Annotated in this window: 79 protein-coding genes, 2 tRNA genes, 2 rRNA genes and 22 pseudogenes (2 of these 105 running past the window's edge); 46 read left to right on the forward strand and 59 right to left on the reverse strand. The window is 59.7% G+C overall.

Annotation, left to right across the window (positions count from 1 at the left end; translation table 11 throughout):
• The 4 genes from P0D84_RS35010 to P0D84_RS35025 all read right to left on the reverse strand — a co-directional run.
• Positions 1-740: the 5' portion of a polysaccharide biosynthesis/export family protein gene (locus P0D84_RS35010; protein WP_459252224.1), read on the reverse strand. It extends 436 nt beyond the left edge of the window; the window shows 740 of its 1,176 coding nt (coding positions 1-740); the start codon lies at positions 738-740; the stop codon falls past the left edge of the window.
• A gap of 109 nt (positions 741-849) precedes the next feature.
• Positions 850-2,229, reverse strand: coding sequence for an undecaprenyl-phosphate glucose phosphotransferase (locus P0D84_RS35015; protein WP_408344589.1), 1,380 nt, complete (start codon positions 2,227-2,229; stop codon positions 850-852).
• A 43-nt stretch (positions 2,230-2,272) separates the two neighbouring features.
• On the reverse strand, positions 2,273-3,703 hold the full coding sequence (locus tag P0D84_RS35020) for a mannose-1-phosphate guanylyltransferase/mannose-6-phosphate isomerase (RefSeq protein ID WP_408344592.1): 1,431 nt from the start codon (positions 3,701-3,703) through the stop codon (positions 2,273-2,275).
• 187 nt (positions 3,704-3,890) lie between these two features.
• Positions 3,891-4,838, reverse strand: a complete 948-nt coding sequence (locus P0D84_RS35025; protein WP_408344595.1) for a GlxA family transcriptional regulator — start codon at positions 4,836-4,838, stop codon at positions 3,891-3,893.
• A gap of 702 nt (positions 4,839-5,540) precedes the next feature.
• Here P0D84_RS35025 and P0D84_RS35030 point away from each other — a divergent pair.
• Both P0D84_RS35030 and P0D84_RS35035 read left to right on the forward strand, forming a co-directional pair.
• The gene (locus tag P0D84_RS35030; RefSeq protein ID WP_408346383.1) at positions 5,541-5,795 is read left to right on the forward strand and encodes a dTDP-4-dehydrorhamnose 3,5-epimerase family protein; all 255 of its coding nucleotides are present in this window, start codon (positions 5,541-5,543) and stop codon (positions 5,793-5,795) included.
• Positions 5,755-6,599, forward strand: a pseudogene (locus P0D84_RS35035) (IS5 family transposase). The gene P0D84_RS35030 and the pseudogene P0D84_RS35035 overlap by 41 nt, the downstream one beginning before the upstream one ends.
• A 279-nt stretch (positions 6,600-6,878) precedes the next feature.
• Here P0D84_RS35035 and P0D84_RS35040 read toward each other — a convergent pair.
• On the reverse strand, positions 6,879-7,904 hold the full coding sequence (locus P0D84_RS35040) for an IS110 family RNA-guided transposase (protein ID WP_408337964.1): 1,026 nt from the start codon (positions 7,902-7,904) through the stop codon (positions 6,879-6,881).
• Between the two features lie 56 nt (positions 7,905-7,960).
• Here P0D84_RS35040 and P0D84_RS35045 point away from each other — a divergent pair, with 56 nt between their 5' ends.
• Both P0D84_RS35045 and P0D84_RS35050 read left to right on the forward strand, forming a co-directional pair.
• Positions 7,961-8,239 (forward strand): dTDP-4-dehydrorhamnose 3,5-epimerase family protein, encoded by a 279-nt coding sequence (locus tag P0D84_RS35045; RefSeq protein WP_408344598.1) that lies wholly within the window; start codon positions 7,961-7,963, stop codon positions 8,237-8,239.
• Between the two features lie 146 nt (positions 8,240-8,385).
• Positions 8,386-9,612, forward strand: a pseudogene (locus P0D84_RS35050) (ISL3 family transposase).
• 21 nt (positions 9,613-9,633) lie between these two features.
• Here P0D84_RS35050 and P0D84_RS35055 read toward each other — a convergent pair.
• Together P0D84_RS35055 and P0D84_RS35060 are read right to left on the reverse strand one after the other, a co-directional pair.
• Positions 9,634-9,912, reverse strand: a complete 279-nt coding sequence (locus P0D84_RS35055) for a hypothetical protein (protein ID WP_408344601.1) — start codon at positions 9,910-9,912, stop codon at positions 9,634-9,636.
• Positions 9,913-10,581: 669 nt separating this feature from the next.
• Positions 10,582-11,070: a GDP-mannose mannosyl hydrolase gene (locus tag P0D84_RS35060; protein WP_408344604.1), complete on the reverse strand. Its 489-nt coding sequence runs from the start codon at positions 11,068-11,070 to the stop codon at positions 10,582-10,584.
• 267 nt (positions 11,071-11,337) lie between these two features.
• On the opposite strand from P0D84_RS35060, the pseudogene P0D84_RS35065 reads away from it, so the two are divergent.
• Positions 11,338-12,348 (forward strand): annotated as a pseudogene (locus P0D84_RS35065) (ISL3 family transposase); the annotation flags it as partial.
• Positions 12,349-12,441: 93 nt separating this feature from the next.
• Here the strand turns inward: P0D84_RS35065 and P0D84_RS35070 are convergent.
• Positions 12,442-12,657 (reverse strand): annotated as a pseudogene (locus tag P0D84_RS35070) (DDE-type integrase/transposase/recombinase); the annotation flags it as partial.
• 707 nt (positions 12,658-13,364) lie between these two features.
• Between P0D84_RS35070 and P0D84_RS35075 the strand changes: the two are divergent.
• Together P0D84_RS35075 and P0D84_RS35080 are read left to right on the forward strand one after the other, a co-directional pair.
• Positions 13,365-13,673: a hypothetical protein gene (locus P0D84_RS35075; protein WP_408344607.1), complete on the forward strand. Its 309-nt coding sequence runs from the start codon at positions 13,365-13,367 to the stop codon at positions 13,671-13,673.
• Positions 13,674-13,799: 126 nt separating this feature from the next.
• Positions 13,800-14,366 (forward strand): phosphatase PAP2 family protein, encoded by a 567-nt coding sequence (locus tag P0D84_RS35080; RefSeq protein WP_408346281.1) that lies wholly within the window; start codon positions 13,800-13,802, stop codon positions 14,364-14,366.
• A gap of 273 nt (positions 14,367-14,639) precedes the next feature.
• Here the strand turns inward: P0D84_RS35080 and P0D84_RS35085 are convergent, their stop codons facing one another.
• The gene (locus tag P0D84_RS35085; protein ID WP_408344610.1) at positions 14,640-14,834 is read right to left on the reverse strand and encodes a hypothetical protein; all 195 of its coding nucleotides are present in this window, start codon (positions 14,832-14,834) and stop codon (positions 14,640-14,642) included.
• A gap of 562 nt (positions 14,835-15,396) precedes the next feature.
• Between P0D84_RS35085 and P0D84_RS35090 the strand changes: the two are divergent.
• Positions 15,397-16,393: pseudogene (locus P0D84_RS35090) on the forward strand (GlxA family transcriptional regulator).
• A gap of 332 nt (positions 16,394-16,725) precedes the next feature.
• On the opposite strand, the pseudogene P0D84_RS35095 reads toward P0D84_RS35090, so the two are convergent.
• The 3 genes and pseudogenes from P0D84_RS35095 to P0D84_RS35105 form a co-directional block, all read right to left on the reverse strand.
• A pseudogene (locus tag P0D84_RS35095) lies at positions 16,726-17,149 on the reverse strand (transposase); the annotation flags it as partial.
• A 111-nt stretch (positions 17,150-17,260) separates the two neighbouring features.
• On the reverse strand, positions 17,261-17,680 hold the full coding sequence (locus P0D84_RS35100; RefSeq protein WP_408346284.1) for a group II intron maturase-specific domain-containing protein: 420 nt from the start codon (positions 17,678-17,680) through the stop codon (positions 17,261-17,263).
• A gap of 60 nt (positions 17,681-17,740) precedes the next feature.
• Positions 17,741-18,013 (reverse strand): annotated as a pseudogene (locus P0D84_RS35105) (reverse transcriptase domain-containing protein); the annotation flags it as partial.
• Between the two features lie 334 nt (positions 18,014-18,347).
• Between P0D84_RS35105 and P0D84_RS35110 the strand changes: the two are divergent.
• Complete coding sequence (locus tag P0D84_RS35110; RefSeq protein WP_408344613.1) at positions 18,348-20,180, forward strand: recombinase family protein; 1,833 nt, start codon at positions 18,348-18,350, stop codon at positions 20,178-20,180.
• On the opposite strand, the pseudogene P0D84_RS35115 reads toward P0D84_RS35110, so the two are convergent.
• Both P0D84_RS35115 and P0D84_RS35120 read right to left on the reverse strand, forming a co-directional pair.
• Positions 20,061-20,750 (reverse strand): annotated as a pseudogene (locus tag P0D84_RS35115) (reverse transcriptase N-terminal domain-containing protein); the annotation flags it as partial. The gene P0D84_RS35110 and the pseudogene P0D84_RS35115 overlap by 120 nt on opposite strands.
• 635 nt (positions 20,751-21,385) lie before the next feature.
• Positions 21,386-21,768 (reverse strand): annotated as a pseudogene (locus P0D84_RS35120) (transposase); the annotation flags it as partial.
• A gap of 645 nt (positions 21,769-22,413) precedes the next feature.
• Here P0D84_RS35120 and P0D84_RS35125 point away from each other — a divergent pair.
• The 3 genes from P0D84_RS35125 to P0D84_RS35135 all read left to right on the forward strand — a co-directional run bounded on the left by P0D84_RS35125 (position 22,414) and on the right by P0D84_RS35135 (position 26,640).
• The gene (locus P0D84_RS35125) at positions 22,414-22,638 is read left to right on the forward strand and encodes a hypothetical protein (protein ID WP_408344616.1); all 225 of its coding nucleotides are present in this window, start codon (positions 22,414-22,416) and stop codon (positions 22,636-22,638) included.
• A gap of 933 nt (positions 22,639-23,571) precedes the next feature.
• On the forward strand, positions 23,572-25,827 hold the full coding sequence (locus P0D84_RS35130; RefSeq protein WP_408344619.1) for a YjbH domain-containing protein: 2,256 nt from the start codon (positions 23,572-23,574) through the stop codon (positions 25,825-25,827).
• 51 nt (positions 25,828-25,878) lie between these two features.
• The gene (locus P0D84_RS35135) at positions 25,879-26,640 is read left to right on the forward strand and encodes a carboxypeptidase regulatory-like domain-containing protein (protein ID WP_408344622.1); all 762 of its coding nucleotides are present in this window, start codon (positions 25,879-25,881) and stop codon (positions 26,638-26,640) included.
• 226 nt (positions 26,641-26,866) lie between these two features.
• Here P0D84_RS35135 and P0D84_RS35140 read toward each other — a convergent pair whose 3' ends face one another.
• Positions 26,867-27,880 carry a GlxA family transcriptional regulator gene (locus tag P0D84_RS35140; protein WP_408344625.1) on the reverse strand — a complete coding sequence of 338 codons (1,014 nt, stop codon included), beginning with the start codon at positions 27,878-27,880 and terminating at the stop codon, positions 26,867-26,869.
• A 490-nt stretch (positions 27,881-28,370) separates the two neighbouring features.
• Between P0D84_RS35140 and P0D84_RS35145 the strand changes: the two genes are divergently transcribed.
• On the forward strand, positions 28,371-28,817 hold the full coding sequence (locus P0D84_RS35145; RefSeq protein ID WP_408344628.1) for a hypothetical protein: 447 nt from the start codon (positions 28,371-28,373) through the stop codon (positions 28,815-28,817).
• Positions 28,818-28,935: 118 nt separating this feature from the next.
• Here the strand turns inward: P0D84_RS35145 and galU are convergent, their stop codons facing one another.
• The 3 genes and pseudogenes from galU to P0D84_RS35160 all read right to left on the reverse strand — a co-directional run.
• Positions 28,936-29,817 (reverse strand): UTP--glucose-1-phosphate uridylyltransferase GalU, encoded by an 882-nt coding sequence (gene galU / locus P0D84_RS35150; protein WP_408344631.1) that lies wholly within the window; start codon positions 29,815-29,817, stop codon positions 28,936-28,938.
• A 704-nt stretch (positions 29,818-30,521) separates the two neighbouring features.
• Positions 30,522-31,184, reverse strand: a complete 663-nt coding sequence (locus P0D84_RS35155) for a helix-turn-helix domain-containing protein (protein WP_408344634.1) — start codon at positions 31,182-31,184, stop codon at positions 30,522-30,524.
• Positions 31,185-32,224: 1,040 nt separating this feature from the next.
• Positions 32,225-32,323 (reverse strand): annotated as a pseudogene (locus tag P0D84_RS35160) (IS6 family transposase); the annotation flags it as partial.
• Between the two features lie 327 nt (positions 32,324-32,650).
• On the opposite strand from P0D84_RS35160, the gene pgaA reads away from it, so the two are divergent.
• The 6 genes from pgaA to P0D84_RS35190 are packed head-to-tail and all read left to right on the forward strand — an operon-like array spanning position 32,651 to position 41,660.
• A complete protein-coding gene (gene pgaA, locus P0D84_RS35165) occupies positions 32,651-34,681 on the forward strand; it encodes a poly-beta-1,6 N-acetyl-D-glucosamine export porin PgaA (protein ID WP_408344637.1) in 2,031 nt (676 codons plus the stop codon).
• Positions 34,682-34,687: 6 nt separating this feature from the next.
• A complete protein-coding gene (gene pgaB / locus P0D84_RS35170) occupies positions 34,688-36,730 on the forward strand; it encodes a poly-beta-1,6-N-acetyl-D-glucosamine N-deacetylase PgaB (protein WP_408344640.1) in 2,043 nt (680 codons plus the stop codon).
• A 43-nt stretch (positions 36,731-36,773) separates the two neighbouring features.
• A complete protein-coding gene (gene pgaC, locus P0D84_RS35175; RefSeq protein WP_408344643.1) occupies positions 36,774-38,117 on the forward strand; it encodes a poly-beta-1,6-N-acetyl-D-glucosamine synthase in 1,344 nt (447 codons plus the stop codon).
• A 14-nt stretch (positions 38,118-38,131) separates the two neighbouring features.
• Positions 38,132-38,581: a hypothetical protein gene (locus P0D84_RS35180; protein ID WP_408344646.1), complete on the forward strand. Its 450-nt coding sequence runs from the start codon at positions 38,132-38,134 to the stop codon at positions 38,579-38,581.
• A 39-nt stretch (positions 38,582-38,620) separates the two neighbouring features.
• Complete coding sequence (gene glmS, locus P0D84_RS35185; protein WP_408344649.1) at positions 38,621-40,450, forward strand: glutamine--fructose-6-phosphate transaminase (isomerizing); 1,830 nt, start codon at positions 38,621-38,623, stop codon at positions 40,448-40,450.
• A 4-nt stretch (positions 40,451-40,454) separates the two neighbouring features.
• On the forward strand, positions 40,455-41,660 hold the full coding sequence (locus P0D84_RS35190) for a hypothetical protein (protein WP_408344652.1): 1,206 nt from the start codon (positions 40,455-40,457) through the stop codon (positions 41,658-41,660).
• A 14-nt stretch (positions 41,661-41,674) separates the two neighbouring features.
• Here the strand turns inward: P0D84_RS35190 and P0D84_RS35195 are convergent, their stop codons facing one another.
• Entirely contained in the window at positions 41,675-41,896 is a 222-nt protein-coding gene (locus P0D84_RS35195; protein WP_408344655.1) for a hypothetical protein, read from the reverse strand.
• Positions 41,897-42,177: 281 nt separating this feature from the next.
• Here P0D84_RS35195 and P0D84_RS35200 point away from each other — a divergent pair, with 281 nt between their 5' ends.
• The 4 genes from P0D84_RS35200 (at position 42,178) to P0D84_RS35215 (ending at position 45,705) form a co-directional block, all read left to right on the forward strand.
• Positions 42,178-42,381 carry a hypothetical protein gene (locus P0D84_RS35200; protein ID WP_408344658.1) on the forward strand — a complete coding sequence of 68 codons (204 nt, stop codon included), beginning with the start codon at positions 42,178-42,180 and terminating at the stop codon, positions 42,379-42,381.
• 710 nt (positions 42,382-43,091) lie between these two features.
• Positions 43,092-43,640: a dTDP-4-dehydrorhamnose 3,5-epimerase gene (rfbC, locus tag P0D84_RS35205; RefSeq protein ID WP_408344661.1), complete on the forward strand. Its 549-nt coding sequence runs from the start codon at positions 43,092-43,094 to the stop codon at positions 43,638-43,640.
• A gap of 541 nt (positions 43,641-44,181) precedes the next feature.
• Positions 44,182-45,186, forward strand: a complete 1,005-nt coding sequence (locus P0D84_RS35210) for a GlxA family transcriptional regulator (RefSeq protein ID WP_408344664.1) — start codon at positions 44,182-44,184, stop codon at positions 45,184-45,186.
• 396 nt (positions 45,187-45,582) lie between these two features.
• Complete coding sequence (locus P0D84_RS35215; RefSeq protein ID WP_408344667.1) at positions 45,583-45,705, forward strand: hypothetical protein; 123 nt, start codon at positions 45,583-45,585, stop codon at positions 45,703-45,705.
• Between the two features lie 173 nt (positions 45,706-45,878).
• On the opposite strand, the gene P0D84_RS35220 is transcribed toward P0D84_RS35215, so the two are convergent.
• The 8 genes and pseudogenes from P0D84_RS35220 to P0D84_RS35255 all read right to left on the reverse strand — a co-directional run bounded on the left by P0D84_RS35220 (position 45,879) and on the right by P0D84_RS35255 (position 55,124).
• Complete coding sequence (locus tag P0D84_RS35220; RefSeq protein ID WP_408344670.1) at positions 45,879-46,868, reverse strand: antibiotic biosynthesis monooxygenase; 990 nt, start codon at positions 46,866-46,868, stop codon at positions 45,879-45,881.
• Positions 46,865-49,591: a molybdopterin-dependent oxidoreductase gene (locus tag P0D84_RS35225; RefSeq protein WP_408344673.1), complete on the reverse strand. Its 2,727-nt coding sequence runs from the start codon at positions 49,589-49,591 to the stop codon at positions 46,865-46,867. The genes P0D84_RS35220 and P0D84_RS35225 overlap by 4 nt, the downstream gene beginning before the upstream one ends.
• Complete coding sequence (locus P0D84_RS35230) at positions 49,588-50,481, reverse strand: FAD binding domain-containing protein (RefSeq protein WP_408344676.1); 894 nt, start codon at positions 50,479-50,481, stop codon at positions 49,588-49,590. The genes P0D84_RS35225 and P0D84_RS35230 overlap by 4 nt, the downstream gene beginning before the upstream one ends.
• Positions 50,430-50,897 carry a hypothetical protein gene (locus P0D84_RS35235; protein ID WP_408344679.1) on the reverse strand — a complete coding sequence of 156 codons (468 nt, stop codon included), beginning with the start codon at positions 50,895-50,897 and terminating at the stop codon, positions 50,430-50,432. Before P0D84_RS35235 ends, P0D84_RS35230 begins: the two co-directional genes overlap by 52 nt.
• A 546-nt stretch (positions 50,898-51,443) precedes the next feature.
• Entirely contained in the window at positions 51,444-51,989 is a 546-nt protein-coding gene (locus P0D84_RS35240) for an SRPBCC family protein (protein ID WP_408344682.1), read from the reverse strand.
• Positions 51,990-52,085: 96 nt separating this feature from the next.
• Positions 52,086-52,279, reverse strand: a pseudogene (locus tag P0D84_RS35245) (IS6 family transposase); the annotation flags it as partial.
• A gap of 382 nt (positions 52,280-52,661) precedes the next feature.
• Complete coding sequence (locus tag P0D84_RS35250) at positions 52,662-53,765, reverse strand: IS5 family transposase (protein ID WP_408346287.1); 1,104 nt, start codon at positions 53,763-53,765, stop codon at positions 52,662-52,664.
• Positions 53,766-54,404: 639 nt separating this feature from the next.
• On the reverse strand, positions 54,405-55,124 hold the full coding sequence (locus P0D84_RS35255) for an IS6 family transposase (protein WP_408344685.1): 720 nt from the start codon (positions 55,122-55,124) through the stop codon (positions 54,405-54,407).
• Positions 55,125-55,303: 179 nt separating this feature from the next.
• On the opposite strand from P0D84_RS35255, the gene P0D84_RS35260 reads away from it, so the two are divergent.
• From P0D84_RS35260 to P0D84_RS35285, 6 genes and pseudogenes are all read left to right on the forward strand, one after another.
• Positions 55,304-56,053: a 3-oxoacyl-ACP reductase family protein gene (locus P0D84_RS35260; protein ID WP_408344688.1), complete on the forward strand. Its 750-nt coding sequence runs from the start codon at positions 55,304-55,306 to the stop codon at positions 56,051-56,053.
• A gap of 374 nt (positions 56,054-56,427) precedes the next feature.
• Positions 56,428-56,869, forward strand: a pseudogene (tnpA, locus tag P0D84_RS35265) (IS200/IS605 family transposase).
• A gap of 177 nt (positions 56,870-57,046) precedes the next feature.
• The gene (locus tag P0D84_RS35270) at positions 57,047-57,925 is read left to right on the forward strand and encodes a polysaccharide deacetylase family protein (protein WP_408344691.1); all 879 of its coding nucleotides are present in this window, start codon (positions 57,047-57,049) and stop codon (positions 57,923-57,925) included.
• Between the two features lie 67 nt (positions 57,926-57,992).
• Positions 57,993-59,282: an oxalate/formate MFS antiporter gene (oxlT, locus tag P0D84_RS35275; RefSeq protein ID WP_408344694.1), complete on the forward strand. Its 1,290-nt coding sequence runs from the start codon at positions 57,993-57,995 to the stop codon at positions 59,280-59,282.
• Between the two features lie 31 nt (positions 59,283-59,313).
• The gene (locus tag P0D84_RS35280; protein ID WP_408344697.1) at positions 59,314-59,688 is read left to right on the forward strand and encodes a hypothetical protein; all 375 of its coding nucleotides are present in this window, start codon (positions 59,314-59,316) and stop codon (positions 59,686-59,688) included.
• Positions 59,685-60,839 (forward strand): CobW family GTP-binding protein, encoded by a 1,155-nt coding sequence (locus P0D84_RS35285; RefSeq protein ID WP_408344701.1) that lies wholly within the window; start codon positions 59,685-59,687, stop codon positions 60,837-60,839. The genes P0D84_RS35280 and P0D84_RS35285 overlap by 4 nt, the downstream gene beginning before the upstream one ends.
• 151 nt (positions 60,840-60,990) lie before the next feature.
• Here the strand turns inward: P0D84_RS35285 and P0D84_RS35290 are convergent.
• From P0D84_RS35290 to P0D84_RS35315, 6 genes and pseudogenes are all read right to left on the reverse strand, one after another.
• Positions 60,991-61,116 (reverse strand): annotated as a pseudogene (locus P0D84_RS35290) (IS6 family transposase); the annotation flags it as partial.
• Between the two features lie 88 nt (positions 61,117-61,204).
• Positions 61,205-62,251, reverse strand: coding sequence for a GntR family transcriptional regulator (locus P0D84_RS35295; RefSeq protein WP_408344704.1), 1,047 nt, complete (start codon positions 62,249-62,251; stop codon positions 61,205-61,207).
• Between the two features lie 18 nt (positions 62,252-62,269).
• Entirely contained in the window at positions 62,270-63,415 is a 1,146-nt protein-coding gene (locus tag P0D84_RS35300) for an ABC transporter substrate-binding protein (protein ID WP_408346290.1), read from the reverse strand.
• 137 nt (positions 63,416-63,552) lie between these two features.
• Positions 63,553-64,116 carry a CobW C-terminal domain-containing protein gene (locus P0D84_RS35305; RefSeq protein WP_408344707.1) on the reverse strand — a complete coding sequence of 188 codons (564 nt, stop codon included), beginning with the start codon at positions 64,114-64,116 and terminating at the stop codon, positions 63,553-63,555.
• A complete protein-coding gene (locus P0D84_RS35310) occupies positions 64,079-64,870 on the reverse strand; it encodes an NERD domain-containing protein (RefSeq protein WP_408344710.1) in 792 nt (263 codons plus the stop codon). Before P0D84_RS35310 ends, P0D84_RS35305 begins: the two co-directional genes overlap by 38 nt.
• Positions 64,871-64,907: 37 nt before the next feature.
• Positions 64,908-65,927, reverse strand: a complete 1,020-nt coding sequence (locus tag P0D84_RS35315; protein WP_408344713.1) for a helix-turn-helix transcriptional regulator — start codon at positions 65,925-65,927, stop codon at positions 64,908-64,910.
• A 233-nt stretch (positions 65,928-66,160) separates the two neighbouring features.
• On the opposite strand from P0D84_RS35315, the gene P0D84_RS35320 reads away from it, so the two are divergent.
• From P0D84_RS35320 to P0D84_RS35335, 4 genes are all read left to right on the forward strand, one after another.
• Positions 66,161-66,715, forward strand: a complete 555-nt coding sequence (locus P0D84_RS35320) for a hypothetical protein (RefSeq protein WP_408344716.1) — start codon at positions 66,161-66,163, stop codon at positions 66,713-66,715.
• A 392-nt stretch (positions 66,716-67,107) separates the two neighbouring features.
• Positions 67,108-67,398, forward strand: a complete 291-nt coding sequence (locus tag P0D84_RS35325) for a hypothetical protein (RefSeq protein ID WP_408344719.1) — start codon at positions 67,108-67,110, stop codon at positions 67,396-67,398.
• 32 nt (positions 67,399-67,430) lie between these two features.
• Entirely contained in the window at positions 67,431-67,724 is a 294-nt protein-coding gene (locus tag P0D84_RS35330; RefSeq protein ID WP_408344722.1) for a hypothetical protein, read from the forward strand.
• Positions 67,725-67,865: 141 nt separating this feature from the next.
• Complete coding sequence (locus tag P0D84_RS35335; protein WP_408344725.1) at positions 67,866-68,573, forward strand: hypothetical protein; 708 nt, start codon at positions 67,866-67,868, stop codon at positions 68,571-68,573.
• A 241-nt stretch (positions 68,574-68,814) separates the two neighbouring features.
• Here P0D84_RS35335 and P0D84_RS35340 read toward each other — a convergent pair whose 3' ends face one another.
• On the reverse strand, positions 68,815-69,633 hold the full coding sequence (locus P0D84_RS35340; protein WP_408344728.1) for an SIR2 family NAD-dependent protein deacylase: 819 nt from the start codon (positions 69,631-69,633) through the stop codon (positions 68,815-68,817).
• Positions 69,634-70,140: 507 nt separating this feature from the next.
• Between P0D84_RS35340 and P0D84_RS35345 the strand changes: the two genes are divergently transcribed.
• Positions 70,141-71,148, forward strand: a complete 1,008-nt coding sequence (locus P0D84_RS35345) for a GlxA family transcriptional regulator (RefSeq protein ID WP_408344731.1) — start codon at positions 70,141-70,143, stop codon at positions 71,146-71,148.
• A 719-nt stretch (positions 71,149-71,867) separates the two neighbouring features.
• Here the strand turns inward: P0D84_RS35345 and P0D84_RS35350 are convergent.
• The 12 genes from P0D84_RS35350 to fdnG all read right to left on the reverse strand — a co-directional run bounded on the left by P0D84_RS35350 (position 71,868) and on the right by fdnG (position 91,614).
• On the reverse strand, positions 71,868-72,281 hold the full coding sequence (locus P0D84_RS35350) for a hypothetical protein (protein WP_408344734.1): 414 nt from the start codon (positions 72,279-72,281) through the stop codon (positions 71,868-71,870).
• Between the two features lie 116 nt (positions 72,282-72,397).
• Positions 72,398-74,515, reverse strand: coding sequence for an exodeoxyribonuclease V subunit alpha (gene recD, locus P0D84_RS35355; RefSeq protein WP_408344737.1), 2,118 nt, complete (start codon positions 74,513-74,515; stop codon positions 72,398-72,400).
• Positions 74,512-78,297: an exodeoxyribonuclease V subunit beta gene (gene recB, locus P0D84_RS35360; RefSeq protein WP_408344740.1), complete on the reverse strand. Its 3,786-nt coding sequence runs from the start codon at positions 78,295-78,297 to the stop codon at positions 74,512-74,514. The genes recD and recB overlap by 4 nt, the downstream gene beginning before the upstream one ends.
• Positions 78,294-81,872 carry an exodeoxyribonuclease V subunit gamma gene (recC, locus tag P0D84_RS35365; RefSeq protein ID WP_408344743.1) on the reverse strand — a complete coding sequence of 1,193 codons (3,579 nt, stop codon included), beginning with the start codon at positions 81,870-81,872 and terminating at the stop codon, positions 78,294-78,296. The genes recB and recC overlap by 4 nt, the downstream gene beginning before the upstream one ends.
• Positions 81,873-82,000: 128 nt before the next feature.
• Positions 82,001-82,177, reverse strand: a complete 177-nt coding sequence (locus tag P0D84_RS35370; RefSeq protein ID WP_408344746.1) for a hypothetical protein — start codon at positions 82,175-82,177, stop codon at positions 82,001-82,003.
• Between the two features lie 125 nt (positions 82,178-82,302).
• Positions 82,303-82,395 (reverse strand) — tRNA-Sec (locus P0D84_RS35375).
• Positions 82,396-82,459: 64 nt separating this feature from the next.
• A complete protein-coding gene (gene selB, locus P0D84_RS35380; protein ID WP_408344749.1) occupies positions 82,460-84,373 on the reverse strand; it encodes a selenocysteine-specific translation elongation factor in 1,914 nt (637 codons plus the stop codon).
• Positions 84,370-85,800, reverse strand: a complete 1,431-nt coding sequence (gene selA / locus P0D84_RS35385) for an L-seryl-tRNA(Sec) selenium transferase (protein WP_408344752.1) — start codon at positions 85,798-85,800, stop codon at positions 84,370-84,372. Before selA ends, selB begins: the two co-directional genes overlap by 4 nt.
• A gap of 17 nt (positions 85,801-85,817) precedes the next feature.
• A complete protein-coding gene (gene fdhE, locus P0D84_RS35390; protein ID WP_408344755.1) occupies positions 85,818-86,813 on the reverse strand; it encodes a formate dehydrogenase accessory protein FdhE in 996 nt (331 codons plus the stop codon).
• Between the two features lie 138 nt (positions 86,814-86,951).
• Positions 86,952-87,617 (reverse strand): formate dehydrogenase subunit gamma, encoded by a 666-nt coding sequence (locus P0D84_RS35395; protein WP_323044463.1) that lies wholly within the window; start codon positions 87,615-87,617, stop codon positions 86,952-86,954.
• A complete protein-coding gene (gene fdxH / locus P0D84_RS35400) occupies positions 87,604-88,536 on the reverse strand; it encodes a formate dehydrogenase subunit beta (RefSeq protein WP_408344759.1) in 933 nt (310 codons plus the stop codon). The genes P0D84_RS35395 and fdxH overlap by 14 nt, the downstream gene beginning before the upstream one ends.
• A gap of 9 nt (positions 88,537-88,545) precedes the next feature.
• Positions 88,546-91,614, reverse strand: coding sequence for a formate dehydrogenase-N subunit alpha (gene fdnG / locus P0D84_RS35405; RefSeq protein WP_408344762.1), 3,069 nt, complete (start codon positions 91,612-91,614; stop codon positions 88,546-88,548).
• Between the two features lie 248 nt (positions 91,615-91,862).
• Here fdnG and P0D84_RS35410 point away from each other — a divergent pair, with 248 nt between their 5' ends.
• The 5 genes from P0D84_RS35410 to P0D84_RS35430 all read left to right on the forward strand — a co-directional run bounded on the left by P0D84_RS35410 (position 91,863) and on the right by P0D84_RS35430 (position 95,917).
• Positions 91,863-92,165: a beta-xylosidase gene (locus P0D84_RS35410; RefSeq protein WP_408344765.1), complete on the forward strand. Its 303-nt coding sequence runs from the start codon at positions 91,863-91,865 to the stop codon at positions 92,163-92,165.
• A 173-nt stretch (positions 92,166-92,338) separates the two neighbouring features.
• Complete coding sequence (selD, locus tag P0D84_RS35415; protein WP_408344768.1) at positions 92,339-93,403, forward strand: selenide, water dikinase SelD; 1,065 nt, start codon at positions 92,339-92,341, stop codon at positions 93,401-93,403.
• Between the two features lie 222 nt (positions 93,404-93,625).
• Complete coding sequence (gene mnmH / locus P0D84_RS35420; protein WP_408344771.1) at positions 93,626-94,693, forward strand: tRNA 2-selenouridine(34) synthase MnmH; 1,068 nt, start codon at positions 93,626-93,628, stop codon at positions 94,691-94,693.
• A 30-nt stretch (positions 94,694-94,723) separates the two neighbouring features.
• Positions 94,724-95,779, forward strand: a complete 1,056-nt coding sequence (locus P0D84_RS35425; protein WP_408344774.1) for a permease — start codon at positions 94,724-94,726, stop codon at positions 95,777-95,779.
• 3 nt (positions 95,780-95,782) lie between these two features.
• Positions 95,783-95,917, forward strand: a complete 135-nt coding sequence (locus tag P0D84_RS35430; RefSeq protein ID WP_408344777.1) for a hypothetical protein — start codon at positions 95,783-95,785, stop codon at positions 95,915-95,917.
• 263 nt (positions 95,918-96,180) lie between these two features.
• Here P0D84_RS35430 and P0D84_RS35435 read toward each other — a convergent pair.
• From P0D84_RS35435 to P0D84_RS35460, 6 genes and pseudogenes are all read right to left on the reverse strand, one after another.
• A tRNA-Val gene (locus P0D84_RS35435) sits at positions 96,181-96,257 on the reverse strand.
• 124 nt (positions 96,258-96,381) lie between these two features.
• A pseudogene (locus tag P0D84_RS35440) lies at positions 96,382-97,872 on the reverse strand (M81 family metallopeptidase).
• Positions 97,869-99,152 carry a Zn-dependent hydrolase gene (locus P0D84_RS35445; RefSeq protein ID WP_408344780.1) on the reverse strand — a complete coding sequence of 428 codons (1,284 nt, stop codon included), beginning with the start codon at positions 99,150-99,152 and terminating at the stop codon, positions 97,869-97,871. The pseudogene P0D84_RS35440 and the gene P0D84_RS35445 overlap by 4 nt, the downstream one beginning before the upstream one ends.
• Before the next feature lie 33 nt (positions 99,153-99,185).
• Positions 99,186-99,887 carry an ABC transporter ATP-binding protein gene (locus P0D84_RS35450; protein ID WP_408346293.1) on the reverse strand — a complete coding sequence of 234 codons (702 nt, stop codon included), beginning with the start codon at positions 99,885-99,887 and terminating at the stop codon, positions 99,186-99,188.
• Between the two features lie 63 nt (positions 99,888-99,950).
• A pseudogene (locus tag P0D84_RS35455) lies at positions 99,951-100,965 on the reverse strand (branched-chain amino acid ABC transporter permease); the annotation flags it as partial.
• Positions 100,962-101,807: a branched-chain amino acid ABC transporter permease gene (locus P0D84_RS35460; RefSeq protein WP_408344783.1), complete on the reverse strand. Its 846-nt coding sequence runs from the start codon at positions 101,805-101,807 to the stop codon at positions 100,962-100,964. The gene P0D84_RS35460 and the pseudogene P0D84_RS35455, both read right to left, overlap by 4 nt.
• A gap of 102 nt (positions 101,808-101,909) precedes the next feature.
• Here P0D84_RS35460 and P0D84_RS35465 point away from each other — a divergent pair, with 102 nt between their 5' ends.
• Positions 101,910-103,010 carry an IS5 family transposase gene (locus P0D84_RS35465; RefSeq protein WP_408346296.1) on the forward strand — a complete coding sequence of 367 codons (1,101 nt, stop codon included), beginning with the start codon at positions 101,910-101,912 and terminating at the stop codon, positions 103,008-103,010.
• Positions 103,011-103,226: 216 nt separating this feature from the next.
• On the opposite strand, the pseudogene P0D84_RS35470 reads toward P0D84_RS35465, so the two are convergent.
• A pseudogene (locus P0D84_RS35470) lies at positions 103,227-103,411 on the reverse strand (ABC transporter substrate-binding protein); the annotation flags it as partial.
• A 117-nt stretch (positions 103,412-103,528) separates the two neighbouring features.
• Between P0D84_RS35470 and P0D84_RS35475 the strand changes: the two are divergent.
• Positions 103,529-104,975 (forward strand): annotated as a pseudogene (locus tag P0D84_RS35475) (IS5 family transposase).
• A 116-nt stretch (positions 104,976-105,091) separates the two neighbouring features.
• Here the strand turns inward: P0D84_RS35475 and P0D84_RS35480 are convergent.
• Positions 105,092-106,118, reverse strand: a pseudogene (locus P0D84_RS35480) (ABC transporter substrate-binding protein); the annotation flags it as partial.
• 156 nt (positions 106,119-106,274) lie between these two features.
• Between P0D84_RS35480 and P0D84_RS35485 the strand changes: the two are divergent.
• The 4 genes and pseudogenes from P0D84_RS35485 to P0D84_RS49095 form a co-directional block, all read left to right on the forward strand.
• Complete coding sequence (locus tag P0D84_RS35485; protein WP_408344786.1) at positions 106,275-107,699, forward strand: zinc ribbon domain-containing protein; 1,425 nt, start codon at positions 106,275-106,277, stop codon at positions 107,697-107,699.
• Between the two features lie 23 nt (positions 107,700-107,722).
• Positions 107,723-107,935: pseudogene (locus P0D84_RS35490) on the forward strand (GntR family transcriptional regulator); the annotation flags it as partial.
• 596 nt (positions 107,936-108,531) lie between these two features.
• The gene (locus tag P0D84_RS35495) at positions 108,532-109,833 is read left to right on the forward strand and encodes a Mu transposase domain-containing protein (protein WP_408344789.1); all 1,302 of its coding nucleotides are present in this window, start codon (positions 108,532-108,534) and stop codon (positions 109,831-109,833) included.
• Positions 109,830-110,172, forward strand: a pseudogene (locus P0D84_RS49095) (ATP-binding protein); the annotation flags it as partial. The gene P0D84_RS35495 and the pseudogene P0D84_RS49095, both read left to right, overlap by 4 nt.
• A gap of 28 nt (positions 110,173-110,200) precedes the next feature.
• Here P0D84_RS49095 and P0D84_RS35505 read toward each other — a convergent pair.
• The 3 genes and pseudogenes from P0D84_RS35505 to P0D84_RS49195 all read right to left on the reverse strand — a co-directional run.
• Entirely contained in the window at positions 110,201-112,261 is a 2,061-nt protein-coding gene (locus P0D84_RS35505; RefSeq protein ID WP_408344795.1) for a recombinase family protein, read from the reverse strand.
• Positions 112,242-112,409 (reverse strand): hypothetical protein, encoded by a 168-nt coding sequence (locus P0D84_RS35510; RefSeq protein WP_161783704.1) that lies wholly within the window; start codon positions 112,407-112,409, stop codon positions 112,242-112,244. Before P0D84_RS35510 ends, P0D84_RS35505 begins: the two co-directional genes overlap by 20 nt.
• 103 nt (positions 112,410-112,512) lie before the next feature.
• Positions 112,513-112,620: pseudogene (locus tag P0D84_RS49195) on the reverse strand (hypothetical protein); the annotation flags it as partial.
• 89 nt (positions 112,621-112,709) lie between these two features.
• Between P0D84_RS49195 and P0D84_RS35520 the strand changes: the two are divergent.
• A pseudogene (locus P0D84_RS35520) lies at positions 112,710-113,195 on the forward strand (ATP-binding protein); the annotation flags it as partial.
• Between the two features lie 292 nt (positions 113,196-113,487).
• Here the strand turns inward: P0D84_RS35520 and rrf are convergent.
• Both rrf and P0D84_RS35530 read right to left on the reverse strand, forming a co-directional pair.
• Positions 113,488-113,600, reverse strand: a 5S ribosomal RNA gene (rrf, locus tag P0D84_RS35525).
• A 218-nt stretch (positions 113,601-113,818) separates the two neighbouring features.
• Positions 113,819-115,343 (reverse strand): 23S ribosomal RNA (locus P0D84_RS35530) (it continues 1,354 nt past the right edge of the window).

Below are 115,343 nucleotides of genomic sequence, written 5' to 3' on the forward strand. Positions count from 1 at the left end.
TCGATTCGGTAAGAGTTTGCACCACGTACGAGCACCATGTGGCTCTGATCTGCCGTCGCGCTAAAGCCGCCGGCACGACTGACAGCCTCGTACAGCGTCATGGGAACGTCATTCACCGGAACTGATCCAGGCACGCGTACTTCGCCGTCTACGTACACCTGCTTGGAACGGAACGACGCAACACTGACCGTAACTTGCGGATCCCGAAACACTTGCGCAAGCGCGGCAGTTAACTTCCTCTGGACATCGTTCGGCTGAAGAGAGGCAACGTTTATCTTTCCGACATAAGGAAACTGAAGATCACCGTTTTGATCCACCAGGTGCCCCGGTGCGGGGTCGTACGCCCGCGAGCTGGGCGTCGAAACCTGCGGCCCCTGAGCCCCCACCAGTTCAGGGTGATCCCAGACCGTTATCTGCAGCACATCCCCAGGCCCAATCAGGTACGGCGTTGACTTCGCGAAGAGTTCGGCATCTTCCGGCACGGAGATCATTGTCGCCTGATTTCTGAGTTGCTTGATCAGATCAATCGTAATTTCGGTGACGGGCACGTCAGCCCGCTCCGGCGGACTCTTGCCGCTCCCTGCATTAACCGGGATCGACGCTGGCGTTTGCATCCGCATGCCTGGAGCAACCGTACAGGCCATCAGCGCAGCGCACGACGCCAGCATTGCCAGTACTCGCAGGCGATTGATCTGATTGGCGCGCTTGATCTTTTTGCGGCATTTTCCCGGTACCGTCATTAGAACAACTTCCGCGTAATTCATCCATTAGCCCTAAACTCATATCGCTTTGCGATGCATTATGAAAACGTCTGCTTGTACCGACCACGCTGATGCCGTTAAGGCGCATTCAGTAAACATTACTGCCGACCAGCCCTTTCGCTACTGTCGCGAGCACGATTCTCATATCGAGCACGAAGGACCAGTTCCGCAGGTAATACAAATCGTGCTCAACGCGCTTCTGCATCTTCTCAAGTCGATCAGTCTCGCCACGGAAGCCGTTGATCTGAGCCCAGCCGGTGATGCCTGGTTTGATGCGATAGCGATGGATGTAGCCATTCACCACTTCCTGGTAAATCTCGTCGTGCTCGATCGCGTGCGGGCGCGGCCCCACTACTGACATTTCACCGCGCAACACATTGATGAACTGTGGCAGTTCATCGAGGCTCGTACGTCGAAGGAACCGGCCGACGTTAGTCACACGCGGATCGCGCATGGTCGCCTGTGTGACTACCCCTGTCTTCTCCATATGGGGATGCATCGAACGGAATTTATATATCTGGAAGACCCGGCCGTCCGCGCCCTTGCGGTACTGCTTGAAAAACACCGGCCCGCGCGACGAGAGCTTCACGGCCACCGCGATGACGGTCATCAAGGGGGCCATTGCAAGCAAGGCCGCCGAAGCGAACACGCGATCGAAGATGTCCTTCTTCACCAAGGCGTGCGGCGGTAGCGGCGACGCCATCAGGTTAATGGCAGGTGCACCGATCAGATCGATCATGCCGCTATCGAACAGCGCCACGCTCTGCACATCCGGAATGAAGCGCACGTTCACAAGTTCGTTACGGAAGCCGTTCACGACGCGCAAGATTATTGATTCCTCCGTCAGTGGCATGGCTAGCCACACTTCCTGTACATCGTTCCCGCGCACGTATTGCAGCAATGAGTTCAGGTCGTCCTGTTGGGCATCGCTTCCCTCAACGCTCCCGCAAATCCCGCGCGAGTCGAAAACCTCCGAAATGATGAAGCCATCGGAAGGCGAAGCGTTGATCTTGCGCAACACTTCTTCGCAGTGCTTCCCGTGTCCCACCACGACCACATGACGCAAATTCATTCCGGCCTGGCGCACTTCGCGCAACACGCTGTATGTCGTCACCCGCAAGACAATCAGCGCGCTGCCCGTGATGCCCGTCCAGAATGCGAACCACAGGCGCGAGATGAAGTCTGTGCGGTGTATGGAAAACATCAGCGCAAGGCCGCAAAGCTGCACGACAATCCAGGCGAGCGCCAACTTGCCCACGAGGCTCACCATCGAACGCCCACGCCACGAGTCGTACAGCCCGAAGACCGGGAACGTCGCGAGCGCTGAGGCCGCTGAAAACGTTATAAAGGCGGCGTCCAACCGGTTCTGCGCGAGATCTTCGTACCGTACGTGCGCCGCCAGCATGGCGCCGGCGACAATGAGGGCGACATCCACCAGCCGAGCAATCAAACCTTGTAAGCCAGGCATTTCGAGCCTCCTACGATGTATACGAACCTCGGTCAGACGCCGTTCAGGCACGCCCGTATGTGTCGTCGAAGCGCATGATGTCGTCTTCGCCGAGGTAGGACCCTGACTGGACTTCGATCAGCTCGAGCGGCAACTTGCCGGGGTTTTCAAGGCGATGACGTACGCCTAGTGGAATGAAGGTCGACTGGTTCTCGCACAGCAAAAACTGCTCGTCACCACAGGTGACGCGTGCCGTGCCGCTCACCACGATCCAATGTTCTGCGCGATGGTGATGCAACTGCAGCGAAAGGCGGCCGCCAGGTTGCACCACGATGCGCTTGACCTGAAAGCGCTCGCCGTGATCGATCAAGTCATAAGAGCCCCAAGGGCGGCGCACCTTACGGTGCGTTTCAGCTTCTGGCGCCTGCTGGGCTCGGATTCGCGACACCAGACCTTTCACGTCCTGCACGCTCGAGCGGTCGGCCACAAGCACCGCATCAGCCGTCTCCACCACCACCAGATTGGTTACGCCCACACACGCAACCAGCCTTCCTTCAGAATGCGCGAAGCTCGACGTTGCCCCCTCGAATACGACCCGGCCCCGCGCGACGTTGCCGTCAACGTCCTTGTCCAGCGCGTCCCACACCGCATCCCATGAGCCAAGATCCGACCATCCCGCTTCAAGCGGCACGACCACACCCGACGGCAGTTCCTCGTCTGATCCGAGTCGCTCCATGACCGCATAGTCGATGGAATCGGACGGCGACTGTTTGAATGCGTCGGCGCTCGGTCGGAAAAATTGACCTTCGATGGCCCCCTGCGCGAGCGCCAACGCGCACGCATCGCGCATCGCGGGCTGCAACCGTCCAATGGTCTCGAGCCATACGCTTGCTTGCACCACAAAGATGCCGCTGTTCCACCAGTACTGCCCCGACGCGAGATACTGTGCGGCCAGTTCAGTTGCCGGCTTTTCCACAAAACGCTCAATCCGCTGAGCACCAGCGCCAATCTCGGCCCCGAGCTTGATATAACCAAAGCCTGTATCAGGCCGCGTCGGCGGCACGCCAAGGGTGACGATCGCGCCCGCCTGTGCGTACTCCATAGCAAGCTCAATCGCTCGCTGGAACGCATCCACGTCGGCAATCGCGTGATCTGCCGGCATCGCAACCACAATCGCGTCCTGTCCGTCGGCGCATGCGACTGCGGCGGCAAGCGTAAGCGCAGGGGCGGTGTCGCGCCGCACCGGCTCGACGACGATCCGCGCATCGATACCGCTCGAACGAAGTTGCTCTGCAGTCGCGAACCGATGCTCGTCCCCGCACACGATGATCGGCGCGCATGCGGTTCCCACCTCGGAAACGAAGCCCTTCATCCGCCCAACGGTCTCCTGCAGCAACGAGTCGGGGCCGAGCACGCCAATCAGCTGCTTAGGGTATTGCTCGCGCGACATCGGCCACAACCGCGAACCCGCCCCGCCGGCCAACACCACGGGCACGAACCGCGCGGAGGCCCTAAGTCGGCCACCGCTCTCTTGTTCTCCATGGACTAAATCACTAGCGCCGCTGCGTTGCCTTATTTCATCTGTCAATGACGACACTTTACGCACTCCTATTGTTATGCGCTGGAGGTTCAGAAAACGCGCACCTAACAGATTGAAAATGTGTGGCTAAAGCCCCGCACGACTACGCGGGATCGCCTGGCACCGAACCACGGATACGCGCGCGATATTCTGAAGGCGTGTGGCCCATTCGCTTACGAAAAATCTTGGCGAGGCGATCACCGTTGATCCAACCGCATCGCTTTGCAATCCTATCAATCTGAAAATCCGTCTCTGCAAGTAATCGGGACGTCATCTCCAGGCGAGTCTGCAGCAAGAACTCAGACGGCGTCACACCAATCTCCTGCTTGAAGTAACGCAGAAAATTCCGTTGGCTCATCGCTGCAACCCGTACCACTTCGCTCACAGAAATGGGGCGCCCGCAATTCTCTTTTAACCACTGCGCTGATGCCCGCACCTTCTCGGCTCGGGTCGGCGTACTCGATTCCGACAGTACCGATGCGACGATCGGAGAACCATTTAGCGAAAGGCGTGCAACTGCTTCCCGCGCGACATCACCGCCAAGATCGCGCTTGACTAACATCAGGGCCGTCTTGACCACCGGCCCATAACGATCGCCTTCGTCGGACAAATCGTTTTCCAATGCCCCAACCAACTTCGACTGCCAGCCAGCCGTGCTACGCGACTGCCCCGAGCTATCGACGCCCGCCGCCTCGAGCAAAATCCGCCCTTCCCCGATCGGCTTGACTACCTCGCTGAGCGGCAAAACCTCCCGGAGCCAACCCACTACACGCTCGTCATGTGCCGCGTTTTGCGCGCCTTCTCCGCCGACAATAAACAACGCGTCAAAGCCGATGGCGCTTCGAACATCACAGGCGTATGTCCAGACGTTGATCGATGAAGAGCACGCCACATTTCCCCCTTCGGCCGAGTAAAAACGCACGTCATACAGCACGTCACCTCTCGATCGCGCAATGCAGATCTCGTTTGCCGCCTGAAATACCTCTGGAATCACGCCAGCCGTGAGCAATGAGAATCCATCGAACAGCACAACGCCAATATCTCGAACCATGCGCCTTCGCCGCTTCCCAGAGGAAGACGCTGCTCCGTTATCCGGATTGTCGAGACCTGCATACACCATAGAACTCCCTAAGCGTAAGGCGGTTTAGCGATGTCTCATTCGCAACAAGAATTCCTGTCAGTTGCAGCGCATCATACATAGACCGCCAAATGGCGCAGCGCGGCTGACGGAAGACGCCAACATGTTGGCGGATTAGCCCATGGGTCTGCGAACGGTCGATCACGCCCCTCACTTCACGCGACGCGTAACCTCGCCTTAGAGCAAACGCGAAAGAACCGGGTCCACGCCTGTGAGGACTAAAGCAGGTTCTTTGTGCTCCTAAAATGCCGCAACTATCCGTCCGTCATTGTGTTTGCCCGTTTAGACTCAAACCAGATAACGCATGAATTTCTCTTGCATAGCGTTGCTATGAATATGCATTCGAAGCCACGCTTATGCGTTGCGCAGACAATTTTTTCTACACGGAAATTGATACCTGGGACCGCACATGGCATGCACGACATCGGAAGAAAACTGCTAGCGTCAGTCCGCCAACGTCATCGGAGCGCGAAAAAAATGCGGCATCGCAATAACAAAGCGCACATCGCGTCCTACTCCACTGATTTGGCGGAAACGGATCCCGCCGACCTTGTAAGATCATGAATCGTACGCAACACTCTTCGCGACCTTCCCGTTTTCAGCCCGACGCCGCCCATGACCATGAAGGTTCAACACATACCGATTCGCGCCGTCAAGCTGATCGAGCCATACATCTCCAGCGATGCCCGTGGCGTATTCTTCGAAAGCTTCGACCAGAACGAGTTCGACGAACAGGTGGCCCGCGGCTATCCCGTCTCCCATGAACACCACACGGTTTCGCCTAGAGAGGGTGTTAGGCACTTTTTGCCGGACCTGGTATCCTGGCAGGATGAAAAAACGCAGGCCATACCCGACGGATGTATCGGATGAAGAGTGGTACTTCGCCGCTCCGTACCTGACCTTGATGAACAAGGACGCACCGCAGCGCGCTACGATCTGCGCGAGATGTTCAACGCGCTGCGCTGGATCGTACGCGCGGGTGCGCCGTGGCGTCTGTTGCCAAATGATTTTCCGCCGTGGGAGCTTGTTTACCAGCAGACGCACCGCTGGATTCGGGCGGGTTGCTTCGAGGCCATGGTGAACGACCTGCGTTCGATCATCCGGGTCGCGCAGGGCCGACAGGGCCAGCCCAGCGCGGTCATTCTCGATGGGCGCACGCTGCAGTCGACCTGCGAAAGTGGACCTCGCGCCGGTTACGACGGCTACAAACGCAAACGCGGCAGCAAGGTCCACATGGCGGTAGATACTTTGGGGCAATTGCTTGCTGTGCATGCTACGCCGGCCAACGAACAGGAACGCGCGCAGGTCGGAGAACTGGCACGTCAGGTTCAGCAGGCCACGGGCCAGACGGTCAAGGTGGCGTTCGCCGGTCAGGGATAGCCTGCGCAGGCGGCACTCGACGAAGGAATCGAGCTTCAGGTAATCAAGCTGTCGGAGGCGGAAAAGGGCTTCGTGCTGTTGCCGCGCCGCTGGGTGGTCGAGCGCAGCTTCGGCTGGCGCAACCGCTTCCGCCGACTGGCCAGAGACTACGAGCGATTGCCCGAACCCCTGGCTGGGTTGCACTTCGTCGTATTCTCAGTGCCTATGCTTGTCCACGTCGCATCCCTAACAAAAGTGCCTAACACCCTACAAGGGCTCCCCGTTGAGCGCAAGCTCAATCGAAGTTCGCTGTGATACATGCTGCAATGCCGCGCCGGTCTTGTGAGAAGGTGAAGGACTGCGGTTCTACAACCGGTCATGTTGGGCTAATAGCCCGGACCCTGATGAAAGACGCGCACGGAGGCCTCATTCTCTAGCCGGGAATGGATATCCCCGCTGTGTTAGTCAGGTATGCCCCGCGCGGGTCCAACCCGCTTCACATCACCGCAGGCAGTGCAAAGTGATCGTTTCTATGTGCTCATGATGTCCGCACTCATATCTCGTTGGCGTTTGATCGACAGGCTCGAACCGAAATCAGTCGGCTATTGGGTCGAGCTTGAAGTCATCGCCATATTTCAGCGAGGCCCATGCCAATCTCGCGTTCTTTGCGGCGATCGCGATCGCTGCCCGCCAGTAGCCCCGGCGTTCGACCAGGGTTCGGACCCACCGGCTGAAGCGGTCCTGTTTCTCGCCGAGACTGGCAATGACGGCGCGAGCTCCGTTGACCAGCAGGCCGCGCAGGTAGGCGTCGCCTGCCTTCGTAATGCTGCCCAGCCGCGCCTTGCCGCCGCTGCTGTACTGCCCGGGCGTAAGTCCGATCCAGGCTGCCACCTGGCGGCCGTTTCTGAAGTCGTGCCCGGCACCGATACTGGCGAGCAACGCGCTTGCTGTGGTTGGGCCAATGCCGTGCAACTGCATGAGCCTCCTGCTACGCGCGTCTTCACGCGCGATCTCGGCGATCGCGCGATCGTATTCGAGCAGGCGGTCCTCGATATTGCCGGCATGCTCAAGCAGATCGCTGATACTACGCTTCGCCCAGCCAGGCAATGTGTCCAGATGTTCCGTGATGTGCCTGCGCAACTTATCCGGGCTCAGTGGCAGCACCACGCCGAATTCCGAGAGCAGGCCTCGCAACCGGTTGTAGGTCGCGGTCCTCTCTTCCACGAAACCTTGTCGTGTCCTATGCAGGCAAAGCGTTGCCTGCTGATGTTCGTCCTTCAGCGGTACGAAACGCATGCTCGGGCGCGTCACCGCTTCGCAGATCGCAGCGGCATCCGCCGCGTCGTTCTTGCCACGCTTGCCGGACATGCGATAAGGCGCCACAAGGTTGGGCGCCATGAGTTTGACCGTATGGCCGTGCTGCTGGAACATGCGAGCCCAGTGATGTGCGCCAGAGCACGCTTCCATCCCGATGAGGCACGCTGGCAACTGCGCGATCAACGTCACCAGCTGATCGCGCGGAACACGCGGCCGGACCAGCATCGCTTTACCTGCTTCATCTACACCATGAACGGCGAATACATTCTTGGCAAGATCGATTCCGACAGTGACAATAGGCATGGACTTCCCCTCTCGCTGGTGTTGATGAACGTTCGAAACTTCATCATGGCACGTCGATGCCGACTCGCGGCTTCCGCCGCAGCCTCGGGACGGGGAAGTCCCTTTCATTCTCTAACAACGTACTTTATGGCCTGCACTACCAGATGCAGCGTCCGCGGGGCAAACTGGTGCGGCTCGTAGCGGGTGAGGTGCTCGACGTGGCGGTTAATCTGCGGCGTAGGTCCACTACTTTCGGCCGGTGGGTCAGTGCGCGGCTATCGGCGGTCAATTGTCATCAGCTATGGATACTCCGGTCTACTCACCTCGGCAAGCCGCTCCACTTCGTCACTGTATAGCGTTGTCGCTCGGTACGGATAGCTATCTCATCGATACATTGAATTAACACTCTGTTATCTGAATCAATATGACGTCGGAAACTTGTCTTTGGCGCGTGGCTGGTTGCGGCAGAATGCGGCGGCCAGCCACGCAAGACAAGGCAACCATGACGAATCGACTGTTCGAGTCCGCTCTCGGTATAACCGCGCCTTGGTACGTCCATGGCGTGAACTTCGATGCCGCTCAGCGTCAACTCACCATTGCCGTGGACTTCGTCGCGAGCAGCCGGTTTGCCTATGCCGTAATTGCAGGTGAGCATCCGGTGCATGATACGCAAATCAAGCGTCTGCGTCATTTGAATTTCTTCCAGCATCAGTGTTTTCTGGAAGTGCGGGTACCGCGTGTGCGTTTGCCCGATGGCTCGGTACGGTTGGTCGAACCTGATTGGGTCGGGCAACTCAACGGCTTCACGCTGCTGTCCGAGGCACTTGTGCTGATGCTCGCCCAGCAGATGCCGTTTGCCGATGTCGCGCGTGCTGTCAACCTGTCGTGGCATCGGGTACACGCCATCTGTTCGCGCTACGTGGAGCTGGCGCTCGCGGCGGCTGACCTGTCGAACGTAACGGCGGTGGCGATTGACGAAACCTCGTACCGTCGCGGTCATGAGTATCCGACGCTGGTCGCCGACATGAAGGCACGGCGGGTCGTGTTCGTCACGACCGGCAAGGATGCCAGCACCATTGAACGCTTCGCGGCCTATCTAGGCGAACATGGTGGCACGTCCGGGCAAATCGACTCGGTCAGCATTGACATGTCGCCGGCTTTCATCAAAGGTGTCAATGAACATCTGCCTGAAGCGCGAGTGACCTTCGACAAGTTTCACGTCGTCGCTCACGCGTCCAAGGCGCTCGACACGGTACGTCGGCAACAACAGAAGGTCGACCCGCAACTCAAGGGCATGCGCTGAACGCTGCTCAAAGACGCGAACAAACTGAATCTGGCCCAACTGACCGACCTCGAGGCGCTCGTCAGTCAGTACAGCACCAAACGTACTGCCTGGGCATGGCTGTACCGCGAGCAACTGCGCAACATTCTCGAGCGCAAACAAATCAATGTCGTATCGCAGATGTTGCAGCAGTGGTGCACCAACGTCATGCGCTCGAAGGTCGAACCGATGAAAGACGTGGTGCGATTGATTCGCCGACATTTCGACGGAATCGTTGCCAGGACTCAGACTCGTCAGACCAACGGTTTCATCGAGGCTATTAACGGCCTGTTCCAGGCCGCCGAGCGCAAAGCTCGCGGATACGCTCGCTTCGAAACCATGCGTACTGTTCTGTTCCTCATCGCCGGAAAACTCGACTTCTCACGCTTCAATGAAAACACCTGCTGAGCCTCGTCACCCACTCCGTTTTCAAAAGAACCTCTTTGGCCACATTAATGCGCCGTTGGTCAACGCAACAGTTTGGATGCTCGGCCGCCCCGGTTCTTCGGCCGCGATCGCTGTTGCATACTCGTGCGCCGTTTTGACATCCCCGGCTTCTACTGCGGCCCGGAATACCTCGAGTTGGGCATTGAGTCGGACGTCCCCCTCGATGTTCGGAAGGTTCACCTCGATGAGGTCGATCGCTTCCCGATATTTGCCTTGACCACGCAGCGCGGACGCCTCCTGGATGAGTTCATTCGCCGTCATCGATCATTCCCCCGCTTACCAACCCCGTTTCCAATTAATCCCGCGCCTGTGAGCCCTGTGCGCTACCGGTACGCCAACCCTTTGCGGTGTTCGTGTCATTCCTTGACGACCGGCACCAGGGGTTCGCCATCCCTTCCGTTAAAGTGGGGCTCGCCTCCAATTCACGGCCACTAACGCTAGTTGCGGGTTCCCGTGCGCGCCGAGTACATACCTCGCCTTGATCTCTCGACCTATTCTCTTTTTTCCTCCATCTGAACCGACTATAGGCCGGTGTGCGGACACTTGCGTGGCTCTTGGTTTTCCGACCACAAATCGGTCTTGTTGTCCGCAGATTCAAACACCTGACTACGCGCGTATTTCCTGATGCGCGTTGTCCGCCCCCCGCCCGACATTTCGGCGAAGGATCAGCAAAGAGCTCACGTATTGGGCTGGCGGGAAAGACAAGATTTCCAAGGCACACAAGCACTCACCGAGGTCAACTAAGAATGGAAGTATGAGCGACCACCGGCGTGCCTGGAGACAGGCTGGCAGATATCAACCAGCCTCTGACGTTCGCGGACACGATAAATCTTGGATCGGCCGCCGTATGCATGCGTCGGCTAACTCTTCTCCAACGAATTCGCCCGCTTGGCGAAACAGTCGGCCCCGGGTTCGAGGAGGGCATCCATGTCATACTGAAAAGCGACCTCCGCGCCGTAGCACGGGACCACCGAAATAAGCTTGCGTGTTCAGATGAACCTCCGCATCGGTCGTGATCTCTTCTTTTGTAACCCAACGGTACTCCGAGTGTTGCAGGTCGGGCAGGCTCGCAAGTTCAATAGTACCCCGCAGCTTGTACCCGAGTACAACGTAATGAGTTGAGATGCCGGATTGACCACTAAAATTGTCCTCGTACAGATGTTCGTACACGCCAAGAAGGTCGGCGTCGGCCCGTCTGAGGTCGGCTCGACCAAGTTCCTCGCTTGCGATCCGGTGAAAGGCGCCGTCAAGACGCTCGTTCTTGCGAATGCGACCGCCCGGGACAAACCAGAAGCCTTGAGCGGGTTTGTTAACGCGGCGCCCGAGAAGATAACCGCCCATCTCGTTCTCGATGATAAGGTCGATGGCTACCAGCGGTGTTGCATCGACGACATTCAAGAACATAGGGATTGGAAGCATGGTCATTCAGCAGAAAATGATCGAGAAGAATGTTGTTACTTGTGAGGAACTCATGACAAATGGCGTGCGAAAGCGTCGATCAACGCGCGTGCCCTGTGCCAATACGTCTTCGAGATGGTTATCGCACGCATACTTCCCGCTCGTCGATAGCCGTGCACATCTTAGGAAGGATACGTTGCAGGACTGGGCCCTCTCCGACAATCTTGGGACGTTATCCGCCGTCTTCTTAGAGGTACCACCGCCACGAACGGCGCTTCATCCACCAGACTGGAAGTACGTGTGCCGCGTGTGCGCTTGCCGGACGACTCGGTACGGTTGTTGGAACCTGATTGGGTCGGCCAACTCAGTGGCTTCACGTTGCTGTTCGAGGCGCTTGTGCTGATGCTCGCTCAGCAGATGCCGTTTTCTGCCGTGGCGCGCATCGTCAACCTGTCGTGGCACCGGGTCCATGCCATCTGCTCGCGCTGTGTGGAACTGGCGCTCGCGTCGGCGGACCTGTCGGAGGTGACGACGGTGGCGATTGACGAAACCTCGTACCGGCGCGGTCATGAGTATCTGACACTGGTGGCCGACATGCACGCGCGGCGCGTCGTGTTCGTGACGAACGGCAAGGATGCTAGCACAATTGAACGCTTCGCGGCCTATCTTGGCCAGCGTGGTGGCAAGCCTGAGCAAGTCGACTCGGTCAGCATTGACATGTCGCCGGCCCTCATCGAGGGCGTAAATGAACATCTCCCCGATGCGCGGCTGACCTTCGGCAAGTTTCACGTCGTCGCTCACGCGTCCAAGGAGCTCGATACCGTGCGTCGACAACAACAGAAAGTCGAGCCGGAACTCAAAGGCATGCGCTGGACGCTGCTCAAAGACTCGAACAAACTCAACCTGGCGCAATTGACCGACCTCGAGGCGCTCGTCAGTCAGTACACCACGAAGCGCACCGCCTGCACATGGCTATATCGCGAGCAACTGCGCGAGATTCTCGAGCGCAAGCAAATCAATGTCGTCTCCGACATGCTGCAGCAGTGGTGCACCAACGTTATGCGTTCGAAGGTCGAACCGATGAAGGACGTGGTGCGATTGATTCGCCGACACTTCGACGGCATCGTCGCCTGGACCCAGACCCGTCAGGCCAACGGCTTCATCGAAGCCATCAACGGACTGTTTCAGGCCGCCAAGCGCAAGGCACGCGGATACGCTCGCTTCGAAACCATGCGAACGGTCCTGTTTCTCATCGCAGGCAAACTCGACTTCTCCGCATTCAACTCACATGCCCGCTGAAGGCCATTACCCACTCCGTTTTCAAAAGAGCCATTTTATAGTTGTGGTGCAAATAGCGCAGGCGAGCGAGAAGCCGCCCGTCTGCTCGTCAACTCAGCGAACTGAAAGCACCGACGTCCAGACGGCGGGCGCAGTGGCGTCTTTGAGGCGCAGCTTCATCAGGTTGAACTGGTCTTTGCGAATGCGATGCATCAGCTCGATGCCGGCAATGGTTGTTGCCGCGGTCCGGAAGCGTTTAAAGCTGAGCGTCACGTTCACCCGCGCTTTAAGGTTGTGATGATCCTGTTCGATCAGGTTATTCAAGTACTTCGACGATCGCAACGTTGTGCCTTCGGGCAGCAATCCATCTATCTTCATTCGCGCACTGCGCGGTGAGAATCTGCGTAGCCGTCCAGCGTGATTGTCTTGGGAACTAGCCCTTAACTCTTGATCGCTTTCGCGAAGAAGGCCTTGGTCGATTGAGGTCGTGCCGCGCCCACACTTCGCAGTCGGCAATGAAGGACATCAGTACACGCGCATACAGCGATTCCTTATCCTGAATCGCCTCGTACTCATTTATGAGGTCAACGATTTCGTTCACGATTTCCTACGTCCAGCACATACTCCGAGTTCCGCGGCGCGGAATCGTCGTTCCAGTCCGCGCTAGCGACCTATCCCAAAGCGACCCGATGGGCCTTCGTATTGCAGGCGGCCGGACGTCGCGCCGCCCGTCAACCGTGTTGCGGATGGTCATGAAAAAATGCGCCGAGGGCCACCGCCAAGTCGCGCTCGACTACTTCCGCCAATGTTTTGACGGAAGCAGTCAAATTGGATGCTAGATACTCTGTTCTGGGACCTCCGTTCTCGCGTGGTGTTAACTCGATGCAGCCGCCTTTGCGACAGGAGCGGTCGCTCTTTTTGCGCTCCCTGTCAGATAACAGCGCGCCTACTACACATTGCGTGTCGAAATCCGTCTGCGAAGCCAATTCCCGATGACTCAGCCACTCGATTTTGGCCTACTGGGGTCCGCGGAACTGTTGACCTATCTCGTCGTGTCACAATTGAAAGAGCATCGCGCTGCCGGTGGATGGCTCAGGGTTGAACACCTGCTCGCAGCTGCGCGCGGCTGGATGCGATTGAACAGCGGCGACGTTAGCTGGCCACAGCGCTTGACGTTAGCCAGCCGCGCGCAGCAACTGGCGGAACATGTAATGCGCGTATCGGAGATGACATGTGACGCGAAGACCATAGCAAGCATGTTTGTCGACGGCCTGCACCTGGACTTCCGGTCTCCAGCCGTAACCGAAATTTATTTCATCTCCGCGGCCCAGCTTCAGACCCACTAGCTGCCCACGTCGGAGCGTTCTACCGCGATGCCATCCAACGACCAGGTGCCTGACTGCGGCACCTATCGCGAAGATGGCACCCTCCGCCTAACTAATCACCTCTGGCCAACCCGACATTTGAACACGATGTGGAATGCAATCAGCAACTTTGGCGACGCTGCAGTAACTCTCCCGCTGGCAGTGGGCTGCGCGATATGGATTGCCGCGTCTGATCGGCGGGTGGCTGCTTACTGGCTGGTTTGTCTGTCAGTGGGCATGGCGATCGTCGGAGCAACGAAGATCCTCTACGCCGGATGCGGCATAGAGATCAGGGAAATCGGGTTCCGCGTTGTCAGCGGACACACGATGCTCTCGTCGGCTGTGTGGACGACTTGCATCGCGTTGTTTCTGCGCCGTTCCGGACGCTCGTCGGTCGGCATAACTCTGGGCCTCGCAAGCGGCGCCATCATTGGCGCAGCTCGTGTGTTCGAGGAAGCCCACACGGTGTCAGAGGTCATCGCAGGTTGGGCGGTCGGCTCGACCGTCGCTTTGTTCTTCCTGCGTTCGCTGGACAAGTCGCACGTTCAACTACGAGGTACTGTTGTCGCTGCGGTGTCACTTCTGCTGGTATCGGGGATAGCTTATGGACACAACGCCCCTTTCCAGTCCCTGATCGACCGGTATTCACCTACCATCTGCAGGCGCATCCTGTAAGCCACCCTTGCAGCGCGTTTTCATGACACACGTCGGGCTACCGTCACTTCTACTGCTCAAGCAAAAACCGGGTGCAAATCTGATTGGTTACGCTCGGGTTTTGACGAGCGTGAGGCGGCAATGTTAACCAAGGCTAGCGCAACCAGGAGCGCACACTATCGGTTTATCGAATACGCGCTTCTCGTCTGCCGATCCCATACCGTAGCCGGCGACCGCATCCAGGATGCGGTCGCCGGTATGGGTCGCCCGAGACTGCCCGACCGACCTCTGGCCTTATGCGCTGCGCCCCAGGATCGACAGCACGTCGGCGGCGCTGATGTCGGGCAATTGCTTGCCAAGCATGTCCCAGAAGATCAAGTCGTGCATCGCGCTGGCATCTTCGGCCACATCCCACTCGCGCGCACCGACGATGGAATCGGCGGTTTCGCAGGCGGCATTAACGATTGTCTGAATGTTTTGTCTGTGCATGAGCGCGTTAACGACGGCACGGCGGCCTTCTTGAGCCCTTTGCGCAATCGTTTGCCAAAAACATGGCCGCCATCGACATATTCCGGCCTGAGGCAGGCCAGCCGCCCGCCACGTGCGGCGATCGAGCCGACGTTGCGCCTCTTATGATAAGGGCGACTCCCGTCAAAACGGGACTCAGGAAAGTCCTACGTCGACAGCCCCAAAAGGCCTGTAGCGGAAAACACTAGCAGCAGTGTACTGGCATCAATGTCTCAATGATTTTCCTTTATATCATTCAACATATAAACCAGTTCAAAAGACGTTCTATACACTCCGCCTCAATTATTGGGAAAAATGCCGCCCAATTTTTCCAAATATTTCCGCATTATGCCGCGACTCATCCGGCATGAATGTGCACCGCGACCGTGGGCCTTCCAATCACCGAATGCCTCCAACTGACAATGTGTTGGCTAAATCAGCCATGCAATAATGGCGCCGAAAGCATATGGATAGCATGCCTTTAACAAGAATAAAGACAGAGTCGAGAGAAGGGCTTTTGCAGACCAAACATTCCGGGGGAAAAATGGAACTGGTGCATACTCTGCCGAGCTGTCCGCGGCAAAGTACAGTGGTGACGCGAGCGAGCGACATCACTCGCGTCGACATAGCGTTGTTCAATGGCTTCGCGCTGCCAAAGATCGCAGCGATTATCGAGATCTTCCAGAAGGCAAACGCACTCGTCGCAGCGCAGCGATCGGCCCGCACACGCTACGACGTTTTATTGCTTTCGGCTTCCGGTGGTCGCATTGCGAGTTCGCCGTCGGTGTTCGTCTGGACGGACAGCGTCGACTCGCACCGCGGCACAAATGACACGCACCTGCTCTTCATTGCAGGCGGTGCGGGCGTGCAGCACGCGTGCCGCGACGAACGCCTTGGCAACTGGCTGCGCCGCAGGCACCCGTTCAGCGATATCGTTCATCCGATCGCGGAAGGACGGCTACTTCTGGAAGCGGCCGGGCTTCCCAGCCGCTATTGCCCGCTTCTGTATGGCGGCAATGAAGCGCACGGTCTTTATCAGGCAAGCCCACTGACTGAAGCCGCCAACCGCCGTGCACACAGCGCTGCGCGTCATCGAAGAGGATTTGGGACCGGAGCTGGCGCGGCTGGTTGCCGAATCCGTCGCGCCCGAGCACAGGACGCCCTTCAACTCGTCAATGACCGACAATGCGACGTCGCAAGTCAGCGACAAGATCATGGCCTCGGCGCGTTGGCTGGAAGCCAATGTCGATCGCCCTATCTCTATCGACGACGCAGCCCAGGTCGCAGCAATGAGCGAGCGCAACTTCCTGCGGCGCTTCAAGAGCGAGACCGGCATGACGCCTTCCGACTATCTGCTGCGAGCGCGCCTGAACATGAGTTGCCGGATGCTTCTCGAATCGCCTTTGCCCGTCGACAAGATCGCCCGGCGCTGTGGTGTCGGCAGCGGTGGCCAATTGGCCAAACTGTTCAGAAAGTATCTGGCGACGACACCGACCGACTACCGGATGCGCAAAATGGCACCTCCGGGTGGCTCGTCCTGAGTGTTTGCAGTGAGCAACCTGGCTCGGCATGCGAGCGCATCGCGCGGAATCTTCACTGTTCAATCCCGGGCGGCGCACTCGCAATTGCCCATCGCGGCGCTCACTGGCGCCGCACTCGAGAGGCGCACGTCACGCATGGCGAACGACGCTACCGCTGTAAAGTCGTAAGCGCGCAATCTAGGGACGGTCTGCACAACCCATTTCCTGTGAGTCGGCGGTTTGCCGCGCGCGCCGCATCCACACTGCAAACATGCCGCAACCTTGACCGCAGGTTTTGATTGGCCAAGGTGACTCGCGTTTGCCAGCGCACACGGCGTCCATGCCTTCGTGTTTCACGCTTTGCGCAATTGCTTACGCACCATCCACAGGTTGCCCAGCGCGAACAGCGTCGTGATCTGGGCACTGTTCTTCATCAAGCCCCGGTACCGGGTCTTCGTATAGCCAAACTGCTGCTTCAGGACGCGGAACGGATGCTCTACCTTGGCCCGGATGCCGGCTTTAAGGCGTTCAATCTGATCGAATATCGCGTCCAGACGGTCGTTCAGATCCAGTTGCTTTCGCCTGGGATGGCTTCATTGCGACATGCCAGCGCGCTGAACCCTCCTCGCATCGCTTGTGAATACCCTGATAGCCGGCGTCAGCGTAGACATCCGTTTCTTCGCCATGCAACAGCGACTGGGCCTCATTGATGTCGGCCATGTTCGCCGCCGTGCCGATAACCGTGTGAACCAGGCCCGACTCCGCGTCCACCCCGATGTCGGGTAGCGGTAGCGCATTGCTGCGCCACCGCCCCCTAAGAACCGGACGTGCGAGTCGCCCCGCATCCGGCTCAGCCACTCGGCAGCCCCATCGGATGGGACCGGGCAATCAACCAGCGATCGCGGTTCGACGACGGGCAAAGTAAGACGACCACGCAGGGTCAAAGGGATTTGCCTGACCACGTATCTTCACGTGCCGAACAATTGGAATCATCGTAGCTCGAAACAGTCGGATGACCCCGCGATCTTTGGTTCGCGCGGTAAACGCCCAGGTACGATGTCCCTCTACGTGGAAGTATTTTTGCTTCACCCAACCCGTGCCTTTCGTGGGATGCCGACGCATAGCCCATTTCCATAAGAGCTGCCAGATGTGAGCGTCTACCGACGTAAAATGAGACTTGGAAACCACATGACGGTGATACATGGCCCAACCCCGAATAACAGGGTTGAGTTGTAGAATCAGGTTCGTCTGTGTAGCGCTCCTGTGCTGCCTCACGATCTCCCTAACCTTTTCCAGAAGTGCCTTCACACTCTTGCTGGCTGGTTTGATAAGCAGCTTATCCGCGTACTTGCGGACATTCTGCCCGAGGAAATCGAACCCATCGGCAATGTGAGTAACGCTGGTTTTCTCATCTGAGAGTTCCAGCCCCCGAACAGCCAGGAATTGCCTGACCGCAGGGAGTACGTTCTGCTCCAGAATTTCTTTCGAGACTCCGGTCACAACGAAGTCGTCCGCATACCTGTTGACGTTGACTTTGAACCTTCTGCGTGCGCGTTGCGTCGGCCCCACGCTGGCATCTACTGCTGCTTCGAGTCCGTCCAACGTCATGTTTGCGATGACGGGCGAGATAGCTCCGCCAACAACATAGCAAACTCGCGGGTAAAATGGGGCCTGCGCATTTCAAGGGAGTGTCTGGCGCCGTGGTCCAGAGGATGTCCTGACGTCGATGCGGTTCTCGTCCTTGAGACCCTCGCTCCCGCCGACAGGGAGGCGCGACAATGACCCGAGGACGACGTAAGAACTGGCGTGTCCGTCTTGCCTTTGAACCGAACCGGTATGCCGGCGAACAGCTGCAGAAGGCGTACGAGCAGCTCAGTCCGATAGATTCACGCGCTACGGCACAGCCATCCGCTGTTCGGCCCGTGGCGACACGGCGAGCGGCTATCAAGCGAGGTAAGCGATGAGCAACGCTGCAATGGTCGCGCTCTACGCGCGGGTATCCTCCGAACAACAGACCAAACGCGGCACCATTGAAAGCCAGATTGCCGCGCTGAGGGAGCGCATTACCGCTGACGATGCGCATCTTGTCGACGACATGTGCTTCATAGACGCCGGGATAAGCGGTGCGACGCTGATCAGACCGCAGCTAGAGCGACTCAGGGACCGTGCCGCACTCGGGCTGGTTGATCGGCTGTACATCCTGTCTCCCGACCGGCTGGCGCGAAAGTATGCACACCAGGCATTGCTGATGGAGGAGTTCTCTGCGTGTGGCGTGCAGGTGGTGTTTCTCAATCATGAGATTGGCGCGACACCGGAAGAGTCGCTGCTGTTGCAGATGCAGGGCATGATTTCGGAGTACGAACGGGCAAAGATCACCGAGCGTAATCGACGCGGTAAGCTTCATAGCGCAAAGCGCGGAAGCGTGAATGTGCTATCGACGGCTCCCTATGGTTACCGTTATATCCGCAAGCAGCTCGATGGGACACCGGCCCAGTACGTGATTGAACTACCGCAAGCGGCGACGGTAAAGACTATCTTCCAGTGGATCGGGATGGACCGGCTGAGCATAGGCGAAGTGGTTCGTCGTCTTGCCGAGGCGGGCACGGTGACGGCATCCGGCAAGCTGTACTGGGACCGTAGTGTGGTATGGGGAATATTGCGTAATCCCGCTTACATGGGGCGGGCCGCGTTCGGTAAAACCCAGTCTCGTGATCGCCTGCCGCATGTCCGCGTGCGCACCCAACGCCACAGCGCCGATGTGCCAAGGAGGGCATACTCGACAACATCCACGGACCCGCAGCAGTGGATCGAAATCCCGGTGCCGGCGATTGTTAGCGAAGCGATGTTCCATTCAGTCCAGGAGCAGCTTGCCGAGAATCGCAAGCTGGCGCGCCAACGCCGCCAGAACGCGCCGATCTACCTGCTTCAGGGGCTGACTGTTTGTGGGCAATGCCGTTACGCGTACTACGGCAAGAAAGTCAGCAAGGCGGCGGCCAAGGGGCATCAGCGAGATTATGCTTATTACCGCTGTGTCGGAACCGATGCCTATCGCTTCGGTGGTCAACGCATCTGCGACAACCTGCAAGTGCGAACGGATCGTCTCGATGACCTCGTATGGCAGCAGGTCGCGGATCTGTTGAGGCATCCGAGTCGACTGAAGAAGGAATATGAACGACGACTGGATGCGATGGAGCGCAATGAGAATAGTGGCTTCGATACGGCCAGCCTGGAAAGGCAAAGGCTTCAGTTGGAGAAAGGCAAGTCCCGGCTCATCGACAGCTATGCCGACGGTATCATCGACAGGACGGACTTCGAGCCGAAGATACAGCAGTTGAAGAACCGGCTAGAGCAGGTCGATCAGCAGATCCAGGAATCCCGGCAGCACGGGGTGGCTCAAAGTGAACTGTTTCTGGTCATCAACCGGCTGGAGGAATTTGCAAGTGCCGTTACGGACAAACTCGCTACGATCGATCTCGCAACGAAGCGCAAGATCGTACTGGCTCTGGTCAAGCGTGTCGAAATCCACAAAGATGAAATCCTCGTCGTATTCCGGATCGATCCGCAGCCCGGAGGTCTCCTCGCAGGCGAGAATTCGAATGATTCAGACGATGGAGTGAAAAGTATGCAACATTGTAGGCGGCGTAATGATGCCCCCTTGCGGAGTTCCCGCATCGGTCGCAAACAAGGTTCCTTTATCGATAAATCCGGCCTTAAGCCATCGCCGCAGGATAACCTTATCCATCGGTATATGTTTGAGGATCCAGTCATGGCTAAAATTATCGAAACAGCCACGGATGTCTCCCTCTAAAACCCACTCTGGTGACTTGCGCTTAGCCAGCGTGGTGAAACAACATTCAATGGCGTCGGCAGTCGAACGTTTGGGGCGAAACCCGTACGAGTTTGGATCCGCCAGGCTTTCCGCAATGGGCTCTAACGCGAGCTTCCATAGCGCCTGCATTGATCTGCATAGCATGCGGGGAATTCCTAGCGGACGCTTCTTGCCGTTGCTCTTGGGGATGTAGATACGTCGAAGCGGCAACGCTCGGTAACTGCGGTGTTGCATCGCCTCCACCCCTTTCCATTTGGCCGCCGGAGTTGGCCAAGTCTTGCCGTCAACGCCCGGCGTTCTCTTGCCGCGATTCTCTGTCACTCGTTTCACGGCTAGCATTTTGCCGCTATGCGAGCGGGTCAGCAGACGCTGCAGGGCACTTACTTTGCCCCATCTGCCTTCCCTGGTTGCCTGGGCGATACGCGCCTGGAGTCGTTTCACCTCATCTGTGATGCGAGGCCAATCAGCCTGAGGCCACATCTCAGCGGGGCGCGAGGACGCACCAGCATCGATCGCCTCTGCTTGTGCAGCGCCACCGATTGCCGTCATCTGCCTTCCCTCGCATAACGATTAATCAAGTTCTCTCGCCATGAATGACCACGCGGAAGTCTGCCCGCTTTCGCGTCCGACCATGCAGCAGTCGGTATCCTCCCCATTACAGGAAGGCGTTCGCTTTTTCCGCAATCCCTTACCCGCAGTGCCAACAGCGTTCCTTGCGGTTCGCCTGCCGTTGCCGGCAGCACTACGGGCTTATCCTGTTCCGCATGAATTTCAGAGCGGGACGGACCCCTCCTATCCGCCGGCGGCGCAATGTCCATGCTGACCCAGCACACAGAGGCCAGACCTTGCCGCGCGCCATTTTGGCTCAAGCCTGTCAGCACATTTGGCTTGTCAATGATGACGACGTTTAATAGAGGTTCACGTATGTTGGTCGTTACCGCTCGTTCCTAGTCCCTCACCGCACTTGTGCTGGCAGATTCCGCTTTCCCTCACGGGTCCACGTACCGATACAGATCGGTGGTTACATTGTCCCCGGAGCTTTACACCGAGCCGTTACCGGCTCCGCATGTCTGGGTAGGAAACGGCTGATGGAACAGCCGGTTCGATCACAACGGATCACGTTGAGTCGAACAGAAATTCAAGCGACTTGCAGGTCGCACATGCGCTTTCATCCCGAAGTACTAGCTACGGCCTTTCTGTGTCTGGTGCATTTCCGGGTCTCGCGTACCTGAGATATTCTTCGTCGATGTGGGCGCTGAAATCGGGGTGGCGTCCACCACCGATCCTGCCTTGAGCATCAATCCCCTGTCGATCAGAATCTCATTGACCAGCGCAAACATCTGCACAGCCAGACCATGTGCTTCGAGCAGGTGGCGAAAGCAGGATCGTGCTCTTGTCGGGCAAACGCGTCATACCGCCATCCAGTCCTGCAAGGTCGCGGTACAGCGGCGCGTCATAGAGCGCCTCTTCCATCGCCGGATCCGACAGGCCAAACCACTGTTGCATAAAATGAATCTGCAACATCGTGGCAATCGGAAAACGGCGGCCGTCCCATTTTACCCTTCGGGTAGTGCAACATGAGCCTGGCTCGTCTCGATTCCCACGGTCCACGAGCACGACTCTGTTGAAACTCGAGGAAGATCAGGGATTGGTAGTGGCGCCGCCCAATTTTCAATGCGGACAGGAAGCTCAATAGCAGATAGACCAACGCCCAACCGAAGCATATTTTTGACAAACTCGAAAGAATAATTACCATATATTTTACCAACTTAGGACAGGCAATAGAGATGACTCAAGGCTACCGATCCCTGCTTTGCATTTCATGACAAACGTTTGGCTGTAACCGTCTTAATCATCCATAGTCCGGACAACTTTTCGCACTCTCTCACGCAACACGAACTCCACGCCCCCCAGAAAGCGCGGCGTCGCCACTTTTTTGCTAAACCTATCCGTCAAAGATGTGGCGCGATCCGCCACGCCATGCATGAGCGTTCACTCAATGTGTACAGTACGGCCGACCAACGCGTCCAGATGAGAGGACATGCTTGACGGATGTTGGAAAGCTTCTGGGGATACTTTCGGTCCAACGCAAATTGGGCGCAAATCTGCTCGTCAGAGTCAGACAGATGACTTTCTCGCGCGGCATGGGTCCATTGCCCGCCCGCACAAGCCTGTGACACAGGCGACAATGCCAACAGCATAGAAAAACCACATGCTAGAACCTACGATCGATTGCCTTCATGGGCAGATATTTGCGATGCTCAGCTTCCAGAGTTCACTTCTCGATGTTTTACCCGCCGAGCAGCGTGCGATTCTCACCGATGCATTCATGTCGTCCGTCGAAGCTCGCAGGAAGAACCTGACTGCAATAAAAAATAGCGATGCAACGGTGAGCGCGTTCGACAACACCGCTGCAGCACTCCTCGCGTTGATCTAGGCCGCCGGCCGCATTGGCCGCGCGACCCTATTCGACATCACACCACGCCTGATGCGCCAGAGGAGAAAACCGCGACGCGACGTGTGCCATGCACGCGTGATAGACCGCTGCTACTGCCGGAGATCGGTAGTCAAGAAGACCGGATTCGACGAAAGCGCCCGCGAGCGCTTTCTCGTCGAGCCTGACCTTCGACACACTGAGGATCTAAGCCGCAAGACCCTCCGCTTGGCTGGCCAGCGACACGCGCGCCAGCAGATCGCTGCCGTCCATTCACATACATCCATAGATGCGTTGATTCAACCGCGTGTTCGGCCGTAAGCCATTTTCCGGTGAGACCATGCCTGAGCAATTGCGAAACGACGAGATACGTCAACAGATCGGCGCGCGAGCAGGTATCAGGGTGAGTTGACCAGAACATGTTCAATCAATTGGGTTGGCTGATTCAGGCATGCGGCGCGCAACGTATTACTCCGTGCGCGTAGACTCGCGTTATTGCCAGCCGCCCTCACCGCGAAGCACGATCTCCCCAGGCAAAATGGGTCGCACAGGCAACGAAGATTTCAATTACGGCCTGCGAGCGCAAATCCAGCCTCACACCACCAAAGAACATACGTGTCAGCGTTCGTGCGTCGCACGCACGAGGCTTTTCGTACCACCGGCTTTGGCGCAAGGGGTCAAGGTTATGTCGGATCGAATCAATTACGTTCTCTTACAGTTCTACATAGAAAGTCGAGCATAGGTAATGGGAAACGGACAGCACAAACGCTAACGATGCGACTGCCGTGCGGCATGTCAGAAGCCACGCGATCCCATCGAATCGTTACTTCTCGCAATAGCAGTGAATGGATTGAATCATCCCGCTAAATTCCTATCATCGTTTTTTAATATACCTAAATAACAATCAATCGATGCACCGCCCCGACGTTGAACTACATGCATAAAAAGAAACAGCGCGACCAGCACCGCCTCATTCGGGAAGTTCATGTCCTTGGAGTCGCACTTGCGTTTTCTACGTCAGCGTATGCGGTTGATCCAGCACTCTCTTCTTTGGGCCAGTCTGGGGGATTGACGATCCCGTCGGCTTTTGTCCTGCCGCAAGGCACCTTCGACGCGCAAGGTAATGACTATATTGACCCCCGATACGGGAAGGCCGCGACCAGCTCGCAGGTTTACTGGGCCGGCATTGGCCTGTTTCCGTATGTGGAAATATCAGGCGGCCTGGCGAACTACCCAGCGGACACACACGTTCAATTCGCCGGCGAGGAGCATTTTGTCCTTCGTCACCTGATGGCGAACGCGAAAGTCCAGATACCGATATTTTTCAAGTATCAACCGAGCATTGCATTCGGCATCACGGATATCGGTGGCCAAACGCATTACTTCCGTTCAAAGTATGGCGTGGTATCGCAGGCTTTCGGCCCGCTTGCACTGAGTGCCGGTTACGGTCAGGGTGACCGGCTTAACGGCGCGTTCGGAGGAGCCGAGTTATCGCTTTGGAACACCGGCCTGTCGGTGCTCGCGGAAGATGATTCGAAAACCCCTTATGCTGGCCTGCGATATCGCTCACCCTCAATCCCCTGGCTGGCAAATGCGAGTGTGGTCGGAACGCTGGTTCGTTCGTTGAAAGTTACAGATGGCGCCGCACCACGGACCTCCTTTACAGTAGCCGTGCAAATCCCGTTCGGCCAACGATTCACGGCCGCGAATTGTACCGATGGCCTGTGCACGAATACGCCACCCGCAATAGGAGCGCCCCCGACTTCCTATACCGCACCGGCCAAGGTCAGTGATGCTCCGCCGTCGAGTGGATGGGCGAACCCGGTTCCTGATTCCAAGAGCGGATCGTTTCAATACGCTCCGGCGACTCGTTCGTTCACGGCAAGTTCTGACGACAAGTTTGCGCCCGATGCTGTCATGGCGCGGACACTTTCCGTAGCGTCCGACCCAGCGATGCTGGATGAACTTGTCCGGATCCTGACGTCGGCTGGACTCGAACGGGTACGTGCCGGCATGGTGGGCGACGACCTGGTCGTCGAATACGAAAATCATCGATACAACCAGAATGAAGCGGATGCGCTGGGGATCGTATTGGGCGCGGCAACGGCCGAGGCTCCCTCTAGCGTTGGTCAATTGCGCGTGGTAATCAAGAAAGCGAACCAACCGATCGGCGAGGTAAGCGTCTCGCGCGCCGCCTATGCAGAGTTCTTGAGGAACGGGGAGCAAGGGCCTGTCGACACCTCGCTGACCATGCGCACGCGCCCGACCTATGATTCTGACGAGGTGGCGTGGCATGGCGACGAGCATAAGCACGGACTCGTGCGTGTTCGTGTTCAACCTGTTACGAACTATCTGTTTGGTACGGAATACGGCAATTTCGACTACTCGGTAGGTGCGAGCTTTGAGACCTTTGTGCCGCTATGGCGCGGGGCTGAATTTTATACAAACACAATCGCGCCGCTGTTCAACAGCCAGAATCTGAATAATGGCCGCGTCTTTAGTCAATACCGTTTGCGCGGCGGCCTGACCACGGCAGCGCTCGCTCAAAGCTTCTGGATTGCGCCGCAGGTATTCAACGTCACTGCAGTCGGAAAATTCGAACACGACTACCTCGGCGTCGAAAATGAAACGACGGCATTCGTGCCTGGCAGACCGGACGTGGTCCGTTTGCAGCTCGCTTACCTCCGGCGCGAGCCCGGCCAGGATGCGCTACCTGATGTCAAGACCGCAATGCTGACTTATCGATGGGTTCAGCCATCGTGGAACCTGTGGGTTGAAGGCGGCGCCGCGCGCTATGTCGGAGGGGACAAGGGACCGTTGCTCACGGTGACCCGGTGGTTCGACGACGTGTCGGTGAGCATCCACGGCGAGCATAGCGGCCACGGCAGCTTTCTTGGCGCAGCTATCAGCTTCCCGCTTACGCCGCGTCAAGGCATGAAGCCAAACCTCGTCCAGCTCGCCGGTGCGACACAGTTCACGCAGGATATCCGCACGCGGGTCGGTTCAACCAACTATATCGCGGGCGACGCGGCTCAAACGCTCGGATTCGGCTACAGCACGCAGCAGGATTTGTTGAACAGAGGCAGATTCAGCGCCGGATATTTCGCGACGCAGTTGTACCGGATGCGTGACGCGTACCTCCGCTATGTCGTCCCGGGCGCCAGGCCCTCATCCGCGCAGACAAGCCCGTGACAACCGTGCATCAACGGACCCGACCGGGCAAGTGCAAGTACAGGACAGGCCGTGAAGCCTGGTGATCAGATATATTTTTTGGGGAAAATCATGAATCGCTTTAACACGCCGGTACTCCGTTGCTTGCAGTATGGATCGATCGCTCTCGCTACCAGTGCGCTATTTGCCTGCGGCGGCGGCGGCAGCTCCCCCAATGGCACAATCAACGGGACTGTCGCTATTGGCGTGCCCATGCAAAATGGCGCCATATCGTTTGTTTGCAAGAACGGTTCAGCCAATACCACCACAGATGCAAACGGCGCGTTTTCCGTGACGTTCAAATTCGACGGCCCATGCAGCATCACCGCGGCCGGTGGAGCAACGACACTGCACTCGTTCGCCCCGGGCGCGGGAACGGTGAATATCACGTCGTTGACCGAACTGCTGTTGAGCTACCTGGCCGCCCAACAGGGCACAACGGTCAATAACTTGCTTGCCAGTCTTCCGACCAATGCGACGTATCAAAACGCCCTCACCAACAGTACGACGATTGCCAATGCGGAAGCGGCAATTGCAACGATCATCAAGAATACCTATGGCATCACTTTGTCATCTTCTGCATTCCTGACAACGGCATTCTCGGCCGGCCAAGGGCAGGATAAGGATCTGGATCAGTTGATGACGGCTGGTGCCATCGACGCCACCGGCAAGCCGGCAGCAACATTGACCGCAACCGTGACGACAGCAGGGGCTGCCGCGGGCGGTGGATCCACAGGCGGCACGCCGGGTGGAGGCGCCACGGGTGCGACCGGCGGCACGGGCACCACGCAGTAAGATCGGCATACGGCGCGTGCGCGGTGCGCGTGTGTGCGTAAGTACCAAAACATCGCCGCCGCGACGTTGCCCCCGCAGACAAGGTGTGTCACGAAAACGACGTATCCACTATACAGCCCCGGATACGTCGTTACTTGATCGCGTGCAAAGCACTGGCAGCATGGCTGAAGTGCACCGAAAGCAAACCGTCACTCGCGCCTGAAATCGCGAATGACGGCCCGGCTCTTCAACCCTGATTGAACGTCCGTTTGAACGTCCGTTTGCTCGCGCGATACTCCGTCGGCGTCACGCCAAGGTAGCGTCGAAACACTTTCGAAAGCTGCCCGCCACTACCCATGCCACAACGCCGCGCAATCTTATCAATGGGTAAATCCGTCTCCGACAGAAGATGGCAGCACCTGTCGATGCGGATATACAAGAGATAGTCCGAAGGCGTCACGCCCATTTCCATCTTGAAGCGACGCAGAAAATTGCGCTCACTCATCGCAACGAACTGCGCCGCCTCTTCAATCGTGATGGGCCCACCGCAGTTCGTCTCCAGCCATTGCGCGGAAGACTGGATCTTCTCGCTGACGGCGCCAAAGACATTTTTTCTCGGCACAGTCGTGAATTGCGCCTCGAAGCGCAAGCGCACCACACCGGTGATTTCGCGCGCGACTTCCGCGCCGAGATCTTCTTCGATCATCGCTAGCGCTGCGCGCAGGGAAGTACTGGATCGATGTGAACTCGACACTTTCAATCCGTTCCAGGCAACTGCGTGAGCACCCTCACCGCGGCGCAGTTTGCGGGATGCATCGGGGAATTCAACGGCGTCCAGCAGCAATTGCCCTTCCACAGTGGGGAAAATCTGTTCGCTTTGCAAATCGAACCGGCGCAACCACGCAATCAATCGCTCCTCGTTCAACATGCTGATATCTCCGGTGCCGCCGGCAATGAAGAGCGCGTGAAATTCGTCTGCGTGACCGCGTGATTCGATGCTGTCGGTGCAGATGAAGACCGACGAGGAACTCGCTATCCTACCGCCGCCAACCGACAGCAAATGAACATCGTAGCGCGGACCGCCAATGCGCATTGACGTGCAGAGCGCATTAGCCGACTGAAAGATCTCTACTACCGTGGCTGCCTCTGGTAGCGAAAATCCGTTGAATAGAGCTATCCCGATGCGTTTCACCGCGCGTACGTCATGCAATATCTGAGACTGAGTCGCATGGCGACTAGCACGGGAAAAAAAACCTGCCATCCAGCCATCCCCCGAAGATAAGTGGCCTCTTGCGGCTGCATATGAGCCGTTTTAACGGGCTGGTCAATCGTACACAAGCAGGGCGGATAAGGCCGCTCGATGGCTGAATAGGATAATAGGTTGGCGGTCACGGACGGATCGCCGCGCACGGTGAAATGACGGAATCGTCGCCGTGTCATGAACTCGATTATTATATGGATTCCGAATCACTATCCGAACTTCCACACTGGATATGCACGCTTTCATTTCCGTGCGTCGCGCGGTTTCGCTATCCAACGCAGCGCCGCGGCTGGCCGGGTTCTTTGGCGTCAAAAGCTGGACGATTTCTGCCACCGCATATTGCTCCCGCATAGGCCGCTCTACACTTCGCTTGCCCTTAGGCCTCGGCGGGCAAATCCACATGTGGTAGAGCTCGCTTTTCGCCCGCCCAATGAGGTGGGCAATTTTTTTGACTCAAACAAGCAACGTCATGCCAAGGGAAAGAAGCGTCATGCAGATCCACGCTCGATCAGCGGATTCCGTCACACCCACCCCAACCCCTCCCGTGCGTGTCGCCTTGCGTCTGTGGGGATATGAACCCGCGGTGGTCGAGAGATGGACCAAGGCGCTGCCGGATGCCGGCGGTCGTCTGTCATGGGAAGTCGCCGTTGACCGGGATGCAAATGGCGCGGATGTGGTGATCCACCTGGTCAATCCATCGCGCGGCGTGGCGCCCTTCTGCTGGAACTGCGCCGGAGCCAATCACGCCATGAGATTGTCGAGTGGTGCGGGACGCACCGAAATTGCCCTTCTGGCAGGGCATTTTCATCAAGTGGACATGCCGCGCGCCGGGCATTGGGTGGCATCGAAGGGATTGCCGATGAAAACAGCGCTGTACAAGCTTGCCGAGTCGATGGCCAACCCGGTCGTGGATCAGGAGCAGTGGATTCTGCAGTGACCGTGGGTAAGTGAGCGGGCTTGCGGTTGCCGCTCAACCCGCAAGCGGCGAGTGCCAGAGCATTCAGGGCTTCACTACCCGCTCCTTGAATACACCTGGCATACGACGCGCTACGATCTCAGACCTGCATCAGCGACATATTCTCTTCGAGGTAAGCACGAAAGTCGTCGCTCACCTCGGGGTGCCGCAGCGCAAATTCCACGGTCGCCTTCAGATAGCCCAGCTTGCTGCCGCAGTCGAAGCGCTTCCCTTGATACTTGTACGCGAGCACCTGTTCATCGGCGAGCAGTGACTGGATTGCATCGGTCAATTGCAGTTCGCCACCCGCGCCCGGCTTGATAGTGCGCAGATGTTTGAAGATGCGCGGCTTCAGCACGTACCGGCCTACCACGCCCAGGTTCGACGGCGCGACGCTTGGCTCGGGCTTCTCAACGATACCCGACATCTTGACGATCGCCTTCTCCCATTCCCTACCATCGATTACGCCGTACGACTTCGTATCCTGAGGGGGAATCTCCTCCACGCCGATCACCGAGCTGTGATAGTGATCGAATACCTCGATCATCTGCGTCAGCACGGGCGGCGCGCCGTGCAACAGGTCGTCCGCGAGAATCACGGCGAATGGGTTGTCGCCCACCAGCTTTTCCGCGCACAGCACCGCGTGGCCCAGACCGAGCGCCTCCGACTGACGCACATAGAAGCAATCCACATGGCTCGGTTTGATGCTGCGAACTAGCGAGAGCAGCTTGTCCTTGCCACGCGCCTCGAGCTCCGCTTCCACCTCATACGACTTGTCGAAGTGATCTTCGATAGCGCGCTTGCTGCGGCCCGTGACAAAGATCATTTCGGTGATGCCGGCCGCCATCGCCTCCTCGACCGCGTATTGAATCAACGGCTTGTCGACGACCGGCAGCATTTCCTTCGGACTGGCCTTGGTCGCGGGAAGAAACCGGGTGCCAAGACCCGCTACCGGAAAGACCGCTTTTGTTACTTTCAGCATGAGTGACTCCGAGTTTCAGTGATATGGCCGAATCGCGGCTGTACCGCCTCGCCGGGCGCCGGAAATGGCGCATGCCGGATGCGCCCGACGCGAAAACGCCGAAGCGAAATGCGCGAAGCTCGAGGTTCGATCCGGTCCCTGGTGTTTGGCGTCGGGCGCCACGGTCAAGCGGCTGGTGTCGCCCACACAGATATTGAAACGACGACGCGGAGCATAAAGTTTCTATTTGTGGCTGAGGGCCGCATGGCGGAACTGATGCGGGTTTTGGCTGAACCGGGCCTGATTAATGTATGAGCACTCGCGGGCCACCGTTTTTCCAGCGCGGGTATCGGTGCTATCGCGACACTTGCCGGGTTATTCTTAATCTATTTTTCCCGCAATCGTTTGCGAAACAATTTTAATTCGATTGAATCCCCTATTAACGATTTTCGGCAAGGTTTTAGCAAAATATGTTCCGTGGGCCGATTACGGCCAACGGTTCATCAGACGAACGCTTATCGACAATAGATGATTAACCGCACCCGGGACGGAGTTAGGTCCGGCGCAACTTTCCCGAATCTTTTCTGCGGGCGACGCTGGCGGGAAGTAGATCCACCCGCTGAAGAGAGCGCGCTGTTTTCGCGCCTTTAAGAGCGCGGGTCTAACGCGTGGCCGGGAGGACCGAACACGGAATTTCCGTCAAATAAGCCCGCGCAATGGCGGGCTCAGGAACGTTTGGTCAGCCTATACTCGGTCGGCGTGGTGGCGAGGTGTTTACGGAACAGCTTCGCCAACCGGCCGCCACAGCCAATACCGCAGCGGCGCGCCACCTTGTCGACCGGCAGGTCCGTCTCGATCAGCAGACGGCAGCTCATGTCGAGCCGCACGTAGAGCAGATAATCGGACGGCGTCACGTCCATCTCGATCTTGAAGCGGCGCAGGAAGTTACGCTCGCTCATCATCGCGACCTGCGCCGCGTCGTCGATCGAGATCGAGCGATGGCCGTTTTCCTCCAGCCACTTGGCCGACGCCCGGATCTTCTCGCTCACGCTGGCCGACGCATTCTTGCGCACGATCGTCGTGAAGCGGGTTTCCGCGGACGGCGCAACCCAGTCGGACACCAGGCGCGCCACGTCCGCATCGAAGTCCTCCTCGATCATCGCCAGCGCGCTCTGGAACGGACTGACCGACGCATTTGCCGCATTGTCGGAAACACCGCGCAGCAGGCTGGCAGCGCCGTCGGCGTAGCGCCTCACGCTCACAGTCTGGCCGAATCCCGCCATGTCGAGCAGCAGGCGGCCGTCGCCGATCGGAATCACCGTGTCGCTGCGCGGATGAACGCGGCGCAGCCAGTTGACCAGGCGTTCGTCGCGCAGCGCGCTGCTCACGCCCGAACCTCCAGCAATGAACAGAATGTTGAAGCCATCTGCGTGACGGCGAGCCTCGATGTCTTCCGTCCACACGAAGACCGACGACGAGCTCACGATCCTTCCGCCTCCAGCCGACAACAAACTGACTTCGTAACGTACGCGGTTGCGACGCGTGCCTTCTGTCAACGCGTTCACCGACTGAAATACTTCCGTGATAGCCGCAGCCTCGGGTAAGGCAAATCCGCCGAACAGCACGATGCCCACACTCTTTACTATGGCTGTCTCCGCCATGACGTGGGGAGACACAACACTGTTACCGTAGACGACTGAAGAGCACTCCATCTGAATTACCCCGGAAGTTTGGTTGAACCTTTCCGGCTTTCTTTGAACCGGATTAACTGTCTGAGCGTACCCTACATAAGATTGGATTGCGCCGAATTGGAATGGCCGATTCCGCCAACATGTTGGCGTCCAGAATCAATTTCGCTCACGGCGTATCATGCCGTGTCAGCTAACACAAGTAAATTGCCCTTTAGCTGTGAATTGGCAGTTAGCAATTCCTTTTCACCAAAAACATGTCAAGTATTTGATCGCATGCCCTCTTGTGGGCATAAGAATTAAACGAACCGATCGGACGGTCGGTTATTGAGGGACACGCAACGCGAAACTAAACGTTTGCGCCGACTAGATTCGGCGAACACTACACGCCAAATCGAAAATTCGAATAAACAATTCAAAAGATTCATGCACGTCACTCTTGAAGAAGCACACCGGCCAGCCATGCCAACCTCCGGGTGCGTCTCGACGATCTAGCTGCCGCATATTGCAAAGTTGTTTCTGCTGCACGACACAGGCGATCTGCCTACGACGGACGTCCACGGTCCCTTGCCGAATTCAAACGCTGCCGGGAAGCCCGGTGCCGTGCTCGCCGCTCGCCCGGAAGACCAGCTGCAAGCCGATCGCCGTCGAGCACCTCAATCGAGATTTCTCGCGCGGCATGCGAAGACGAGCAGTTCAGCGCCACGCACTCAATAAAGCTTCGCAATCCATACGAATCATGAGAGAAACGCTTGCGTTCGACGCGCATCGCGAAAGCCGCACATCTGGCGTTCGCGCCCGCGGGTCGGCTGGTGGCTGCTCTCTGCGCGCTTGCTAATCGATGACCGTGGTAAAGCGGCATTCCTTTCTTCATTGCTCAAACTTGAGCAACAACCTCGTCAACCCGACAGTGGCGCGGCGAGTGCTGGTCTGAATCCGCCACATTTTCTAGACATGTTGGATGGGACACATAGACCGCCGTGATAGGTCCGGTACTGTTCGGCTCACGCAAAGGGTTGGCACGCAACACGAGTACCGACCGATGCATAAGACGTGAATACCACGCCGCACGCTAGACACGAGGACCGGTTATCGCACGCCACGCGCCACACGCATGGCGTAACGACACTCCTTGTCTGGAAAACGGCACCGATAAGCGAGGAAACATGAAAATCAAACGCCCTAGCCGACGCAAGCACGCCGCAGTAAAGGCAACCGCCTTGTTGTTGGTGCTGCTGACGCGCGACTACTGCGCCGCGCAGCCTACCGCTGCGCCGGCTTCAACGGGGAACGTCGTTGCAGGCAACGTCGTGACCGAACGCGACCAACTCCGCAAGCGCATTCTCGAAGCGACGGTAGCCGGTTCACCGCAGATTGCATTGCAGGAAGCGCGTACCCTGCCCGACGTGTTTTCAGAAAAGGATCTGTTGCAGCTGGAGGCGCTCGTCGTCGCAACCGAAGTGCAATGGGGACGCCAGCAGTCGATCGCATCCGATGAAAAGGATCGCCTCAGCCAGACCCGGAGCGCGCTTGAGCACATCGACGACATGCTCGTGCGCATCCCCACCGGCGACGACTACGCCGACGTGCGCCGCTCTGTCCTCGTTGAACGTGTCGCGGCGTTGCAGGGACTCGGACGCATGAAGGAAGCGACGGTACTCTACGAGCAACTGTCGCTCTCGTCGGACCCGATGCCTGCCCGTACGTATGCCGCGGCAGGCGACGCTTACACGTATCTCGACACTCCGCGCAAGGCAGCTCCCGCATACGAGCATGCGTTGCAGACGCCGCTCGATCCGTTGCTGCCTTCACTTGAACCTCACGCGCTCAAGCGCATTGATGTCGAAGAAGGGCTTTTCTTCGCGTACCTCGACTCGGGCCAATACGAGAGCGCGCAGCAACTGCTGAAGTCGATCTCGGCGAGCACGCCGATACGCGCCGACCTGTCCGAGCATCCGGAGGACGTCAACGAAGACTACGGCCGCGTGAAGAAACTGCAGGCGCAGTACCTGCTGTACACGGACCACACGCGCGAAGGCGTCGCCGCGCTCGATGAGCTCCGGCACGAAGCACCCTTCGACCCCGCCCTGATCAGCGCGCGTTCGGATGCGTCGCTGGTGGAACAGCGCCCGCATGAGGCGCAGAAGGTGTACGAAAGCACGCTGGTCGACCATCCAGGCGACATCGAAACGCTTGCCGGCCTGGGCAAGACAGCGCTGCAGCTAAATCAGTACGATCGCGCGGCGGAAATTAACGCAACATTTGGCGACCGCTTTCCCGACGACAATACGGTCAGGACGTATCAGCGCGACTACGAGGTCTATCGCAGCCCGCAACTGATCGTGGCGGCGAATGGTCAGAAGGGGAATTCGGTTATCGCCGACAACGATTGGGGCGTTGACACACAGCTCTATTCGATGCCGATCGCCAATTACTGGCGCGTGTTCGCGCATCAGTTTAGCGGGCGGGCGGACACGGGCGACGGCGACAGCGTGAGCCGCATTCGCAACGGCATCGGCGGCGACTTCCGCTTTCACGGCATCGATGCGGCGGCCGAAGTGGACCACTCGACGGGGCCGCAGGCCAGGACAGGCGGTGTCGGCAGCTTGAGTTACGAGCCGGATGACCGCTGGAAATTTTCGGCGGGCGCTGATACCAACACTAACACGCTACCGTGGAAGGCCTATCAGCAGGGTGTCACCGGCCGCACCGCGACAGGCAGTGTGCGCTACAGCATCGACGACCATCGCTACTTCGATCTCGCCTACGGCGTCTCGCGCTATAGCGACACCAACCTGAACCAGCAATGGGTCGCAACGTGGTACGAGCGCCTGCTCAGCACGCCGCGTCACCTCGTTGCGACATGGGTCGAGCTCAATACGAGCAGCAACACACTCGCCAACACCGCTTATTTCACCCCGCATCGCGATATGACCGCGCAGGTGACGGCGATGTACCAGTGGACGCCGTGGCGCGATGCGGACAAGTCATTCTCGCAGCGCGTGTACGGCACGGTGGGCGGCTACCGGCAGACAGACATCGGCAACAGTCTTCTGTGGGAAGTACGCCTCGAACAGCAGTGGCAACTCGGCACGCAGGCCTCGCTCGCATATGGCATTGGCGTTGCGAGCCAGCGCATGGATCGCACGCGCGAAAACAGCAAGCTCATCTACCTGAACCTGAACATTCCTTTCTAGACCATCATGGACAAGCTCAATCGCAGACGTTTCCTCGCTTTTGCCGCGGCCCTGTCCGCGGCTCCCGCCGCGCAGGCGGGCCTCGCGCTCGACAGCCTGCCGCCGCCCGATGCGGACGACGGCCTGACCTTTCGCGTACTCGCAATCCACGACGTGCGCGATGACCTGCGTGCGGATGCATCGACCGTCGCCGACACCTGCGCGATCAGTACGGCCACGCTCAACACGATCTTCGCGTGGCTCAAGGCGAAAGATTTTCGCCCGGTGAGTGTCGATCAGATCGTCGCGTCGCGCAACGGCGGGCCTCGCCTGCCGCCGCGCGCCGTGCTGCTCACCTTCGACGACGCGTACAAGAGCCAGTACACGCGCGCGTTTCCGTTACTTCAGCAATACGGCTATCCGGCGCTGATCGGTGTCGTGACGCGCTGGACCGACACGCCTGCGGGCGAACCGGTACGCATCAGCCATAAGTCCGTGATGCCGCCCGACTATTTCATGAGCTGGGACAATTTGCGCGAGATGGCCCAGTCGGGGCTCGTCGAAATCGCCTCGCATACGCACGACATGCACCACGGCGCACTAGCCAATCCGCAGGGCAACGAACTGCCGGCGGCGAGCGCGCATCTGTACTACACAGATCTGCAGCGCTATGAGACCGACGACGAATATCACGAGCGCGTCCGCTCGGACCTGCGGCGCAGCGTCGATCTGATCAAGCAGAAGACGGGCGTTACCGTGCGTTCCACGGTGTGGCCGTACGGTATGTACAACTCAGCGTTGATCAATGCGTCGCAGTCACTCGGCATGGCCGTGCACTTCACGCTCGACGACGGTCCGAACACGCCGGACGTGCCGCTCACCCAGATTCGCCGGCTGCTCGTGTCGTACGACTGGGACGTCGGCACGCTGATCACGCAAATGCGTTCGTCGCGGGCGTATCGCGGCGAACACAATCCGGTGGAGCGTGTAGTCAGCGTGTCGCTCGACGAGATGTACGACCCCAATCCCACGAAGAGCGAAGAGAAGCTCGGGCGTCTGCTCGACCGCATCAAGGATCTCCAGCCTAAGTCGGTCTATCTGAAAGCCTATTCGGATCCGGACAACACAGGCGTCGCCCGCGCGGTGTACTTCCCGAACCGTCACATGCCGATGCGTGCCGATCTGTTCAACCGCACCGCGTGGCAACTGATCACGCGCGCGGGCGTGCAGGTCTACGCGACGATGCCGCTGCTCGCGTTCGCGCTGCCGCCGCAACATCCGGCGTCGCGGCGTCTCGTCGAAGCGGCGGTGGGCAGTCCACTCGCGAACGCCGACGCTCGCGTGCCGCGCCTAAGCCCATTCGATCCGCTCGCGCGTGAAGCGATCCAGGACCTCTACGACGACCTTACGCGCTACGCGAGTTTCAATGGCGTGGTGTTCGGTGCCGACGCGATGCTCAACGCGTACGAAGATACGAGCACAGCCGCATTGGCAATCTACAGGTCGTGGGGGCTACCCGCCGACATTGCGCAGATTCATGCATCCGACGAACTGATGCGGCGCTGGACAAACGGCAAGACCGCCTATCTGAATAACTTCACGAATCAGCTTGCAAAACGCGTGCGCGCCTATCAGGGCGGCGGCAACGTGCTGACTGCGCGTACCTTGTCCGCCGAAGCGGTTCTGGATACGAATGCCGAGCGCAACTTCTCGCAAAGCCTCGCGTCATCGGTGGACAACTACGACTTCGTTGTACTCGCCGCATCGCCAGCGGCCGCCGGCGAACGCACGAGTCAAGCCTGGCTCGACAAGCTCACCGGCACCGTGATGAGGCACCAGGGCGCATCGGAGAAAATGGTCTTCGAATTGTCCTCAGTCGATCCCCGGACGCAACAGCCGGTTGACGCGAGCATGCTGCGTGCACAAATGAAGCGGTTGAACGCTGCCGGAGTCGTCCATCTCGGCTATGGGCCCGACGACTTTCTCGCGAACCGGCCTGATACGGCCGTCCTGCGCGATGTGATGTCGGTACAAAGCATGTTGCGATCAAATCAGGGAATGTTGAGCTAGGCGCGGGTTGAAACCGCTCAATAGCCCATACCAGGGGACAAAAATGAAAAATGTAATGCACGTGATCTCCAATTTCGTCTTTTACTACCCACTGCTGATGGCGTATCTGTGGATGGTGGGCGGTCTTCTGCACTATGTGCTGGTCGAAAGGAAGGACTCGGGGAAACAGTCGGCCGAGCCGCTGGGCGAGTATCCGAAGGTGTCGGTGGTGGTGCCGTGCTACAACGAAGCTGACAACGTACGAGAGGTGATCGCCTGTCTTGATCAGCTCAACTATCCAAATTACAACATTATCGCCATCAATGATGGCAGTCGCGACGACACCGGCGCGATCCTGAACGAACTGGTCGACGTCTATCCGAAGCTGGTCGTCGTGCATCAACACCAGAACGAGGGCAAGGCGATCGGCCTTACGACCGCCGCGATGCTGAGCGACGCTGAGTACCTTATGTGTATCGACGGTGACTCTCTGCTCGACAAGGAAGCGATAGGCTGGATGCTACGCCATTTTATCGACGATGCGTCAGTAGGCGCGGTAACCGGCAATCCGCGGATCCGCACGCGTTCGTCGCTGCTGGGGCGAATGCAGGTGGGCGAGTTCTCTTCGATCGTCGGTCTGATCAAACGCACGCAGCATATGTATGGACGTTTGCTGACGGTGTCAGGCGTTGTGTCAATGTTCCGCAAGCGAGCGCTGCAGGAAGTCGGCTACTGGAGTTCAGACATGCTGACCGAGGACATCGACATCAGTTGGAAACTACAGGTGCAAGGTTGGCGGGTGTATTTCGAACCACGTGCGCTTAGCTGGATCTTGATGCCGGAGACCCTCCGCGGACTCTATAAGCAACGGCTGCGCTGGGCGAAGGGCGGCATTCAGGTGCTGTTCAAGTACGCGGGCGAGGTGCTGTCCCGTCGCAACATGATGATGTGGCCAATCTTCCTCGAGTACGCGGTCAGCATCGTGTGGGCTTACTGCATGCTATTCACGCTCGTGATGATGGCTGTGACGGCGCTCTTCACCCTGCCCGAAAGCTGGCGCTTTGCGTTCGTGCCGCGCGGAACAGGGGTATTGCTGTTCGCGACCTGCTGTGCACAGATCCTGCTCGGTTGTCTGATCGATCGCCGTTACGACAGCAACCTGATGCGCTATTTCATCGACACCGTATGGTATCCGGCCGCCTTCTGGGCCATCAGCATGATTGCGTCGGTCATTGCTTTCCCCGGCGTCGTCAGCCAGCGGCGGCGCAAGCGCGCGCGCTGGGTCAGTCCCGATCGCGGCATTCGTTCGAGCAACGCCGCGACCGTGGGTTCATCCGCTGCGGGGTTAGTCGCGCAGTCGCAGTACGGCGCCTCGCGTGAAGTGACACAAAACAGCCAACATTTCTGACAGGGGCACACATCATGAATTTTCCGATCATCGATATCTCGAAACAGTCAGTTGCTCAGTTTTCAACCGGATGCAGCAGGGCTCGGGCGCTGCGCTTCGTCGCATGGTATCGCGTCGGGCGTCCGGTGCTCGTTCTCTGCACCTGGATGCTGGCCGTCGCGTATATCCGCTGGTGTCTGGCCAACGCGAGCGATGAAGAGTTGTCGCTTAAGGCGTTCGTGCCGTGCATCACCGGCATCGCTACCGTCACCGGGTCCATGATCCTGTGGACGCTCGGCCGCCGGACGGATGCAATGAGCAAGGGCCGCGTGCACCGCATGCAGATCAGCGCGGCCCTGGTGCAGCACGTGAGGCACGACATTCCAGCCGGCGATGTGGGGCGATGCCTCGTCGCCTATCACGACGATGACGGCATGATTTCTCACGTCGTGCCGATGCCCGAGTTCGAGCGGCAAACCGCCTGACCCCTACACAGGTAACACAACAGAACCAAGGAGAATACTATGTGCGGAATCGTAGGAGCAGTGGCACAACACGACGTCGTCACGGTCCTCACGGAGGGATTGCGACGCCTGGAATACCGCGGCTATGATTCATGCGGTGTCGCGGTACTACAGCACGGTGCGCCGCGCCGGGTGCGCACCGTCGAGCGCGTCGAGAGCCTCGCGGCGCAGGTCGAAGCAGCGAGGCTGTGCGGGACGATTGGTGTCGCGCACACACGCTGGGCGACGCATGGTGCGCCCGTCACAGACAACGCACATCCGATATTTTCGTGCGACGAGATTGCCCTGGTTCACAACGGCATCATTGAAAATCACGAAGCGCTGCGCGATGAACTGAAGGCGCTTGGCTACACGTTCGAATCCGATACCGACACGGAAGTCATCGCGCACCTGATTCACCACACACGCGAACAGGATGCGTCGCGCGATCTGCTCGCGGCGGTGCAGGGGTCGTTGCAGCGTCTTCGCGGCGCGTATGCGATCGCCGTGTTTGCGAAGAGCGAACCGGATCGCGTGATTGGCGCGCGGGCCGGCTCACCGCTAGTGATAGGAATCGGCGAGCACGGCAACTATCTTGCGTCGGACGCCATGGCGCTGTCGGGCACTGCCAAAAATTTCATCTACCTCGATGAAGGCGACCTGGCGGTGCTGTCGCGCGACGATGTGCATATCGTCGATCGCGACGGGGCAACGGCGCAACGCGAAATCCAGACCGAGGGGGCGAGCCACCATGCGGTGACGCTCGGACCGTACCGCCATTACATGCAGAAGGAAATCTTCCAGCAGCCGGACGTCCTGGCCGATGCGACCGAACGGGTGCGCACAATATCACCTGAACATTTTGGTAAAGACGCAAAACGCGTGTTCGGCGAAATCGACTCGTTGCTGCTGCTCGCCTGCGGCACTAGCTACTACTCTGCGATGACCGCGAAATACTGGTTCGAGTCGATTGCAGGCGTGCCTGCGCAGGTTGAAGTCGCGAGCGAGTACCGCTATCGGGAAAGTGTCGTCAATCCGCATGCGATGGTGGTGGTCGTGTCGCAATCCGGTGAAACCGCCGATACGCTCGCGGCGCTCAAACATGCGCAACAGCTCGGCCATCAACATTCGCTCGCGATCTGCAATGTCCCGCATAGTTCGATGATGCGGCAGGCCGGTTTGCAGTACCTGACATGCGCGGGCCCGGAGATCGGCGTCGCGTCGACGAAAGCGTTCACGACGCAACTGGTCGCCCTGTTTCTGCTTGCGCTAACGCTTGGGAAGCAACGCGGACGTGTCAGCGCACAAGAGGAGACACTAGCGCTCAGGCAACTGCATCACCTGCCGGCTGCGCTTAACGGTGTGCTCGCGCTCGAACCCCAGATTGTTGCCTGGGCCGAGGTTCTGGCGCGCAGGGAACATGCGCTGTTCCTCGGCCGAGGGGTCCACTATCCGATCGCGCTCGAAGGCGCATTGAAGCTCAAGGAAATCTCGTACGTGCATGCCGAGGCTTATCCGGCGGGAGAATTGAAACACGGACCGCTTGCGATCGTCACAACTGAAATGCCGGTGGTGATAATTGCGCCGAACGACGCGCTGCTCCATAAGTTGAAGTCGAACATGCAGGAAGTGCGCGCGCGGGGTGGCCAGTTGTTCGTGCTCGCCGATACAGACGCGCAGATCACGAGTGGCGAAGGCATTCGCGTGATTCACATGCCGGAGCACTACGGCCCGCTGTCGCCGATCCTCCACGTGGTGGCTTTACAGTTGCTTGCGTATCACACGGCGTGCGTGCGGGGCACCGATGTCGACAAGCCACGCAATCTCGCGAAATCCGTCACCGTCGAGTAACAGCATGAGAACCTTGGCGGTATTGGCGATGGTTGGCGCATACGTCTTCGTATCGGCTGCATTTGCGGCGGGTACGAAGACAGCGAACGGTTCCCGCGTACCATCCGGCGACCTGCGGGCCTATATGCATGGCGTCGGCGCGACGACCGACGCGCGCGGCGTATCGACGGTGTTCTTCAGCAGTTCCGGCCTGCCGCCGCGCGGCGCAGGCCGCGACCGCAACTGGACGCATGACGTGTACGTGGCGCGCTGGACGCCGCGGCAGGCCATGCTTGACAAGCCACGCGTATTCATCAGTCGGCCGGAAGCGCAGGAGCCGGTGTCCGTCGCTCAAAACGACGGCGGCCGTGTGATGGTTACGTTCGAGGATGGCTGGAACACGCCGAACGAAGTGAGTCAGCGCTATGGCGTGTACACCTCGACTCTTCAGGACGTGCATCCGTATCCGAACGATGTCCTGTCGGGCGGCCATTCGGGTCATGTGGCGGCGGTGGGCTCGCGCTTCGTCGTGTTCTATTCGAACGACTGGATCGACGGCGGCGGCGTCGACAATCTTGGCACGGGCAACGGCGTCTATGCGAAGACCTACGATGCGGACGGCACCTTGCTTCAGTCGGTCGATGTCGCGCCGAGACGGCGCGAATGGTGGCCGATGATCGCGGGCTCGCCGACTCACGCGTTGCTCGTGTGGCAGCAGTACGTGGGCGACGAGACGTATGCGCGGCTCAAGATTGCGTTGCTCAACCCAGAGGACGGCACACTCGGCGAGGTTCGGGTGATCGCCCCTCGCCTGCGGTACTACACGTACGCGGCGACGTTCGTGCCTTCGATCGATCGCTTTATCGTCGTGGCAACCGGCGCCGATGGCAAGGGTCTCGCGCAACTGATCGACGAGAGTGGCACGACGACAGCCACGCTCGCCTGCATGCCGGGGGTGGTGCGCGAGTCTGGTATCACGATCGTCGGCGATCGCGCGTTCACGCCGTCAGCGGATGGACGGCTGCTTCACCTGCGCCTCACCCCCTCGTCGATTGAATTGACCGGCACTCAGCCGTCGCCAGTCAAGTGGAGTTCCCTGGGCAGCGTCGGCCTTGTGCGATCGGCCACGCGGCTGCACTGGGTCGTGCTGACTCCCAAGGGCCTGCGCGAAGCGGAGTTCGACCTGACGGCAGCTCAGCCAGCATCCGCGGCAGATCGATGCACGCGTTAGGCGGCTCTCCCGTTTCATCTCTCGCCGAGCATGTAGTTCGATGTCAGGCAGAAAACCAGAATGGCGAACGCGAGAACCCAATTCCACCATGGTCGCCGTCGCCGGGCCGGTCTATTGCCGTCGTGAATCAGTTTGGCCTTCTGAAGCCCGTATTCCATGTCGTTGATTGCCTCATCCGCCCTCAGACCAGCTAACTTCACGAGTTCGTCGGCATCGTTCCTCTTTTTGCGAAACATTCTGCGCTCCGATGGGTCCGGCGTATCGATCTATTTGCGCTGTCACCTCTGACCAGGTTGACTGCAGTAAAGCGGCGGAAGGTCAGTGCGAGGGGCTATCAGTCGTGGGTACTGGCGGAGGAAAAAATGCCTGCCGCAAAGGATCGCGGCAGGCGAAACATCGGAGAGCTACGGGGGTAACTCCTCCCATGGGCCGAGGTAGAGTGTAGGCGATGGCACAGTGCGACGAGTGGCGGCGGCGGATTGAAATAAGCTGTTGACTGAATCAAACCAGAAGGGAATTGGCCTGGATCGACTCGATCCGCAACGTGATGTCCAACTGGAAATTTACTGACCTGATTTGTCATGGTGCTATTTGCCCCGCCGAATACCCCGGCGACGGCGTATTCGGGTGTCATTCGGCCAAGTCGATGTTGCGTCCCGCCACCATCACCGTCGGAGATTTCTGCTGTTCTATGATCGGCATCGATCACCTCGGAGCGTAGCGACCTCGGAGTTCTAGCCTGCAGCCTCATTGAGGCAAGCGGGCTTTTTTTCAATGCAGAGGTCCATGGGATGCCGAATACTTTATGCTCTATGGGAGGCTCTGACTGGGTATGCCTCATCATCGCGCTGATGTTCGTGGTGACGTGGCTTTTTCGATAATGCCCCATTGGCTTGCTGGCTAAGCCTCGCCACAGCAGCATGGGCTGCTGCACCGCCCCAGTGTCGCCGACACCATCGCCGGGCTTTGACGGCTCTTCCTCGGCCGTGCCGCTTCCAGTTTGAATCGAGCGTGTACTGCGCCCGCGTTGCCTTGCTCGTCATCGTTTCTCCCCCTTGCTTGAGGTCTCACACTCAGCAAGAGATTCGCTTTTTCGGAGGCAAGCTGACTCCGACTCATCGCTGTGTAGTGGGAGATGGCGAATTGAGCCAATTTTTTGGCGTTAAAGGAAACCTCCTCTCCAGTATCATCCGTGTTCACATGGGCTGCGATTTCACAATGTACATTTCCGCAAGTAGCATAGAACTGGCGAACAATTGCTTCGTCGAAAAACGCAGCGCAAGCGAACAGATGGCAAAGGACTCGAATGTGAAGTCTTCCATGACATCAATTTCGCGGTTTGGTACTGTCAATCCGTCGTAGGACGCGTTATCTCGCACGTCCTGCGCCGTTAGTTGGCGGGCACGTGCTTCGACATCTCAATCTTCTCCTATGCCTATTAACGTTAAGCACACGACAATTCGCGACGTCAAACTGATCGAACCACACGTTCTCTCTGATATGCGAGGAGTCTTCTTCGATAGTTTTGACCAGAATGAATTCGAGGAGAAGGTAGCGCGCGGTTACACGTTCGTGCAGGAGCGCCACGCGGTGTCTACGCATAACGCTCTGTCCGGCCTGCACTACCAGATTCAATGCCCGCAAGGCAAGTTGGTCCGCGTCATAAGCGGAGAAGTGTATGACGTCGCTGTTGACCTTCGGCGCTGGTCGCCAACATTCGGCAGATGGGTCGGTGCGCGACTATCGGCGTCCAATTGCCGCCAGATGTGGATACCGCCGGGTTTTGCAAACGGGTTCCTCGTATTGTCGGACGTCGCGGAAATACTCTGCAAAGCAACCGAGCGCGCCATCACGAAGCATGAGCGGACGTTGAAATGGGATGACCCTGATATTGGCATTGCATGGAATCTGTGCAAGCCGCCCATTACTGCCGCGAGGGATGCGATTGGCACAAGTTTCAGCATGGCCGAGGTTTACTGATGAAGACCGCTCCTAAACAGGCCATCCACCGCCAATTGGCTTGTACGTCGACGGGGCGGGACAAGATCACATATCTGTCTGAGTATCCGACGCACCGGTTGATTCAGTGGCTCGCCTGCTTGCGCGATACTCAATGGGCGTTGTGCCAAACTAGTTGCGGAAGATTTTTTTAAACCCACCCCGCCACACGCCATTCGTAAGCAGTACATCACGGCCGTCTATACATAACTGGTCAGCCAAATTATGTCGCTATTGGCAAGCTCACTCTCCTCACTTGAACGCGAGCACAAGCGTCGTATGCGCCAATAAACCAGCAAAGTCTATCTGCAATTACGTCACAGATACTCCAGGTTATTTCCACCTGAGAGCAATCCCTTCAGAGCGCATCGAATCCGAAGTTCAGCGTTGACCTTCTCCGCCAACATATTGGCGGATTCAGACGCCACATCACAACGCCATTAATGCCTATGTAGGATCACACAGGATTAATCTCGCTCCAAGTCAGCCGTAATATTACGATCGCTTCCGGGGGAAAGTTGAGATGAAGTGTTCTACGGACGTTTATGATGAGAAGATAGTACGCGCTGAGGGGCGACCCAACCTGCAACGGGTCGGACATATCGGCATAGTTTTGTTCGACGGTTTCGCGCTTCCGGAGGCTGCCGCGGTCATAGATGTGTTCCAGTCGGCAAACGCGCTTGCTGGGCCCGAGCAATCCGATAGAACACGATATGACGTTGACCTTTTATCGGTTTCCGGTGGCAGAGTCGCTAGCTCGTCTTCGGTGTTCGTCTGGACTGAAAGTATCGAAGCCTCCCGCTTCGCCGAAAATTTCCGGGCACTATTCATTGTCGGCGGTCGAGAGGTACACAAGGCGCTGCGCGACGAACAACTGATTACGTGGCTGCGTCGGGCCTGCCTGCGTAGCGACCTCGTCTTTCCGATTGGCGAAGGACGACTGGTTCTTGAAGCGGCCGGATTTGGACAGACCGTCAACGCTCGGCAACGCGGCGAAGGCAATCACGAAACCCCGCGTGACGCTCCGGGTGTTGCTGTTTTGACCGTTCCGTTCAGCCCGTTGCAGGCGGCGTTAAGCGTTGTCGAAGCGGATTTGGGCGTGGCAATTGCCGGCCAGATCGCCGGCTGGGTGGCGCGGCCGGCTGAAACGCAGTTCGGCGTTATTTTGAGCAGGAACGCATCGGTCAGCGTCAGCAAACAAATTCAGGCGGCAGCGCGATGGTTGGAAGAAAACGGTGATCGACCCATTTCGATGGACAAGGCGGCGCAGGTCGCAGCGATGAGTGGGCGAAATTTTCTTCGGCGTTTCAAGATCGAGATGGGCGTAACGCCCTCCGACTATCTTCTGTATGTGCGACTCAACATGAGTTGCCGGCTACTTATTGAAAGCACTCTACCGGTCGATAAGATAGCGCGTCGCTGCGGAATCGGCAGTGGCGGTAGACTTTCTAAACTCTTCCGGAAGCATCTCGGGAAAACGCCTACCGAGTATCGCTCCAGCAAACGGCATTCGCGATTGTCGTCGTAACGGCCGATTTATGGCTACGCTGAAGAAGGCGCCGGTTTCGCCGATGGCATGCTACTGAAGTTCGGAATTCGAGATCCGCGACGCGACTGGTTCGGTCTACCATAGTCTCGCCAACTGCCGTGTTCATCGCATTGCTCCGTCGTTAAATTGGCAACACCTTTGCATCGCGCTTGCGTGCGTACAAGACGGCATACGCTCACGGAATTGGCACGCCAATTATCTGCATTCCCAACCAAATGTTCACTCTCTCCTACCGGCGACGGACCGAGTCTCAGCGGACGCATACGAGATTCGACCCCTGAGATGGCCATGCACAATCAAAGATTGATACGAGATAGCGGTGATCAGCATGGCGGACGAGGCGGTGCAGCGAGTGTAGGACCATAGACGTCGGCCATGAGCGAAGCAGCGCGGCAGGACAAGGTTTCGGCGGCATGGATCAACAAAAAAATGGCCCATCCTGACAGGTGGACCAAAGCATTCGGGGATCAGCCGACTGCGGCATCGATTTTAGAATAAGTGGTCCACATGCAATACAAAAAAATGCAAAAATATTAGGATTACTCACGTGAATTTCACTTAGGAAATGCGCTTTTGTGTGGACAGCATGAAAGTTACTTTGAACGGCGCGGACGTTGATACCGCAACGACGGTCAAGTGGGCAACATCCGTCAGCGATCGTTGGCGGGGGGCTAAAGCCGCGAGCACACCAGCAACGACACCGCATAGACGCCGACGACGACGCCAGCTCCCAGCACGTGATTGCCCATCGATTTCTGCGCGGCCGGCTGCAGCCACCAGCTCAAGCGCTTGCTGGCCCACGGTACCAGCCAGTTCAGCAACACCACGCTAACGACGTTTCCAACAAATAGCGCCAGCCAGAACGGCATGCCGATGCGCTTCATCAGCATCGGCGTCTGCACTAGCAATCCGAACAGGAACACCACTGGATACAGCAAACTCAACACGATCATGTTTTGCTTCCAGACCGGTACTGGCGCCGCATCCCGCTTGTCCACCGAAAACCATTGATCGAAGCCGCTGCGAACGATGCGTGTATCCAGGTGCTCTGTAAAGCAATCCGAATCCTTCAACAACTCGAGCCGCTCGGGCGAGTTCAGCCAGTTCTGCAGATTGGCTTCCGAGTCGAACCGGATGATCGCCAGCCAGTCGTCCTGCACGCCCGGCACTGGCGGCTCGAACCGGTAGCCCTGAAAGCCGGCAGCGCGAGCCTGGACTGCGGCGATGCGCTGTTCCCAGCGCCGAAAAGCGATATCCTCGCCGGGCTTGACGCGCGTCGAGATGACCACGGAAACCGGCGCCGGCAATACGCCCGACGCGCCGTCCCTGACCAGATGAATATCGTCGTTGCCGGCCAGGATGGGCTGAATACTGTCGACCAGGCTGAGCCGTTGCGCAGAGCGCAGCCAGCTGGCGGCCGCGTCCGACGATACAAAGCGCTGGAGGATCACCCAGTCGATCTGGGCCGGCGGCCTCGGCAGTATGACCTCCTGTTCGATAAAGCCCTCCCACGTGGCGATCACCTCTCCCATCGCATCCTGCCAACGCTTAAAGGCCTCTTCGTGACCGGCCAGCGGGCGGGTTTGCGTGACGATCGTGGCGCCACCGTCGGTGGTCCTGCTGTCGTTGCTGTAGTTGCCGCCCGTGCGATCTTCATTCACCTGTCAGCCTCGCTCGAACATGGTGTAAGGACGGTTACGAGACGGTCGAAGATACGGTCGGGTGTCATGGGTATAGCAGCGAACCGCACGCCGGTCGCATTCTTGACGGCATTCGAGAGCGCCGGTGCCACCGGGTTAATCGCACACTCGCCTTGCGATTTGGCACCCAATGGTCCGATTCTGTCGTAAGTGTCGGCGAAGAATATCTCGGTGCGGGGGATGTCGGCGAAAGCCGGTATCCGATAATTGCGCAGCGCCGCATTCACGATATGGCCGCTTGCGTCGTGCACCATGTTCTCTGTTAAGGCCCAGCCGATCCCCATCGCGACGGCGCCGTCGATCTGGCCACGGCACTGCATCGGATTGATCGGCCGGCCGATATCCGCCGCATGCACGCTGCGCAGAATCCGGATCTCCCCGGTGACCAGGTGCACCGCAACGCGAAAACCTTGCACGTTAAAGGCTGTGGTCCGCGGCGAAAGATAGGCCTTGCGTTTGGCCTCGAAACGATGCCCGTCACGCGTTCCGGCTGCATGCAGCTCGGTCAGCGCGATGCGGTGCCCGCCCGCTACCAGGTGAGTGCCTTCCAGCCGCCATTCTGAGGCAGGCACACCGGTATGCTGGGCCGCGTAATCTGTCATATTGTCGCGTAGTGCGCCCGCGGTAAGCGTCACCGCCTTACCCGCCACTACCGTGCCGGTACTCGCGAAAGTGCCGCTATCGTACGGTGTCCGATCCGTATCGGCATTGATGATTGCGATCGCATCGGGTCGCGTGCCAAGCACCTCGGCTGCTAGCTGCCGGTGAGAGGTCACAGAACCGTTACCCATCTCCGTCGAGCCCACTGCGAGGTGATAGCTGCCATCGGCCAGTAGCGACATGACAGCGCCAGACCGATGTTCAGTGGGCGGCCCGCAATCGAGCATCGCGAGGGCGATGCCGACGCCCTCGACCCACTCATCGCCCGCCGGCTTGGGCAAACCGCCTTCGACGGCCAGCGCGCCTTCGACCAGATTCATGCACTGATCGAGCCCGTAGCTGCCGAATTCGACATCGGCCACCTCCTTCCAGACCGACTCGATCCAGTCCGTGGGACCGACCATGTTGCGCCGGCGAATATCGAACGGGCTCAAACCAAGCTGCTGGCCCAGTTCGTCGACCGCACATTCGATTGCAAAGGTCGTCTGTGACGCGCCGTAACCACGAAAGCCGCCGCCCGGCACCATGTTGGTGTAGACCGCGTATCCGTCCGCCTTCTTGTTGCCGCAACGGTACGCGGCCAGCGGGCTACCCAGCGCGGCGGCCAGCGTCTCGCCGCCGTGTCCGCCATACGCGCCGGTGTTGGAGATCACCTTGACCTGCAGCGCGGTAAGAATGCCATCGCGGGTCGCGCCCAGCTTGACGTGGGTAGTCATCTGATGACGCGTGGACGCGGCGATGAACTGTTCCTCGCGGGTGAATTCCCACTTGACCGGCCGACCGGTCTTTAGCGTCGCGAGCACGCACAGATCTTCCGACAGCATTTCCTGCTTGCCGCCGAAGCCGCCGCCGACCCGCTCCGTGAAGACATGCACCTGAGCCGGCCTGAGCCCGAAGATGTGACAGATTTTCTGATGCGCGATAAAAGGCGCCTGCGAGCTGGTGCGCACATGCAGCCGGCCATCGTCGTCACGCCAGGCGATCGAGCCATGCGTTTCCAGATGGACGTGCTGGACCCGCGAGGTCGAATAGGTCTTCTCGTGGATCGCATCCGCCGCGGCGAACCCCTCTTCGACGCTGCCGACCTCGCCATGAATATCGACGTAGATATTGCCTTGCGCGGCCTGTCCCTTGTCATGAAGGAGCGGCGCGCCTGGCGCCATGGCGAGGACTGGATCAAACACCGCAGTCAGCGTTTCGTACTCGATCTCAATCAGGCGGCAGGCATTGTCCGCGGCAGCTTCGGTCTCGGCGACCACGGCTGCCACCCGCTGGCCGACAAAGCGCACGACATTGTCCAGCACGTAGGTGTCGTCCGGGTCGACCAGATGATCCTCATGAGTGGCCGTACTGAACAGCCGGCGCGGCACGTCCTCCCAGGTAAAGACGTCGACAACGCCGGACACGGCCAGCGCCTTCGTGCTGTCTATCTTGAGAATGCGGGCATGAGCGTGCGGCGAGCGCACCACTTTCAGATGCAGCAGGCCGTCGATTGCCACATCCATCGTATAGCGTGCGCGGCCCGTCACGATGTCTTTGCCAAACGGGTTTTGCAGGCTCGCACCGCACGCCTCGCCCGCAACATCTTCTACTGCGGATTTTCGCCCATGCATTGCGTCGTCGATGCTGCGATAGCCGGTACATCGGCACAGATTGCCTTTGAGTGCGTAAGGCAGATCCCGGCGGCGGTCCGCGTCGAGTGACGCGCTTGTCATTATCATGCCCGCGGTGCAGAAGCCGCACTGGAATGCTTGTGCATCGAGAAATGCCTGCTGCAACGGGTGCAGTTCGCCGTGCGCAGCGAGTCCCTCGATCGTCGTGATCTCACGATCGGCGGCACGAAATGCCGGCATCAGGCAACTATGAACAGGCTCGCCGTCCAGCCAGACGGTGCAGGCGCCGCAATCGCCGGCGTCGCACCCCTTCTTCACCCCGAACATGCCGAAATCACGCAGCAAGGTGCGCAGGCATTGACCGGGCTCCGGCTCGGCCGCGAAAGGCTCGCCGTTGACCGTATATTTCATGCTTTGCCCCCTGACTGTGCCAGCTCGGCACGGATCTGTTCCGCGAAGTAGTAGGTAAGGTGCCGCCGGTATTCCGGCAGGCCGTTCACGTCGTCGAAATAGTCATCGTCGGGAATGGCCGATGCGATCGCGCGCCGCAGTTCGTCCGGAGTGGGGATATCCGCAAAAGCCAACTGAACTGGCCGCGGCGTGGACGCGGTGATGGTGATCAGCAAATCGCCGTCGCTGCCGCGTGTGCCGATCAATAGTGCTGCCGAGCGCCCGAGCTTGACGAGAGAGGCGCGTCGCAATGCGTAGCGCCTGGCGAGCGCGGTCGCCGGCAGATGGATGCTACGCAGCAATTCGCCGGCGTGCAGAATGTTCTGGTGATTGCCGGTGACGAAATCAAGTGCAGAAACCGTGCGGGCGGTGCCATTGCGCGGCCACAGGGTGAGCGTGCCTTCGAGCGCCGTGACCAGCGAGATCATCGCGCCAGCCGGTAGTGACAGACAGATATTGCCGCCGACCGTCGCCGCGTTCCATATCTTGAAGGAAGCCAGCAGCGCATCGCAGCACTCGCGTAGCAAGGGACCGGCCACCCATTCAGCCGGACTCTCCAGCCGATAGATCTCCATGATGCGGCACGTCGCGGCAATCTCAAGCCCGTTGGGAGTCACCTGCAATGCAGGCCATCCGAATTGCTCGATATCAATCAAGGTATGGGTGGTGAGTTGAGGCTCTGAAAACAGGTAGGTGCCCCCAGCTAGCCAGGCGTCGCCCGCCTCCCACCAGCCAACCTCATCGGCGTTCGCAGGGCGCTTGACAGTCGTGATCGTATTTAGATTCATGATGCGGGCCTTCAGGCGATGGTGGTCAAGGCAGTGTTGACAGCGAGGATCGGGCCGCGCCACGACGGGTTCTGTGGGCTGGTCAGATAAGCGCTTACGACTTCGGCCAGCGCCATCGTGCTATGGCCAACAGACTTCAAAACCTGATAGACGATCGGCACTGGTGGCGCTTGCAGCGGCGGCTGGCCGGGACGATAGAGGGTGAAATTGCCACCCTCCCCGGAGAACAGCGCGAGTATGACGGGGTGGGTCGCCAGAATGTTTTGGGTGAAGGTCTGCCCAGCCGCGTCATACAACTCGAACATGCTGGTGTTGAGCGCCAGGACATTCGCGGTCGCGGAGGCTTCCGGCGGGGTGGACTGTGGGGTGATCAAGCCGTTCCAGTAATCTGGAAGACCGTTGGCATCAGACGATCCGGCAAACGCCAGCAATGGCAAGCAGGCAAAAAGATAGCCGAACAAACGCGCACGCCGGATCATGCCGTCCCCTTCTTGTTGTTCTTAATGACCTGAGCGACTCACCGGCCGTTGTTGGATGAATGCCGGACGCCGCAGTGGTGTGTGCCACGCCAACAGCGCACTGCGTACTTCTCCGACTCCTAACGAAGCCGGTACGTCTTATCTCCCGGTGAAGTATAGGCACGACTGGAGCACAAGCAAACAGTCGCGACTGGTCACATTCGGCCAAAACTGAAGGTTCCGCATGGTCGACGACTCGGCGTCAGAATGTTTCTTGCGAATGGCGGCTGTGCGCCAACTGTGAGCGGGCATATCAGCGCCAACACACGAACGTCGGCTCAGGCCGGCAAACCACCTTTAACTGACCTTGCCCCCGTGACTAACCGGATACTTGCCTCAATCGACGGCGCCGATGTCCTTTGGCCGTGTGCTGACTCGTACGCATTCGGTATATGACGCTCCGCTCCTACGCTTCGCTTCTCCTTGCAAGCGGCCGTCAGATGGTTTGTATTGGCTGACGGGGCTTGTCGAAATGCGGCAAATCGAAGTGCCAGCCGAGCAAGATTGCTAATGCTGCGGTGTAACTTCCAGAAGACTCTTAAGCCGCAACACTGCCGTGTCGGATTCCGCTTGAATCCGCGCACGCAGAACAAGCCAGTTGAGTATCGCGAACCACAATGATGGCGCGCGATAAGTGAATTCTCGCTCGAAGTGTGTTCCGCTCGCGGTCGATGTCAGTGAATACGTGACGGTGCCAGCCGGTCTGCCGTCAATTTTTCCTTCTATTGTCCATTTGCCTGGAGGCTTCCGTGCAATGACTGTCCACACCACACTGCCATGTCTGCCCGCCACGCGAAACTCTTCCACCACCCGCTCGCCCAGATCGAGCGGATGGTCAACGGAGCCACTGACCGCGAGCGATGATGGATGCCAGACTGGCCAGTGAGCGGGTGTCGTGACATAGTCGAACACGACTTTGGAAGGACGTTGGATCGATGCAACCGTAACGATGTGCGTGTCGAGCCCAACCTGCTGCGGCAATGGCATCAAGAGCAAACCGATGACAACGAGCACGGCCAATATTGCCGTTACATACCGAGTACGGTTTTTCATGGCGATTTGTACCCTAGACGCTCAGGACGAAGGCATCTTACTGCGGAGTGCCTGATCAAGGGCGATCTGGTCCGGGAGTGGTCATCTCGCGTCAGCGCGGTGCACCGTCGAATGGTCCACCCCGATACCGCGTTCGGCCATCATTTCCTCGAGGTTGCGCAGGCTCAGCGGGTACGCCACATACCACCGCACACACAGCAGGACCACATCCAGCGGCTAGCGCAGGCGTTCAACACCTTGCCAATGCCTGCGGGCAATGTCTTGCCCAGTGTTTTCTTCTTCTTGGCCATCGCGTTCGTCATCGATATCGGACCGCGGATTTTACCGCAGGGCCTTATTGCGACACTGCCCGAGAAACGGGCCGTTCCGCGCGCGAACGCTCAGCAGAATTGACAATTGGCTTGCGAGCGCCTTCTGGTTAGCAAGCGCAGCGGGCGCGTATCCTGAACAACTTTTCGATAACTTCGAGTACGACGAGCTCCCCGTTCGAGACTTGCGGCATCCCCGTGTCATTGTCGAGGGGATCTAGCAGGCTGCGGAAATACCCGAAGCAATCACGAGCGGCTTTCCTCCCGAAGGGGAAGCCGGAGTCGTTTTTTCCACCATCCGGGAATTGATTGGCCGATCCCGTCTCTGGTGGCTAGTCGGTGCCGTTTTTAGCCCCGATTTAGCTTATTGCGCCTCCTGCGCACGGATTTGTCCCAAGGTGCGCATACGAACCAGGTTGTACGCCGCCATCGTCAGCACAAACATCTGATCCACTTTCTTCAGGCCGCGCACCATCACCTGACGCATGCCCCCAACGGTCTTGGCCCAGCCGAATCCCTGCTCGATCAGTTTGCGCTTTTGCTGCGAGATGGCGTAGCCCACACTTTGCGCAATCGCTTCCGGCACCGCCGAATGGCGTCCCGACTTGTTCTGCGCCACATGCGGCGTGACCTTCATGTCCACACAGGCTTGCACGAAGTCCTGGGCATCGTAACCCTTGTCAGCTCCGAGCGTGATCTCATGCGCCGGGTCATCGAGCGCCTGTCTGGCATCGTTAATCATGACCCGCGCAGCTTCGCGCTCGGCATAACCATCAGCGATCGTCACCACGGCGTTGGCCACCAGACCGTGGCGGTTGTCGCTCAAGGTATGGCCCATGTAGCGCAATTCACTGGCCGTGCCGCCTTTACGATAGAGTCGCGCATCAACATCGGTCTTCGACTCATGGGTGTCGTTGCTGCGCTTCTCGCCTTTGAAGTTGCCCCCATCGCCATTGGCTTGGTCGTCATCGTCACGGCGCACAAAGCTCTTATGGCCGGCCCAGGCCTGGATCAGCGTACCGTCAACGCTGAAGTGTTCGCCTGATAGCCAGGCCTTCTGCTGTGCAATGGCCAGCACCTCATTGAAGAACTCGATGACCGCGTCATGTTTAATCAGTCGTTCCCGGTTCTTGGTGAACACGGTCGGCACCCATACGCTATCGTCCATCGACAGCCCAATGAACCAGCGAAACAGCAGGTTATATTGGACCTGCTCCATCAACTGTCGCTCGGAGCGCACGCTGTAGAGCACTTGCAACAGCATCGCCCGCAGCAGTTTCTCCGGCGCAATGCTGGGCCGCCCGCCCTTGATGTCGGCCTCATACATGCGGGCAAACAACGGCTCCATCTTCGCCAGCGCAGCATTGGCCATCTTGCGAATCGCGCGCAGCGGGTGACTCGCGGGAACAAAGTCTTCCAGCTTGTGCATCGTGAACAGGCTCTCGGTGAAGGTATCGGCGCCGCGCATCATCTCTCAGGGTTAGGGCTTCATCACAATAACGTTTCAGTCGTCTCATCCGCTGACTCATCGGCGTCGGTATTTCCGCAGCCTGCTAGGGGAAACCGAGGGGCATGCAACCTGGCTAAAAAATTGTTTGTGTAGAGGAACTCGATTAGCTTCCGGAAAATCAACCAAATAACTTTCGTCTTGGGCGACTTAAGCGGTCAAACAGACCCACTTCACCGCTCCTGTTACTCAAATAACTTCCGAGATCGACAGCTTTAAACCATAAAACTTCCGCCGTGGCGGAGAGCGCCCGACCTAGCGATCAGCCTTCTCGCCGCCGCCGTCGCCGCGCATCCGAGCGTCCAGAAATCGGCCAAAGCCGTCATTGAGGCAGTCTCGGTTGTACGTCAGCAATCCGACGGATTGCTGACGGTGGCGGCAATGAGCGTTTCGACGGCAGCCTCCTGCATCAGTGAACTCACAGGTCCGACCCGTTTGAGTCACTAGCGTTCAAAGAGCGCGGCTCATCGGCCGAGCGCTTCGTCAGGTGTGACGACCAGCGATTTCCGGCTCCATGTCATACCTGACGAGGACATCGTATTTCCGGCTCTGGTGCAAATGGCTTGTCTGGCAGAGATGCTTCCTATAGATATGGATGCCTTATCGATTGAACAGGACGGCATTCCAGACAGCGGGCGCAGCGGTATCTTTGAGCCCGACCATGGAGAAGTTGAACTGACCCTTGCGAATGCGATGCATCAATTCGATGCCTGAAATCGCAGCCGCGGCATTCCTGAACCGTTTGAAGCCGAGCATCACATTCGTTCTGGACTTGATGTTTCGATGGTCCTGCTCGATCAGATTGTTCAGGTACTTCGAGGACCGGATCTTCGTGTCCTCAGGCAGCAGGCCATCGGCCTTCATCTCACGCACTGCCCGGTGTGAGGCGGCATACCCATCGAGCGTGATCGTCTCCGGCGGCTGTCCCTGATGTTTGATTGCCTTGCTGAAAAAGGCTTTGGCCGCGGCCACGTCGCGCTTCGCCCTGAGCATGAAGTCCACCGTCTGGCCGGCTCGATCTACCGCACGGTACAGATAAACCCATTTGCCACGAATCTTCAGGTAGGTTTCGTCAACACGCCACGACCGCCCTGTGGGTATGCCAAAACGATTCCAGCGCTTGACGAACTCCGGCGTAAAGCGCTTCACCCAACGCATAATCGCGGTGTGCACCAGCGACAAACCGCGCTCGGCCATCATCTCGACCAGATCGCGCAGGCTGAGCTTGTAGCGAAGGTACCAGCGCACGCAGAGAATGATGATCTCCCGATCAAAATGTCGCCCATCAAACAACGCCTCCAGGCCTTTGCGCTTGCTCATCACCGACCACCAGATTGTTGGGCTGAATACTTTAACCGATTCGCCGAGCCTATTTGCACCAGAACCGCGGCATGCTCGATAGGCAGGCGCTCCATATAAGTACTTACCCTCATATTCTGCGCAATTTTTTCAGTATTTAATAAACGTATATTGTCGATGAAATACATAATGAGTGGAAGATGAGCAAGCTAGCGGGGAAAATCGCGGTGGTTACCGGTTCAACTTCGGGTATCGGTAAAGGCATAGCTAGCGCCTTCGCTCGCGAAGGCGCTAGCGTCGTCGTCGCGGACCTGGTGGAAGAATCTCTGGCCGCTGAAGTTCTCGTTTCAATTCGGGAGTACGGCGGTGAGGCACTGTTCACTCGTACCGACGTGAGCGACGCGGACAGCGTTCGCGTCATGGCGGAGCAGGCGATTGCAAGGTTCGGCAGAGTCGACATCCTTGTCAACAACGCGGGAATTTTCACAGAGTCGCTCGTCGAGAACATGTCGATCGAAAATTGGGACCGCGTCGTGAACACCAATCTAAGAGGCACGTTCCTATGCACGCGCGCCTTGATTGGGCAGATGCTCGCGAGAGGCAATGGACGCATCATCAACATCGCGTCCCAGCTCGGGCAGATCGGTGGCGAGGCTGCAGGACACTACGCCGCGAGCAAGGCAGGCGTCATTGGGTTTACCAAGTCTCTTGCGCGCGAGGTGTGCAAGCGCGGAGTGCTCGTCAACGCAATCGCGCCGGGGCCGATCGAGACGCCGCTACTCGACAGCGAAACGGAAGAGTGGCGTAGCGGAAAACTCGCCCAACTTCCCATCGGCCGATTCGGACTGGTTGACGAAGTCACTCCGACTGCCGTGCTCTTGGCGTCCGCGGGAGGTTCTTATTACGTGGGACAGACACTTGGACCGAACGGTGGGGATGTGATGCTGTGAAATCGATTTTCGAGCTTAGCTTCAGCGGCTCAGGATCTACTCGCAGAATCCATTCAAGAAATGGCTGCTTCGGCACAAAACAAGCAGGCCGCGGTTAGTGGTGAAGCGGGGATACCCAGTCATCTCGAATACGCTTGGGTTGATCAAGCCGGCATTTTAAGCCCGAGGGTCAAGACGGTTTTGCGTGGGCACTTCCGCTGGCTGACCGACTCGTATGCTTTCCATTCTCGAGACATTGAGACTTTTAATGACAAGTCGAAATCCACGCCCTATGGGCGTGGTCATCGCCTAACTGGCTATGCCTGTTAGAGCACCTGCCCATGCAGGTACCTTTCTGTGTGTTGTCCCCACAACGCATAGGAAGGAAATCGAGCATGGGCAGGTTCAAGAGAGCATCGCATGTCATATGGCATTGTCAATACCACATTGTGTGGGTGCCGAAGTATCGGTTCCGTGTGCTGCGAGGTCCGGTTGGCAAAGAGGTCTACAAATGTGTGATGGTGTTTTGTCAGCAACTGGGCTGCGAGGTTGTAGAACTCAATGTTCAGCCGGACCATGTGCATCTTTTGGTGAGCATTCCGCAAAAGCTGTCGGTATCCGGACTGATGGGCGTCCTGAAAGGACGTACTGCCACACGAATATTTACGGGCCTTTCCATTCTTGAAGAAGAAGCCTTATTGGGGCAATAATTTTTGGGCAAAGGGTTATTGCGCAGATTCGGTCGGTTTGAACAGCGGGATGATTCAAAAGTACGTTCGGTTCCAGGAGGAGAAAGAAGAGATGCATCAAGAGCAGCTTCAGTCGGAACCGGGGTAGAGGACCTTCTCAGAGGGGCCGCTAGGTGTGCCCCCTATGAGAGCTTAATGCGAAACCACGTTCTACGAAAGTGGTGATTCACTCAGCTCTTATCAACGCATCTGGTCGACAACATACATATGGTGGCGAACGACCCGTGCGGGCACGGTTGTCAATCGACAGAGGAAAGAGGAAAACTTGGCTAAGAAAATTCTTGTCTCATTGGGTATCCACGTCGACGCTGTGGCGGGCTGGCTTGGCTCTTACGGCGGTGAAGACTCGCCCGACGACATCTCACGCGGGATGTTCGCGGGAGAGGTCGGTTCGATGCGTCTGCTAAAACTGTTCGAGCGTGAAAATCTCAAGACCAGTTGGTTCATCCCGGGCCATTCGATCGAAACCTTCCCGGAACAGATGAAGGCGGTCGCGGCGGCCGGTCACGAGATCGGCCTGCACGGGTACAGCCACGAGAACCCCATCGCGATGACGCCGGAGCAGGAAGAGGCCGTGCTCGATCGCAGTATCGAACTGATCACGCAGTTATCGGGCCAGCGGCCGACGGGGTACGTGGCGCCCTGGTGGGAATTCAGTCCGGTGTCGAACGAACTGCTGATCAAGAAAGGCATCAAGTACGACCACAGCCTGATGCATAACGACTTCCACCCGTACTACGTTCGCGTTGGCGACACGTGGACCAAGATCGACTACAGCAAGCACCCGAGCACCTGGATGAAGCCGCTGGTGCGCGGGCAGGAGACTGGTCTGGTCGAGATCCCGGCGAGCTGGTACCTCGACGATCTGCCGCCGATGATGTTCGTCAAGAAGTCGCCGAACAGCCATGGCTTCGTCAATCCGCGCGACATCGAGCAGATGTGGCGCGATCAGTTCGACTGGGTCTATCGCGAATACGACTATGCCGTGTTCCCGATCACGATCCACCCGGACGTCGCTGGTCGTCCACAGGTGCTGTTGATGCTCGAGCGCCTGATCGCCCACTTCCGCGCTCACGACGGCGTGCGCTTTTGCACCTGCGACCAGATGGCCGACGACTTCCTGGCCAACCATCCGCGCGGCTGATCTGGCTGTGGGGTCTAGCTCGTGCATATGGCGCCGGGCGTAACGATATGTATTTGGGAGATAACCAATGAGAACAGGCTCGCAGCCCCTCAATGAACCCGCCGTCGGGACGGTTTCGACGACGACCACGTATACCCGGTGGATCCAGTTGGGCCTCGGGCTCATCTGCATGATGTCAATCTCCAGTCCGCAATACGTCTGGACGATGATGACCCAGCCGCTTGCCGCCAAGCTCGGCGTCGCGCTGCCCGAACTGCAGGTCACGTTCTCGCTGGTCCTCATTCTGCAGAATTTCTCTTCCCCGGTTCAGGGAAGATTGATCGACCGCTTCGGTCCGCGGCTGATGATCTCGATCGGTACCCTGACGGTAGGCCTGAGCTGGGTGCTGGCGTCGCTGGCGCAGAGCGTGATGATGCTTTATCTCACGTACGGCGTGCTGGGCGGCATTGGAATGGGCAGCGTCTACGTCGGCGTGGTCGGGCTCATGATGCGCTGGTTCCCAGACCGCCGGGCCTTTGCCGCCGGTGTGGCGGCTGCGGGCTACGGCATGGGGGCGATCGTCACCACCTTCCCGATCGCGTGGTCGCTGCAAACGCGCGGCATCGATGCCACGTTGTGGATCTTTGGGATCTTGTTTGGGGTGGTCGGCGTTGCCGCCGCGCTCGGCTTGCGCCTGCCGCCGCCGGAACTCGAAGCAGCTCCGCCGCGCGCGGTCGAGCATTCCATGGGGCGGCACCTGAGCCCGTCACAGGTACTGAAGACCCCGATCTTCTGGCTGCTGTTCCTGATGATGGCGATGATGTCCACCTCGGGCCTGATGGTCACGTCGCAACTGGCCACCTTCGCCGCGGATTTCGGCGTGACCAGGGTGCTCGTGTTTGGCATGGCGGCGGTGCCGCTGGCACTCACCATCGATCGCTTCGCTAACGGCCTGACGCGCCCGCTTTTCGGCTGGGTCTCGGATCGGATCGGGCGCGAAAACACCATGTGCATGGCGTTTGCATTCGAAGGCGTTGCGATGGCTCTGTGGCTGCTCACGCGCGAAAACGCCGTGCTGTTCGTGCTGCTCTCGGGCGTGGTGTTTCTCGGCTGGGGGGAGATCTATTCGCTGTTCCCCTCGACCCTGACCGACACCTTCGGCACCGACCATGCGATCGAAAATTACGGCTGGTTGTACCTTTCGACGACTGCCGGCGCGATCTTCGGCGGGCCCGTTGCCGCACTGGTGCATCAGCGCACGGGCAGCTGGATGCCGGTGTTCGGCACGGCCATCACTCTCGATCTTTCCACCGCACTGCTCGCAGTGTGGGTCTTGAAGCCGATGCGCAAGCGTTTCCTGACGGGGCAGCCGCGGTGAAGAGCAAGCCAGCACCACACGGAGCCTGAGCATGTGTGGAATGTGCGGGCTGCTGGGCGGCGGCAATCACTGGTCTAACGCGAACCTGCCGGTGGAAAGGGCAAACACGCGACGCCAGCGCCTCATCCATGTGGCACTGGCGAACCGCGTGCTCACCTTGTATCGGCTCAGGCTCGACGATTTTCATGGACAATCGTTCGTCCTGTCGTCGCCGACGGGCGCACGCGAACTGGTGGGCGATTTCGCGCAGGTTTGGCGCGTTGCCGAGCAGATGCTGGGAAGACCGCTCGATCCGCTTACCCTTTTTGACACTGACGAAGCGACGCCACTTTCGACGCCACCCTTCGACGATCGAGCGGCCGCCGGCATCGGCCACCATTTCGCGGACAAGCAATCTGCATCATGAGCCCTAGCTACGACATCCTGCCGGTCACGCTCGTCACCGGTTTTCTTGGCAGCGGAAAGTCGACATTGCTGGCCGACGTGCTTCATGGCGACGCGGCAAAAGACACCGCCGTCCTGATCAACGAGTTCGGCGAAGTGGGACTCGACCATCTGCTGGTCGGTGAGGTCGATGCACGCACTGTGCTGCTCGATAACGGCTGCGTCTGCTGCTCGATTCGCGGTGAGCTCAAGGAGGCCCTGGCAACGCTGTTTTCGCAACGCGCGCGCGGGGACCTGCCGCCGTTTTCCCGAGTGGTGCTGGAGACCACAGGCCTTGCGACACCGGCGCCGATCATCGCGACACTGCTCGCCGATCCAGGCACCCGCAGTCACTATGCATTGAACGCGACTGTAACCGTGGTCGACGCGCTCCACGCGGTGCAGCAGCGCGCCCGGCATCCGGAATGGCTGGCGCAAGTGATCGCTGCCGACCGGATCCTGATCAGCAAGTCTGACCTGGTCGACCCTGCGAACATTGCCGCGCTGGTCCGCACGCTCGCGACACTGAACCCGGCCGCGGAAGTGCTGGTACGCGCAAGCGAGGCGGAAATGGCCGATGTACTCTTCACTCCCGCTATCACGACTGATCTGATGCGCCGGCTCGGCAGCGGGCAACGCGCGTTGGCGCGCGGGGCGGCATTTCCGGGCTTCGATTCGGCTACCCCCGTGGAACCCGCCACCGAATTTAATAGCGCGCGCGGCGAGGGCAGTTACCGCTCCAGGTCGAGAGACCCTGTGTCGCTCGCGCACCATCGCGCGATGCCGTCGCTTGCTGTGCCCGAACGACCGGCGTCACCGGACATCTTGTCATTCTGCATGCAGATCGACGAGCCGATTGACTGGCAGGTATTCACAATCTGGTTCACACTGTTGCTGAACCGTCACGGTGATAAGATTCTGCGCGTCAAAGGCCTGTTGTCGATCGTGGGCTGCGCTCAGCCGGTGGTGCTGCACGCCGTGCAGCACGTGGTCCATCCGGTGCTGCATCTTGACGCGTGGCCCGATGCCCAGAGGAGGTCGACACTCGTCTTCATCACGGAGGGGCTCGCACGCGACAGGGTCGAAGCATCCTATGCGCGGTTCCGTCAACGACTCGAAGAACCTGATCATTGAATACAGTCCGCGCCAAACCCTCACGTCGCAGGCCCGATCCGCCGACGCCTCATTCGCCAGCCGTGGGGTCAGGCGATACACCAGGCACATCGTCCCGCGGGTTCTGGTGCAAATAGCCGATTGTTGCGAGAACGGCCTGTCGGCAAGTTATGTTCAGATACTTCGAGGATCGGACCTTGGTGTCTTCGGGCAGCACGCCGTCAGCTTTCATCTCACGGACCGCCCGGTGTGAGGCCGCGTTGCCCTCGAGCGTGACGGCGTGCGGTGCGCGCCCCTGATCAAACCCGATAAAAGCGCCAGATTCTGCACGAAAAGGACGATCACCCAAAGCACGTCTACGAAAATCTAGATCTCACGCCAGTCAATCACGCAATCCGTTGCATGTACTTCGGCAAATCCGGTTCGGGCAGCACCGCAAGCACCTTTAGCCGCCTCAACGTGCGATCTTTCGCGGCATGCAGATGCGCACTTAGTGCTGCGGTTGCCGCGTCGACATCATTCTCGAGCAGATGCCGCAATACCGCGCGATGTTCCGTTAGCGTCGCCACGTCGGGATGCAGATTGAAGGCGTTATGGAACGCATGATTCACCGTCAGCGGCATGTGTGCATGCCCGATCGTGCGCAGTAGCTTCTTGTTGTGCGCATGCTGCAGGCAGTCGACGTGCAGTGCGATCTCAAGCCGCTGCAAGCCATCCGCATCGATAGAATCCGGGTCGCGGATCGCAGCTTCGATTTCGGCATACGCATGGGCGAGTACATCATGCGCGAGCAAAGGCTGGCTGGCGCGAAGCGCGGCCGGCTCAAGCAACATCCGCAGTTCATAGTCCTGCGCTACCGCTCGCGCAGTCAGCGGACCGGCAAGCCAGTGCGAGTAAGCGGACTTCTCGACCAGTCCGAGATCGCGAAGTCGGTTCAGCGCTTCACGTACCGTACTGCGACTCACGCCAAATGCTTCCGCCGCTACGCTCTCGTCTATGCGGAAATGACCGAACGCGATCCCGATCGAGACTGCCGCTTCGAGCACGTGGTAGATTCGCTCGCTGTTCGACGGCAGCGCTAGCGCAACGGGTGCATCGTCCAGGCCGAGCGTCACTTCGGACAACGGTGCGCGTAGCGGCGCAGCCACGCTACCGTCGGGATGTGCGACCAGGTAGCCGCGCCCTTCGAACGTGTGCAGCAGCCCGCTGGCATGGAGCATCTCAAACGCCTTGCGTACCGGCACGCGGCTCGTGCCGAAGATCTGTGCGACCGGTCCCTCGACCAACACCAGTCCAGGAGACACGCGTCCGAGCGCAATCGCCTTCTTCAAGTGGTCGTGGATCAGGCGGTAGCGTAGTCGGGTGTCGGCATCAACCGCAGCTTCCGCAAGCGAGGGCGGCAGCGAAACCGGAGCGCGTGTGCGTCTTGTCATCTTCAGGTTTGTTGTGCGTCAGGCTTGCATGAATTCATTCCAGCGACGCACCAGGTAATTATGCTCGTCCATCACGGAGTTCCACACCGCGATGCGGCCCATGCGCGATACATAGTTGCCGCCATCGCGTTGCTGACCCGCGGCGATCAGGTGCTTGCTGGTCGGGCCCGGGAGTTCGAACTCAGCGGGCTTGCCATCGTACCAGTAAGCCCATTCCGCAGCGTCGAGATAGCCGCGCGAGCGCTCGGAGTTGGAGATATAGAATCCCTGTCGCGCCATGGCCGCGCCAGCCCATCCGTCGAGCCACCAGTTGAGGTAATCATACGCGGCGTCGAGTACGCGTCCCTGCGCGACGCGCGACAGCGACATCCCTCCGAACCATGCGCGGTACCCTTCTTTCGGACTGGCCAGCCGGAATTGCAGACCGGCGCGCTGAAGTTCGACGGCCGCGGGCGACCAGACGCTTTGGATCACAACCTTGTTGGCAATCATCATCTGCGCAGCGTCTGCAAAAGTCGACCAGAAGCCGGCAAAGTGGCCGCGCCGCTTGAAGCCGATCAGCGCATCGATTTCTTCGATCGTCAGGTTGCCAATGTCCGCGAACTGCATGAGACCGCTGGCCTCAACCGCGAGCGCGGCGTCGATTGCGCCGATAGCCGCGTCCGCCTGCAACGCAACGCGACCGGCCAGTTCCGGCGCAAGCAGCCACGCCCAGCTTTCCGGCGTCGCCGCCAATGCCGGTGGTAGCGTGTCGCGGAGATAGACGAAGCTGTCCGCGTTGTGCGTCAGCGGCAGCATACTGATACGATCGGACGCCTTGCGGGCGAGCGAGCCGTCAGCCTGTACGTAAAGGCGATTAACCGGAACGCTGCCGGCGCTTGCGCACTTATGCCGCGCGAGGCTATTCGCGCGCGGCAGCGAATTGACTTCTTGCCAGCGCGAGATTCGCGTGACGTCGATCGGTTGAAGCGCCCGCGCGGGCCACAGGTAATCGATACTATGAAACCACTGGTCGTAGATTTCGTAGCTCTCGGGGTGCATCACGCCAGCACGCTGGACCGCCGAGCTGTCGTCGACGATGAAACGCAGCCGGATCCCCAGATCTTCCTCGGCCTGCTTGCGAATGTGTTCCTGCAGCGTGGACGTAGTGCCCAGTACCCGCAGTTCGACCTTGCCCCGGTGAACCGCGGGTGCGCGGGACGGTCGGGACGATGTGCCTGGTGTATCGCCTGACCCCACGGCTGGCGAATGAGGCGTCGGCGGATCGGGCCTGCGACGTGAGGGTTTGGCGCGGACTGTATTCAATGATCAGGTTCTTCGAGTCGTTGACGGAACCGCGCATAGGATGCTTCGACCCTGTCGCGTGCGAGCCCCTCCGTGATGAAGACGAGTGTCGACCTCCTCTGGGCATCGGGCCACGCGTCAAGATGCAGCACCGGATGGACCACGTGCTGCACGGCGTGCAGCACCACCGGCTGAGCGCAGCCCACGATCGACAACAGGCCTTTGACGCGCAGAATCTTATCACCGTGACGGTTCAGCAACAGTGTGAACCAGATTGTGAATACCTGCCAGTCAATCGGCTCGTCGATCTGCATGCAGAATGACAAGATGTCCAGTGACGCCGGTCGTTCGGGCACAGCAAGCGACGGCATCGCGCGATGGTGCGCGAGCGACACAGGGTCTCTCGACCTGGAGCGGTAACTGCCCTCGCCGCGCGCGCTATTAAATTCGGTGGCGGGTTCCACGGCGGTAGCCGAATCGAAGCCCGGAAATGCCGCCCCGCGCGCCAACGCGCGTTGCCCGCTGCCGAGCCGGCGCATCAGATCAGTCGTGATAGCGGGAGTGAAGAGTACATCGGCCATTTCCGCCTCGCTTGCGCGTACCAGCACTTCCGCGGCCGGGTTCAGTGTCGCGAGCGTGCGGACCAGCGCGGCAAGTGCCGACCACACGCAGTCGAAACGGCTGAAATTCGATGCAGCGCGCCCAACTGGCGAGTCCATCCGACACGCGTGTAACCACCTTCGCCGCTTGCCCGATCATGGCGCCCGCATCAGGAACGAGTGCCAGCTCGTTGGCCAAGAACCCGTGAATCTGATCACGGCACGGCAGCGGCGGTTCGTCTTCCGGCATCATCGCTGCGATGATCGCGCCGAGCGAGTCGCCCTGCGAAGCGTCGACGATTCTGGACGGATTGACGCCCGCGATGGCGCGGTCGCGAACCTGATAGTCAGGGCAATAAAGGAGTTCTTCGATCCGGTAACTGTTCGATCCAAACGCCGCCGTCAGACGGCCGTGCAATCCAGCGACGGTCCGCGAGATCTGCGCCGCGACATTCTTCGTTTTGGCCGCGTAGGTTTTGACAAGGCCGCTCTCCGTCTCCTCGAGCAACCCTGCCTTCTGCTCGATGACAGCGATCCTTCCCGGCGGACTGACAACGATGAAATCCGCTTCACCGAACACGGAAAACCCGCTACGCAACCGGGTCCAATGCACGCCGTGGTACACCGTATAGGTATCGGCAAGCGTTGTCTGAAGCAGCGAAAGCGTTTCGACTTCGCGCTGCGCACCGCCGCTCAACCGCAGCAGGTCCCATCCGTCGGGAAATATTCGAGCCATGTTATTGAATCACCGAACGATGCAACGTGGGCACAGCTTAGCGCCGGTAAAGTGCCGCAAGCGCCTGCGCTTCCTCGGCCAACTCCGCCCGCAGCTTCTCTGGCGCCATCACTTCCACATAGGGCCCGAACGAACGCAACCACCAGCGCAGACGCTGACTGAGCAATACCGTACCCTGCGCATCAAGACCGGCGCTCGTCGGCCGGGTTTCCTGATCTGCCGCGAAAGGTGTCTCGAGAAGGTGATCGCCGGCGCCGTTGAGGAAACGCAACTTGAGCATTACCTCGCCTTCCACCATGAAGTCGAACTGGCGCTGCTGCTTGACGTAGTCGTCGAGCTTGAAAGAACACGGATACGAAAACGACTCCAGCATCATTGCCGCGCGCGCCAGGCGGTCGAGCCGGTACATCGTCGGGTTCGAACGACCTTCAGTGCCTCCGATCAGATACACGAGGCCGCCTACCTCGACCAGACCGAGGGGCAAGATGACCTTGCACTTGTCGTTCGTCACGTTGGAGCGCGGACGATAGACAATTTCCAGTTTGCGCTCGTGAAACAGCGCCTGGGAAATCGTGGCGAAGGTCACAGGATCAATCGCGGGATATCGCAACGCGAAACCGCTATGTTCAACCGCGACCTTCTCCGCCCATCGGCTGTAACGGCGCTCGTCCTCAGTCACTGCCATTTCCAGACGTTTGTCCGCGACCTTGAACAGATCGGACAGCGCCTCGGCGACCAGCGTTGGGATTTGCCGCGATGTGAAGCTACGCAGCATGTGCAAGGCCAGCGCCTCTTCGCGCGTCATGATGGCACCGGACTTTCCGGCCATACCGCCCGCGCCGGCGCCTTTACGCCATGTCCACGCCGCGCCGCGCTTCTTCATTTCAACGAAACCCAGGCGTTGCAGTTCCTCCAGCCGCCGTTGCACCGTTTTAACGACCGGCGCGTCAGATTCAATGACCTCCAGCTTCTTGTGAACATCCGGGGTGCTGAGAAACTCTGCGTTGCCATCGCCATTGGGCAATACGCTAATTATCTTGCTATCAAGGGTGTCCATGCTGCAGAACTTCGAATGGTTAGGGGGTTTGCATCATAGAGGTTAACGGCGGGGCGTAACGAATCTTAATTGAGCACCGAGGAAACTGGGGTGATGCTTTCAACTAAAGAAATAGCCCGCGCGCCCAACAATGCGGAGATGCGGTTCACCGTCCCGCACGGCCGAATCTCACGACGCCGCGGAATTTTGCGCCCGAAAGCATTCGCCCACACCGACCCAGAAATCACTCATCGATGCAAACGCCGCTCACTCATCCCAACGACAACGAACGTATCAATGCAGAGATCTGCAAATATGGCTATCCGCATTTCAGAAGCTTGCGCAAGCTTGTGTTCAAGGATCCCACCGCCGACACCGACGCAAAGATTCACAAGGAAAATCGCCGCCGTTTGCTGGCGAAAATCGCCGAAACGATTGCCCGTGGCGCCTACAACCCGGAAATCGGTATTGACGAATTCTGGAAACTGGCTTGGGCCCGTATTGTTTATAGCGGAACGCTTTCAAGCAAAGCAAGCCGTGAAATCGATAGCATGCAGAACTTCGCGCCGTTTCGCGATTTCCGTGAAGCAGCCAATGGGTCGTTCCAGCTTGACAAGAAACAATGGGGCAAATTCTCCGACCACTGGAAAGATCACTTTGCCGGCTCCAGTCAGTTTGTCGCCGCCGCAGCTCAGCTTTGCGAGAACGAAAAGACAGCCGGGCACCTGACACTTGAAGACGCGCTAACGTTTTCGAACGATGAAAAGCACGCCCGTCGCCTCAGAGAATGCTTCTCAGCAGAACACTGACAAGCGCAGATTCCGCATTGGGTCAAACGCCTCGAACATCGCGGTGAACAGCTCAACGTGTATGACACACTCAAGCGTTCAGCCAGCTACAAGACCGTAGCCGGTGGCACATGGCGCAAGCTGTGGGAACGCATATTGAGTGACGGCGTTCGTCCGGAAGAGATCACCATGGACCATGTACGCGCTCTTATGCCAAACAGGAGGAGCGCGAGAAAATTGAGCGTGCCAAGGCTGCCGTCACGGAACGCGATTGGGCTGAATACGTACCGGTCTGGACAAGCTATGAAGAGATCACGAACAGGCACTGGCTGTCTTTTGCCAAATCAGACCTGGGCTGGCAGGCAAGCCTGTCGCGTTTCTTCGTCAACACGACGAGCAGCACACGCGATCTGATGACAAAGTCCAATGCCTACGCGGGCATCCGTTTCTCCGCAGATGAAGACAAGGTCGAAAAATACCTAAGGCTTGCCGCCGAACTGGAACGGGTCGAACGCGAAGGTCCATTGCCGGTGCTTCTGTACTTTACTGGCAATGGCTACGACCGGACACAGCATCGCAGCGATGAAGAGAAATTTGACGAAGTGCAAAAGGCCTTCGAGCAATACCTTGGATTCGTCACGTCGCTGCACGCGATGATGGACCTCGGCTTCCCTACGGTCAAACCGGATCGCGTTCCGACCTAACTTTTTTCTCCCAGCTCGGTTGGCTGAAACATATGCCCTCTGACACGCCAGACGACGTGTTCAGTAAAACCTATACGAAGCCTGCCGTCGTCAAGGAAGTCATTGCGAGAGCGCTCGTACTTGCAGAACAATTCCCGGCGGAGAGCCTGAATCCTTTCCGTCAAATCGACATCTGGTTCGTCAAGTACGGACAGGAGCCAGAACGCGACTACGGCATCACGACGAATCTGCAGCGTCGACAGCCTATCGAGCAGTTGTACGCAGCGGTCAAGCTGCCTGTTGACGGTCCCCGGAAGGCCGGCTTGCCAGAGGGCGACGCAGCGTAAGGCGACTCGCCCTCTTCAAACAATCGACTCGAAGCTGATCGGCACGAACACCGCCGATCAGCGGGGCTGAAACATGGCAAATATGGCGCGTTCGACATCGATTGCGCGCCACATCTGCGGTCCATTCAAGCTGTCGCGCCAATGCCACGCCAAACCACGCAGGCAGCCCTCGTTCAATTGTTCGGCAACGGCCTGCGTGAAACTGCACCAGCTGGCATACTCGCGCTGGATTCGTCGCAATTGGACCGCCCCCACCCCGTTTGCAAATGGCCCGTTTGCCGCCCATGGGCTGCTCTGCAAGCCTTTGCAGATCCTGTTGTCATATACCGCTGCGCACCTTGGATCCAGCAGCGCAATTACTTTCGAAGCGAACGGCGTGCGGCCCAACTGGTTGATTCCGGCGAACATTCCCAGCGCCGCGCCTGGATTCCCCGCCCTAATTGCGTTGTCAGCGTCTTCCAATACGTCCGCGATCTGCCCGGCGCTGGTGGATTGCTGATTACCCCGCCCAACAAGGTGTCGGTGGACACGGATAGCCGCGAACGCCGGACTGAACGTATAAAAACCCCACAATACGATCGATGCCGTCCCGAGCAATCGTTCAGTCGCGTTGCTGGATCGCAGCAGGCGCTCGTGATACGCATCCAGCGTCGCGTCGGTCACGTCACCTTGCGCTGGAGTCACGATTTTTGCCCACTGACCGCCCGGCAACGCGAAGTCGCCGGCGTGATCGTCGAGAACAAGATGTGCGGCCGGATAAGCATATTCACTACGGAAACTGACGATCTGCATTGCTTGCGCGTCAGTGATCTGCATGCCTGTATGCAGGAAATTCTCTGGAAACACTAACTGCCTCTCCTTTTACCCTTGACGCTCGCACAATCGGGGAGTGTCATTCAGGACGACCGTCGTACCGCTCTCGCGCTGGGACGTAGATTGACTTGATGCACGGTCGCCCTGTTAGTACACGGCTGCGCGCCACTCATCGCTATATCGGCGTGTGTGGAGGTTTCTTTAAAGCAAAGCGGAAGCCGGCGTCTGCTAGACGTATGCGCTCAAAAGAACGCGCGGCTCCGTTCGACGTCGAACGCTATACGCCCAACCCGGCGTCGATTGCCGACAATATGTCCACAGCGCGCCCTTCAATGCCGATGCCAAGTGCTGGATCTATCTGCGGCTCGCGAGCATTGATGCGAATCACCCGTGGGCCGTGTCGCTCACTGAAGCGCCGGACCGTAGGCAGCGCCGTGCCGGCTCCAACCTCGACGACAACAGGCCGTTTGACCGACGCTAACCAGCCGGCGAGGCGTGCGGCCTGCGCATCAGCGCGGGATGACAGCCACGCCGCGTCCCAGAACATCAGGATATTCGGCCTCGCTATCGCGCCGCAGCGCTGGCAGCGCGGCAACGGGCCAATGTGGCGGCACGCTCGCTCGTCGATCCGCGGCACGAAGTCTGCAGCCGGTTCGATTCGCGAGGAACACGGCTCGGTGCACTGCATATAGTGAATCGAGCCGTGGTGTTCCTCGATACGGTCTTCCGGGAAACCCGCCCGTTGGAATTGCCCGTCCACGTTGCTCGTGAAAACAAATGCGTCCCGACGCATGCGCCCGGCCCAGCCTCTGAGCATGGCGAAGCCCGGATGAGGTTCGACCTCGCGATAAAGTTTCAGGCGGTGTCCATAGAACCCCCAGGCCAGTTCCGGCTCCTCCATGAAGGCGCGCGGGTTGGCGATAGACTGAAAATCGCGCCTTGCTTCGGCCAGCGCCGGGTAGGCGCGCCACAAGCCTGCATTGCCACGGAAATCAGGCAAACCAGAGTCGACACCCATCCCTGCTCCTGCCGTGATCAGCAGCCCATCTGCTTCGCGAAGCCATGCGATCGCTTGCTGTATATATTCGTCTCGCATTGAAGTCACCTCGATATCCCTGTTCCCCGCATGCTCGCCGTTTTCTGACCAGAAAATCGCCGTCTGTTCATTCGGCTGCGCCCGTACTTCTCGATCATGCTACCGCCTCATTGAGACAAATGGCGTCTGAGTGCCAAGCTGGCCGACGAAAATCGAATGAGACAGCCGTTGTCCGATCGCACCGCTATCGTGTCGCTGTGCCGACTTCGAAACGAGGGAAATGAAACAAACGTTAATCACGGCGAAACCCCTGCGCCAACATCGCCTCCGCATGCTTACCCACTACTCGCAACTCACTTCACACTGTCAACAAATTAGTGATCCTTTTCATTGTTGAAATTGAGCGATGGCCTTCGCAAGCGTGAACCAGCGGCGGTTCAGCCGTCTTGCCGGCCCGCTGCACCACTGCATCAATGCACCGCTCGTTCTTATGTGGGACCGTGCCAGCCGAATAGTCCGGTTGCAACGGGGCTGGAGCAGACCTTATTTCCGTGGGGGAAAAGTCAGATGGATTGCCATATCGACACTCAAGATAACACTGTCTTTCAAGGACGCGCCCTGCCCAGCAGAAACGCGGTAAAGCACATCGGCATCGTGCTGTTCAATGGTTTTTCGCTTCCGGAAACAGTTTCTATCGTTGAAGCATTTCAGTCAGCGAACCGATTTGCGGAGGACGGACAACGCGGCGTATCGCGCTATGACGTCCAACTGCTTTCGGCGGCTGGCGGCCGGATCGCCAGTTCGTCATCCGTCTTTGTATGGACAGATAGTGTTGAAGCGCGCGGTCATGCACACGACTTCCATGCTTTGTTCATTGCGGGTGGCACGGGCGTGCATGAGGCCGTCCGCGATGAGCGGCTGCGGAGTTGGCTGCGCCGCGCCCATTTTCGTAGCGAATGGGTTCTTCCTATCGCAGAAGGTCAGTTCCTGCTCGAAGCCGCAGGGTTTGCATCGGCGGCCGGTGTCGGCAGCGCCAGCGCTCGCGTGCCGCACATGAACGCTCGCCGAGGTTTCGGTCTAAGCACGTCACGTGAAGTATTGAGTCCACTGGAAAGCGCATTGAGTCTCATCGAAGCAGATCTCGGTACGGAGATCACTCGCAAAGCCGCCTCGTGTGTCGCGCCGCCGGCATCCACGCAGTTCACATCGGCCTTGCGTAGGAGCGCCTCGGGAGGCGTTAGCGACAAGATCAGGACTTCCGCCCAGTGGTTGGAAGCAAACAGCGAACGGCCGATTTCCATCGACAAAGCGGCAGGGCTTGCCGCCATGAGCGAGCGTAACTTTCTTCGCCGGTTCAAAGCGGAAATGGGGGTAACGCCATCCGACTATCTGCTGTCTGTGCGACTCGACATGTGTTGTCGACTTCTTGTCGAAACCACGCTACCGGTGGACAAGATTGCGCGACGGTGCGGATTCGGCTGCGGTGCACAGCTCGCCAAGCTGTTCCGCAAACATATTGGGGCAACGCCCACCGAATATCGCGCCAACAAGCGTCAGTCGAATGACTGCCAATAGCGCTCGAGTTGACGCTTAGCTTTCCTGCTTAAACAGAGCGGACGCTTCCCTACTTGTTTGCTCATAAAATTATGCATTGGTCGAGACATGATTTGACCACATGCGAGAGCACACTACTCACTACTGAACAGCAAGGAGCGCGACAGTATGCGAAACCTCGATCCATATACGGTGGATATCAACGGACATCCGCGCAATCGAACGAATCGGTCCAACGGTGCAGTGTTACGCATCGGCCTGCGCTTGTGGGGTTTTGCCGAATCCGAGGTCGACACATGGATACGGGGTCTTCCGGTACTGGAAGGGCTGCTATCCTGGGAGATCGCTCATCACCGGGACGGCGACGGCGCGGGCATGATCATCCACGTGGTGAAATCGTCATCTCGGGCGCTGGGATCTTTTTGCTGGAACTGCGTGGGCGCCAGCGAAGCAATTCGGGCATCGAAGCAGTCCTCGCGTGTGGAAATGGCCTTGTTTTCCGGTGACGAGACCCGTTTGCCGCTGGTTCGGTCCGGACTATGGGCGATGGCAGGAGCACGTTCCACCGAATCGGCGCTTCATTCGCTGGCTCACGCCGTGATCGTGCCGCGACTCCTGCGTCAGCGAGTGGGACAGGCAACGGACGCGGTCCGTTTGGCCCCGCGCCCTCCGCGTTGCGGATCCAATCCGCTATAAGACGAACATCAAAGTAATCGTTCGTCGCCGATTGCCCATGATACTCAGAAGTCTTCCGCCCGACGCTCCCAGAAACCGGGTTCGTCATGGTGAGCATTTTTGCGCGCGTACGCGAGGCCGATGACGAGTAAACGCATGTGAGGCAAACGTAGCGTGCCATCAGGATATTCGAGGAACGCTTCGAGTTCGCGATACGACGGGTGGTCGCGATCGAATGGCACGTCGATATAGATCGCTCCGCCATAGCTTCGCATCACACGTTCGTCCGCAACGTCCCCGCACGGCGCCCACGCGTAACCGCGCGCGTCGAGCGATGCGATGATCGCCGCTCGCGCAGGGTGATCTTCCCAGTGATGTGGTGAACGCTCCCCCGATGGGTTATCGGAAAAAGTGACGAAGAGCGCGTCGCGCTGCTTACGACGCGCGATGGCGTCGATATGTTCAATCATCTGTGGCATGGCAGTATCAGGAGATGGATGGAATGCCATCGTGCCAGCCGATCGGGATATTTCGTGTCCCGACTATCCGGTCGGCTGGCCGGGTTTTCATGACGCCTCCGGCAGGCCGGCAACGTTCACTGAGAATCGAATCCGTTCGACAGACCGCTTGCCCGAAGAACGCGTGTCTGCACGGCCTGTTCAACGATGGACTGCCCCCCGGCGCTGGCGATGGTCAGGAAACTGCGCGCACGGGTAATGCCGGTATAAACCAGTTCGCGCGTGAGCACGGGACTCGGTGCTTCGGGCAACACCAGCGCGGCATGGGTGAACTCCGAACCCTGAGACTTGTGCACCGTCAACGCGAAAACGGTTTCGACAGCCTGCAGCCGGCTCGGCAGCACCCATTTGATGCGATGTGAGCCGTCGCCCGCTGCAAATGCAACGCGCAAACTCCAGGCACCGTCTGCTACGGGGAGCGCCAATGTAATGCCAATGTCGCCGTTCATCAGTCCGAGTTCGTAATCGTTGCGCGTCACCAGAACCGGACGCCCCAGATACCACCCACCCGTCACGGCAATCAGGCGCTCTTCCTGCAGCAGGCGCGCGACGCGCCGGTTAAGTCCTTCTACGCCCCAGCCGCCGCGCCGCAGTGCGCACAGCAACTGGAACGCGCCATGCGCCTCCAGCACGCGGTTCGCCCAAGCATCGAACGCCGCTGTGTCCGCGCCGTGCTGCGGCTGGGTATCGCGCAGTACCTGCAGATAGTAACGATAGCCCCGCCGCCCGTTCGCGGACGACTCACGAGCCTCGGCGTCATCGCGCACAATGCCGTCGACAACGAGCGCCTTGAGCGCCGCGTCATTCCGCTCCGAGCATTCGAGCAGCGCGAGATCGGCGTAGCCTTGCGCCAATACCTTGGCGACCTTGCTCGAATTGCCCTGGTTGACGGCTTCGGCCAATTTGCCGATGCCGCTTTTCGCCGAAAATCGGTGGCTAAACCGCAGCATCGCAATCGACTGATCAAGCGCGGTGCCGTTCGCGTCGAGATGCGTCCCGTCGATCTGCTCGCCCGTCATCTCATGCAGCCACGCTCGCGTCGCCAGCGTGTAGTGCCCGTCGCCCGCACGCTCACACAATTCGCCGAGCACCGCGCCGGCTTCGACCGACGCGAGCTGGTCCTTGTCGCCGAGCAGAATCAGCCGCGCGCCCGCGGGCAACGCATCGAGCACCGCGTTCATCATCTCCAGATCGACCATCGAGGCTTCGTCGATCACAAGCACATCGAGCGATAGTGGGTTGCCGGCGTGATGCCTGAAGCGCCGCGAGTCGGGCCGTGTGCCGAGCAACCGGTGCAACGTCGTAACAGCCACCGGGATCGCGGCGCGTATCGCGTCGCCTTGCGGAAAAGTGGCGAGCGGCAGACGCGCGACGGCACCCGCAATCGATTCGTTCAGGCGCGCCGCCGCCTTGCCGGTCGGCGCGGCGAGGCGAATGCGCAACGGCCGTCCGTCTTCGCCGGCTGCCAGCGCCAGCCGCTGTAATAACGCCAGCAGCTTCACGACCGTGGTCGTCTTGCCGGTGCCTGGGCCGCCCGTAACGATACTGAAGGCGCTGCGCGCAGCGAGCGCGCAAGCGAGCTTCTGCCAGTCGGTCTGAGCGTCGGCGTCGTTTGCGCGCGGGAACAGCGTGTCCAGCGCATGGGCCAGCCCGTCGCCGTCCAATTCGCGCTCGAGTTGCGCCGCTGCCCCGAGGCGCACGCCAATCGCCCGGACAACGTTTTGCTCATACTGCCAGTAACGGCGCAGATAAAGCCGCGTACCGACCAGCACCAACGGCGTCTCGCCGGCGCCGACGCTGACAAGTTCAGGATGAGCAAGCGTTGCCAGCCAGCGCTCCAGCGTGATGTTTTCCAACACCTTCGAAGGCATCGCGACGGCGGTCTCGTCATCGAGGGTGTCACGCGCGGCGCTTCCATCGGGCGGCAACGACAGGACGAAAGCCGGATCGGCGAGCGTCGCTTTGAGATCGAGGCAAACGTGGCCGCGCCCCAACTGGTGACTGGCCAACGCGGCCGCGAGGATCAGCAAAGCATGTGCATCCGCCACCTCGCGCGCAAGAAACCCCGCGAACGCGTGATCGACATCGCGCAGCCAGCCCCGCTCAACCCAGCCTGCGAGCAAGCGCTCCATCTGCTCACGGCCATCCAGACTGCGGGGTGCAGCGGTGGGCATATCGGAAAGAGTCGCGATCATGCCGCCTCCCTATCATCAAGTTGGTCGTCGCCCGTAAAGAGCGCATCCAGCCGCTCGATCAGCTCACGTGGCGGCCGTTCGGCATGGATTCCTTGGGTTGACGAATTCAGTCCGCGCAGGAACAAATAGACCCCGCCGCCCATGTGTTCGTCGTAGTCGTAGTCGGGCAGCCGTGCCTTGAGAAGTCTGTGCAAGGCGAGCAGATACAGCACGTACTGCAGGTCATAGCGCGAACGAAGAATCTGCGCGCGAATCTTCTCGGCCGTATAAGCCGCGTCATCCGGACCGAGCCAATTCGACTTGTAGTCCGCAACGTAATAGCGGCCTTCGTGCTCGAACACGAGGTCCATGAAGCCTTTCAGCATGCCGTTCAGTTGCGCGGCTTCCAGTGCCGGGCGCTCGGCTTGGCCCAGCGTGTATTCATGCACGAGGCGATCGATCGCCGCCGTATCGACACGATGAGCCGCGAGCCAGAACTCCATTTCGCCGATCGATGCCCTCAAGGCAGACAGTGTGATCGACGCCGCCTTCATGCCGCGCTTCTGCGCCAGTTCGAACGGTGTCGAAACGATCTGCAGGACCCATTCAGTCAAGGGTCCGATCCAGCGTTCCCAGCCTCGCACACTACACCGTCGGGCCACCACTTCGCGCAACGGCCCGGGGTCGGCGGCCACTTGGGCGAAGCCGTGCTTCGCGGCCCATTCGAGCAGATCGTGCAGGAACGTGCCCTGCTCCGAACCGCGCGGAAAGTCGTGCAAGGCGCGCGCGGCCGCCGGCGTCGCCGACGCATGCCGCGCCGCCTCCGCGGTCACACCAATGCGTTCTTCGTCGACATCGGCTTCGGCATCACGTGCTTCGGTGAACGTGTCTTGCCGCGATGTGTCGGGCGCGACGTGCACGCTCTCTTCGGCCGACTTCAGGCTCGAATAGCTGGCGACCCACCACGGCTCGCGCGTCACGCGCGCTGATTCGCGCGCCTTCCCCGCTCGTAGTTCTTCGCCATGACTGACGATGCGTTCGTTGACGGGCTCCGGCGCCGACGTCACCGCGATGTTGTCGGATCCGCCGAGCACGTCTTGCAGGCAGCGCTGCAACGCCTCTACCTCGAACGGCTGCCTGCCGTTGAGCAGATAGCCGATCGCGCTGCGCTCGAGTTCCTTGAGCGGCGCCATACCGATCCAGGTCGCGTAACGCGCACGCGTCAGCGCGACATAGAGCTTGCGCAGGTCTTCGCCGAGGCGTTCCTCGTCGACCTTTTTCAGCACATCGCCTGCGTCGGCAAGGGCGACGTGCAACGTGCCGTCCGCGTCGTGCCATTTGAGCGGCAGGTCCGTCGCTTCGGCAGGACGATGCGTACATGCGAATGGAAGGAACACCAGCGGATACTCGAGTCCCTTCGATTTGTGAATCGTCACGACTTTGACGAGGTCGCCGTCGCTTTCCAGACGAATCTGCCGCGCATCGCCACCGCCGCCTTCTTCGGACGCCTCGCGTTGCTCGACCAGGTAGCGGATCAGGCCATGCTCGCCTTCGATCAACGTACTCGCCTGCTGCAGCAGTTCGGCCAGATGCAGCACATCGGTGAGGGTCCGTTCGCCGCCGTGCACGCCTTCCGCATCATGCGAGTGCAAGCCGATAAGCCGCGCGGGCACCGAGAAGTCGTTCAGCAGGCGGCGCAGCATCGGCAGCACGCCCTGACGGCGCCAGCATTCCCGATAGCCGCGAAATTGCATCACGCACGCCTCCCACGCCAATTCGTCGCCATATAGGGCATCGAGTTCGGTCCAGCCGAGTCCGAGGGTCGAGGTCGCCAGCGCCGTGCGTACGAGTCGTCCGTCGTCCGGCTCCGCGCAGGCGGCAAGCCAGTGCTGCAACTCCGCAGCCTGCGCGCTCTGGAAGACCGAGTCCTTGTCGGACAGATAGACCGTGCGCACGTTGCGCGCGGCTAGCGCGCGGCGGATCGCGTCAGCCTCGATGCGATTGTTGACGAGCACGGCCATGTCGGCAGGACGCAACGGCCGCTGACCGTCGCCGCCGACGAAACCAGCCTTGCCTTGCTGACCCAGTTTGAGCAGGCGCACCATCTCGGTCGCACAGCTCGCGGCCATCTGCTCGATATACGCACCCTTGCTGAGCGGCTTGCCGTTGTCACTGGGCGGCAGCCACCATGCCGTCAACGCGCGCGGCGTTTCGCCATCGACAACGAATGCATCGTCACGGCCTTTGGCGCTGACGTTAATGAAGGGCACGGGATTGCCGTCGTCGCTGCGAAACAGAAATGCGCCGCTATCGCGTTGCTCCGCGACGTTGAAGCAGTGATTCGTTGCGTCGACCATCGCGTGCGTGGAGCGGAAGTTCTTCGCAAGCGTATAAAGGCGCGAACCGCACGAGCGACGCGCCGCGAGGTACGTATGAATGTCGGCGCCGCGGAACGCGTAGATTGCCTGCTTCGGGTCGCCGATCAGGATCAGCGCGCTCGTCGCGTCGTTTTCGGCAGAGCGGTAGACCGAGTCGAAAATGCGGTATTGGACCGGGTCGGTGTCCTGAAACTCGTCGATCAGCGCGACGGGAAACTGGTTACGGATGATTTCGGCCAGACGTTCTCCGTTCGGGCCTTGCAGTGCGGCGTCGAGTTGTGTCAGCAGATCGTCGAAGCCCATTTGCGCGCGGCGTGCCTGCTCGGTCGAGAAACGCTCGGCGACCCAACGCGCCGCGTGCGACAGCACATCGTTGCACCCATTCGGCAGCGCGGCGAGTTCGTCGCGTAGCATCGTGAGTGCGACGAAGCCCGGGTGCGAGGGCGGCGTGCCTTGTTTGCAAAAGCGTTTGAGCCCGTCCGGCGTCAAGCGCTCCCATGCATTGTCGGGCAGCGAAAGCACTGTTGCCTGCGGGTTGCCAGCCCATTCGCTCAACGTGCTGAGCCACGCGTTGCAATTGGCCGGTCCAAGTTCCCGTCCGGCATACTGCCCAGCGGCCCGAGCGGCATCCAGCAAGTCCTTCATTTCAGCGGGCCATTTCTGCCACGGCGCCTTGATCCCGGCCAGCCGCCGCGCATGTTCGTCACGCGCGTCTTTTAGCGCGACGTCGGGTGCGGATGCATCCGGCAGCAGTGGAGCGACATCGACCAGATTGCGCAGCTTTTTCTGCAATGCTTGCGGACCGGACACCCACTCGCTAATCGTTGCGGCCTCGGCGGCGTCGAGCGGCGCCATGAAAGTACGCCAGTAATCGCGCACGACTTCCGCCAGCAATTCGGCCTGGTTCGTTTCGAGCGTCTGGCTGAACAAGCTGTCGCTGTCGAATGCGTGTTCGCGCAGCATACGGTTGCACCAGCCGTGAATCGTCGATACCGCCGCTTCATCCATCCATTCGGCCGCGAACTGCAGCCTTCGTGCACAGGCGGGCCACTCGTGCGCCGGGTATTCGTTGCGCAGCGCGCGCAGCATGTCTGCATCGGCAGGCGCGCGCGGATCCTCGCCATGCGGCTCGACCTGAAAGTACGCTGCCGCCTCCGTCAGCCGCGCGCGGATGCGATCACGCAGCTCCTTCGTCGCCGCATCGGTAAATGTCACAACGAGGATCTCAGGCGGTGTCAAGGGACGCGCGCGGTCATTCGACCGGTCGTGGCCCAGCACCAGCCGCACGTAGAGCATCGCGATGGTAAAGGTCTTGCCGGTGCCGGCACTGGCCTCGATCAGGCTGCGGCCGGACAGCGCAAAGTCCAGCGGATCGAGCGGTTGCGGCGTGTGCATTGCCTTCAAAGGTGACATCGGCGCGTTCATTCATCGGCTCCTGCCGCGTTGGCAGCGGCTTTATCTTTCTTCTTGACGGCAGCCAGCAGCGGGCCGAGCAACAGTTCAGAGAACGAGGCGAACTCGCCGCTGGCGGACAGCGCATCGAAATCCGCATAGGCGCGGCGCAGGCTTGCGCTCTGCTGCACTTCGCCCTTGTTAAAGCCGCCTTCGTACGTCGAGCGTGCGGCCTTTTCTGCCAACGCCAGTGCCTGCTCGGAATCGGCGCCAGCGCTCCTGAATAACCACTCGAACGCCGACTTCAACGCAAGTGGCAACGGTTTGCGCATCCCGTATTCCCACGCGCGCAGCAAGGCCGCCAGATGAATCTCGGCCGCGCCCGTCTCCAGCGGCTTCATCTCGACGGTACCCTTCTTGCTGACGATCACGGTCGCCACAGAACGCCCTGCAAGATTCGCTGCCAGATGCTGGACCCAATGGCCAATCAGCTTGTGATAGCGATACGTTCTCCCCTCGATCAGTTCGCTCGTCTCCAGTAGAACACGCGACTGCCTGCCGGCGTCATCGGTACGCCACCGGCCCAGCCAATCGGCCAGCAACAACACCTGACTTTCACCTTCGGTCTGAAAGCGGATTTCCTGTTCACGTTCGATTGCAACGGGCCAGCGGGCGAGTTGCCGCCGATACTCGCTGAACAGGGTGTCCATCGGTTCGAGAAGCCCATCGCTCGCGATATCGCCAAAACCGCCCGCCGCCACGTCGCCCCGGCGACGGATGACAGCCATCCGCGCTTCACGCGCGCCGACGGTCGCTGCCTCGTCATGCACCGCGACGGCCTGCGCATGAATCAACTCGTCCTGCAGTTTCCATGTCTCGAGCGCGTCAAGATCGAACGGCTCCAGGTCATCGCTCGCTGCTTCCTCAGAATCGAGCGCGACGCGCAGGCGCTGGTTGAAGAACGCCTTGACCGGGTTCTTCAGGAAATCCGTCAGTTCGCGAATGGACAGAGGCTCGTCGCGCAAAAGCGGCGCAAGCAGTGCGTCCAGCGACGACGTGCCCGCATCATCGCTTCGCGGCGCCCTGCGCCATTCTGCTGCGTAAGTGAAAAGCGGCGAACCGTTTGTGTTGGACGTGAAGTAATCGGAACTGAACGGCTGCAACCGGTGCTCGACCGTCAGCGCTTCAGACAGCGCGTGTCGACCGCTGTTGTTTCCGCCCGCGAGCTGCCAGCCTTCGACAAGATGGTCGCGAAGCTGGCCAACTAGGACGGACGGCGGGCGCTCGCTGTTGTCGTTGATGCTGCGGCCCACCCAGGACACATGCAGATGATCCCGCGCCGACAACACCGCTTCGAGCAGCAGATAGCGATCGTCCTCGCGGCGCGAGCGGTCGCCGGGGCGGTAGTGGCGGCGCATCAGGTCGAAATCCATCGGCACGCGCGTGCGCGGATAGTCGCCGTCGTTCATCCCAAGCAGACACACACGGCGAAAGGGAATTGCACGCATCGGCATCAAGGTGGCAAACGTCACGGCGCCCGCAAAGAAGCGTTGCGAAAGCCCCCCTTCGTCAAACTGGGTCAGCCAATAATCCGCGACGACAGAAAGCGGCAGCGTGTCGGTCAATCCGGCCTCGGTGCAGGCATCGAGCCAGTTGTGCAGCACGTTGTCGAGACGCGAGAGCGTGTAGGCGTCGGTGTCGTCGCCGCTGCTGAAGAATGCATTCTTCAGCGCACGCAGGCGTTCGCACCACGTTTCTACCGTCGCGGGTTCGCGCAACGTGCGCCACATTTTGTCGAGCTCGTCGATCAGCCTGACGAGCGGCCCCAGGAGCGCGGCGTCCAGCCCGCCCACTTCGCTGAAGGGCTCGATGTCATGCCACGCGCCTGCTTCGCTGCCGACGGCATAGCCCAGCAGCATTCGACGCATGCCGAAGGCCCACGTGTGGGGTGCGGCTGCTTCCTCGTCCAGCGGCAAACCGAGGCTGGCACGCTGTTCGGCATGCAGTCCCCAGCGGATGTTGGCGCCGCGGATCCACGCGCGCAGCTTCGGCAAGTCGCTTTCGCCGATGCCGAAACGCTTGCGCAACGCCGGCACGTCGAGCAGATCGAGCAGATCGCTGACGGTCAGACGCGAATGCGGCAGACCGAGAAGCGTTTCGAGCGCACCGACGAGCGGGTCGGCCTTGCGCTGACCACGATCGGCGACGCTGAACGGAATGTAGCGCGGGTCATCCCGCTCGAGCAGTCCAAACACTGCCTGGATATGCGGCGCGTACGCTTCGATGTCTGGCACCATCACGATGATCTCGCGCGGCTTCAGGTTCGGGTCCGCATTGAATGCCGCCAGCAGTTGGTCGTGCAGGATCTCGACCTCGCGTTGCGCGCTGTGCGCGACATGAAAGCGGATCGAATCGTCCGACGCCGGATCGACAGCGGGCCATTCGATCTGCGTCTCGCGCAGCGGACGCAGATCCCGGATGTCGTCCTGCAACTGCTGCAGCAGGCTGGATGCGTCGCGCTCTTCGAACAGATCGATACGCTGGCCAATACCCGCGAACTGCGGACGATAGCGCTCCCGCGCTTCCATGCTGTCGAACTCGTCGAGCAGCCCGATGAAGTCGCGCCCCTGCTTGCCCCATGATGCGAGCAACGGATGGGCGTGCAGATGCAGTTCTTCAGCCGGCAACTCGGCCGGCGCACCTTCCCGGCGCTGCTGCCGCGAATGTTCGGCGCGCAGGAGATCCTTGTCAGGCACGATGTCGGCCCAGTAGTGGGCGCAAGGATTCGGCACGCACATCAGCACCTGGGTCCAGCGCGCGAGTGCAGCTAAAGCTTCCAGCGACTGGCGCGGCAGACTCGAAATACCGAAGACAATGATCCGCCGCGGCAGGCCGGCTGGCCGCTCGTCGCCCGGCCACGCACTGACTCGCTGCAAGAACGCCTCGTGCACCGCGGCGCGGCCGCCATCCGACGCGACGTCCTGAGACGCGCCGTCGAGCGAGCTCGCCACATCGGCGACCAGTTCACGCCAGAGCGCCGCCTGCCAGTGTTGCTCGTCCGGCAACGCGTCACGCTTGCCACGTGCATCGAGCACGACATCGTCTCCTTGCGCCCAGCTCGCGAGCCAGTCTGCGCGGTACATCTGATACTGGTCGAACAGATCGGCAATCCGCTCCGCGAGCTGGAAACGCTTGCGACGGTCGTCGTCGTGGCTGATGAAACGCCTGAGCGGCTCGAACATCGGCTGGTCGATCAGCGCCGGCAGGACACGCATCAGCCGCCAGACGAGCCGCGATTTGTCGAACGGCGATACGTCCGCCACCGATGCTTCGCCCAGCACCGCGCGATACGCCTGCCAGATGAAACGCGACGGGAGTGAGATTTCGAGCGCTGCGGCGATCCCGCAACCCCCTTCGCCGGTCGCGGGATCGCAGTTGGCGGCGAGTGCGAGCTTCAGCCATTGCGCAATACCGTTACTCTGTACGAGTATCGTCTCGTTCTCGAGTGGCGCGAGCGGATACCGCTTCGTCCATTCGATAAGCAGATCGCGAAGCCGCTCGGATCGATTGCCGTGGATCAGCATCAACCCGGGAGAGATGGAATTCAAGGGCAAGGAAGACTCCATGAGCGCGCGCGATTGGGCCCGGCACGCGCGGTGAGGGCGTGGCCGATTTCTGTTTGCGAACGACGCCTCGGTTTGGGGATATGCGAAAGCAGGAACGTCAGTGACAACGCCTAGTCGGCGCTGGCGGCCGCTTGTTGAGCGTCGCGGCGTACTTTTTCGATGTACTTGCCCATCGCCACAGTCGACAGAACGGCCGCGGCAAAAACGATCGAAAATGCTGCGAGACTTTCGAGCGGGGAATTGTTGTTCACCATATCGATCCCTTCTGGTAGGTACGGCAAGTTCATATGACCGGCGCCGCCCACGTCAACGATCGGCGCACAGCAGGTCTGTGAGCGGTCACGCGCCTGAGCAGTTCTCTGGCCAGATCGTGCGGTGCTTGCTGTAGCGGTAATCCATTGAAAACATGGGGCGGAAGGCAGCCGGAGTCGAACCGACCTGAGAGCGGCTGACGCCCTCAACTGGGTTTGAAGCCCAGCCGCACCACCGGATACGAATGCCTTCCTACGGTGATTGAACTACGTGAACCATGCGTCGCAACTCAAGTGCCGAAAATCAAGTGCCGAAAATCAAAGCACATCGAGCCAACGACTATCCGTGCGCATCAAATGCAGGCCACGGTGGAAGCGAGTATACCCAACCCTGTCGAAGAACTCCAAAAGCTGAATCGCGCGTTTTCGGCCAAGACCGGTGACATCGCGAAACGGTGCAGCCGCTACCGTACCCGCATTCTTTTGCGCTTCCGAGGCCGCGATCGAGGCGAGTTCGCGTATCACCTCATGATGATAAAAGAGGTCACGCACGACCTGAAAAAGCTCGCCCTGCCGCGCGAGCTTGCGCAGCAATTGCCGCACGCGATCTTCGGATACGCCATGCGCGTTTGCCAGATCGCGCACCCAGGGCGGATCGAAACGTCCCTCTTTCAGCACGGGGAGCAGCGCTGCCGCGAGCGCACGATCGGCGTCGTCGAGCGTCACCGCATGGTCCGGCAGATGCAACCAGGGGCCGCGTCTGACGATCTCGCCGCGCGCCGCCGCATCGTCCACTAGCGCGCGCCACAACGCCTCGTCGGCAAGCGGCGCTGCGATCCGACGCAAGCGCGATATATCCGGGCCCAGTTCGTCCGGCGAGCGCTCGTGGTATTGCTTGAGTGTCGTAGCCAGCCGCGCAGCCAGGGCACGCCATGACGCATCCGCGACCAACAATGCGTCGTTACCTGGAAGCTCCACGACGCGCGTGTCAGAAGGCAACTCGAGCACGGCTGCCTGCATGCCCGTCAGTCTTTCCAATAACGAACGGGACAAGCCATGCGGCGCTCTTGCCAGCAGCGAATCCAGCGCGCCGGTGTCGAGCATGATCTGAATCGCGTCGAGCCACGCGAGCCGCTCGGCCGAGCGACGCTTGCGCGAAGGCGCAAACGGATCCAGCACATGGCCGCCGCCAACCGTGCGATCAGCCTGCGCGTTGCGCACGACAAAGCGGTCGCCGGGAAGCGCACACACCGGCCGTTCGAACACCAACTGCACGCGCGCCCGTTGACCTGCCCCGAGTGTCTCGCCATCGAGCAACGCAACATGCGCGACCTGATGCTGTGTGCCCAGATGCACATGCAGCGGCGCCCAATGCTGGAGCGTCAACGGTACATCGGCAAGGAGCGTCAGCATGACGTCGATCCGTTCCGAAGCTTGCGACAAACGCGGATCGACGATCCAGTCGCCACGATCGATCGCGCTCTTCTCAATGCCGGCAAGATTCAATGCGCAACGCTCGCCTGCGTGTCCAGTCTCAGCCGGACGATTCTGCGCATGAATGCTGCGCACGCGCACCGGCTGATTCTTCTGCGCGAGCAGCATGGTAGCGCCCACACTGACGCGTCCCGACACCGCGGTCCCTGTCACGATCGTGCCTTGGCCCGCGAGCGTGAAAACCCGATCGACGGCGAGACGGAACAGACCGTCGTCGCGCTTCATGCGCCACTCTGCTGCCGCAGCGTGCAAATGCGCCTTTAACGCGGCCACGCCAGGATCGTCGTCACGCGGCGCGCAGGTGTCGAATATGGGTGCGTTCCGCAGCACGGTGCCGCTCAGAAACGCTGCAATCTCTTCGTGTACTTGCTGCAGCCGCGCAGCGTCAACGCGGTCTATCTTGGTCAGCGCGATGGCGCCGCATTTGATACCGAGGAGTTCCACAATTGCGAGATGTTCGCGCGTTTGCGGCATCACGCCATCATCGGCGGCGATCACGAGCAGCGCGAAATCGATCCCGCTTGCGCCCGCGGTCATCGTATGGACGAGCTTTTCGTGGCCAGGCACGTCGATCAGCCCGAGCACGTCGCCGTTTTCAAGCGGCACGTACGCATAGCCCAGTTCAATCGAAATGCCGCGCGCCTTTTCTTCCTTGAGACGATCCGTATCGACGCCTGATAGCGCTCTCACCAGACTCGTCTTGCCGTGGTCGATATGCCCCGCCGTACCGACGATCATGCGTTGGCGCCCTTCAGTTGCTCGATCAATTGCGCTTCATCGGCGGCTTCGAGACAGCGCAGATCGAGGCGCAAGGCATCGTCCGCGATACGGCCGATGACCGGCCGCGCCATCTCGCGCAGCCGTTTTTCGAGCGCGAGCAGTTGCCGGCCGCCGCGTTTGCCATCGGCCGTCCTGACGACGAGGCCATGGCTCGGCAATACGTCGACGGGCAACGCGCCGCTGCCGATCTGGCTGAACATGGGCTCCGCCGCCACCACATAACGTTCGCCGATCATGCGCTGCAACGCGGGTTGTACCCGCTCCGCGGTGAGCCGGATAGCGTCGCTCGAACGGGTGAGCAACCGCAGCGTAGTCAATCGCTCCGCAAGCTTTTCCGGCGCGCGATACATCTGCAGCACAGGTTCCAGCGCCGCCAGCGTCAGTTTGCCGACGCGTAACGCGCGTTTGAGCGGATGCTTCTTGATCTTCGCAATCAGATCGCGCCGGCCGACAATCAAGCCTGCCTGCGGGCCGCCAAGCAGCTTGTCGCCGCTAAATGTGACAAGGTCGGCGCCGGCTTCGATGGTTTCGCGCACCGTCGTCTCACGCGGCAAACCCCATTGCGTCAGATCGACCAGCGTGCCGCTGCCCAGATCCACAGCCACGGCAAGACCACGCGAATGCGCGAGCGGTGCGATTGCCTCGATACCGACTTCTTTCGTGAAGCCGTTGATTGCGTAATTGCTCGCGTGGACTTTCATCAGCAACGCGGTTTGCGGGCCAATGGCTTCGTCGTAATCCTTCAGATGCGTGCGATTGGTGGTGCCGACTTCGCGCAGCCTGGCGCCCGCGCGGCTCATGATGTCGGGAATGCGAAACGCGCCGCCGATTTCAACCAGCTCGCCACGCGACACGATCACTTCTTTTTTCGAGGCCAATGCGGACAACGTGAGCAACACCGCCGCCGCGTTGTTGTTGACCACGGTTGCCGCTTCCGCGCCGGTTAATTCGCAAATGAGTTCGTCGATCAGATCGTCGCGGTCGCCGCGCTTGCCGGTGCCGAGATCGAACTCGAGATTGGCCGGTTGCGTGAGCGCTTTCATGACGGCTTGCACCGCTTCATCCGGCAGCAGCGCGCGGCCGAGGTTGGTATGCAGCACGGTGCCGGTCAGATTGAAGACGCTGCGCAAGCGCGCCTCGTTGCGGCGGCGCAGCGCTGCTTCGACCGATATCTGCAGCTGCGCGACATCGAGCGCGCTCACCGACGCAACGCCGGACTGCGCGCTGGCACGCCAGCTATCGAGCGCGTGACGCAAGGCGCCCAACACCTGCGTGCGGCCGAACTCGCTCAGCAGCGCCGCAAATTCGGCCGACGCCAGCACCTTTTCCACCGACGGCACACGCGCCATCAGCGCGCGCAATTCAGAGCCGGTTACATCGCTCACGAGGCAATCCTCTTTCTTCAGTCGGACTCGCCGGAAGACTCCTCTGCGCTGCCGGCCTGCTCCGGCCACAGCCACGGATGCGGCGACGCGCGCCGGTAGCCTTCCGCCCCCATCAGCAGATCCAGCGTGAGACTGGCGAGATCGTCCGCGAACGGTTCGAAATCGTAATCCTTCGACTGAATGCCGATCTTGCGGTAAGTATGGCATTCGTCGCACGACTCCGCCTTCAGGAATGCATTTCTCGAATCGGCTTCCCGGGCGGCCTCGTCAGCGTCTTGTGAGCCGACCGCGTGATAGGCAATGCCTTTGGTCGAGTCGCAGTTCGAACATTTCGAGCGCACCATATGCCATTCGGTCGCGCACAGACCGCATTGCAGGTAGCGGTAATTGTCATACGCGCCGCCCACCCGCACCATGCTCGCCACCGGATGCGATCCGCATACGGGACACAGGCCGAGCGTCTCGAGGTACGGCACTTCGCGCTTGTCGATATCGGCAGCGAGGTCGGTCCACACCACTTGCAGCGCGGCCATGATGAACGGCGCGCTCGCCGGATCGACTTCCTCGAAACGCTGCGCGAAGATCGCATCGGCCTGGGATTCGAGCGTGGCTTGATCCAGGATTCTCAGCCTGGCGATGAGCGCTTCGAGTGGCGGCATCAATGGGCCGGCGGCTTGCACCTTGTCGAGCAACAGAAGCAGAACGTCGTGCCACGCCGGATCGCGTGCGCCGGAGAGCGCCGGAATCAACGGCATGGAGTGCTGTTGCGCGCTCGCGATCAACTCGGTGCTGGGCGGCTTCGCCTTGAAACTCACGATCACGGCTTGCTGCGCATCGGCCAGCACGGCCATCAGGCGCAAATAGCCGGCAATTGGATTGCTGAGCGCCGCCAGTTGACGCAGCCGTGCCGCGCGCGCCGAAAAGACCGCCAGCCGTTCCGGCGTACGGATGCGGGGAATCGCCGTGTGATCGAGCGACTCGATATCGCCGGCTTCAAGAATGCGTTGAACCACAGTATCGACCTCTGAAGACTACGCAGAAAAAATTGCGCTGAAAACTGAAGAGCCGCCGCGGTTCGTCGAACACGGGCGGCGGCTCGGAGTGCGGTGCGCGGCAAGTCGCGCCGCGCTTTTACCTATGCTTTGCCGATCCTACTTGCCGATGATTTCCTTGAACCAGTTCGGATGGTGCTTTCTCGCCCAGCCGTAGGTCACGGTACCGCGCGTCATCGCGCCGATCGAGCCCTTGATCCACAACGCCGCATAAATATGCACGACGATGCCGACGATCAGCACGAACGCCGCCGCGGCATGAACCAGCGCCGCGAGACGGATGACCTCGATCGGGAAATAGAACGAGAAATAGCGCCGCCAGATCACGATGCCGCTCGCCAGCAACAGCAGCAGGCAGATCACCATCGTGAAAAATAGCAGCTTTTGGCCGGCGTTGTACTTGCCGATCGCGGGGAGCTTGTCCTCACGATTGTTGAGCACGTCGTCGATCTGCTTCATCCATTGAATGTCAGCGCGGTCCAGATAGTTGTGATGCCAGAAGCGCAGCGCAAGAATCAGGAACGACAGGAACATCACGCAACCCACGAAGGGATGCAGAATCCGCGTCCACTGCCCGCCGCCGAAGATCGCATAGAGCCACGACATCGCCGGATGAAACATGGCAAGGCCCGATAACGCCAGCAAAACGAAGGTGATCGCCGTGATCCAGTGATTCGTCCGTTCATTCGGCGTGTAGCGCTGAATCAGACCGTTGCCCTTCACATCTTTGAGCACACCGTGCTCATCATGCTCAGCGTGCTTCATCGGATGCCTCCCGGGAACGACGTGCTTCATCGACCTCGTGCTGTGCTTCGGCTTCTTCCGCCTCCGTCACCTCGTTCGGACCCACTCGCGTGTAGTGGAAGAAACCCGCCACGGCCGCGAATGCGATGCCGGCTAGCGCCAGCGGTTTGGCCAGACCTTTCCAGATGGAAACCATCACGCTGATCTTCGGATTCTGCGGCAAGCCGTGGTACAGGGTGGGCTTATCGGCGTGATGCAGCACGTACATCACGTGCGTGCCACCCACGCCGGCAGGATCGTACAAACCGGCGTTCTCGAAACCCCGCTCCTTCAGATCGACGATCCGATCCGCCGCCTGCTGCTTCATGTCCTCCTTGGTGCCGAACATGATCGCGCCGGTCGGGCAGGTCTTCACGCATGCCGGTTCCTGACCGACAGCCACGCGGTCCGAACACAGTGTGCACTTGTACGCGCGGTTGTCCTTCTTCGAAATACGCGGCACGTTGAACGGGCAACCGGTGATGCAATAACCGCAGCCGATGCAGTTTTCCTCGTGAAAATCCACGATACCGTTCGTGTACTGCACGATCGCGCCCGGCGAAGGACACGCCTTCAGACAGCCCGGATCCTCGCAGTGCATGCAGCCGTCCTTGCGGATCAGCCACTCGAGATCGCCTTCGGTATTCTCGTACTCCGAGAAACGCATGACGGTCCACGAATGCTCTGACAGATCGCGCGGGTTGTCATAGGTGCCGGTCGTCGTACCGATCTCGTCGCGCAGATCGTTCCATTCCATACACGCCGTCTGACACGCCTTGCAGCCGATGCACTTCGACACATCGATGAGCTTGGCGACCGTGCCCGTCGCCGGCTCACGCACTTGCGGTTCGGGCAAGGTCGTGGCCGAGAGGCGTTTGATATCCAGTGATTGCAGTGCCATCTCTTTTCCTTATGCCTTTTCGACCTTGACGAGAAACGACTTGAATTCCGGTGTCTGCGAATTCCCGTCGCCCACGGAAGGCGTCAGCGTATTGACGAGATAGCCCGGCTTCGTGAGTCCCTTGAAGCCCCAATGCAACGGCAACCCGACTGTCTGGACCTTTTTCCCTTCGATCATCAGCGGTTTGATCCGCTTGGTGACGAGCGCCACGGCGACGATGTGCCCGCGATTGGACGACACCTTCACACGATCACCCGCGACCACCCCCACCTCCTTCGCCAGGTCCTCGCCGATCTCCACGAACTGTTGCGGCTGCACGATCGCATTCAAACGCGCGTGCTTGGTCCAGTAGTGGAAATGCTCGGTCAGGCGATACGTGGTGGCCGTATGCGGGAAGTTCTCGTGCGTGCCGAATGCAGCCCGATCGTCCGGGAACACGCGTGCCGCCGGATTGCTGACGACCGCCTTGTTGTTCGGATGAAGCGGGTTATAACCGAGCGGCGTTTCGAACGGTTCATAGTGCTCGGGGAACGGCCCCTCCACCAGACCGTCGCGCGAGAAGAAACGCGCCACGCCTTCCGGATTCATGATGAACGGATTCATGCCGTTTTCAGGCGGCTCGTCGACCTTGAAATCGGGAATGTCCGCGCCGGTCCATGCCTTGCCGTTCCACGCGATCAGCTTGCGCGTGGGGTCGAACGGCTTGCCGCTCACGTCGCACGAAGCACGGTTGTACAGAATGCGCCGGTTCGCCGGCCACGCCCACGCCCAGTTCAGCGTGTTGCCGATGCCGGTCGGATCGGAGTTGTCGCGGCGGCCCATCTGGTTGCCCGCCTGAGTCCACGCACCGCAGAAAATCCAGCAGCCGCTTGCCGTGCTGCCGTCATCTCGAAGCTGCGCGAAGCTCGCCAGCTGCTCGCCCTTTTTGGCGAGGACCTTGGTTTTGTCGGTAGGATCGGTCACATCGGCGAGCGCCTTGCCATTGAACTCCATGGCGAGTTCCTCAGGCGTCGGGCTTTCCGGATCCGAATACGGCCAGCTCATCTTGAGAATCGGATCGGGATACTTGCCGCCGTTCTCCTGATAAGCCTTGCGGATGCGCAGCCACAGCCCCGACATGATTTCCAGATCGCTCTTCGCTTCGCCCGGGCCTTCCGCGCCCTGCCAGTGCCACTGCAACACGCGGCTGGAGCTGACCAGCGAACCGCGTTCTTCCGCGAAACAGGTAGTCGGCAGACGGAAGACTTCCGTTTGAATCTTCGACGGATCGACGTCGTTGAACTCGCCGAAATTCTTCCAGAACTCGGAGGTTTCAGTGGCGAGCGGATCCATGATGACGAGCCACTTCAGCTTGGCCAGACCCGCGCCGATCTTCGCCTTGTTCGGCGCCGCGGCGAGCGGATTGAAACCCTGCGCGATGTAGCCGTTCATCTTGCCCTGATTCATCAGTTCGAAGACTTGCAGCATGTCGTATGACTTATCGAGCTTGGGCAGATAGTCGAAGCCGAAGTTGTTCTCGGCGGTCGCGTTATCGCCCCACCACGACTTCATGAAGCTGACGTGGAACGCACGATAGTTGCGCCAGTAGCTGAGCTGGTTCGGCCGCAGCGGCTGAGTTGCGCGCTTGGTGATGAAGGCGTCGTAATCCTGCTCGGCTTCCATCGGCAAGGTCATGTAGCCCGGCAGCAGGTTCGACATCAGCCCCAGGTCAGTCAAGCCCTGAATGTTCGAGTGACCGCGCAGCGCATTCATGCCGCCGCCCGCGATGCCGATGTTGCCCAACAGCAATTGCACCATTGCCCCAGTGCGGATGATCTGCGCGCCGATCGAGTGATGCGTCCAGCCGAGCGCGTACAGGATCGTGCCGGCACGTCCAGGAACAGCCGTCGATGCCAGCATCTCGCACACCTTAAGGAATTTGTCCTTCGGCGTGCCACAGGTTTTCTCGACCTGCTCGGGCGTATAGCGCGAGTAGTGCTGTTTCATCAGTTGATAGACGCAACGCGGATGCTGCAGCGTCGGATCGATCTTCGCGAAGCCATCGTCACCGCGTTCGTAATCCCATGAGCTCTGGTCGTACTTGCGCTTGTCGGCGTCGTAGCCGGAATACAAACCGTCGGTAAACGAGAAGTCCTCACGAACGATAAACGGCATGTCCGTGTAGTTCTTTACATACTCGTGCTGGATCTTGTCGTTGGTGAGCAAATAGTTGATCACCCCGCCCAGGAACACAATGTCCGAGCCGGTCCGGATCTGCGCGTAATAGTCCGCGACCGATGCCGTACGCGTAAAGCGCGGATCGACCACGATCAACCTTGCCTTGCGATGCGCCTTCGCTTCCGTGACCCACTTGAAGCCGCACGGGTGCGCCTCGGCCGCATTGCCGCCCATTACCAGAATCACGTCCGCGTTCTTGATGTCGACCCAATGGTTCGTCATCGCTCCACGGCCAAACGTCGGGGCAAGACCTGCCACCGTCGGGCCATGTCAGACACGTGCCTGATTATCGAATGCGAGCATGCCAAGACTGCGGACCGTCTTGTGCGTCAAATACCCTACTTCATTGCTACCGGCCGATGCTGCGAGCACGCCGGTGGTCAGCCAGCGGTTGACCTTCTTGCCGTCTTCCGTCGTCTCGACGAAGTTGGCATCGCGGTCTTCCTTCATCAGTCTGGCGATGCGATCGAGCGCGTCTTCCCAGGAAATCCGCTGCCATTCATTCGATCCCGCCGCGCGGTACTCCGGATACTTCAGACGGCTCGGACTATGAATGAAGTCGATCAGGCTCGCGCCTTTCGGGCACAACGTGCCGCGATTCACCGGATGATCGGGGTCGCCTTCAATGTGGATGATGCTGGACTTCGCGTTCTTGGCGTTGTCGCCAAGTCCATACATCAGGATGCCGCAGCCCACCGAACAGTACGGGCAGGTATTGCGGGTTTCGGTTGTGCGCGACAGTTTGTACTGACGGACCTCAGCAAGCGCGGGTGCCGGAGAGAAGCCCATGAGGGCCAAACTTGATCCGGCGAGCGTGGTGGCGGAGACCTTTAGAAACTGTCGCCGGGACATGTGGGTCATGTAATGGCCTCGGCTCTTTTTCAGGATACTAATAACGATTATAGAGGCCGATATGAAGTCTTGCAGCGAGACTGCATGTCGTCAAACCGTCATTAAATATGAAGTAACACAGCCGGTTTCAACAGAGCCGGGCACCATTCATGCTGCATGGTTAGGCGGAAGATCAACCCTTACCTTGGATCATTACTGCCATGGCTCGTCGAAATCTCGCTCACTCTTTGGCATGCAGTTTCTATAGCGCAGCGAAATTGGGCGCTTCTGCAGACATCGTTTCGCTCGCGCTCGGTAGCGCGCTGTTAGCGATCAGCCCGTGCAGCCTTGCTCAGATCACGCAAGGCAGCGGTTCCTCGCAGCAGGAAAATCGCACCTCCTCCATGGGCGCCGCGCCGGAAGCGTCCGCAACGGCGGTCCACGAATCGCAGAAGCCGCAAACCAAAGACGGTGCCTCGGGCAACGCGCGCGGCAAGACGGCCGGCCAGGGGCACAAGACCCAAGGTGCCGGCGGGTTCGATAACGGGCTCTACGGCACTGGAGCGGGCAGCAACAAATAACGGGACATGTGCCGCGGCTTGACTGGCCGCGCCGCGCGTGGGTATTGCGGGTGCGATTGCATCGCTGCCGTTGATTGACCTCTGCAACGGGTAACGCCTGGTAGCTACTGCCCTGCGCGGCGCGCGAACAACCGCCATAATGCGGTCATTCGAAGCCTGACATTCGCGCCACAATGACCGATACCCGCCCCGCTGCAAACCCTTCGCCCCGCCTGACCAGCCTGTCACACGGCGGAGGCTGCGGCTGCAAGATCGCTCCCGGCCTGCTCGCCGATCTGCTCAAGCGCAGCGCCCCGCTGCCGTTCTTTCCCGATCTGCTGGTCGGCAACGATACCGCCGACGACGCCGCCGTCTACCGGCTCAACGACGAGCAGGCGATCGTCGCCACCACCGACTTCTTCATGCCGATCGTCGACGACCCGTTCGACTTCGGCCGCATCGCCGCAACCAATGCGCTGTCGGACGTCTACGCCATGGGTGGCAAACCGATCATGGCGCTGGCGATCGTCGGCATGCCGATCAATGTGTTGCCGCACGACGTGATCGCGGCCGTGCTAAAGGGCGGCGAGTCCGTCTGCGCCGAAGCCGGCATTCCCCTTGCCGGCGGCCATTCGATCGATTCGGTGGAACCCATTTACGGCCTCGTTGCGATCGGCGTGGTCGATCCGCGGCGCGTCAAACGCAATGCAGATGCGCGGGCGGGCGACGTGCTGATCCTCGGCAAGCCGCTCGGCGTGGGCGTGCTGTCGGCGGCGTTGAAAAAAGATCGCCTCGATGCAAACGGCTATGCCGCGATGATCGCGGCCACCACCAAGCTCAACCGGCCGGGCGCGGCGCTCTCCATGCTCGACGGCGTGCATGCCCTCACGGACATTACCGGCTTTGGTTTGCTGGGCCACACATTGGAATTGGCGCGCGGGTCGAATCTGACCGCCCGCGTGCGTTATGCGGATTTGCCTTGGTTGCCGGACGTGGTCGGCTTCGCGGAGGCCGGGATTTTTACCGGCGCGTCGGGGCGCAACTGGGAAGCATACGGTAAGGACATCGTGTTGCCGACCTCCTTGCCGTCGACGGCCCGTACGCTTCTCACCGATCCGCAAACCTCGGGCGGTCTGCTGGTTTCGTGCGCACCGGACGTGGTCGATGAGGTACTCGCCCTGTTCCGTGCCGACGGTTTCGACGAAGCGCGCGTGATCGGCGAAATGGTCAGCGGAGAGGGGCGAGTCGAGGTGGTTTGAGGAGCAAGCGGGTTTTGAGTCGCGGTGATCCGAGGGGGCAGGCGGGTTTTATGGGCGACGCGGGGCGAAGCGCAGGTCCTGGAGCAGGTCCCTGAAGCAGGCGTCGGAAGCAGGTCCTCCTGGCGCACTCCTGGAAGCGGGGCCAAACCGGCCGCCAGCCGGCATTGACGGCGCATGCGATAATTTCGCTTCTTCCCGCCGGTCCGTTTCGTCCATCACCCCTTGAAAAATCTCCTCGTCAGCCTCGACCAAGCCGGTGATTTCGATGAAATCATCGATGTGCGCACACCTCTCGAATTCGCCGAAGACCATATTCCCGGCGCGCTCAATGCGCCGGTGCTGAGCAACGAAGAGCGTGTTCTGGTCGGCACGACGTACAAGCAGGTCTCGCCGTTCGAAGGCACGCGGATCGGCGCGGCGCTGGTTGCGCGCAACATCGCGCATCACCTGGAAACGACTTTCGCGGACCGGCCGCGCAACTGGCGGCCGCTGATCTACTGCTGGCGCGGCGGGAAACGTTCAGGTTCGGTCACGGCGCTCTTCAATATGATCGGCTGGCCCGCGCGTCAGTTGAATGGTGGCTATAAAAGCTATCGGCGGGCAACGCTGGACACCCTCGACTCGTTGCCGAAGAGGTTCACCTACATCGCGCTGGTGGGCCCCACAGGCAGCGGCAAGACGCGCCTGCTTGAAGCGCTGAATCGGGCGGGCGCGCAAACGCTGGACCTCGAAGCACTGGCTGCCCATCGCGGTTCACTGCTCGGCGCCTGGGCGGGCGTTGCGCAGCCGTCGCAAAAGCGCTTCGACACGCTGCTGGTAAGTGCCCTGCGCACGTTCGATCCGCTGCGGCCCGTGTTTGTCGAAGCGGAGAGCCGGCGGATCGGTTCGATCACGCTGCCGCCCGCGCTCCTCGAAACGTTCCAGCAGGGTGCCTGCGTGGAAGTATTGTCGAGCCACGAAGACCGCGCGGCGTTCCTGCTGCACGACTATGCGCATCTGTTCGACGATACCGAATCATTGAAAGCGCAACTGCAGAAGATGATCGGTTTGCATAGCCGCGAACGTGTCGCGGGCTGGCAACAACTCGTCGATGAAAATAGCCGGGCCGAGCTCGCTCGCGAGCTGATCGAACGGCACTATGATCCAGCGTATACGCGCAGCAGCCGTCAGCATTTCGTACAACTGCCGCGTGCGTTGCAAATGAAATTTCGGCCCAACGACGCCGACGTCGTCGAGCAGGCAAAAGCACTGCTTGCTCAACTCCATAACTGCGCGCTTACCCTCATCTGATTCAAAAACTAAAGATCAAGAATATCCATCATGCAATCAACCCTCCGGCAGCCCCGTGTCGCCCTTGGCTGGATCGTGTTTCTGCTGATCGCCGTCGTCGGCCTCTTCTATGTGAAGTGGTTCCCGTACTACAACCGCGCCTTCGTCGCCGCGAGCCAACACTCCATCGGGAAATCGATCCTGATGGGCACCTCGGCGAGCGCACCGGCGGCGTCGTGGCAGGCGGCCATCGATTACGCGCTGGCCTACGGCAAGGCAATCTGGCAAGCAATGGTGTTGGGGCTTCTGCTGGGTTCGGCGGTGCAGGCGCTGATCCCACCGCAGTGGGTCGCACGCGCACTCGGCCGGAGCGATTTCAGCAGCGTGGTGAAGGGCGGCCTGATGTCGTTGCCGGGCATGATGTGCACGTGCTGCGCAGCGCCGGTCGTGGCCGGCTTGCGCGCCCGTCAAGCGGCGCCGGGAGCGGCGATCGCGTTCTGGCTGGGTAACACTGCCCTCAATCCGGCCACGCTGATCTTCATGGGCTTCGTGCTCGGCTGGCAATGGATGGGCTTGCGGCTCGCCCTGGGCCTCGTGATGGTGTTCGGCCTCGGCTATCTAGTGAACCGGATGGTCACGCCGAAGGAAGCCGAAGCATCGCGCGAAGCCATGGCGCAACTCGTCACCACCGACGAACCGGGCACCGCGTTCACGCGCTGGGTGAAAATCCTCGGCACCATGACGCTGCGTCTGATTCCTGAATACATCGTGCTGGTGCTGATTCTTGGCGCGGCGCGGGCATGGCTCTTTCCGCACATCGGACCGAACATCGATAACAGCCTGCTGTGGATCGTCGGTTTGGCGATCGCCGGAACGCTGTTCGTGATTCCGACCGCGGGCGAAGTGCCAATCATTCAGGCCATGCTTTCTTTCGGCATGGCCGCCGGGCCGGCCGGCGCTTTGTTGATGACGCTGCCGCTGATCAGCGTGCCGTCGATGGCGATGCTCGGACGTTCGTTTCCGAAGCGCGTGCTGACGGTTGTGACTGTGGCGGTGGTGGTTTGCGGTGTGGTCAGCGGGTTGCTGGCTATAGCATTGGGGTTTTAAAGCATGAAACGCATTGCCGCATTCACGGCGACGAGCTGGTCGGCCGCTGCCCTTCTTTACCTCGGACAGCATTCGGTAGCGATGATCGTGGTGAGCGGGGTTGTCGCGCTGGCCGGCTTCGATCTGCTTCGTCCGTGACACGTCCGCCGCGCTTTTTCCGGGCGACGGCGGATTTTTTCGAAACACCTGGCGCGGCGTACTGGTCGATCTGGTGGCGCAATGTCGCTTCTGGCGCGAGCGTCGCGCCGTTGGTACGGCCCAGTCAAACTGTGGCGAAATACAGGCAATACGGAAGGGAGAGACTGACGGGACAGCCGCGCGATGACGATGCGCGCCGAGGTGATGCGAGAACATGACAGTGGACGAAAGCGCAGCCGCTTTCGTCCACGTCACTTATGCGTTGGTAGGCTCGATTGGATTCGAACCAACGACCCCCACCATGTCAAGGTGGTGCTCTAACCAACTGAGCTACGAGCCTTTAGAGGCGCGAATTATAGAGACTCCGGGCGCGTCGCACAAGTCCCACACGGCAAGTATGTTCGCGAGCGGGGGGGCCATCGGTTCGTCGCGTAGCGAGTCGCGCGGTTCGTTGTCAACTTGCTTCAATTCGTCGATGCCCACCCGGTCTGCGTATCCAGCGGAAAAACCGGCCGCTTCACGTGCTTGAACCTGAACAGCCCACAATCCGAACTCGTCACGCCGCGGCTATCGCACTCCACCAGCGCCGCGGCGATCGGCACGAAAACCGGCCGGCAGTACATGCGCGACTTGAGCAACAGGAAACGCGCACGGCGCGGATCGATGCCGACGCTCTCGAATACGCCGAGGTCCCATGGTTCGTGCGTGTGCTCGGTCATCACGAGCTTGACCGTGCCGGTGTCGAGCACCGCAGCGCGGCCCATGAACGCACGCTAGCCTGTATAGGTCGGACCGCTGATCACGTATTCGCCATCGGTCAGCGCGCGCACTACGCCGGTCACGGCAACCGGCGGCCGCGGCGTCACCGCGTTGCTCGCGACCTTGTTGCCGATCGTCACCGTCACCGTGCTGCCGACGCCCGCCGCCATCAGCGCCGCGACGGCCTGCGGATCGCACAACGGCCCGCTTACGATCCCTTCGAGCTTCTGCTTGAGCGCTTCCTCAAGCAGATCCATCGTGTCGCACGTGCCGCCCGACATGCAGTTGTCGCCATGATCGAGTAACAGCACCGGTTTGTCCGCGCCCTGCGCGAGCGCTGCGGCCTGCGCCACCGACTCTGCCAGCGGCGCGCTGCGATAAACGAAATCGTCACGCTCGTTCCAGATCTGCCGCGCGATGCGCTTCGCCACCGCTTCTGCCTGCTCACGCTCGCCGTTCGCCACCACCACGACGCTGATACACGGCGCCTCGATATCGGCTAGCGAGAAGCCGGACAACACCGACACCGCGAGCATGCCATCGGCCTCTGCCGCGCGCGCGGCTTCCACGGCACGTTTCATCGCGCCTTCGGCCGTCGCGCTGCGCAGCGTATGCGTGAGCAACGGCGGTTGGCGCCATGCGATCACCGGCTTCACCTTGCCATGGAGCAGGTCGAACATCAGACGCGCCGCATGCGCGCCAGTCTCGTACATATCGACGTGCGGATAGGTTTTAAAGCTGACGATCACGTCAGCGTTGTCGATCATCTTCTGCGTGACGTTGCCATGCAGATCGAGTGCAACCGCAATCGGTGCATTGGGCAATGTGGCGCGCAGGCGTTCGAGCAGATCGCCTTCACCGTCGTTCGAATTCTCGGCGACCATCGCGCCGTGCAGATCGAGCATCACGGCATCGCAGCCTGCTGCGGCCGCAACGATCGCGTCGCAGATCGCGTCATAAGCGGCGGCCTCGACCGGGCCGCTCGGATTCGCCGATGCGGCAATGGGCGTCACGATCGCGGCATGCTCGCGCTCGGCTGCGTCGATGAACGCGGCCATTGCCGTCTGCATGCCCTTGTTTTCGTTGAACGCGTCTTCGCCATAGCTCGGGCCGTTGCGGCCGAACGCTGCAAGCGGCGTGGCCACCGGCGAGAACGTGTTGGTCTCGTGGTTCATTCTTGCAATCAGGATCTTCATACCTGCGTGCTCCCTGCCGTTTGCGCGGCGTTCAGCATTGCCTGCAACAGGACGTTGCAGCCGGCTTCCAGGTGATCCGCGCGCGCGTCTTCGATTTCGTTATGGCTGATGCCGTCCTTGCACGGTACAAAGATCATGGCGGCCGGCGCCACGCGCGCGAGATAGACGGCGTCGTGGCCAGCGCCGCTGATGACGTCCATCGACGAAAAGCCGAGCGTGTCCGCACCCTCCTGAATCGCAGCGACCAGATCCGCCGCGAACGGTTGGGGCGGAAAATACACCACTTGTTCGACGTCGACGGTGATGCCTGCTGCCTGCTTACCCGCGGCCGCGCAAACAGCGCGTAGCGCGGCATCCATCTCTGTGAGCGAGGCCTCGGCGGCGGCGCGCAGGTCGACCGTAAGGGTAACGCGGCCAGGAATCACGTTGCGTGAGTTCGGATGCACGTCGAGCCAGCCGACCGTCCCGCGTCCATGCGGCGCGTGGTCGAGAGCAATGCGATTCACCGCGTGAATCAGATCTGCCGCGACGAGCAACGCGTCGCGGCGCAACTCCATCGGCGTGGGACCCGCATGCGCTTCCATGCCGTGCACCGTCACGTCGTACCAGCGTTGACCTAACGCACCCTGTACGACGCCGATCGTCGTGTCATGCGCCTCCAGCACGGGACCTTGTTCGATATGCGCTTCGAAATACGCACCGACAGCATGAGGTGTACCATTTTCGCCCGCATAGCCGATTGACGCGAGTGCGTCGCGCACCGAAATGCCCTCGCGATCGCGTTGTTCGAGCGCATGCTCCAACGTGAACGCACCGGCGAACACGCCCGAGCCCATCATCACCGGCACGAAACGCGAACCCTCTTCATTGGTCCATACCGCGACTTCCAGCGGCGCGAGCGTCCGTATGTTGGCATCGGCCAGCGTGCGCAATACTTCCAGACCGGCCAGTACGCCGTAGTTACCATCGAACTTGCCGCCCGTGGGCTGCGTATCGATGTGGCTGCCGGTCATCACCGGCGGCAGGTCGTCACGCAAACCCGCGCGACGCGCGAAGATATTGCCGATCGCGTCGATCCGCACGCTGCAGCCAATCTCCTTCGCCCACGCGATAAAGAGGTCGCGCGCCTTGCGGTCCAGATCGGTCAGTGCGAGCCGGCACACACCGCCTTTATCCGTCGCGCCGATTTGCGCGAGTTGCATGAGACTGTCCCAGAGCCGCGCGCCGTCGATACGCAGATCGGCGAGCGTCCCGACGGTTGTTGATTCATGAACTTGCATCGATGCTTCCTCGTAGTGAAGACAGAGTGCGCGTCAGACGACGCCGACGCCCAGATATCGGTCCTTGATCGAATCGTCGGCGGCGAACGAAGCGTTGTCGCCTTCGTAGACGATCACGCCCTGTTCGATGATGTAGTGGCGATCCGCGAGTTGCGTGCAGACTTCCAGGTTCTGCTCGACCAACAGAATCGCGACGCCTGCTTCACGGATCAATTTGAGTTGCGCGACGATCTCTTCGACGATCACTGGCGCGAGACCTTCAACCGGTTCGTCGAGCATCAACAGCCGCGGATGATTCATCAACGCACGGCCGATCGCGAGCATCTGCTGTTCGCCGCCGGAGAGTTGAGCGCCGCCATTCGTACGCCGCTCTTTCAGGCGCGGGAAAATGCGGTAGATGTCGTCGAGTTGCCACGGCGAATCCTTGCGCGCGCCCAGGCGCAGGTTTTCTTCGACAGTCAGCAGACGAAAGACACCGCGATGTTCAGGCACGAAGCACACGCCACGCGAGGCGATCTTGTGCGGCGGCATACCACTGATGGCAACGCCGTTGAACGTCACCGTACCGCGCTGTGGTGTGACGACACCGGCAATAGCCTTGAGCGTGGTCGACTTACCCGCGCCGTTACGGCCTAATAGCGTGACCGTTTCACCGTCGTTGATTTGCAGGGACACGCCTTGCAGGATGTGGCTCTTGCCGTAGAAGCCGTGAATCTGCTGCACGTCGAGAATCATGCCCGGCCTCCGGTGATCATGTTGCCGAGATAGGCGCTGCGTACACGCTCGTCGCCGCGAGGATGGGTTGCGCCGCAGCGCTTGCCAGATTCGTTCGCCCAAACCCCATAGCCCGCGCTGCATGAAAAGACTAACGGCGATCAGCACGATGCCGAGCAGCAACAGCCAGCGCGGCCATAGCGTGGAAAGCCAATCGGCGAACAGCACATAGAACGCCGCACCCAGCACCGACGCGAACAGATTGCCCGTGCCACCGATCACCGTCATCACGAGAATCATCTCGCTCGTGTGGTAATCGATGTTGGACAGTGGCGCGATACCGGTCATCAGTGCATGCAACGCGCCAGCGAGGCCCGTCACCGCGCCGGGAGATCACGAACGCCATGAGCTTGAAGCGTTTGACGTCGTAGCCGACCGCGGCCGCGCGCGCCTCATTGTCTCGAATCGCCAGCAATGTCCGGCCGAATACCGAGTGCGAGACGCGCATCAGCAACCAGAACACCACGAGGAACAGCACGGCGACGAAACCGTAGTACTGCCACGGCGAGGTCAACGGCACGAGTGCTTTGCCGAACAACCCCAACGCCGGACGTGGAATGTCGAGCAAGCCGTTGTCACCCCCGGTCAGATCGGGTGTGGTGTAAGCGAGGAAGTAAAACAGTTGCCCGAATGCGAGCGTCAACATCACGAAGTACGTGCCGCGCTGACGAATCGAAAACCAGCCGACCAGTGCAGCGGCAGCCGCGCCGATCACGATCGCGGCAAGCAGCGCCACGGGTATCGGCAGCGCCGTTCTGGTGAGGACGAGGCCCGCACAATAGCTGCCCAGTCCGAAGAAAATGCCCTGTCCGAACGAGAGCAAGCCCGTGTGGCCGAGCAGCAGATTGCAACCGAGTGCGGCGAGCGCGAACACCAGTACTTCCGTAGCAAGCGATCCGGAGCGCAGCGAGAGGGGCCACACGCACACGACCAGCAACGCAAGCAACAGGAAGCGATAGCGATGCAACGCATGCTTCAGGCTGCGTTGAGCCGGTCGGGAAGAAGCGGCTTGCACACCAGGTTTCGAGGTATCGATCATGCCGCTCTCCCGAGCAAGCCGTTAGGCCGGAGGAGCAGCACCGCGGCCATCGCGACATAGATCATCAGCCGCGCGCCTTCCGGGCACAACGTACTCATTACGCTCTGCACGATTCCGACCAGCGCGCCCAGAAAATTGCCCATTCCGCCGACCACCACCACAACGAACGCGACACTGAGCGCCTCGATGCCCATGAACGGATCGACGCCGCGAATCGGCGCGGCGAGCACACCCGCCAATGCGGCAGTGGCGGCACCCAGCGCGAACACCAGACTGAAGACGCGCGTCACGTTGATGCCAAGCAACGACACCATCTCCGTCGATTCACTGCCGGCGCGCACCGCGCTACCGAGCCGCGTGCCTTCCAGCACCCACCACAACAGGGCGGCCAGCACGGCTGTGAATCCGATCACGAACAGGCGATACTTCGGATAGACGAAGCTGCCCCAGATCACCACACCATTCTGCATGTCGGGAACCGGCACGTTGTCGCCGAGCGGGCCCCAGATCAGGATCGCGCATTCCTGCACGACTAGAGCGAGGCCGACCGTCACGAGAATATGAAACTCGTGCTGTTGCGCGTAAACATGCCGCAAGATCAGCTTCTCGACGACCCACGCAAGCGCACCGACGACGACCGGCACGACGACCAGCGCGGTCCAGAAATTCATCGACCATTGCATTGCCTGATAGCAGAAATACGCGCCGAGCAGATAGAACGCGCCGTGCGCGAAATTCACGAAACGCAGCAGGCCGAACACGATCGACAAACCGACCGCGAGCAGGAAATACAGCATCCCCACTCCGATGCCGTTGACGATCTGCAGGAGATAAACGTTCATGGCGTCCGTCTAACAGGCCGGTGAAATACCTCATGCAGCGGTCATCCGGCACGCAGGCGTAAACGTTGAACTGATGTCATCAATGAGAGCGAGATGGAACGGATGCGTGGGCCAGATGGTTTTACCGAGTCAATGTTCACGGTGTTGAAGCTGGACGATTTTGTACCGAAGGACCATCCGTTGCGTCCGATTCGCACCTGGCTCAATGACGCGCTTAACCGCATGGACGATGTGTTCGCGCGGATGTACGAGGCTGACGCGAAAGGAGGTCGGCCGAGCATCGCGCCGGAGAAGCTGGTGCGAGCTCTTTTGCTGCAGGTGCTGTATTCGATTCGTAGCGAGCGCATGCTGGTGGAACAGATTTCCTACAACATGTTGTTCCGCTGGTTCGTTGGCCTGCCGATGGACGGGACAGTGTGGGACCACTCGACGTTCAGCAAGAACCGCGACCGGTTGCTCGAACACGATGTGCTGGTGTTGCTCTTCAACGAGACAGTCGAGACCGCGCGTGAGCGCGGATATCTTTCCGGGGAGCACTTTAGCGTCGACGGCACGTTGATTCAGGCATGGGCCGGGCACAAGAGCTTTGTGCCCAAGGCAAGTCCGGACAAAGACGACACGCCTCCTGACGAACCGCCCGCGCCGAATGACAACTGGCACGGACAGAAGCGCAGTAACGAGACGCACCAATCCACGACGGACGAGCAGGCGCGCCTGTTTCGCAAGAGCAAAGGAACCGGAGCGATGCTCTGTTATATGGGCCACGTGCTGACCGACAACCGGCATGGTCTGGTGGTCAACGCACAGGTGACGCTGGCGACCGGCACCGCCGAGCGCGACGCGGCCGGGCTGATGCTTGCCGATGCCGCAAGTGTTGCGCCGCTCGGCATCACGGTCGGCGCGGACAAGAACTACGACACCGCCGGTTTCGTGGCCAGTTGTCGAGCGAACCGTGTGACGCCGCATGTGGCGCAAAACGATGGGCGTCCAGGAGGTTCAGCAATTGACGAGCGAACTACGCGCTGGCCGGGTTACGCGGTCAGCCAGCAAAAACGTAAACGCATTGAGCAGGTGTTCGGATGGAGCAAGACAGTCGGACGAATTCGACAAGCGATGTATCGGGGACTTGAACGCGTAGACCAGCTCTTCGTGCTGACGCAGGTCGGCTACAACCTGACGCGTATGCGCACACTTGCCGGTTGAGGGGCAGGAAGCGATGGATAACACCGATATGGTGAACCCGCGAGTAACGCCGAATGCCCGCAAACGTGTTCCGCGTTTCAAAAGTGCAAACCCAGCATCCGTCGTAATGCATCTGAGCGCATCAACGACGGATATTTCAACGGCCTGCTAAAGGGTGTAGCGGAGTTTCGCTAATGGGCGCGCTGCGCTCGTGTGCGGCACTGCGGCACGGACGCATCAGGCCATCTTGCAGCCGGGGTCTTGTCGAGCGGCAGGAACGACTGGCCTGAACTTACGATATCCGCGTAGTCGTCGGCGATTTTCATCTTGTTCTTCGCCTTGCCCTTCAAGAGATAGTAGTTCTTCAGTACCTGATGGTCGCCCTTGCGGACTTCTTCCGGACCGGTCAGACCGACATACTTCGTCGGATCTGCAAAAACCTGTGAAGCACCGTCTGGCCTGGCGTAGCAGTTGGTTTTCGGATAACCTGGCTCCCAGGAAGATTATCGAAGAGATAAAAATTCTGGGAGTTTTGGCCGATGAGCACACCGGATTTTTTTCGTAGCCGTCTGGACGCGATGATTGATCTGCGCCACCCCCTTGCGGTGCTGGCTACGAGGATGCCGTGGGCTGCCATCGAAGCGATGGCTCGCGCCCCTGTTTGAGCGGCGCTCACGCGATGGCCGGTTAAGCGAAGCGGTGGACCTGTTTGGTGTGAGTTCTAAGGAACTGGCCGGTGGCGTTAGTGCGGCCGGACGTCCGCGACTGCCAGTGCGGCTAATGGTCGGGCTGCTGTATTTGAAGCACACTTATAACGAGAGCGATGAATCGGTGTGCGAGCGCTGGGCGCAGGACGTGTACTTCCAGTTCTTCTGTGGTGAGGAGTACTTTCAGCCACATCTGCCATGCGACCCGACCAATCTGGTGCGTTTCCGGCAGGCGCTGGGCGAAGTCGGTGTCGAGGAGCTGCTCGCGACGACGATCGCGGCGGCGGTGCAGATGAAGGCGGTGAAGCCGGCCGAATTCGAGCGCGTGATTGTTGATACGACGGTCCAGGAGAAGGCCATTGCGTATCCGACTGACAGCCGTCTGCTGGAGGTGGCGCGAACCAGACTCGTGCAACTTGCGCAACGCGCTGGTCTTGTATTGAAGCAGACGTACGAACGTGAAGGCAAACGGTTGCGTCGCCGCGCGGGCGGCTATGCGCATGCGAAGCAGTTCAGGCGACTGCGGCGTGTACTCAAACGTCAGCGCACCGTATTGGGACGGCTACTGCGCGACATCGAACGCAAGCTGTCTGGAGCCTCAGATGAACGGAAGGCACAACTGCGCGTGTGGCTGGAGCGGGCGTGGCGCATTTGTCGCCAACGTACAAAGGACAAAAACAAGCTTTACGCCCTGCACGCGCCCGAAGTCGAGTGCATCGGTAAAGGCAAGGCGCGCCAGCCCTACGAGTTCGGCGTCAAGGTAAGCCTTGCGATCACGGAAAAACAAGGGCTGATCGTTGGCGCGCGCACGTTCGCGGGCAACCCATACGACGGCCACACGCTGGCAGAACAACTTGAACAGAGCACCATCCTGTTGCAGGATCTGCCCGGTACGCCGCAACCGAAGACCGTGCTGGTCGATCTCGGGTTTCGTGGGGTCGATGACGAGGTATCGTCAGTAAAACTGATTCATCGCGGCAAACACAGGAGCCTGACGAGCACGCAGCGACGCTGGCTAAAACGGCGGCAGGCGATCGAACCGATCATCGGCCATGTGAAGCATGATCACGGCATGCGGCGTTGCTGGCTTAAAGGGAAGGCCGGCGATGCGCTACACGCGGTACTGTGTGCTGCGGGGTACAACCTGCGATGGTTGCTGCGCGCAATCGTCCGTCTGGGCCTAGCTCCCGTATTTTTTATCCTCGCGACGCTGCAGTGGCTCGTCACTGTCACGCTCACGCCAGCACCGGCTTGCTGGAACCGTCTGCAAAGGCACTGATTCCCTTCGTTGACATCCAGGCGGTTCCACTGCCTCGCCGCGCAGACGGAGACTGTGGCCTCACTGGCCCCATGAAGTCGCGCTGATGCGCAAACTGAATTTTTCAGGACCGACTACTTCATACCCTCGAGCGTCGCGACCACCTTCTTCGGATCGACCGTGCCCGCTTTCACAATGCCGTCGAGCAAGATCTTTGTGCAGATGTAAGAACCCGCGAGGCTGTAATTGGGATTGGCCTTGAACGCGGTATTGCTGCGTTTGACGAGATCGCGATTGAGCGGTGAGTCGATGTCGTGCCAATACTGTGCGCCGAAATAGACGCCTTCGCACAGGTCCGCACCAAGCGATTCGAACTGCTCCAGACCGGAAGCCCACGCAATCAGAATCGTGCAATTGTTCTTCATGCCGAAGCTCACGGCCTGGCGCAACGTATCGGACGATTGCGACCCGAAGTTGAGAATCAGCAGGACATCAGGCTTCGCGGCGACTGCATTCGTCAGATAGCCGCTGAATTCCTTCTCGTTGAGCGAATGGTAGCTATTGCCCACATGCTCAATGCCCTTCTCCTTGAAAATCGCCTTGGCCGCCGACAGCAAACCGTCGCCGAATACATACTGCGGCGTGATCGTGTTCCAGCGTTTTGCTTTCGGCATCATCTGGGTCAACGGGCGCACGGTCTGTTCGATCGCACCGTAGGTCGGCACGGACCAGCGGAAAGTCGCGTCGTTGCAGTCCTTGCCGGTGATCTCGTCCGCACCTGCCGTGGTGATAAAGATGCCGCCGGCCTTCTGCACTTCCTCGCCCATCGCCAATGCTTCGGAGGACAGAATACCGCCGGCGAAGAAGCGCGCATTTTTCTGTTGAGCGATTTCCTGCACACGGCACGGCTGTTGCAGGCTTGCCTTCCGTATCGAGCACGGTATAGGCAAGCGGTTGGCCAAGTACCTTGCAGTACTGCTCGATAGCGAGCTTCATGCCGAGGTCGGCGTACTTGCCGTTCGCGGCGAATGGGCCCGACATCGGCACCGGACAGGCGAACTGCAAGGCCCCGGCCTGCGCGAACGCGCTACGCGCGAGCAGCGAGCCCAACGTCCCCGGAAGGGCCGACAACGCGGCCAGCTTCAACATATTTCGGCGATTCAAAATGACGCTCCTTAAGAAAGAGGGGCATCCGGATTACCGTGTGGAACGCTGTAAGGTTGAACATTCAACGACTTGCCGCGACTACTGTATGCATGTACAGTGATCGTCATGCCCCGTGCCTGCAAACTCTACCGTTGCGACGTCCTGCCCGCGCCCATGAATGCGTCGAAGCACGCGCGCGTACGGGCACTCCTGCAGGCATGGCGACGCGTAGCGGTGGTGCACGGTCGCGAACAGTGGAAGCAGTTCTACCGGTCCGGGGCGTGTGATGCGCGGCTGAAGTCTCGCACTGGCTACGACAGGGTCGGCGCGGCCTACGGCCAGATGATCCGTCATCAGGTTGTCGGAGTGCTCGAATCCTTCCTTTCCAACCGCCAGAACGAGTTCCGCGATCTCGTGAACCGCTCGGGAGTCGACGCGACCGTTCGCCATCAACTGCACTTCATCAACCGGTGGAAGGCGTGGCACACGCTTGCTGTTCCTCTCACCATGAAGGACGGCACTGTTATCCCTGAGGACGTGCGTCGTCTCGCGCGCGCGATCTTCCGCTCGGTTATGGCGCACCACCGGCGGCCGGCGCTGAACCGGTTGAACATGATCATCGACCAGCGCATGGTATCCGTGATGCCAGCGCGAACCGCTACGCACTTCCCCCTCTGGGCTCGGCTGTCTACCCTGGAAAAGGGCGTACGCGTTGAGCTCCCCCTGCAGACCTACGAGCATCACACCCTGCGCGCGGGCACGCGCGCGCTGACCGTGCAGGTCAACCAGCGTCCCGACGGGTCATTCGGTGTCGGCATCCTCACGGACGTCACGAACGCTTTCGAAGCGTCCCGTGCGGCCTATCAGCCACGGTGCGAAGCGATCGCACTGGACCTCGGGCTGAACACCCTGTTCGCGACTAACGAGGGTGACCTGCTGGGGCGCGGCTGGCGCGCGAAACTCGAGCACTACGACCGACGCATCACGGGACTGGCGAAGTACCTGCAGCAGCGCGGCAGCAAGCCCAACCGGCACGCACGCTATCGGGCGCGGGTCGCGGCTCTGCGCGGCTGCCTCACGAGCGAGGTGAACCGCATTCTCAACCGGCTCGTGACCACGAAGGCGCCGGCCGAGCTTGTCCTCGAGCGACTAGACTTCCGTGCGCCCGGTCTGAGCAAGCGCCTAAACCGGCTGCTCTCGAACATGGGACGGGGCATCATCGAGGCCAAGCTGAAGGACCTCGAAGAACGCCTGGGCATCAAGACGACCAAGGCCCTCGCCGCGTACTCATCGCAGACCGATTCTGCATGTGGCTACGTGGACAGGGCCAACCGCTCCACACAGGCGCTGTTCGCCTGCCGCTGGTGCGGGCACCGTAAGCACGCGGATGTCAACGCGGCGCGCAACCTGCTTCAGAGACGTTCTCTGGAGGATACAGGCTCGGGCCGGGCAATCCGCGATGCACTCCTCGACAAACTGGTACGCCAGCATGTCGAGCGATATCACAGACCTCGGGGTAGGTCTGCCGACCCACGTCTGTCCAATCCGTATTTCCGGTCCTGGGCAGCCACGGCGAAGTCAATCGGACCTTTCAGTTGATCTACTTTCAACACGAAAATCCGAATACCCAGATTCACAAAGCGATCACGAAAGCAGCACGCGAACGTGACGTGGAAAAGGTGCGCGAATTGATGGTGGTCCACATGACCGAAGCGCCACGCTATGTGAAGCGGATGAAGGGCAAGCTGCGTGGTCGGCTAATTCTTGATTCGGAGATTCGCCGGCGCGTGAGGGCGCGTAGCGTCGCACCGGCTGATGATGCCGGTCAGGAGTGAAGTCGATTTGAGAAGTGCCGCTGCCGGATGGCGCGGCACCTGCAGCGGAAGGTGCCCTGCGTGCCTGCGTTGCAAGCGGACGGAACGAATGGAATCGAAAAGGTCGACTCGGGAAAAATGAAAGCACGGACGCACCAGTCGACTGACGGCGATTGGCTCGGGCACAGCCATCCCCCTGCTCAAGACGGCCAATTGGGTTGCGGCAGCCACGTGAGGGCTCAACCTTTTGCGGCGCGCACCGTTATTGCATCTGCACAGGCATAACACTGGACCGTCGTGGCACAACCTATTCCGTTTTCCCGCAACACCGGCGCTGCACGTGCTCGGCATGACAAAGCCTTGCTGTGCCGATCGACCGGAAAATCTCCGATGACCTTGCCTTGCGCGTGCATCTGGCGCTCGATGCCTTGCGCCGCGGCGCCGGTAGCACGAGCGATTGGGGGGCGACAATGACTACGTCCGGTGTAGCGACATTCATCTTGGCCGGTAGTGAGGAGTCGGAGGCGGGTTAGCCGCCGGAGACGACGAACTGCCGGCGGCGCCGGATCGGCGAGGCTTAGGATGGCTGACTGAACCTAAAAAGAGGCGGTCAGCCCATGTCTGGAAGCCGCATCACCGACCAGCAGGTCCGCCTCTACATGAACCATCGCAAACACCATCCACAGAAGCTCGCTGCGGCGAAGTCAGGCATGAGCGAGCGCACGGCGCGACGTGTCGAACACGAAGCCGGACTACCGTCACAGCAGCCCCGGCGCTACTGGCGCTCGCGCCCTGATCCGTTCGCCGGTGTCTGGGAGAGCGAAGTAGTCCCGTTGCTACGCGCTGCGCCAAAGCTGAAGGCGATCACTCTGCTGCGCAAATTGCAGGAGGACCATCCCGAGCGCTTTCCTGACAGCATGCGCCGCACGTTTGAGCGACATGTCAGCCAGTGGCGCGCGCTCGAAGGCCCGAACCAGGAAGTGTTCTTCCCTCAAACGTATCAGCCAGGCGCGCGAGGCCTGTCGGACTTCACGCACATGGACAAGTTGTGCGTAACGATTGGTGGCATCCCGCTCAACCACCTGCTGTATCACTTCGTGCTGGCGTTCTCGCGCTGGGAATACGCTAGCGTGGTCGATGGCGGGGAGAGCTTCCAGGCGCTGGCGACGGGATTGCAGAACGCGCTGTGGCAGGCCGGCGGTTGCCCACGGGAACATCGTTCCGACAGCCTGTCGGCGGCCGCGTACGACGAGTTCGTGCGCGGGGTGGTGATGCGCCGCAACCGGCGCAACGCTGCAGCGTTCCAGATCGAGCGCGAACACCTGCTAGATCTGCCTGAACACCGTACCACCGACTTCACGGAGGAAGAGGCGCGCGTGACACGCTGCGGCACGTTCACCGTGCGTTGCGTCCTGTACAGCGCCCCGTCGCGACTGATCGGTCATCGCCTGAAGGTACGCCTGTACAGTGACCGGCTCGATTGCTATCTGTCCGGCGCGCTCGTGCACAGCACGGCGAGAGCCACGCACACGAGCAAACGGCGCGGTCGCGGCATCGACTACCGGCACTTCATCGATTCGCTCAAACGCAAGCCGCAGGCCTTCAAGGGCCTCGCGTTCCGTGACGATCTGTTTCCGCGTGAAGCCTACCGACGCACCTCGGAGCGACTCGAGGAGGCGCTGACGCCACGCAGCGCATGCAAGACCATGGTGGGCCTGCTTGAGCTGGCAGGAAACCACGGCGTCGAGGCGCAACTGGCGCAGAGGCTCGATGCATTGCTCGAACTCGGTGAACTGCCCGATCTGAAGGCGCTGTTCGCTGAGTTCGCGCCGCGCCAGGCCGAGTGTCCGGTGGTTGTCGTCGAGATGCCGTCCGCCGCGCTCTATGACACGTTGCTCAATGAGGAGGTGCTCGCATGAACGCCGCCTACGATGCTGGCCGTATCGCGCTAATGCTCAACGAATTGCGCCTGCCAACGATCGGCCGGTTATGGCCGGACTTCGCTGAACGCTCGGACAAGGAAAGCTGGCAGGCGTCGCGGTTACTCGGTGCATTGCTCGAACATGAACTCGCCGAGCGCGCCAAACGAAGAAATCGAACGTCATCGTGCCGAGTCACATCTGGATCCGACCAAGACGCTTGCCACCTTCGACTTCGGTGTTGTGCCTATGGTCTCGAAGGCGCATGTGATGGCGCTGGCCACCGGCGATTCGTGGCTTGAGAAAGGCGCCACGATTCTCCTGTTCGGTCCGCCCGGACACGAGACATAATGCTCACCTCCCTATGTTATTGAAGATCAATGGATAGTTGATTTGGATCTGCCGATTGCGGGCCTTCAGCCGAATCCCGTTGTGCGCAATACGCGTCTATATCGGTGCGATGTATAACCCACGGTGCGCCAATGCACGCCTGCGTAGCCGGCAATTGCTTCGTGCGGATCAAACGCAGAACCGTGGGCGCGCTGATACGTAATAATGCAGCGGCTTCCGTCGCCGTCAGTTCGTTACGCTCCTGCCTCTCTCCTTCGCGATAGACAGAAATCGAATGATCGTGACGCAAGATACCAATGCGCGCTGCAGTCCATGTATGCCCCCTGGCCGTGCGTCTGCCCAGGCGATTGATGATCGCAGCAATCGATAGGTCCGGGAGGGTTCTTGCCAAAGCGCGAATGATATCAATCGTCTCGCTGTCGGTGACCCAGCGATGCTGCCCAGTACGGTTCGTTTGGAATTCGAGTTCAGTGTGTTGGCCTCCCTGCCAGTGAAGAAGCGCCCGGATGGTGTGGTCCTGCTTCGTAACGACAATCTCCTTGAGAACAGTACGCAAGATACGTTTCTTGATTTCGAGGGCACTGGCGGGGTGATTCCACAGCCGGGGCAAATCCGTTCCCAACCTCATGAGTTCGTCGCGAGCGGCGTTGCTGAGTGAATCTGCCGGCTGTTCGCGTAGCGCGTCAAGTTCGGCTTGCCGTTGCGCTTGTGTTGTTAACGCATCGTTCCAGCGGCGCTCCAGCTCGGCGGCAACCAACCGGTTATCGGGGTCGATGGCGTCGTACTGTCGACGAGCGCGGGTCGCTTCATAACGTGCCTGTTCGAGCGCCAGCTCCTTATGCCGGACTCGCTCGTCGTCACTCACACGATTACGCTCGATGGCGTCCAACGAGGCGCGAATGCCCAATGGTTCAAGTCGCCGTAAAACTTCCTCCGAAACGCGCTGATCTACACGCAACGCACCGAACGAAATACAACCGGGACCGCCGTGATTCAGCATGCTGCCGCGGCAGTGATAACGGGCCACCACACCTTTGGTGCCAGAATACGCAATATGCAGCTTGCGTCCGCAATGACCGCAACGCAATAGACCCGGCAACAGCGAACTGCCGCGTTTAACCGAACCGCGGACCATGTTGCCCTTCATGTTGGCATTGTCGGTAATCAATTTGCGGTTGCTCTCGTATTCTTCCCAGCTAATGTAGCCCGCATGGTGCTCGACGATCAAGACCTGCCAATCCTTGCGATCGACGTGAGTGCCGCTGTGAAGACGCTTGCGGCCGTTCTCAATGCGCACGATTGTCCTGGTCTTGCCAAACGCATAGGCGCCGCCGTAGGTGGGATTCGACAGCATCTTCAGCACAGTGTTATATATCGGCAATCTCCAGACGACATGGCGACCCTCTTGACCGTAAGTGACCGCCGGCAATTCGATATTCTCCTGCCTGATCCAGAGCAAGACCTGCCTGACGCTCCCTAACTCACGAAACTTCTGGAAGACCAGCCCGAGTGCTTCACGGATACGCCGATCCGGATCGATCTCGATTCGATTGTTTGGGACCCGAACATAGCCAATCGGAACCGTCATGAATAACTCACCGCGTTTGGCCTTCTGGTCCAGTGCGGCCTGGGAACGTTGGCGAAATGTCGATAGTTCCATCTCGGACAGCGTGCCCTTCATGCCCAACAAAAGCCGGTCGTTAGGTTCCCGAGGATCATAGATTCCGTCCTCGTCGATCAGGATCGTTCCGACAAGTCGACAGAATTCCAGCAGCGTGTGCCAGTCACGCCCATTGCGCGCCAGCCGGGAGGCTTCAATGCAGAATACTGCACCAATCTCGCCACTGCAAAGTGTAGCCAGTAGCCGTTCGAAACCCGGCCGATGAATACCTGATCCCGAGCGGCCAAGGTCGTCGTCAATGACGGATACGTCGGGCCAGCCTAGCGCGCGGGCGCGATCCGCAAGCCCATACTGTCGCAACTGGCTCTCGCGGTTGTGCTGAACCTGATCGAATGTTGATTGCCTGATATACACGCATGCACGGCGCGCAAGATGTTCAGCGCGGATCTTGCTCATCGCGCACCTCCATCTCGATCGCGTCGATTACCGATTGCATCAGCAGCGCCAGTTGCGCCACCACTTCCGATAGCGTCTCCGCTGGCAAGTACGTTTCGTCGTGGGCTTCGTCGAACAGACCCTTCTGCCTGATCACCTGTTTGCGCATCACTGTATCTCCCGTGTGTAGACGACACACTGCAAGATAAAGCGGCGTCAATCAGACGCTGCAGTTCGACCAATACAGCATGCGGCAACTCTGGCTGCGAGACCACGTGCATTTGGCTCGCTTCCTCCCAGGTCATCCACGGCGGAAGGTGCGCACGCGTACCATCCGGCTGCATGATGATCAGGTACGACTCGCCTCGATAGCGATTCATACCTATGACATTGATGCACTCGCCGAAGCGCGGGTGAAACGGATAGCGAACGACGACGTCGTCGCCTTGATTATGGGCAGTATGTTGCTGGTTCGCCCGGCGGCGGAAAAAGTCACTTGGGGTCCGCCATCGGCCATGCGTTAATCGACGCCGGCTATCGCGTATTGTTCACGCGCACCGGCGAAATCGTGCAGAAGCTCCAGGTCGCGCGCCAGAGTCTGCAGCTGCCTTCGGCGCTGGCGAAGCTTGACCGGTTCGACCTGATCATCCTCGATGATCTGTCGTATGTGAGGAAAGACCAGGCTGAAACCAGCGTGCTATTTGAGCTGATCGCCGAGAGGTATGAGCGGAAAAGTCTTCTAATAACGGCCAACCAGCCGTTCTCCGGCTGGAACGACGTCTTCCCGGACCCCGGCATGACGGTGGCCGCCATCGACCGGCTCGTTCATCACTCGACGATCTTCGAGCTGAATGTCGAAAGCTATCGGCGCCGCACAGCCAGCGACAAACAGAAAGAGCGCCGCCGTCAATTACCCACTGACAACCCGAACGGAGCGACAACCATGACCCCCTGACGCAGCGACAATCACCTCGGCCGACCGGCCAAGATGTTTGTCGGCAAACCGGACTTCCTGCTTAACGCTATCCAAGCGATGCACAAACGCTCGCGCAGGTCATGCTGCTAACGGGCTTTCTGGCTGAGTCCAGCTTCGACTCGGCGACCGGCGAGCAACTCGGTGCGGCGGAGCGCGCGGTGTCGGGGTTTTCGATATCGGCCGTGAAACAAGGCCCGTTCTGCACCCGCTTTTCCACACGGTAACGCAGAAACCCCACCTTTTGGGGTGGGGTTTCTGTTACTGCAGGGGAGCCTGACGATTACCTACTTTCACACGGGAATCCGCACTATCATCGGCGTGGAGTCGTTTCACGGTCCTGTTCGGGATGGGAAGGGGTGGGACCGACTCGCTATGGTCATCAGGCATGACTTGTTGCCGTACTGCCCGGGCGGGGCAATACAACCAATCTGGAAGAAGTAGCTGAGAGGATGCCTCTCGTTGACGTGTTCAACCCACGTCAGGGTCATGTTGTTTCTGGCACAACACTGATCACTCAACCGTGCGTGTGTCCCTGCCCCCTTCGGGGGTGGCCCTGAGCAAGCGCTGAAGCGCCAGCTCATGGCGTAAAACACACCGGTTATAGGATCAAGCCTTACGGGCAATTAGTATCAGTTAGCTTAACGCATTACTGCGCTTCCACACCTGACCTATCAACGTCCTGGTCTTGAACGACCCTTCAAGGGGCTCGAAGCCCCGGGGATATCTCATCTTAAGGCGAGTTTCCCGCTTAGATGCTTTCAGCGGTTATCTCTTCCGAACATAGCTACCCGGCGATGCCACTGGCGTGACAACCGGTACACCAGAGGTTCGTCCACTCCGGTCCTCTCGTACTAGGAGCAGCCCCCTTCAAATATCCAGCGCCCACGGCAGATAGGGACCAAACTGTCTCACGACGTTTTAAACCCAGCTCACGTACCTCTTTAAATGGCGAACAGCCATACCCTTGGGACCGGCTACAGCCCCAGGATGAGATGAGCCGACATCGAGGTGCCAAACACCGCCGTCGATATGAACTCTTGGGCGGTATCAGCCTGTTATCCCCAGAGTACCTTTTATCCGTTGAGCGATGGCCCTTCCATACAGAACCACCGGATCACTATGACCTGCTTTCGCACCTGCTCGACTTGTCGGTCTCGCAGTTAAGCACGCTTATGCCATTGCACTATCAGCACGATTTCCGACCGTACCTAGCGTACCTTCGTACTCCTCCGTTACACTTTGGGAGGAGACCGCCCCAGTCAAACTGCCTACCATGCACTGTCCCCGATCCGGATCACGGACCAAGGTTAGAACCTCAAACAAACCAGGGTGGTATTTCAAGGGCGGCTCCACGCAGACTGGCGTCCACGCTTCAAAGCCTCCCACCTATCCTACACAGACCGGTTCAAAGTCCAATGCAAAGCTACAGTAAAGGTTCATGGGGTCTTTCCGTCTAGCCGCGGGGAGATTGCATCATCACAAACACTTCAACTTCGCTGAGTCTCGGGAGGAGACAGTGTGGCCATCGTTACGCCATTCGTGCAGGTCGGAACTTACCCGACAAGGAATTTCGCTACCTTAGGACCGTTATAGTTACGGCCGCCGTTTACCGGGACTTCAATCAAGAGCTTGCACCCCATCATTTAATCTTCCGGCACCGGGCAGGCGTCACACCCTATACGTCCACTTTCGTGTTTGCAGAGTGCTGTGTTTTTATTAAACAGTCGCAGCCACCAGTTTATTGCAACCCCTTCACCCTAAGCGCGCAGGCGCGTCAGGCTACAGGGGCGTACCTTATCCCGAAGTTACGGTACCAATTTGCCGAGTTCCTTCTCCCGAGTTCTCTCAAGCGCCTTAGAATACTCATCTCGCCCACCTGTGTCGGTTTGCGGTACGGTCTTGTTAAACTGAAGCTTAGAGGCTTTTCTTGGAACCACTTCCGATTGCTTCTTCACCTAAGTGAATGGCGCCACGCCCTTGAATTACGCACCCGGATTTGCCTGAGTGCCTTCTCCAACGCAGCGACCGGGACTTCCAACACCCGGACAACCTTCCGCGATCCGTCCCCCCATCGCATTTAACAATGGTGCAGGAATATTAACCTGCTTCCCATCAGCTACGCATTTC

It is taken from the genome of Paraburkholderia sp. RL17-337-BIB-A, assembly GCF_046025895.1.
Lineage (GTDB): Bacteria > Pseudomonadota > Gammaproteobacteria > Burkholderiales > Burkholderiaceae > Paraburkholderia > Paraburkholderia fungorum_C.

Excerpts from the sequence above, each read along its gene's own strand:
- P0D84_RS35235 (WP_408344679.1), bottom strand. The coding sequence starts at position 50,897 with ATGATCCGGCGTGCGCGTTTGTTCGGCTATCTTTTTGCCTGCTTGCCA.
- P0D84_RS35370 (WP_408344746.1), bottom strand. The coding sequence starts at position 82,177 with ATGAACTTGCCGTACCTACCAGAAGGGATCGATATGGTGAACAACAAT.
- P0D84_RS35495 (WP_408344789.1), top strand. The coding sequence starts at position 108,532 with ATGTCTGGAAGCCGCATCACCGACCAGCAGGTCCGCCTCTACATGAAC.
- P0D84_RS35015 (WP_408344589.1), bottom strand. The coding sequence starts at position 2,229 with ATGCCTGGCTTACAAGGTTTGATTGCTCGGCTGGTGGATGTCGCCCTC.
- P0D84_RS35040 (WP_408337964.1), bottom strand. The coding sequence starts at position 7,904 with ATGCCTATTGTCACTGTCGGAATCGATCTTGCCAAGAATGTATTCGCC.
- P0D84_RS35465 (WP_408346296.1), top strand. The coding sequence starts at position 101,910 with ATGCGTGGGCCAGATGGTTTTACCGAGTCAATGTTCACGGTGTTGAAG.
- P0D84_RS35260 (WP_408344688.1), top strand. The coding sequence starts at position 55,304 with ATGAGCAAGCTAGCGGGGAAAATCGCGGTGGTTACCGGTTCAACTTCG.
- P0D84_RS35335 (WP_408344725.1), top strand. The coding sequence starts at position 67,866 with ATGCCACGCCAAACCACGCAGGCAGCCCTCGTTCAATTGTTCGGCAAC.
- P0D84_RS35280 (WP_408344697.1), top strand. The coding sequence starts at position 59,314 with ATGTGTGGAATGTGCGGGCTGCTGGGCGGCGGCAATCACTGGTCTAAC.
- P0D84_RS35330 (WP_408344722.1), top strand. The coding sequence starts at position 67,431 with ATGCCCTCTGACACGCCAGACGACGTGTTCAGTAAAACCTATACGAAG.
- P0D84_RS35315 (WP_408344713.1), bottom strand. The coding sequence starts at position 65,927 with ATGGACACCCTTGATAGCAAGATAATTAGCGTATTGCCCAATGGCGAT.
- oxlT (WP_408344694.1), top strand. The coding sequence starts at position 57,993 with ATGAGAACAGGCTCGCAGCCCCTCAATGAACCCGCCGTCGGGACGGTT.
- P0D84_RS35460 (WP_408344783.1), bottom strand. The coding sequence starts at position 101,807 with ATGAACGTTTATCTCCTGCAGATCGTCAACGGCATCGGAGTGGGGATG.
- rfbC (WP_408344661.1), top strand. The coding sequence starts at position 43,092 with ATGCCTATTAACGTTAAGCACACGACAATTCGCGACGTCAAACTGATC.
- fdxH (WP_408344759.1), bottom strand. The coding sequence starts at position 88,536 with ATGGCACTGCAATCACTGGATATCAAACGCCTCTCGGCCACGACCTTG.
- P0D84_RS35130 (WP_408344619.1), top strand. The coding sequence starts at position 23,572 with ATGCATAAAAAGAAACAGCGCGACCAGCACCGCCTCATTCGGGAAGTT.
- P0D84_RS35085 (WP_408344610.1), bottom strand. The coding sequence starts at position 14,834 with ATGCACAGACAAAACATTCAGACAATCGTTAATGCCGCCTGCGAAACC.
- P0D84_RS35340 (WP_408344728.1), bottom strand. The coding sequence starts at position 69,633 with ATGCGAGACGAATATATACAGCAAGCGATCGCATGGCTTCGCGAAGCA.
- P0D84_RS35325 (WP_408344719.1), top strand. The coding sequence starts at position 67,108 with ATGACAAAGTCCAATGCCTACGCGGGCATCCGTTTCTCCGCAGATGAA.
- P0D84_RS35225 (WP_408344673.1), bottom strand. The coding sequence starts at position 49,591 with ATGAAATATACGGTCAACGGCGAGCCTTTCGCGGCCGAGCCGGAGCCC.
- P0D84_RS35395 (WP_323044463.1), bottom strand. The coding sequence starts at position 87,617 with ATGAAGCACGCTGAGCATGATGAGCACGGTGTGCTCAAAGATGTGAAG.
- glmS (WP_408344649.1), top strand. The coding sequence starts at position 38,621 with ATGTGCGGAATCGTAGGAGCAGTGGCACAACACGACGTCGTCACGGTC.
- P0D84_RS35030 (WP_408346383.1), top strand. The coding sequence starts at position 5,541 with ATGACCATGAAGGTTCAACACATACCGATTCGCGCCGTCAAGCTGATC.
- P0D84_RS35180 (WP_408344646.1), top strand. The coding sequence starts at position 38,132 with ATGAATTTTCCGATCATCGATATCTCGAAACAGTCAGTTGCTCAGTTT.
- P0D84_RS35450 (WP_408346293.1), bottom strand. The coding sequence starts at position 99,887 with ATGATTCTCGACGTGCAGCAGATTCACGGCTTCTACGGCAAGAGCCAC.
- P0D84_RS35195 (WP_408344655.1), bottom strand. The coding sequence starts at position 41,896 with ATGTTTCGCAAAAAGAGGAACGATGCCGACGAACTCGTGAAGTTAGCT.
- P0D84_RS35025 (WP_408344595.1), bottom strand. The coding sequence starts at position 4,838 with ATGGTTCGAGATATTGGCGTTGTGCTGTTCGATGGATTCTCATTGCTC.
- recD (WP_408344737.1), bottom strand. The coding sequence starts at position 74,515 with ATGATCGCGACTCTTTCCGATATGCCCACCGCTGCACCCCGCAGTCTG.
- P0D84_RS35285 (WP_408344701.1), top strand. The coding sequence starts at position 59,685 with ATGAGCCCTAGCTACGACATCCTGCCGGTCACGCTCGTCACCGGTTTT.
- P0D84_RS35045 (WP_408344598.1), top strand. The coding sequence starts at position 7,961 with ATGCCGACTCGCGGCTTCCGCCGCAGCCTCGGGACGGGGAAGTCCCTT.
- P0D84_RS35305 (WP_408344707.1), bottom strand. The coding sequence starts at position 64,116 with ATGGCCGATGTACTCTTCACTCCCGCTATCACGACTGATCTGATGCGC.
- P0D84_RS35140 (WP_408344625.1), bottom strand. The coding sequence starts at position 27,880 with ATGGCAGGTTTTTTTTCCCGTGCTAGTCGCCATGCGACTCAGTCTCAG.
- P0D84_RS35055 (WP_408344601.1), bottom strand. The coding sequence starts at position 9,912 with ATGACGGCGAATGAACTCATCCAGGAGGCGTCCGCGCTGCGTGGTCAA.
- pgaB (WP_408344640.1), top strand. The coding sequence starts at position 34,688 with ATGGACAAGCTCAATCGCAGACGTTTCCTCGCTTTTGCCGCGGCCCTG.
- P0D84_RS35255 (WP_408344685.1), bottom strand. The coding sequence starts at position 55,124 with ATGAGCAAGCGCAAAGGCCTGGAGGCGTTGTTTGATGGGCGACATTTT.
- P0D84_RS35215 (WP_408344667.1), top strand. The coding sequence starts at position 45,583 with ATGAGCGAAGCAGCGCGGCAGGACAAGGTTTCGGCGGCATGGATCAAC.
- pgaC (WP_408344643.1), top strand. The coding sequence starts at position 36,774 with ATGAAAAATGTAATGCACGTGATCTCCAATTTCGTCTTTTACTACCCA.
- P0D84_RS35485 (WP_408344786.1), top strand. The coding sequence starts at position 106,275 with ATGAATGCGTCGAAGCACGCGCGCGTACGGGCACTCCTGCAGGCATGG.
- P0D84_RS35295 (WP_408344704.1), bottom strand. The coding sequence starts at position 62,251 with ATGACAAGACGCACACGCGCTCCGGTTTCGCTGCCGCCCTCGCTTGCG.
- P0D84_RS35425 (WP_408344774.1), top strand. The coding sequence starts at position 94,724 with ATGCAATCAACCCTCCGGCAGCCCCGTGTCGCCCTTGGCTGGATCGTG.
- pgaA (WP_408344637.1), top strand. The coding sequence starts at position 32,651 with ATGAAAATCAAACGCCCTAGCCGACGCAAGCACGCCGCAGTAAAGGCA.
- P0D84_RS35190 (WP_408344652.1), top strand. The coding sequence starts at position 40,455 with ATGAGAACCTTGGCGGTATTGGCGATGGTTGGCGCATACGTCTTCGTA.
- P0D84_RS35145 (WP_408344628.1), top strand. The coding sequence starts at position 28,371 with ATGCAGATCCACGCTCGATCAGCGGATTCCGTCACACCCACCCCAACC.
- galU (WP_408344631.1), bottom strand. The coding sequence starts at position 29,817 with ATGCTGAAAGTAACAAAAGCGGTCTTTCCGGTAGCGGGTCTTGGCACC.
- selB (WP_408344749.1), bottom strand. The coding sequence starts at position 84,373 with ATGATCGTCGGTACGGCGGGGCATATCGACCACGGCAAGACGAGTCTG.
- P0D84_RS35125 (WP_408344616.1), top strand. The coding sequence starts at position 22,414 with ATGCTAGAACCTACGATCGATTGCCTTCATGGGCAGATATTTGCGATG.
- P0D84_RS35310 (WP_408344710.1), bottom strand. The coding sequence starts at position 64,870 with ATGGCTCGAATATTTCCCGACGGATGGGACCTGCTGCGGTTGAGCGGC.
- P0D84_RS35345 (WP_408344731.1), top strand. The coding sequence starts at position 70,141 with ATGGATTGCCATATCGACACTCAAGATAACACTGTCTTTCAAGGACGC.
- P0D84_RS35110 (WP_408344613.1), top strand. The coding sequence starts at position 18,348 with ATGGTCGCGCTCTACGCGCGGGTATCCTCCGAACAACAGACCAAACGC.
- P0D84_RS35430 (WP_408344777.1), top strand. The coding sequence starts at position 95,783 with ATGAAACGCATTGCCGCATTCACGGCGACGAGCTGGTCGGCCGCTGCC.
- P0D84_RS35250 (WP_408346287.1), bottom strand. The coding sequence starts at position 53,765 with ATGCGCGGCGCCGATACCTTCACCGAGAGCCTGTTCACGATGCACAAG.
- P0D84_RS35210 (WP_408344664.1), top strand. The coding sequence starts at position 44,182 with ATGAAGTGTTCTACGGACGTTTATGATGAGAAGATAGTACGCGCTGAG.
- recB (WP_408344740.1), bottom strand. The coding sequence starts at position 78,297 with ATGAACGCGCCGATGTCACCTTTGAAGGCAATGCACACGCCGCAACCG.
- P0D84_RS35505 (WP_408344795.1), bottom strand. The coding sequence starts at position 112,261 with ATGAGCAAGATCCGCGCTGAACATCTTGCGCGCCGTGCATGCGTGTAT.
- P0D84_RS35080 (WP_408346281.1), top strand. The coding sequence starts at position 13,800 with ATGTGGAATGCAATCAGCAACTTTGGCGACGCTGCAGTAACTCTCCCG.
- P0D84_RS35350 (WP_408344734.1), bottom strand. The coding sequence starts at position 72,281 with ATGCCACAGATGATTGAACATATCGACGCCATCGCGCGTCGTAAGCAG.
- P0D84_RS35240 (WP_408344682.1), bottom strand. The coding sequence starts at position 51,989 with ATGAAAAACCGTACTCGGTATGTAACGGCAATATTGGCCGTGCTCGTT.
- P0D84_RS35320 (WP_408344716.1), top strand. The coding sequence starts at position 66,161 with ATGCAAACGCCGCTCACTCATCCCAACGACAACGAACGTATCAATGCA.
- P0D84_RS35060 (WP_408344604.1), bottom strand. The coding sequence starts at position 11,070 with ATGCTTCCAATCCCTATGTTCTTGAATGTCGTCGATGCAACACCGCTG.
- P0D84_RS35445 (WP_408344780.1), bottom strand. The coding sequence starts at position 99,152 with ATGCAAGTTCATGAATCAACAACCGTCGGGACGCTCGCCGATCTGCGT.
- P0D84_RS35510 (WP_161783704.1), bottom strand. The coding sequence starts at position 112,409 with ATGCGCAAACAGGTGATCAGGCAGAAGGGTCTGTTCGACGAAGCCCAC.
- selD (WP_408344768.1), top strand. The coding sequence starts at position 92,339 with ATGACCGATACCCGCCCCGCTGCAAACCCTTCGCCCCGCCTGACCAGC.